This window comes from Streptomyces sp. 1-11, assembly GCF_007176755.1.
Lineage (GTDB): Bacteria > Actinomycetota > Actinomycetes > Streptomycetales > Streptomycetaceae > Streptomyces.
Genome location: NZ_BJTV01000015.1, coordinates 115,343 through 200,807, shown reverse-complemented (window position 1 = coordinate 200,807; position 85,465 = coordinate 115,343). Strand labels below are relative to the sequence as shown.

The 85,465-nt window shown below is 73.0% G+C and carries 84 protein-coding genes and 1 pseudogene (1 of these 85 only partly in view); 36 read left to right on the top strand and 49 right to left on the bottom strand.

Going from position 1 to position 85,465, the window contains the following annotated elements; genetic code table 11:
* Positions 1 to 358, top strand: a pseudogene (locus TNCT1_RS28130) (aldehyde dehydrogenase); the annotation flags it as partial.
* A 357-nt stretch (positions 359 to 715) separates the two neighbouring features.
* Here TNCT1_RS28130 and TNCT1_RS28125 read toward each other — a convergent pair.
* The 10 genes from TNCT1_RS28125 to TNCT1_RS28080 form a co-directional block, all read right to left on the bottom strand.
* Positions 716 to 2,530, bottom strand: a complete 1,815-nt coding sequence (locus tag TNCT1_RS28125; protein ID WP_143637586.1) for an FAD-dependent oxidoreductase — start codon at positions 2,528 to 2,530, stop codon at positions 716 to 718.
* Entirely contained in the window at positions 2,530 to 2,793 is a 264-nt protein-coding gene (locus tag TNCT1_RS28120) for a UBP-type zinc finger domain-containing protein (protein WP_143637582.1), read from the bottom strand. Before TNCT1_RS28120 ends, TNCT1_RS28125 begins: the two co-directional genes overlap by 1 nt.
* A 6-nt stretch (positions 2,794 to 2,799) precedes the next feature.
* Positions 2,800 to 3,246: a thioredoxin gene (gene trxA, locus TNCT1_RS28115; RefSeq protein WP_143637580.1), complete on the bottom strand. Its 447-nt coding sequence runs from the start codon at positions 3,244 to 3,246 to the stop codon at positions 2,800 to 2,802.
* Positions 3,243 to 5,882 (bottom strand): ATP-dependent chaperone ClpB, encoded by a 2,640-nt coding sequence (gene clpB / locus TNCT1_RS28110; protein WP_143637577.1) that lies wholly within the window; start codon positions 5,880 to 5,882, stop codon positions 3,243 to 3,245. Before clpB ends, trxA begins: the two co-directional genes overlap by 4 nt.
* Positions 5,873 to 6,247, bottom strand: coding sequence for a chaperone modulator CbpM (locus tag TNCT1_RS28105; protein ID WP_235902939.1), 375 nt, complete (start codon positions 6,245 to 6,247; stop codon positions 5,873 to 5,875). The genes clpB and TNCT1_RS28105 overlap by 10 nt, the downstream gene beginning before the upstream one ends.
* Entirely contained in the window at positions 6,244 to 7,182 is a 939-nt protein-coding gene (locus tag TNCT1_RS28100; protein ID WP_143637574.1) for a DnaJ C-terminal domain-containing protein, read from the bottom strand. The genes TNCT1_RS28105 and TNCT1_RS28100 overlap by 4 nt, the downstream gene beginning before the upstream one ends.
* Positions 7,183 to 7,188: 6 nt before the next feature.
* A complete protein-coding gene (locus tag TNCT1_RS28095; protein ID WP_143637571.1) occupies positions 7,189 to 7,773 on the bottom strand; it encodes a nucleotide exchange factor GrpE in 585 nt (194 codons plus the stop codon).
* Between the two features lie 10 nt (positions 7,774 to 7,783).
* Positions 7,784 to 9,685, bottom strand: coding sequence for a molecular chaperone DnaK (gene dnaK, locus TNCT1_RS28090; protein ID WP_143637568.1), 1,902 nt, complete (start codon positions 9,683 to 9,685; stop codon positions 7,784 to 7,786).
* A gap of 422 nt (positions 9,686 to 10,107) precedes the next feature.
* A complete protein-coding gene (locus TNCT1_RS28085; RefSeq protein WP_143637565.1) occupies positions 10,108 to 10,674 on the bottom strand; it encodes a type 1 glutamine amidotransferase domain-containing protein in 567 nt (188 codons plus the stop codon).
* A 148-nt stretch (positions 10,675 to 10,822) separates the two neighbouring features.
* On the bottom strand, positions 10,823 to 11,272 hold the full coding sequence (locus tag TNCT1_RS28080; RefSeq protein WP_143637562.1) for a DUF1931 family protein: 450 nt from the start codon (positions 11,270 to 11,272) through the stop codon (positions 10,823 to 10,825).
* Positions 11,273 to 11,627: 355 nt separating this feature from the next.
* On the opposite strand from TNCT1_RS28080, the gene TNCT1_RS28075 reads away from it, so the two are divergent.
* On the top strand, positions 11,628 to 12,005 hold the full coding sequence (locus TNCT1_RS28075; protein ID WP_143637560.1) for a DUF2267 domain-containing protein: 378 nt from the start codon (positions 11,628 to 11,630) through the stop codon (positions 12,003 to 12,005).
* A gap of 180 nt (positions 12,006 to 12,185) precedes the next feature.
* Entirely contained in the window at positions 12,186 to 12,776 is a 591-nt protein-coding gene (locus tag TNCT1_RS28070) for a thioredoxin domain-containing protein (RefSeq protein ID WP_143637557.1), read from the top strand.
* Positions 12,777 to 12,785: 9 nt separating this feature from the next.
* Here TNCT1_RS28070 and TNCT1_RS36725 read toward each other — a convergent pair whose 3' ends face one another.
* The 3 genes from TNCT1_RS36725 to TNCT1_RS28055 form a co-directional block, all read right to left on the bottom strand.
* On the bottom strand, positions 12,786 to 12,920 hold the full coding sequence (locus tag TNCT1_RS36725) for a hypothetical protein (protein WP_268894185.1): 135 nt from the start codon (positions 12,918 to 12,920) through the stop codon (positions 12,786 to 12,788).
* A 13-nt stretch (positions 12,921 to 12,933) separates the two neighbouring features.
* Positions 12,934 to 13,779, bottom strand: coding sequence for an aldo/keto reductase (locus tag TNCT1_RS28060; RefSeq protein ID WP_143637554.1), 846 nt, complete (start codon positions 13,777 to 13,779; stop codon positions 12,934 to 12,936).
* A 101-nt stretch (positions 13,780 to 13,880) separates the two neighbouring features.
* On the bottom strand, positions 13,881 to 15,200 hold the full coding sequence (locus TNCT1_RS28055; RefSeq protein WP_235902937.1) for an MFS transporter: 1,320 nt from the start codon (positions 15,198 to 15,200) through the stop codon (positions 13,881 to 13,883).
* Positions 15,201 to 15,334: 134 nt separating this feature from the next.
* Between TNCT1_RS28055 and TNCT1_RS28050 the strand changes: the two genes are divergently transcribed.
* Positions 15,335 to 16,225, top strand: a complete 891-nt coding sequence (locus tag TNCT1_RS28050) for a LysR family transcriptional regulator (protein WP_143637549.1) — start codon at positions 15,335 to 15,337, stop codon at positions 16,223 to 16,225.
* Between the two features lie 162 nt (positions 16,226 to 16,387).
* Here the strand turns inward: TNCT1_RS28050 and TNCT1_RS28045 are convergent, their stop codons facing one another.
* Both TNCT1_RS28045 and TNCT1_RS28040 read right to left on the bottom strand, forming a co-directional pair.
* The gene (locus tag TNCT1_RS28045) at positions 16,388 to 16,768 is read right to left on the bottom strand and encodes a DUF2267 domain-containing protein (RefSeq protein ID WP_143637543.1); all 381 of its coding nucleotides are present in this window, start codon (positions 16,766 to 16,768) and stop codon (positions 16,388 to 16,390) included.
* A 50-nt stretch (positions 16,769 to 16,818) separates the two neighbouring features.
* On the bottom strand, positions 16,819 to 18,513 hold the full coding sequence (locus tag TNCT1_RS28040) for a CdaR family transcriptional regulator (RefSeq protein WP_143637538.1): 1,695 nt from the start codon (positions 18,511 to 18,513) through the stop codon (positions 16,819 to 16,821).
* A 270-nt stretch (positions 18,514 to 18,783) separates the two neighbouring features.
* On the opposite strand from TNCT1_RS28040, the gene uvrA reads away from it, so the two are divergent.
* The 3 genes from uvrA to TNCT1_RS28025 all read left to right on the top strand — a co-directional run bounded on the left by uvrA (position 18,784) and on the right by TNCT1_RS28025 (position 23,149).
* Positions 18,784 to 21,252 (top strand): excinuclease ABC subunit UvrA, encoded by a 2,469-nt coding sequence (gene uvrA, locus TNCT1_RS28035; protein ID WP_143637533.1) that lies wholly within the window; start codon positions 18,784 to 18,786, stop codon positions 21,250 to 21,252.
* Positions 21,253 to 21,525: 273 nt separating this feature from the next.
* Positions 21,526 to 22,596: an NADH:flavin oxidoreductase/NADH oxidase gene (locus TNCT1_RS28030; RefSeq protein WP_143637528.1), complete on the top strand. Its 1,071-nt coding sequence runs from the start codon at positions 21,526 to 21,528 to the stop codon at positions 22,594 to 22,596.
* A gap of 232 nt (positions 22,597 to 22,828) precedes the next feature.
* Positions 22,829 to 23,149 (top strand): DUF2795 domain-containing protein, encoded by a 321-nt coding sequence (locus TNCT1_RS28025; protein WP_143637523.1) that lies wholly within the window; start codon positions 22,829 to 22,831, stop codon positions 23,147 to 23,149.
* Positions 23,150 to 23,385: 236 nt separating this feature from the next.
* On the opposite strand, the gene TNCT1_RS28020 is transcribed toward TNCT1_RS28025, so the two are convergent.
* The 4 genes from TNCT1_RS28020 to TNCT1_RS28000 form a co-directional block, all read right to left on the bottom strand.
* Positions 23,386 to 24,351, bottom strand: a complete 966-nt coding sequence (locus TNCT1_RS28020; protein WP_143637519.1) for a pirin family protein — start codon at positions 24,349 to 24,351, stop codon at positions 23,386 to 23,388.
* Between the two features lie 160 nt (positions 24,352 to 24,511).
* A complete protein-coding gene (locus tag TNCT1_RS28010; RefSeq protein WP_143637516.1) occupies positions 24,512 to 24,865 on the bottom strand; it encodes a hypothetical protein in 354 nt (117 codons plus the stop codon).
* The gene (locus TNCT1_RS28005) at positions 24,862 to 25,566 is read right to left on the bottom strand and encodes an RNA polymerase sigma factor (protein WP_308789293.1); all 705 of its coding nucleotides are present in this window, start codon (positions 25,564 to 25,566) and stop codon (positions 24,862 to 24,864) included. Before TNCT1_RS28005 ends, TNCT1_RS28010 begins: the two co-directional genes overlap by 4 nt.
* Positions 25,567 to 25,629: 63 nt before the next feature.
* A complete protein-coding gene (locus TNCT1_RS28000) occupies positions 25,630 to 26,103 on the bottom strand; it encodes a hypothetical protein (protein WP_143637513.1) in 474 nt (157 codons plus the stop codon).
* 273 nt (positions 26,104 to 26,376) lie between these two features.
* Here TNCT1_RS28000 and TNCT1_RS27995 point away from each other — a divergent pair, with 273 nt between their 5' ends.
* Positions 26,377 to 26,733: a cupin domain-containing protein gene (locus TNCT1_RS27995; RefSeq protein WP_143637510.1), complete on the top strand. Its 357-nt coding sequence runs from the start codon at positions 26,377 to 26,379 to the stop codon at positions 26,731 to 26,733.
* Positions 26,734 to 26,842: 109 nt separating this feature from the next.
* On the opposite strand, the gene TNCT1_RS27990 is transcribed toward TNCT1_RS27995, so the two are convergent.
* The 12 genes from TNCT1_RS27990 to rhaI form a co-directional block, all read right to left on the bottom strand.
* Complete coding sequence (locus TNCT1_RS27990; protein WP_143637507.1) at positions 26,843 to 28,192, bottom strand: VWA domain-containing protein; 1,350 nt, start codon at positions 28,190 to 28,192, stop codon at positions 26,843 to 26,845.
* On the bottom strand, positions 28,189 to 29,046 hold the full coding sequence (locus TNCT1_RS27985) for a MoxR family ATPase (RefSeq protein WP_143637504.1): 858 nt from the start codon (positions 29,044 to 29,046) through the stop codon (positions 28,189 to 28,191). The genes TNCT1_RS27990 and TNCT1_RS27985 overlap by 4 nt, the downstream gene beginning before the upstream one ends.
* Positions 29,047 to 29,181: 135 nt before the next feature.
* Complete coding sequence (locus tag TNCT1_RS27980; RefSeq protein ID WP_143637502.1) at positions 29,182 to 29,799, bottom strand: SUKH-4 family immunity protein; 618 nt, start codon at positions 29,797 to 29,799, stop codon at positions 29,182 to 29,184.
* Positions 29,800 to 29,858: 59 nt separating this feature from the next.
* Positions 29,859 to 31,544: a nucleic acid/nucleotide deaminase domain-containing protein gene (locus tag TNCT1_RS27975; RefSeq protein ID WP_143637499.1), complete on the bottom strand. Its 1,686-nt coding sequence runs from the start codon at positions 31,542 to 31,544 to the stop codon at positions 29,859 to 29,861.
* Between the two features lie 267 nt (positions 31,545 to 31,811).
* Complete coding sequence (locus TNCT1_RS27970; RefSeq protein ID WP_143637496.1) at positions 31,812 to 33,500, bottom strand: ATP-binding protein; 1,689 nt, start codon at positions 33,498 to 33,500, stop codon at positions 31,812 to 31,814.
* 37 nt (positions 33,501 to 33,537) lie between these two features.
* Positions 33,538 to 34,407, bottom strand: coding sequence for a nucleic acid/nucleotide deaminase domain-containing protein (locus TNCT1_RS27965; RefSeq protein ID WP_143637493.1), 870 nt, complete (start codon positions 34,405 to 34,407; stop codon positions 33,538 to 33,540).
* Positions 34,408 to 34,544: 137 nt separating this feature from the next.
* The gene (locus TNCT1_RS27960) at positions 34,545 to 35,192 is read right to left on the bottom strand and encodes a lactate utilization protein C (protein ID WP_143637490.1); all 648 of its coding nucleotides are present in this window, start codon (positions 35,190 to 35,192) and stop codon (positions 34,545 to 34,547) included.
* Complete coding sequence (locus tag TNCT1_RS27955; protein ID WP_143637487.1) at positions 35,189 to 36,667, bottom strand: lactate utilization protein B; 1,479 nt, start codon at positions 36,665 to 36,667, stop codon at positions 35,189 to 35,191. Before TNCT1_RS27955 ends, TNCT1_RS27960 begins: the two co-directional genes overlap by 4 nt.
* Positions 36,664 to 37,419, bottom strand: coding sequence for a (Fe-S)-binding protein (locus TNCT1_RS27950; RefSeq protein WP_143637484.1), 756 nt, complete (start codon positions 37,417 to 37,419; stop codon positions 36,664 to 36,666). The genes TNCT1_RS27955 and TNCT1_RS27950 overlap by 4 nt, the downstream gene beginning before the upstream one ends.
* Before the next feature lie 74 nt (positions 37,420 to 37,493).
* Complete coding sequence (locus tag TNCT1_RS27945; RefSeq protein WP_143637481.1) at positions 37,494 to 38,942, bottom strand: rhamnulokinase family protein; 1,449 nt, start codon at positions 38,940 to 38,942, stop codon at positions 37,494 to 37,496.
* On the bottom strand, positions 38,939 to 40,978 hold the full coding sequence (locus tag TNCT1_RS27940) for a bifunctional aldolase/short-chain dehydrogenase (RefSeq protein WP_143637477.1): 2,040 nt from the start codon (positions 40,976 to 40,978) through the stop codon (positions 38,939 to 38,941). The genes TNCT1_RS27945 and TNCT1_RS27940 overlap by 4 nt, the downstream gene beginning before the upstream one ends.
* 65 nt (positions 40,979 to 41,043) lie before the next feature.
* On the bottom strand, positions 41,044 to 42,204 hold the full coding sequence (gene rhaI / locus TNCT1_RS27935) for an L-rhamnose isomerase (protein WP_143637474.1): 1,161 nt from the start codon (positions 42,202 to 42,204) through the stop codon (positions 41,044 to 41,046).
* A gap of 261 nt (positions 42,205 to 42,465) precedes the next feature.
* Here rhaI and TNCT1_RS27930 point away from each other — a divergent pair, with 261 nt between their 5' ends.
* The 9 genes from TNCT1_RS27930 (at position 42,466) to TNCT1_RS27890 (ending at position 52,230) form a co-directional block, all read left to right on the top strand.
* Positions 42,466 to 43,983: a sugar ABC transporter ATP-binding protein gene (locus tag TNCT1_RS27930; RefSeq protein WP_143637471.1), complete on the top strand. Its 1,518-nt coding sequence runs from the start codon at positions 42,466 to 42,468 to the stop codon at positions 43,981 to 43,983.
* Positions 43,984 to 44,038: 55 nt separating this feature from the next.
* A complete protein-coding gene (locus TNCT1_RS27925; RefSeq protein WP_143637468.1) occupies positions 44,039 to 45,109 on the top strand; it encodes an ABC transporter permease in 1,071 nt (356 codons plus the stop codon).
* Entirely contained in the window at positions 45,102 to 46,091 is a 990-nt protein-coding gene (locus TNCT1_RS27920) for an ABC transporter permease (RefSeq protein WP_143637466.1), read from the top strand. The genes TNCT1_RS27925 and TNCT1_RS27920 overlap by 8 nt, the downstream gene beginning before the upstream one ends.
* 37 nt (positions 46,092 to 46,128) lie before the next feature.
* Positions 46,129 to 47,208, top strand: a complete 1,080-nt coding sequence (gene rhaS / locus TNCT1_RS27915; RefSeq protein WP_143637463.1) for a rhamnose ABC transporter substrate-binding protein — start codon at positions 46,129 to 46,131, stop codon at positions 47,206 to 47,208.
* A gap of 17 nt (positions 47,209 to 47,225) precedes the next feature.
* The gene (locus TNCT1_RS27910) at positions 47,226 to 47,546 is read left to right on the top strand and encodes an L-rhamnose mutarotase (RefSeq protein ID WP_143637460.1); all 321 of its coding nucleotides are present in this window, start codon (positions 47,226 to 47,228) and stop codon (positions 47,544 to 47,546) included.
* Positions 47,547 to 47,721: 175 nt separating this feature from the next.
* Positions 47,722 to 48,753 carry a LacI family DNA-binding transcriptional regulator gene (locus TNCT1_RS27905; protein ID WP_143637457.1) on the top strand — a complete coding sequence of 344 codons (1,032 nt, stop codon included), beginning with the start codon at positions 47,722 to 47,724 and terminating at the stop codon, positions 48,751 to 48,753.
* A 98-nt stretch (positions 48,754 to 48,851) separates the two neighbouring features.
* On the top strand, positions 48,852 to 50,153 hold the full coding sequence (locus TNCT1_RS27900; protein WP_143637454.1) for an alpha/beta fold hydrolase: 1,302 nt from the start codon (positions 48,852 to 48,854) through the stop codon (positions 50,151 to 50,153).
* Between the two features lie 155 nt (positions 50,154 to 50,308).
* Positions 50,309 to 51,202 (top strand): RNA polymerase sigma factor SigJ, encoded by an 894-nt coding sequence (sigJ, locus tag TNCT1_RS27895; protein WP_143637450.1) that lies wholly within the window; start codon positions 50,309 to 50,311, stop codon positions 51,200 to 51,202.
* Between the two features lie 89 nt (positions 51,203 to 51,291).
* Positions 51,292 to 52,230: a pentapeptide repeat-containing protein gene (locus TNCT1_RS27890; protein WP_143637446.1), complete on the top strand. Its 939-nt coding sequence runs from the start codon at positions 51,292 to 51,294 to the stop codon at positions 52,228 to 52,230.
* A 91-nt stretch (positions 52,231 to 52,321) separates the two neighbouring features.
* Here TNCT1_RS27890 and TNCT1_RS27885 read toward each other — a convergent pair whose 3' ends face one another.
* A complete protein-coding gene (locus TNCT1_RS27885) occupies positions 52,322 to 53,842 on the bottom strand; it encodes a cytochrome P450 (RefSeq protein ID WP_143637440.1) in 1,521 nt (506 codons plus the stop codon).
* Positions 53,843 to 53,963: 121 nt separating this feature from the next.
* Between TNCT1_RS27885 and TNCT1_RS27880 the strand changes: the two genes are divergently transcribed.
* Positions 53,964 to 54,569 (top strand): TetR/AcrR family transcriptional regulator, encoded by a 606-nt coding sequence (locus TNCT1_RS27880; protein WP_143637435.1) that lies wholly within the window; start codon positions 53,964 to 53,966, stop codon positions 54,567 to 54,569.
* A 78-nt stretch (positions 54,570 to 54,647) separates the two neighbouring features.
* On the opposite strand, the gene TNCT1_RS27875 is transcribed toward TNCT1_RS27880, so the two are convergent.
* From TNCT1_RS27875 to TNCT1_RS27860, 4 genes are all read right to left on the bottom strand, one after another.
* The gene (locus TNCT1_RS27875; RefSeq protein ID WP_143637605.1) at positions 54,648 to 55,802 is read right to left on the bottom strand and encodes a lactonase family protein; all 1,155 of its coding nucleotides are present in this window, start codon (positions 55,800 to 55,802) and stop codon (positions 54,648 to 54,650) included.
* A 208-nt stretch (positions 55,803 to 56,010) separates the two neighbouring features.
* Positions 56,011 to 57,081 (bottom strand): hypothetical protein, encoded by a 1,071-nt coding sequence (locus TNCT1_RS27870; protein ID WP_143637432.1) that lies wholly within the window; start codon positions 57,079 to 57,081, stop codon positions 56,011 to 56,013.
* Between the two features lie 46 nt (positions 57,082 to 57,127).
* Entirely contained in the window at positions 57,128 to 58,381 is a 1,254-nt protein-coding gene (locus TNCT1_RS27865) for an aromatic acid exporter family protein (protein ID WP_174266478.1), read from the bottom strand.
* A 93-nt stretch (positions 58,382 to 58,474) separates the two neighbouring features.
* The gene (locus tag TNCT1_RS27860) at positions 58,475 to 58,969 is read right to left on the bottom strand and encodes an FBP domain-containing protein (protein WP_143637428.1); all 495 of its coding nucleotides are present in this window, start codon (positions 58,967 to 58,969) and stop codon (positions 58,475 to 58,477) included.
* 252 nt (positions 58,970 to 59,221) lie between these two features.
* Here TNCT1_RS27860 and TNCT1_RS27855 point away from each other — a divergent pair, with 252 nt between their 5' ends.
* Positions 59,222 to 60,511 (top strand): ROK family transcriptional regulator, encoded by a 1,290-nt coding sequence (locus TNCT1_RS27855; RefSeq protein ID WP_143637424.1) that lies wholly within the window; start codon positions 59,222 to 59,224, stop codon positions 60,509 to 60,511.
* Between the two features lie 200 nt (positions 60,512 to 60,711).
* Here TNCT1_RS27855 and TNCT1_RS27850 read toward each other — a convergent pair whose 3' ends face one another.
* The 4 genes from TNCT1_RS27850 to TNCT1_RS27835 form a co-directional block, all read right to left on the bottom strand.
* Positions 60,712 to 60,927, bottom strand: coding sequence for a hypothetical protein (locus TNCT1_RS27850; protein ID WP_143637419.1), 216 nt, complete (start codon positions 60,925 to 60,927; stop codon positions 60,712 to 60,714).
* 32 nt (positions 60,928 to 60,959) lie between these two features.
* Positions 60,960 to 61,991: an SDR family oxidoreductase gene (locus TNCT1_RS27845; RefSeq protein WP_143637415.1), complete on the bottom strand. Its 1,032-nt coding sequence runs from the start codon at positions 61,989 to 61,991 to the stop codon at positions 60,960 to 60,962.
* Positions 61,992 to 62,283: 292 nt separating this feature from the next.
* Positions 62,284 to 62,955: an HAD family hydrolase gene (locus TNCT1_RS27840; RefSeq protein WP_143637412.1), complete on the bottom strand. Its 672-nt coding sequence runs from the start codon at positions 62,953 to 62,955 to the stop codon at positions 62,284 to 62,286.
* A gap of 38 nt (positions 62,956 to 62,993) precedes the next feature.
* Positions 62,994 to 64,034: a PHP domain-containing protein gene (locus TNCT1_RS27835; RefSeq protein ID WP_143637409.1), complete on the bottom strand. Its 1,041-nt coding sequence runs from the start codon at positions 64,032 to 64,034 to the stop codon at positions 62,994 to 62,996.
* 158 nt (positions 64,035 to 64,192) lie between these two features.
* On the opposite strand from TNCT1_RS27835, the gene TNCT1_RS27830 reads away from it, so the two are divergent.
* From TNCT1_RS27830 to TNCT1_RS27820, 3 genes are read left to right on the top strand one after another with little or no spacing between them, the layout of a single operon-like run.
* Positions 64,193 to 64,999 carry an SDR family oxidoreductase gene (locus TNCT1_RS27830; protein ID WP_143637406.1) on the top strand — a complete coding sequence of 269 codons (807 nt, stop codon included), beginning with the start codon at positions 64,193 to 64,195 and terminating at the stop codon, positions 64,997 to 64,999.
* 16 nt (positions 65,000 to 65,015) lie between these two features.
* Complete coding sequence (locus tag TNCT1_RS27825) at positions 65,016 to 66,041, top strand: DNA topoisomerase IB (RefSeq protein ID WP_143637403.1); 1,026 nt, start codon at positions 65,016 to 65,018, stop codon at positions 66,039 to 66,041.
* 35 nt (positions 66,042 to 66,076) lie between these two features.
* Positions 66,077 to 66,328: a hypothetical protein gene (locus TNCT1_RS27820; protein WP_143637400.1), complete on the top strand. Its 252-nt coding sequence runs from the start codon at positions 66,077 to 66,079 to the stop codon at positions 66,326 to 66,328.
* Positions 66,329 to 66,423: 95 nt separating this feature from the next.
* Here TNCT1_RS27820 and TNCT1_RS27815 read toward each other — a convergent pair whose 3' ends face one another.
* Both TNCT1_RS27815 and TNCT1_RS27810 read right to left on the bottom strand, forming a co-directional pair.
* A complete protein-coding gene (locus tag TNCT1_RS27815; RefSeq protein ID WP_143637396.1) occupies positions 66,424 to 67,659 on the bottom strand; it encodes a glycoside hydrolase family 16 protein in 1,236 nt (411 codons plus the stop codon).
* A gap of 105 nt (positions 67,660 to 67,764) precedes the next feature.
* On the bottom strand, positions 67,765 to 68,352 hold the full coding sequence (locus tag TNCT1_RS27810) for a VanZ family protein (RefSeq protein WP_143637393.1): 588 nt from the start codon (positions 68,350 to 68,352) through the stop codon (positions 67,765 to 67,767).
* 248 nt (positions 68,353 to 68,600) lie between these two features.
* On the opposite strand from TNCT1_RS27810, the gene TNCT1_RS27805 reads away from it, so the two are divergent.
* From TNCT1_RS27805 to TNCT1_RS27780, 6 genes are read left to right on the top strand one after another with little or no spacing between them, the layout of a single operon-like run.
* Entirely contained in the window at positions 68,601 to 68,807 is a 207-nt protein-coding gene (locus TNCT1_RS27805) for a hypothetical protein (RefSeq protein WP_143637390.1), read from the top strand.
* Positions 68,804 to 69,256: an MrpF/PhaF family protein gene (locus TNCT1_RS27800; RefSeq protein ID WP_143637388.1), complete on the top strand. Its 453-nt coding sequence runs from the start codon at positions 68,804 to 68,806 to the stop codon at positions 69,254 to 69,256. The genes TNCT1_RS27805 and TNCT1_RS27800 overlap by 4 nt, the downstream gene beginning before the upstream one ends.
* A gap of 33 nt (positions 69,257 to 69,289) precedes the next feature.
* Positions 69,290 to 69,550: a DUF4040 domain-containing protein gene (locus TNCT1_RS27795; protein WP_143637386.1), complete on the top strand. Its 261-nt coding sequence runs from the start codon at positions 69,290 to 69,292 to the stop codon at positions 69,548 to 69,550.
* Positions 69,547 to 70,287 carry an MnhB domain-containing protein gene (locus TNCT1_RS27790; protein ID WP_143637383.1) on the top strand — a complete coding sequence of 247 codons (741 nt, stop codon included), beginning with the start codon at positions 69,547 to 69,549 and terminating at the stop codon, positions 70,285 to 70,287. Before TNCT1_RS27795 ends, TNCT1_RS27790 begins: the two co-directional genes overlap by 4 nt.
* 8 nt (positions 70,288 to 70,295) lie before the next feature.
* Positions 70,296 to 70,643, top strand: a complete 348-nt coding sequence (locus TNCT1_RS27785) for a sodium:proton antiporter (RefSeq protein ID WP_143637601.1) — start codon at positions 70,296 to 70,298, stop codon at positions 70,641 to 70,643.
* Positions 70,643 to 72,400 carry a complex I subunit 5 family protein gene (locus tag TNCT1_RS27780; RefSeq protein ID WP_143637379.1) on the top strand — a complete coding sequence of 586 codons (1,758 nt, stop codon included), beginning with the start codon at positions 70,643 to 70,645 and terminating at the stop codon, positions 72,398 to 72,400. The genes TNCT1_RS27785 and TNCT1_RS27780 overlap by 1 nt, the downstream gene beginning before the upstream one ends.
* Before the next feature lie 2 nt (positions 72,401 to 72,402).
* Here TNCT1_RS27780 and TNCT1_RS27775 read toward each other — a convergent pair whose 3' ends face one another.
* Positions 72,403 to 73,065, bottom strand: a complete 663-nt coding sequence (locus TNCT1_RS27775; RefSeq protein WP_143637376.1) for a DUF4230 domain-containing protein — start codon at positions 73,063 to 73,065, stop codon at positions 72,403 to 72,405.
* Between the two features lie 193 nt (positions 73,066 to 73,258).
* On the opposite strand from TNCT1_RS27775, the gene TNCT1_RS27770 reads away from it, so the two are divergent.
* A complete protein-coding gene (locus TNCT1_RS27770) occupies positions 73,259 to 74,197 on the top strand; it encodes a ribose-phosphate pyrophosphokinase (protein WP_143637373.1) in 939 nt (312 codons plus the stop codon).
* An 18-nt stretch (positions 74,198 to 74,215) separates the two neighbouring features.
* Here the strand turns inward: TNCT1_RS27770 and TNCT1_RS27765 are convergent, their stop codons facing one another.
* Both TNCT1_RS27765 and TNCT1_RS27760 read right to left on the bottom strand, forming a co-directional pair.
* Positions 74,216 to 74,596: an anti-sigma factor antagonist gene (locus tag TNCT1_RS27765; RefSeq protein WP_143637370.1), complete on the bottom strand. Its 381-nt coding sequence runs from the start codon at positions 74,594 to 74,596 to the stop codon at positions 74,216 to 74,218.
* Between the two features lie 203 nt (positions 74,597 to 74,799).
* A complete protein-coding gene (locus TNCT1_RS27760) occupies positions 74,800 to 75,753 on the bottom strand; it encodes an NADP-dependent oxidoreductase (protein WP_143637365.1) in 954 nt (317 codons plus the stop codon).
* Between the two features lie 71 nt (positions 75,754 to 75,824).
* Here TNCT1_RS27760 and TNCT1_RS27755 point away from each other — a divergent pair, with 71 nt between their 5' ends.
* Entirely contained in the window at positions 75,825 to 76,781 is a 957-nt protein-coding gene (locus TNCT1_RS27755; protein ID WP_143637362.1) for a GlxA family transcriptional regulator, read from the top strand.
* Positions 76,782 to 76,844: 63 nt separating this feature from the next.
* Positions 76,845 to 77,690 carry a hypothetical protein gene (locus tag TNCT1_RS27750; RefSeq protein WP_143637359.1) on the top strand — a complete coding sequence of 282 codons (846 nt, stop codon included), beginning with the start codon at positions 76,845 to 76,847 and terminating at the stop codon, positions 77,688 to 77,690.
* Positions 77,691 to 77,825: 135 nt separating this feature from the next.
* Here the strand turns inward: TNCT1_RS27750 and TNCT1_RS27745 are convergent, their stop codons facing one another.
* Positions 77,826 to 78,248 carry a DUF6223 family protein gene (locus TNCT1_RS27745; protein WP_143637355.1) on the bottom strand — a complete coding sequence of 141 codons (423 nt, stop codon included), beginning with the start codon at positions 78,246 to 78,248 and terminating at the stop codon, positions 77,826 to 77,828.
* Positions 78,249 to 78,467: 219 nt separating this feature from the next.
* Here TNCT1_RS27745 and TNCT1_RS27740 point away from each other — a divergent pair, with 219 nt between their 5' ends.
* Both TNCT1_RS27740 and TNCT1_RS27735 read left to right on the top strand, forming a co-directional pair.
* Positions 78,468 to 79,595, top strand: coding sequence for a sensor histidine kinase (locus tag TNCT1_RS27740; protein WP_143637352.1), 1,128 nt, complete (start codon positions 78,468 to 78,470; stop codon positions 79,593 to 79,595).
* Complete coding sequence (locus TNCT1_RS27735; protein WP_143637348.1) at positions 79,592 to 80,254, top strand: response regulator transcription factor; 663 nt, start codon at positions 79,592 to 79,594, stop codon at positions 80,252 to 80,254. The genes TNCT1_RS27740 and TNCT1_RS27735 overlap by 4 nt, the downstream gene beginning before the upstream one ends.
* A 142-nt stretch (positions 80,255 to 80,396) precedes the next feature.
* On the opposite strand, the gene TNCT1_RS27730 is transcribed toward TNCT1_RS27735, so the two are convergent.
* Positions 80,397 to 81,791 (bottom strand): VCBS repeat-containing protein, encoded by a 1,395-nt coding sequence (locus TNCT1_RS27730; protein WP_235902935.1) that lies wholly within the window; start codon positions 81,789 to 81,791, stop codon positions 80,397 to 80,399.
* A 329-nt stretch (positions 81,792 to 82,120) separates the two neighbouring features.
* On the opposite strand from TNCT1_RS27730, the gene TNCT1_RS27725 reads away from it, so the two are divergent.
* A complete protein-coding gene (locus TNCT1_RS27725; RefSeq protein ID WP_143637342.1) occupies positions 82,121 to 82,585 on the top strand; it encodes a pyridoxamine 5'-phosphate oxidase family protein in 465 nt (154 codons plus the stop codon).
* A gap of 63 nt (positions 82,586 to 82,648) precedes the next feature.
* Positions 82,649 to 83,041: a VOC family protein gene (locus tag TNCT1_RS27720; protein ID WP_143637337.1), complete on the top strand. Its 393-nt coding sequence runs from the start codon at positions 82,649 to 82,651 to the stop codon at positions 83,039 to 83,041.
* Between the two features lie 73 nt (positions 83,042 to 83,114).
* On the opposite strand, the gene TNCT1_RS27715 is transcribed toward TNCT1_RS27720, so the two are convergent.
* A complete protein-coding gene (locus TNCT1_RS27715; protein ID WP_143637332.1) occupies positions 83,115 to 83,420 on the bottom strand; it encodes a DUF4235 domain-containing protein in 306 nt (101 codons plus the stop codon).
* Positions 83,421 to 83,448: 28 nt separating this feature from the next.
* Positions 83,449 to 84,465: a glutathione S-transferase family protein gene (locus TNCT1_RS27710; RefSeq protein ID WP_143637326.1), complete on the bottom strand. Its 1,017-nt coding sequence runs from the start codon at positions 84,463 to 84,465 to the stop codon at positions 83,449 to 83,451.
* A 105-nt stretch (positions 84,466 to 84,570) separates the two neighbouring features.
* On the opposite strand from TNCT1_RS27710, the gene TNCT1_RS27705 reads away from it, so the two are divergent.
* Positions 84,571 to 85,465, top strand: partial view of a cation diffusion facilitator family transporter gene (locus tag TNCT1_RS27705; RefSeq protein ID WP_235902933.1) — the 5' portion only. Its footprint extends 143 nt past the window's final position; 895 of the gene's 1,038 nt are visible here — the first part of the coding sequence; its start codon is at positions 84,571 to 84,573; its stop codon lies beyond the right edge, outside the window.

Genomic DNA, 85,465 nt, shown 5'->3' with positions numbered 1-85,465 from the left:
GATCGACTCGGTCAGGTTCACGGGCGACATCGGCGTGGTGGGCGTGTTCCTGCCCCAGGACCCCGGCGGCACGGAGGCCCAGGGGGAGCTGGAGGCCCAGGGCAAGGTCCCGATCGACTTCGGGATGATGTGGTTCAAGGGCCAGCGCATGGGGACCGGGCAGGCTCCGGTGAAGAGGTACAACCGGGCGCTGCGGGACCTGATCGCCGGCGGGAAGGCGAAGCCGAGCTTCGTCGTCTCCCACGAACTCAGTCTGGACGAAGCCCCCACCGCCTACGAGCACTTCGACGCCCGTGACGAGGGCTGGACCAAGGTCGTCCTGCATCCCGACGGACACGGCAACGGCCACAAGAGGTAAAGGACCCGGGGTCGCCGTCCGCCCGCGTCCCCGGACCGGGCCGACCGGCGGACGGCGATCTCCCTGTTCTCCGACCGGAACCGGAGGCAGACGGCCTGCGCTCCGGTCGGACCCGGACCAAGGGCCTTTGCCCGCACTCGGGGAGGCGCGGACCCCGCAGTGTCCGCAGTGGCAGCACCCCGTTAACGGCTGCGGCCGCCGGCCAGTTCGCGGGCCGTGGTGGGACGCTTTCCGTGCCCGACGGCTGCCGCACCTCGACCAGGCCGACGCGTCCCGACGGGGGCCGTCGCAACGACGACGGTCGGCAGCGTGCTGGTGACCATCACCTTGCCCACGGGTGTCGGGCGAGCCCGTTCGTCATGCGAGCCATGCGGACTCCTTGTGACGTATGCGTGGGGAGACGTCCGAGTGGCCCGCGGCAGCCGACGTGCCCGTGGTGCCGGGTACGGCCGAGTGCCCCAGGTGCCGGTGCACGAAATGGATGGCCATCGCGCCCTCCCCGGCCGCGGAGGCCACCCGCTTCACCGAGCCGCTACGGACGTCCCCTACCGCGAACACCCCGGGCAGGCTGGTCTCCAGGGTCATGCTCGAGCGCCCGAGGCAGTGCCACACCTCGGGGTCGGTGCAGGCTTCCTGCGCCTGCGGCCCGGTGAGGACGAAGCCGCGGGAGTCGAGGGCGATGATGCCGGCGAGCCACTCGGTGTGAGGTTCGGCGCCGGTGAAGACGAACAGGCTCCGTACCGCGAGGCGGCGGTGCCCGCCCGTGCGGTTGTCGACCACGTCGAGCTCCTCCAGCACCTCCTGGCCGATCACCTCGGTGACCTCGGTGTGCAGCATGACCTCCACCCGTGGATGGTGCTCGACCTGGTCGATCAGGTAGCGGGACATGTTGGCCTCGAGGCTGGCTCCTCGGACCAGCAGGTGCACCTTCGGCGCGTACCCGGCGAGGAACAGCACCGCCTGGCCCGCCGAGTTGCCTCCGCCGACGACGGCCACCGGGTCGGTGCGGCACTGCTGGGCCTCGTAGACCGTCGCCGAGTAGTGCACGCTCGTCCCCTCCAGGCGTTCGATACCGGGCACCTGGAGCCGGCGATAACGGGCACCCGTGGCCAGGACGACGGCGCGGGCGGCGATCTCGCTGCCGTCGGCGAACGCCACCACGTAGTGGTCCTCGTCCTTGGGACGGAGACCGGTCGCCTCCAGCGGAAGGCTGATCCTCGCGCCGAACTTGTCGGCCTGGAGCACGGCGCGTTCGGTGAGTTCGGCACCGGAGATTCCGGAAGGGAAGCCGAGCAGATTCTCGATGCGGGACGACGTGCCGGCCTGGCCGCCGGAGGCCATCGACTCCACCACGGTGGTGCTCAGGCCCTCGGAGGCGGCGTACACCGCGGCAGCGAGGCCGGCGGGTCCGGAACCTACGATGAGGACGTCGCCGTGACGGTTCCCGGCGGGTAGTGACGGCAGGCCGATGAGCCGCGCCAGTTCCGCGTTGCTGGGGTTGCGCAACAGGGTGGTGTCCCGCCAGATGACGAGTGGTGTCTCGGCCGGGCCGACGCCGAAGCGGCGCAGCAGTTCCTCGGCCTCCTCGTCGGTCTCCAGGTCGATCCAACGGTGCGGCAGCCGGTTGCGGACGGCGAACTCGCGCAGCCGTCTGGTGTCGGGCGAGTAGCGCGAGCCGATGATGCGGAAGCCGGCGCCCTGTCCGACGAGCAGCGCGCGACGGCACAGACAGGCGCGCAGCACGGTGTCCCCGATGGTGGAGTCCTGGGACACCAGGTGGCGCAACTGGTCCAGGGAGACGACGAGGACCTCGCCCGGCTCCCTGGTGACAGCGGTGTAGAAGGCCACTTGTTCGTGCAGCAGGCCGAGTTCGCCGATGAAGCGACCGGGGCCGTGCACGCGCAGCACGTGCTCCTCGGGAGTGCCGTAGTCCTCGACGACGGCGACGGTACCGCTGAGTACGACGAAGAACGTCGCGCAGCGCTCTCCCTCCCGGATCAGCACGTCGTTCGGAGCCATACTCCGGCGTTGCCCGTGTTCCGCCAGACGTGCCGTCTGGTCCTCGGTAAGGCGGGGGTACGCGCCGTAGATGTCCGGGGTCTCCCAGAAGGCGGCCTCGGCCGCGTCCTCCGGCACCGGTTCCTCGCCCGGCAGCGACTGGTCGCCGGACATCAGACGAACGCCTCGTGAACGAAGCACCAGCGCCATTCCTCGCCGGGCTGGAACGACTGCACGATCGGATGGGCGTCGGCGGCCGCGTGCCTGCGCGCGTGCCTGTTCGGCGAGGAGTCGCAGCAGCCGACGTGCCCGCAGGTCAGGCAGAGCCTCAGATGGACCCACGGGGAGCCGAGCAGCAGGCACTCCTGACACCCTTCCGGGGTCAGTGGCTGGACCGGCCGGACAAGCGCGAGGTGGGGGTCTGCGTGCAGGGTCATCCTGAATCACCCTTTCCGGGCAATGATCGACTGTTCCACCCACTGGCGCAGAGCGGGGGCGGGCGCCGCCCCCGCCTGCCGGGCGACCGTCTCGCCCCGGTCGAGGATCAGCAGTGTCGGTACGGCCTGGACCTCGAAACGCCGCGACAGCCGCGGGTTCTTGTCGACGTCGACCTTGACGAGTTTGATGCGGCCGGCGAGATCGGTGGCGACCTTCTCCAGTGCGGGGCTGACCATGCGGCAGGGGCCGCACCAGGTGGCCCACAGGTCGACCACGACGGGGACGTCGGCCCGCTCGGCGACCTCGGTGAAGTCGTCGTCGCCCGCGTCCACCGTCCACGGCAGGGGCTGCTTGCAGTGGCCGCACCTGGGGCGGCCCGCCGCGGCCACGGGCACCCGGTTGACTCGCCCGCAGTGGGGACAACTGACGGTCGTCGCCTGCACCGTGCTCATGCCGCCCGCGCTCCCTTCACGTCCTCGGGCTGGTCGTAGGTGACCACCAGTTCCCCCGCCTCGGCGTCGACGCGGACCGTCGCGCCGTCCTGGACGTCACCGCGCAGCAGGGCGCGTCCGACCAGTGTCTCGACCTCATGGGAGATGTAACGCCGCAGCGGCCGGGCCCCGTACACCGGGTCGTAGCCCTGGTGGGCGATCAGTTCACGTGCGGCATCGGTGAGTTCGACGGTGATGCGGCGTTCCGCGAGCCGGCGGCGCAGCTCGTCGAACTGCAGCTCCACGATCCGCTCGATCTGCCGCTCACCGAGCGGCTTGAACAGCACGATGTCGTCGACGCGGTTGAGGAACTCCGGGCGGAAGTGCCCGCGCAGTTCGCCCATCACCAGGGCGCGGGCGTCGGGCTTGATCTCACCTTCGGCGGTGGCGCCGTCGAGGAGGTGCTCGGAGCCGATGTTGGACGTCATGATGATCACGGTGTTGCGGAAGTCGACGGTGCGGCCCTGGGCATCGGTGATGCGGCCGTCGTCGAGGATCTGCAGCAGGGTGTTGAAGACATCGGTGTGCGCCTTCTCGATCTCGTCGAACAGCACCACCGAGTAAGGCTTGCGGCGTACGGCCTCGGTGAGCTGACCGCCTTCCTCGTAGCCGACGTATCCGGGCGGTGCGCCCATGAGCCGGCTGACGGTGTGCCGCTCCTGGTACTCACTCATGTCCAGGCGGACCATGTTCTCCTCGGAGTCGAACAGGGCCCGGGCGAGGGTCTTGGCCAGCTCGGTCTTCCCGACGCCGGTGGGGCCGAGGAAGATGAACGAGCCGATGGGGCGGCGAGGGTCGCGGATGCCGGAGCGGGCGCGGATGACGGCGTCGGCCACGAGCTTGACGGCCTCGTCCTGGCCGATGACGCGCTCGCGCAGGATCTCGTCGAGGCGCAGCAGTTTCTCGCGTTCGCCCTCCTGGAGGCGGGCGACGGGGACGCCGGTCCAGGCGGCGACGATCTCGGCGATCTCCTCCTCGGTGACGACCTCGCGCAGCAGCCGGTTCTTTCCTTGTTTGGCGGCCAGTTGCTCCTCCTCCGCCGCGAGCCGGCGTTCCAGGTCCTGGAGGCGGCCGTAGCGGAGTTCGGCGGCTCGGTTGAGGTCGTAGGCGCGTTCGGCCTCCTCCGCTTCGTGGCGCACCTGCTCCAGTTCCTGGCGCAGTTCCTGCACGCGGCGGATGGCCTGCCGTTCGGCCTCCCACTGGGCGCGCTTGGCGTCGGCCTCGCCACGCAGGTCGGCCAGTTCCTTGCGCAGTTCCTCCAGGCGCGTCCTGCTGGCGGCGTCGGTCTCCTTGGACAGGGCCGCCTCCTCGATCTCCAGGCGGGTGACGCGGCGGGTGATCTCGTCCAGTTCGGCGGGCATCGAGTCGATCTCGGTACGCAGCCGGGCGCACGCCTCGTCGACGAGGTCGATGGCCTTGTCCGGCAGGAACCGGTCGGTGATGTAGCGGTGGCTGAGGGTCGCCGCGGAGACCAGCGCCGTGTCCTGGATCTTCACGCCGTGGAACACCTCGAGTCGTTCGCGCAGTCCGCGCAGGATGGAGATGGTGTCCTCCACGCTCGGCTCGTCGACCAGCACCTGCTGGAAGCGGCGTTCGAGGGCGGCGTCCTTCTCGATGTGCTTGCGGTACTCGTCGAGAGTGGTGGCGCCGATCATGTGCAGTTCGCCGCGGGCGAGCATCGGCTTGAGCATGTTGCCCGCGTCCATGGCCCCTTCGGCGGCGCCCGCGCCGACGACGGTGTGCAGTTCGTCGACGAAGAGCAGGATGCGTCCCTGGGCGGCCTTGACCTCGCTGAGCACGGCCTTGAGGCGTTCCTCGAACTCGCCGCGGTACTTGGCGCCGGCGACCAGGGAGCCCATGTCGAGGGCGAACACCGTCTTGTCGCGCAGGCCCTCGGGGACGTCGCCGCGGACGATGCGCTGGGCGAGGCCCTCGACGATGGCGGTCTTGCCGACGCCGGGATCGCCGATGAGGACGGGGTTGTTCTTGGTCTTGCGGCTGAGGATCTGGGTGACGCGGCGGATCTCCGCGTCACGGCCGATGACCGGGTCCAGCCGCCCGGACCGAGCCTCGAGGACCAGGTCGCGGCCGTACTTCTCCAGAGCCTCATAGGCCACTTCAGGGTTGGCGGAGGTGACGCGCTGGTTGCCGCGGACCTGGGTGAGCGCGCTCAGGAACGAATCCCGGGTCACGCCGCGCTCCTTGAGCAGCCGTCCTGCGGCGGTCGCCGACCCCTCGTCGGCCAGGGCGAGCAGGAGGTGCTCCACGGACACGTACTCGTCCTTGAGGCGTCTGGCCTCCCGCTCGGCGGCATCGAGCAGGCGGGACAGGCGCTGAGTGACGAAGACCTGGCCGGGTGCCGCGCCGGGACCGGTGACCTTCGGGCGACGGGAGAGTTCCTCGCGCACGGCCGCCCGCAGCTCCTTCGGCTCGGTGCCGGCCTGTTGCAGCAACCGCGGGATCAGACCGTCCTCCTGATCGAGCAGCGCGAGCAGCAGGTGTTCCCCGTCGACCTCGGTCTGCCCCATGCGGACGGCCGCGCTCTGGGCCTCCTGGAGGGCTTCCTGGGACTTCTGCGTGAGACGGTTCATGTCCATGGCGGTGTTTCACTCCTCGTACCGGCGCGGCGCAGGGCGGCTTCGAGCTCGCTGATGCGGTCCAGCAGATCGAGCACCAGGCCGATGGATGCGTAGTTGAGGCACAGCCCGGTACGCAGCCGCTGGACGCGGGCGAGGACGGCCGGTGCCGTGGGTTCGAACACCAGCCCTCCCGAGGCGTCGCGCTCGGCCTCGACCAGGCCCAGAGCGACGAACCGGCGGACGAGGTCGGGGTGGACGCCGGAGCGGCGGGCCACAGTCTGCAGGGAGAGCCTGGGCACCGGCACGATCGCGTACCGGACGCGTGCCGGCGCGGGAGCTGTCAGCCGGGACGCCTGGCGCGCCCCGACGCGTGGGTCACTCATCGTGTGCTCCTGGGGTCGAACGAGGAGACGGCGGCGAGCTCCTCGAAAAGTGCGCGCTCCCGGTCGCTGAGCCTGGACGGCACCATGATCCGGAGTTCGGCGTAAAGGTCGCCGTTCGTGCCGCGCGGGTCCGGCATGCCCTCACCGCGCAGGCGCAGGCGTCGACCGCTGGACGAGCCCGCGGGCACGCCCACCTTCGCCGTCGCCCCGCTCGGCGTGGGCACCGGAACCGTCGCGCCCAGCGCGGCCTCCCAGGGGGTGACCGGAAGCTGCGCGTACACGTCCCGCCCGTCGAGGCGGAACCGGGGGTGCGGCTGGATCCGCACCCGCAGGTACAGGTTCCCCGCGGGGGCGTCGCCGTCGCCCCGGCCGCCCTCGCCCGCCAGCCGGATGCGCTGCCCGTCCGTGACACCCGGAGGCACGTCGACCTCGTACCGCCGCGGCTGCCCGGTGGAACCGGCGAGCGTGACGGTGCGACGGCCTCCGCGGTAGGCCTCCTCGACGGTGAGCGGCAGTTCGGCCTCCTGGTCGGCTCCGGGGACACGCACCCGTCCGGCGCCCCCGAAGAACGAGCCGAACAGGTCGTCGACGTCGACGCCCTCCGCGCCGAAGCCGCTGGTGGCATACCTGACCCGGGGTCCGGCCCCGGTGGACCAGCGGAAACCGCCGCCGGGTCCCGCGCCTGCACCGACCCGCTCCTCCCAGTCCTCAGGGACCTTCCGGAAGTCCTCGCCGAAGCGGTCGTAACGGGCCCGTTGGTCGGGGTCGGACAGAACACTGAAGGCCTCATTGATCTCCTTGAACCGCTCCTCCGCCGCGGGGTCCTTGTTGACGTCGGGGTGGTACCTGCGGGCCAGCTTGCGATACGCCCGCTGGATCTCGTCCGTGTCGGCGCTTCGAGGAACCCCGAGAACCTCGTAGAAGTCGCGTGCCATGGCCGCTCACTCCCGCTTGGCGACGGTCACGGCGGCCGGCCTCAGCTGCCGCTCGGCCTCGCCGTAACCGGGGCGCAGCACCTGCGCCACGGTGTTCGGTTCGGCGTCGGGGTCCTGGATCACGCCGACGACCTCGTGCCGGGAGGGGTCGAACGGGACGCCGGTCTCGGCGTGACGCTCGTAACCAAGGCGTTCAAGGACGGACACGGCCTGGTCGCGCACGGCGCGAACCCCCTCGACGATCGCCCCGGGGTCGGAGCCCGCGTGATTCAGGGCCAGTTCGAGGTTGTCGACGACGGGAAGGAAGGCCGCGGCGGTGCGGGCGCGTTCGACCGCGCGCTCCCGGTCCAGTTCCCTGGCGTGTCGTTTGCGCAGGTTGTCCAGGTCGGCGAGAGCACGCCGCCAGCGGTCCTCGACCTCTTTCAGCGCGGCCGCGTACTCGTCCTCGCCCCCGGTCGGACCGGTGGCCGCATCGGGCCCCGGTTCTGCCTCCGTGGTCGGCGGCGCGGGCTCTGGCAGGTGGCCCTGCGGCGATTGTGCGGCGCCTTCGGGCGGCGGGTCGGACCATCGGTCCTGGGGAGGGATCGGCATGGCGGGTACCTCAGCCCTTGTCGAACTCTGCGTCGATCACGTCTTCGTCGGCGCCGGCCCCGCCCTGCCCGGAGCCGTCAGGGCCGGCGGTGTCCGACGGGCCACTCGCCGCCGCTCCGGCCTGGTGGGCGGCGAGCCCGGCATGGACCTGCTGGAGTTCGGAGATCAGCGGCCTGGCCTTGTCCACTCCGGCCTCGTTCTTGACCGCGTCGCGGGCCTCGGCCACCAGCATCTCGGCGCGGGCCTTCTCGTGCGCGGGCGCGGCCTCGCCCAGTTCGTTCAGGCGCCTCTCGACCTGGTAGGCGATCGCGTCGAGTTCGTTGCGGGCGTCGACGGCCTCGCGCAGTGCCTGGTCCTGGCCCCGGTTGCTCTCGGCCTCCTGGACCATGCGTTCGACCTCGCTCCGGTCCAGGTTGGAGCTCTCGCTGATGGTGATGCCCTGTTCCTTGCCGGTGTCCTTGTCGCGGGCGCTGACGTTGAGGATGCCGTTGGCGTCGATGTCGAAGGTGACCTCGATCTGGGGTTCGCCCCGAGGCGCCGGGCGGATGTCGGTGAGCTGGAAGTGGCCGAGCACCCTGTTGTCGGCGGCCCGTTCGCGCTCGCCCTGGAGAACGACGATGTCGACGGCGGGCTGGTTGTCCTCGGCGGTGGAGAAGGTCTCGCTGCGGCGCACGGGGATGGTGGTGTTCCGCTCGATGATCTTCGTCATCACACCGCCCCGTGTCTCCACTCCCAGCGACAGAGGTGTGACGTCGAGCAGCAGAACGTCCTTGACCTCGCCCTTGAGCACGCCGGCCTGGATAGCGGCGCCCAGAGCCACGACCTCATCGGGGTTGACGCTCATGTTGGGTTCCTTGCCGCCGGTCAGCCGACGGACGAGGGCCTGGACAGCGGGGATGCGGGTGGAACCGCCGACGAGGATGACCTCGTCGATGTCGTTCTCACCGACCTTGGCGTCGGCCATGGCCTGCCGGACCGGACCGAGGCAGCGTTCCACCAGGTCGCTGGTGATCTGCTCGAACGTGGACCGCATGATCGAGTCGGTGAGATGCTTGGGCCCGGAGGCGTCGGCGGTGATGAACGGCAGGCTGACCTGGGTCTGGGTGACGGAGCTGAGTTCGGTCTTGGCCTTCTCCGCCGCCTCGAACAACCGTTGCAGGGCCTGCGGGTCCTTGCGCAGGTCGATGCCGTTCTCCTTCTGGAAGTCGTCCGCGAGGTGGTCGACCAGACGCCGGTCGAAGTCGTCGCCGCCCAGATGGCTGTCACCCGCGGTGGAACGCACCTCCACCACGCCGTCGCCGACGTCGAGGATGCTCACGTCGAAGGTGCCGCCGCCGAGGTCGAAGACCAGGACGGTCTCGTGCTGCTTCTTGTCCATGCCGTACGCGAGGGCGGCCGCCGTCGGCTCGTTGATGATGCGCAGCACTTCCAGTCCCGCGATCCGTCCGGCGTCACGGGTGGCGGTGCGCTGGGCGTCGTTGAAGTAGGCGGGCACCGTGATGACCGCCTCCGTGACCCGCTCCCCGAGCTGCTTGGAGGCGTCGTCGGCGAGTTTGCGCAGCACCAGGGCGCTGATCTCCTCGGGGGCGTACAGCTTGTCACGCACCTTGAAGCGGGCCTCTCCGTTGTCTCCCGGGACGACGTCGTAGGCGACGGCCTTGGCCTCGTCGGGGATCTCGTCGAAGTGCCGGCCGATGAACCGCTTGGCCGAGTAGATGGTGCCCTTGGGGTTGAGAATCGCCTGGCGCCGGGCCAGCTGGCCCACCAGACGCTCGCCTGTGTCCGTGAAGCCCACCACGGACGGTGTCGTGCGGTTGCCCTCGCTGTTGGGCACGACGGACGGCTCGCCGCCTTCCCACACGGCGATCACCGAGTTGGTGGTGCCCAGGTCGATGCCCACTGCCTTGGCCATGAGGAACTCCTTCCGCGGCGGTCGACGTCCGTCGGCGACCGTTCATCGTCCGGGCCACGTCCGCCCGGCTTCGAAACTCGTTCAGCTGAGGGCGGCGTCGCTGCGCGGGTGCCGCCCCCCCGGGGGAGGAGGGGCTCTTCGTGTTCGCATCGGGTCTGCCGTCCAGCCCGGTGCCCAGCCGGACGGCCTCATCGGCTCATGGCCACTCCTTCCGGCGACGGACCGCCGAGCGGTCCCGACAGGCCCCAGAATGGCTGTTCGCCCGATCACCCCGCCTGCGCCCAGCGAGTCGAAAAGTGGCACCGGCGGTCGGTCTGCGAGGACAGGAGGCGGGCGGCATCCGGGACATCACCGTGTCTGCGGACGAATGGCCACCGTGCACCGCCACCGCCTGCTCTCCCCGCGTCGACCTGGCCGTTGGTTCAGCCGGGCATGGGATGGTGCGCCCGGGCGAACTGCTCCACCACGGCGGCGCAGAAGGCGGGCAGGTCGGCCGGGCCGCGACTGGTGACCAACTGCCCGTCGACGACCACCTCCTGGTCGGCGACGACCTCCGCGCCGGCGTTGCGCAGATCGGTGCGGATGCTGGGCCAGGACGTCAGGCGGCGGCCGCGCACGGCGTCGGCTTCCGCCAGCGTCCACGGGCCGTGGCAGATCGATGCGACCGGTTTCCCGCTGGCCATGAAGTCCCTGACGAACCGCACCGCCTCGCGGTCCATGCGCAGCTGGTCGGGGTTCATGGTGCCGCCGGGCAGGAGCAGGGCGTGGTAGTCGTCGACGGAGGCGTCGGCGACCAGGCGGTCCACGGGGAAGGTTCCTGCCGCGTTGAGGTCGAACTGGCGGGCCTGGATCTCGCCGGGATGGAGCGAGACGATCTCGGTCTTCGCCCCCGCGCCCTGCAGCGCACCGCGCGGCTGGTCCAGTTCCACGCGCTCGACGCCGTCGGTGGCCAGAATCGCCACCCGCATCCCCTGCAGTTCCTGTGTCATGGTGTGGCTCCCTTCACGAGCCGCTGGTTGTCCGACGCGAGCGGCAGGGACACCCGGCAGGGCCCGTTCTCCACCCGGACGGCAGCTCCGGCTGAGACGTGCTCGGAGCACCCTCGGCCGCGGCTTGCAGCGCACCGGGGCGCGACTGCTAGAGCAGCCGGTCGAACACCGCGGTCACGCCCTCCCAGTTACTGGTCTGCGGGTTCTTGACATCCGGATACATGATCTTGAACGTCTCGGCGAGGGCGACGCTGAGACCGCCGATGATCTCGGGGTAGCGCTCTTCGGTCTCCTGGGTGGGTGTCCTGTCGAGAGGAGGGTGCGCGGCGAGCTGTTCCAGGATCGGCTTCAGATCGACCTCCTCGTCGAGCCGCCGGAACCGGTGGATGCTCTCCTGGAGGCCCTTGGTGATCGGTAGGTCCCACGGTTCGACGGTATCCCGGCCGTTGGCCTTGGCCGACGCCTGGCCGACGACCAGGAGGTCGTAGAGCTTGGCGTCGACGAAGTCGCCGTACCGCTTCAGGTCGTTCTTGTCCACGTCGAGGCCTGCGGCGGCGCGGAAGAACCTCTCGAACTTGGACACAGCCATCACGGTCATGCCTCTCGCCTCCTTACCGGGAACCGGACGGCGTCGTTCGCTCCAGCCAGCGCCGCCATCGGCTGTTACCGGTCGAGACTCGCAGGGCCCGCCTGCTGAGCGCCTCCGCACCCCAGGCCGAAAAAGAACACCCCCTTCCACCCTGGCAGAGCAGCGTGGCCCGCGGACCGGCACCGGTGTCCCTTTGCCGTGGCGGAGGCCGGTCGCACTTGTGCTCGGAGGTCTACGGAGCCCGCTGCTTTTCCGCCCTCCGGGAGCAGGCAGGGTGTGGCCCACACCCGGAGCATGGAAAGGGCCTCCGCTGAGGCGCCTGCACCATGACGCGCATCAGCCCGCTGCAGAAAAAGGACCGCTCATGGACTACAACACCTTCCTCGACACCGTCACCCGGCGCGCCCCTGTTCCCCCGGAAAAGGCGGAGCCCCTCACTCGTGCCACCCTGGTAACACTGGCCGAGCGGCTCACCAGGGGTGAGGCGGAGGACCTCGCGTCCGAACTGCCCAAGCCGCTGAAGGAACCGCTGGTCTCTCCCACTCCGGAGGCCGAGGCCTTCGGACTCGAGGAGTTCGTCGACCGGGTGAGCAGGCGAGCAGAGGTGAGCCCGGACGAGGCCCGCGAGGGTGTACGGGCCGAGCTGAGCACCCTGAGGGACGCGGTCAGTGACGGCGAGTTCCGCCAAGTGATGTCCCAGCTGCCCCGGGACTTCGAAACTCTCGTCGGTGCCCCGGGCTAGGAGGGGCCAAGACCGACGACGAGGCCGGCGTCATCATCGAGAGACGGAACCGGCCGTGCTCACGGAGGCCCGAAGCAGTGGGGCCCGAGCACGCGGCGGGCTGCTGGCCCGTGGCCGGCTTGCCGTTCCCGTCACGTGTCATGACACCAACTCCATCGACTTCACGACAGGGGTTCCGGCATGAGTACTCAGACGCCCCGCATCAGCTCGCCCTCCCGCGTTCCGACCAGTTCCTCGCCGAGCGGGGACGGCATCGTCGTCGCAGCCGGCTCGGTTCAGGTGGATGCCTTCATCGACTTCCTGTGCCCGTTCTGCAAGCAGTTCGAGGGGAAGGGTGGGCCTGTCCTTGACGAGCTGGCGGCGAACGGGGCGATCCGTCTCGTCTACCACCCGATGGGTTTCCTCGACGGCCTGTCCACCACCCGTTACTCCTCCCGTGCCTCGGCGGCGTCGGGGTGCGCGTCCGATGGCGGCCACTTCATGGAGTACCTGTACGCGCTGTTCGCCAATCAGCCCCCCGAGGGCGGGCCGGGCCTGTCCGACGACGAACTGGTCGAGCTCGGCCGCGCGGTGGGACTTGGGGACAGCTCGTTCGCCGCGTGCGTCCGGCAGGGCGTCTACCTGGAGTGGAGCTCCTATGTGACGGCGACCGCCGTCCAGCGGGGCGTGGGCGGAACGCCGACCGTGGCGGTCCAGGGCGTACCGGTGCCGGCCAACCCGCAGACCATCCTTGCCGCGGTTCGTGCCGCCCGTGCCGGTGTCGGCGGATGAGGCGCCCGGTCAGCCGTGGACTGGCTCCACGAGGGTGTCGGCGCCCGCATCGGCCGCCCCCTCGACCGCCGCACGCAGTGCGGTGAGGCTGGCCGACGGGGTGCGCAGCGAACCTCCCAGTCCGACGACGAGAGGGCGCGCCATCCTGCCCACTCCTTCAGAGCATCTCCAGGGACGTGGGCCCGCCGGGCGGCGGGAACGCCTCGTCGAGGGCGTCGAGCGCCTCGGCGGGAAGGTGGAGGTCCACCGCGCCGCGGTTCTCCCGAACGTGGTCGGGTGAGCCGGAACGCGGGATCGCGGCCACCCCCTGTCTCAGCACCCAGGCGAGTGCCACCTGGGCCGGCGTCGCTCCGAGGGCCCGGGCCACGGCACCCAGTGCCCCGACCTCCACGAGTCGAGCCTGCTCGATAGGGGAGTAGGCCATGACCGTCACCCCGGCCTCGCGGCACCAGGGGAGCAGATCCCACTCGACGCCGCGCCGGGAGAGGTTGTACAGCACCTGGTCGACGGCCGCGGCGTCGCCGCCCGGGAGAGTGGTCAGCTCGGCCATGTCGGCGACGTCGAGGTTGCTCACGCCCCAGTGACGGATCTTCTCCGCCTCCATCAGGTCGGTGAATCCCGCGAGGGTCTCCTCGAGCGGCCATCGCCCCCGCCAGTGCAGCAGGTACAGGTCCAGCCGTTCCGTACGGAGCCGCCGCAGGCTGCGCTCGCAGGCGGCGACGGTGCCCTTCCGGTCGGCGTGGCCGGGCAGCACCTTGCTGACGAGGAAGACCTCTTCCCGGCGTCCTCGGATGGCCTCACCGACGAGCTCCTCGGCTGCGCCGTCGCCGTACATCTCCGCCGTGTCGACGAGGGTCATGCCCAGGTCCACGCCCAGCCGCAGCGCGGCGATCTCCTGTTCACGCCGGGCCGGGTCCTCGCCCAGGTACCAGGTGCCCTGCCCGAGCGCCGCGATCTCCTCACCGGAGGGGAGCGCAGTCGTCCCAGCCGATACCGCAGACATCCCGGACCTCCCGTCCGCCGCGGATCCCTGTCACGCGCACCCGCACCGAGTGCCCACGTCCGCGCCTCCCAGACAGCCCTGCCGCATGCGTCGCCGGGACGTCAGGAGGGGTGAGCGGACCGCACCGAGAGCTCGCCGGGACCGGGTGCGAGATCGCGCAACGCGACGGCCACCGACACCACGGCGCCGCAGGAGAGGACCGCCGCGAAGCCGATCATCGCGGTCTGCACGGCGAAGTGCCGCAGGGCGATGCTGAACAGGACGGAGGGCAAACCCATTCCGAGGTACGCGACGACGAAGAACACGGCGAGGACCCCCGCGCGTGAGGCGGGCTCGGCCAGTGAACCGGCACGTTCGACTCCTCCCTTGAACAGCAGCCCGGAGCCGGCTCCCGAGAGGGACACGGCGACCAGGTAGAGCCAGAGCGCGGGGCGGTAGAGGGCGACGGCGCACAGGACCAGGCCGACCGGAAAGACCACTGCCCCCACCGTCAGGACCCGAGGCAGCGGGAGGCGTCCCAGTACCAGCTGGGCGGCCGCCGCGGAACCGAACATGAGGAAGGCCGCCAGGCCGACCATGAGATGGGAGTCGATGTGCAGGGTGCCGTGGAGCACGCTCGCCCCGAGGGAGGAGATCAGGCCGAGGATCGCGAAGGCGAAGGCACCCAGCGCGCCGGCCGCGCCGAACGCCCGCCGGGCGCCGGGGCGCAGGACGAACCGGGTGGGCGGTTCGGCCGCGGGCAGCTCCCGGTCCACGGTCTCCGGGGTGCACAGCACCAGCGCCAGGCACACTGCCATGGCGAGCGTGAAGATCGCCTGGGCGGTGACCAGGGGAGTGGGAAGCCATTCGGCGGCGGCTCCGGCGACCAGGGGGCCTGAGGCCAGACCGCCGAGGTTGGCGGCGGTGGCCACGATGCCGGGCAGCACCGAACCCGCCCGGTCCGGACGGGCCTCGTGGTGGAGGTCGTGCAGGTACGTCGTCGCGGTCGAGGCCATGAGCCCCAGTCCGGCACCGTTCAGGACCCTGCCCGCTATCAGCCCCGGCAGGTCCCGCCACACCATCAGTACGACCGACGCGACGATACCGACGAGCAACGCCGGGACGATGATGCGCCGTCGGCCGAGCCGGTCCGACAGGTGTCCCAGGCCCAGGAAGGCGGCCGCTGCGCCCACGACCATCGAGGCGTACGCCACCGTGACGGTGGTCGCGCCGAAGTGGTCCCGGGCCTCGTACAGCGGCCACAACGGGGTCGGCGCGGTGCCGAAGGCCATCAGTACGGTGAAGGCCACCGCCACGAACCAGAAACCTGTCGTGTGCGTGGCACGGCGCCGGGAGGGGGCGCGGGGCGGCAGGCCGGCGGCAGCGGGCGTGGGAAGCCGGCGGGTCGGGTCGTCGGGAGCGTCGGCTGTGGGGCGGCTCAACGGCGTCGGTACGGCAGGCAGGAGTACCCCTCCTCGGGCGGAACTGGATGGTGTTTCTCCATCCTCCTCACCAGCCAGAATCAGCGCCAACGAATGTTTTTGCTCGGCTCCAGCAATGCGAGTGATACTTCCCTGTGGAGCTACGCCAGCTGGAGCACTTCATCGCGGTCGCCGAGGAGCTGAGTTTCACGCGTGCCGCCCGTCGGTTGCACGTGGTGCAGTCGGGGGTGTCCGCCGCCATCCGCTCCCTGGAGCGCGAGCTCGGCTGCGCGCTGTTCGAGCGCACGTCGCAGCAGGTCCGGCTCACCGGGGCGGGCGCGGCGCTGCTGCCGGAGGCCCGGGCCACCCTGCACGCCGCCCAGGCGGCCCAGGACGCCGTGCGCGCCGCGCAGGGCACGCTGCGCGGGACGGTGAACGTGGGCGCCATGGCGTCGGTCGAGGTGGTGGACCTGCCTGCGCTCCTGGGGCAGCTGCACGCACGGCATCCGGCGATCGACGTCCGGTTGCGGCTGGCGACGACCGGCTCGGCGGGACTGGCGCACGCGCTGCTCAGCGGGGACCTGGACGTGGCCTTCCTGTCGCTGCCCGAACGCAAGCCCGCCGGGATCGACGCACGGGAGCTGACCACCGTGCCGCTCGTCCTGGTGGTCAGCGCCAGTCATCCGCTCGCGCAGAGGGAAGAGGTGGCACTCGCGGACCTCGCGGGGGAGCCCTTCGTGGACTTCCCGCCGGGCTACGGCAACCGCGAGGTGGTCGACCGGGCGTTCGCGACGGCGGGTGTCGTACGCCGGGTGGCACTGGAGGTGCCGGACATCGACATGGGAGCGGCACTGGTCCGGCACGGACTGGGCATCGCCTTCCTGCCCGAGTTCGCCGTTGCCCGCACCCCCGGCCTGCACGTCCTGGACGTCCATGACACCGTGCTCCGCTGGAGCATGCATCTCGGCACGTCGTCGACCCGGCGGCCCACCTCGGCCCTGGGGGCGCTGCTCGACCTGGTGGACCTGCACGTCATCGCCCTGTGACGTCCGGGCGCCACCGACGGCCGACCGAGGCCGGCCACCAGCAGGACACACGCGGCTCTGCCGGAGGACGTCTCGGGCGCGTCAGCCGTCATGACACATCTTCGGGCATGCCTCGCGCCATAGCGGCACCGGGGACCCGCGATCCCGCGGACGGCCCCGGGGTCACCCGGCGGATTCGACGGCCTGAGAGAAGTCCGCTCCGAGCTGCGACATCAGGTCGTTGAACTCCTTCTCGCTGATCGCTTCCCGAAGCTCGGCCAGTACGGTCCGCACACCCCGGTCGGCTTCCTCCTCCTTGAGCATGGTGCGTTCCGCCACGCGCAGCACGCTCTCGCGGTGGCCGAAGCGCTCGACGCGGTCCGTGGTTCCCCGGCGCACCGCCTCCGCGAGGCCCTCGGGGAGCTCGGTGATCAGGTCCCTGGCCTCTCCGGCGCTCAGCCTGTGGGCCAGCGTCTCGAGCGTGGCCCGGGTCAGGTCCGCCGCCTCCTGCCGGCTCAGTCCGGTGCGCTCGGCGACGGTACGTACAAACTCCTGCTCATCCATGCGTCGTCCTCCTTCGCTGCTGTGTTGCGACGAACGGCGCGGACCCGGCGTCAGCCGGGCCCGCCCAGCATGATCTTCCACACTCGGGTAGCCACCTGGAGGTTCAGCCGGTCCTCGACGTCCGCGAGGTCGTTGCCGCTGATGTCGCGGATACGCTGGAGCCGATAGCGCAGCGTGCTGCGGTGGATCCCGAGGGATTCTGCCGTCTCGTCGTAGTTGCCGCCGAAGTCGAAATACCGGGACAGGGTCTCCACCATGGTCGCGTGGTGCCGGGAGTCGTAGTCGATGAGCTGCCCGAGCCACTCCTGGACGAACGTCTCCAGCTCCCGGCGACCGCTTCCGGGTCCCAGGATGCGATAGAGGCCGAGCTCGTCGAAGAACGACGTGCCGTAGCGCTCGCGGGAATGGTGGCGCGCTTCCAGGGCGCGCTGCGCCTCCTGGTAGCGGTGGGGGATGTCGCCCACGGAGTCGCAAGGGCCGCTCACCCCGATCGTCCCGGACCGTGTCCCGGTCTCCCGGGCGAGCGCCTCGTACAACGCGCGGGCATGCGGCCTGGCGCCGGCGATGAGGACGACGTGGTCGGAGCGGCGGGTCAGCAGCGAGCGCATACCTACCGCAGAGCCCGCCCGCCCCACGGTCTGCGCGAAGGAATTGTCCGCAGCCCGGTTCGACCACTGCACCACGACGATGTAGTGGCTGCGGTGCAGGTCGTGTCCGACTGCCTCAGCCCGGGCGTAGGCGCTCGTCTCGTCCGTCCCTGCCAGGAGGTCATCGGCCAACTCGCGGTGCAGCCTCAGCTCCACTTCGGCCAGGTTGCGCAGGTGCGCCAGCTCCAGGGCGAGCGACGTGGCGGCGTGTCCGAGCGCGAGTACGGTGTGCTCGTCGGCCTCCTCCTTGGCATCGACCAGGGCCAGCACGCCCAGGATCTCGCCGTGCGGGCGGACGAGGGTGATCAGCCGGTCCTTTATCCGCACCGGCCCGGCCTCTCGCGCGACGGCCTGCAGCATCTCGTCCTGGCGGAAGAGGTCCGGTTCGGGATAGGGGTCGGGGCGGCCGGGGCCGGTCCAAGTCCTCAGCCGACCGAAGCGGTCCTCGACCAGCGCGGGAAGTCCAGTGAGTCTGTGGAGGGCGCGGGTGACGGCTTCCTCGCCGCCACCGGAGGCAGCGACGTCGGCCATGAGGGCGTGAACGGCTCGCTCGTAGCCCAGCTCAGCCACCACGGAGATCAGCCGCCGCTGGAGGGCTGTGCGTTCGTCCCTCAGACGGCGCAGCTCCAGCGCGTCCTCGCATCGGCGGCGTTGCGCGAAGGCGACGGACAGTGCAGCAGCGGTTTGCCGGACGAACGTGGCGAGCAGAGATCGCTCGGCCCTGGTGGGCCGGGAGCGGGACGTCACGACGATGTAGCCGTGCAGTCCCCCAGGTCCGCGTAGCCCCAGGGCCCGGCCCCAGCGCCTGCCGGGTACGGTCACGTTGCCGTCCTGCCCGGCCAGCTCCCGAAGCCTCCGGCTCACGGCCAAGGCGTGCATCTGCCGGTTCCTCGGGCCGGGGACCAGGTCGCCGCCCACCTTCAGGTATCCGGCCTCCGCACTGTAAGGACCCGCGGCGGCTATGTGGTCCATGGCCAGGCGGAGAATCTCGACTTCGTCCGGGGTGCCGAACAGGGCGCGGGAGAGCGCCACCAGTTCATGGAGGGCATGGTCGGCCGGGGTGCGAGTGGGCCGACGGGGCCCTCTGCGTGCGGCCATGGGATGCCGCCCGGCGCTGTGGTAAAGGCTGTGCGCCCGACTGCCGACCATGGATCACTCCGTCCCTCGAAGCCTTCAGGAGCCGAGCGGCATGTCGCGTACCCGCTCCCGGGCAGGCTTACCGGACATGTGTGGATTGTTTCTCTCGTACTCACGGGGCGACCGGGAAGGTCCCCCGGATGCTCGTGTGAGCGGGGCCCGGTGACAGCGTCTGTCGCGCGGTTCCCGGCGCGATCGGGTAGTCAGGACGCGATCGGGTAGTCAGGAACGGTGAGCAAGGACGCGAGTGACCCCTTCGTACGTGTACGGGGCGCCGGTGAGAACAACCTGCGGAACATCGATGTCGACGTTCCGCGGGACGCCATGGTCGCCTTCACCGGCGTCTCCGGTTCGGGCAAGTCCTCGCTCGCCTTCGGCACGCTCTACGCGGAGGCCCAGCGGCGCTACTTCGAGTCCGTGGCACCGTACGCCCGAAGGCTGTTGCAACAGGTCGGCGCACCGCACGTGCAGGAAATCACCGGGCTGCCACCGGCCGTGGCCCTGCAGCAGCGACGCGGGGCGCCCAGCTCGCGCTCGACGGTCGGCACCCTCACCACGCTGTCCAATCTGCTGCGCATGCTGTACTCCCGCGCCGGCACCTATCCGCCCCGGGCCGCACGGCTGGAAGCCGAGTCATTCTCACCCAACACCGCGGCCGGCGCCTGCCCGAAGTGCCACGGACTGGGCGTCGTGCACGACGTCGCCGAGGACCTGATCGTCCCGGACCCCTCGCTGAGCATCCGCGAGGGGGCGATCGCCGCCTGGCCGGGCGCCTGGCAGGGCGCCAACCTGCGCAGTGTCGTGAGCGGCCTGGGGATCGACATCGACCGACCGTGGCGCAGGCTCAGGAAGAAGGACCGGGACTGGCTGCTGTACACGGACGAGCAGCCCTCCGTGTACATCGAGCCGGAGGAGGGCCGCGTCGACTACGGCTACCAGGGCAAGTTCTGGAGCGCCCGCAAGCACGTCATGCACGTCCTCGCGGACTCCAAGAGCGAGAGGATGCGCGAACGGGCGCTCCGGTTCGTCAGGAGTGTGCCCTGCCCCGTCTGCCACGGCAGCGGACTGCGGCCCGAGGCGCTCGCCGTGACCTTCGCCGGACGTTCCATCGCCGAGATCAACGCGATGCCGCTCACCGAGGTCCTGACGCTGCTGCGGCCCGTCGCGGGGCGGTCCGAGGCCGACGCCACCACGCCGACCGCCCGGTCCGGGGAGACGACCGAGGTCGCGGTACGGATCTGCGGCGATCTGGTCGCGCGGGTCGACGTACTGCTCGACCTGGGCCTCGGATATCTCAGCCTCGGGCGCCGCTCGACGACCCTGTCGCCCGGCGAGGCGCAGCGCCTGCGGATCGCCACCCAGCTGCGCTCGGGGCTGTTCGGCGTCGTCTACGTTCTCGACGAACCCTCCGCGGGCCTGCACCCGGCCGACGCGGAGCCGCTGCTGGAGGTGCTGGACCGCCTCAAGTCGGCGGGCAACTCGCTGTTCGTCGTGGAGCACGACATGGACGTCGTACGGCGGGCGGACTGGGTGGTCGACATCGGCCCCGGTGCGGGCGAGGGCGGCGGTCACGTGCTGTACAGCGGCCCGGTCGCCGGTCTTGAGCGGGTCGGGGAGTCGGCCACGAGCCGGTACCTGTTCGGGCGCGCCCAGCCCCTCGATCACCGCCCGCGCACCCCGCACGGCTGGCTGCACCTGCGCGGCGTCTCCCGCCACAATCTGCACGACGTGTCGGTCGACGTACCGCTCTGTGTGCTGACGGCGGTGACGGGCGTGTCCGGTTCCGGGAAGTCGACGCTGGTGACGCAGGTGCTCGCCGAGGTCGTCCGCGGCCACCTCGGACTCGTACCCGAGGAGCCCGACGAGGCGCGGTTCGAGGTCGACGTCCAGGACGCGTCGGGGGTCGAGTCGTTCGACCGGCTGGTCCGGGTCGACCAGCGGCCCATCGGCCGGACTCCCCGGTCCAACCTGGCCACGTACACGGGGATGTTCGACGCGGTGCGCAAGCTGTACGCGGCGACGGACGAAGCAAGGGCGCGCGGCTACTCGGCCGGGCGGTTCTCCTTCAACGTGCCCGAAGGGCGGTGCGAGACCTGCCAGGGCGAAGGATTCGTCGCGGTGGAACTGCTGTTCCTGCCCGGCACCTACGCGCCGTGCCCGACCTGCGAGGGCGCCCGGTACAACGCCGAAACGCTCGAAGTCACCTACCGCGGCAAGAACATCGCGGAAGTACTGGCGCTGTCCGTGGACGCCGCCGGCGAGTTCCTCTCCGCCGTCCCGGCCGCCTCCCGCAGTCTGGAGACGTTGCGCGAGGTGGGGCTGGGGTACCTGAGGCTGGGCCAGCCCGCGACGGAACTCAGCGGGGGTGAGGCGCAACGCATCAAACTGGCCACCGAGCTGCAGCGAGCCCGCCGGGGGCACGCGCTCTACCTGCTGGACGAGCCGACGGCGGGACTGCACCCCTCGGACATCGCGCTGCTGCTGCGACAGCTGCACCGGCTCGTCGACGCAGGCAACACGGTCGTCCTGGTCGAGCACGACATGGACACGATCGCCACCGCCGACTGGGTCGTCGACCTCGGGCCGGGCGGCGGCGACGCGGGCGGGCGGGTGGTCGCGGCGGGCCTGCCGGCCACGGTGGCGAGGGCCCGCCGCAGTGCCACCGCGCCCTATCTCGCGGCCCGGCTCGCGCGCTCCTGACGCTCCCGACGACAGCGTGAGGGGCTGAGCACCGGTCGGCCGGGTCCCGGGCGCAGCGTCGCCCGCGTCGCCGAGCGTCGTTCCAGCTTGTGGCGGACATCGCTCGTGGCTTTGTCATGGCTTTGTCCGTGAGCGCCCCTGGCCGTGGTTGTGCCACGAGCGGCCGGGTACTCGGGCGCACCCACCGTGAGGGGCGCCCGCAGAAGCCGAGGCCGTCACGGCTCGACGGCCGCGGGAGCACCCGGCGTCCCACATCCCCCTGCGAGGCCCGCGATGAGCCGTCTCTTCTCGCCGCTCACCCTCCGCGGCACGACCTTTCCGAACCGGGCCTGGGTGGCCCCCATGTGCCAGTACAGCTCGGTCGACGGCTATCCGCAGGACTGGCATCTGGTCCATCTCGGCTCCCTGGCACGCGGCGGGTCCGGCCTGGTCATGCAGGAGGCCACGGCAGTGGAACCTGACGGCCGGATCACCCCTTCCGACGCCGGCATCTGGGATGACGGACAGGCCGCCGCGTACAAGCGGATCACCGACTTCGTCCACGGACAGGGGGCCGTTGCCGGCATCCAGATCTCCCATGCCGGCCGCAAGGCGTCGACGGCACCGCCCTGGGAGGGCGGGGGGTACGTCGAACCGGAGGCCGGAGGATGGCAGACGGTGGCACCGTCACCGCTGCCGTTCGACGACTGGCCGGCGCCACGGGAGCTCGGCGCGGACGATATCCGCGCACTGGTCCGGGCCTTCGGCGAGGCCGCCGCGCGGGCGCTGTCAGCCGGCTTCGAGGTCCTGGAGATCCACGCCGCGCACGGCTATCTGCTGCACCAGTTCCTGTCACCGCTGTCCAACCACCGCGACGACGAGTATGGAGGCGGCCTCGACGGGCGCAGCCGTTTCCTCGTCCAGGTCACCGACGCCGTACGGGCGCAGTGGCCGGAGGACCGCCCGCTCTTCGTACGCTTCTCGGCCACGGACTGGGCCGATGGCGGCTGGACGCCGGAGGAGACGGTCGAGCTGTCGCGGCACCTGGTGGCCCACGGGGTCGATCTGGTGGATGTCACCAGCGGCGGACTCGTCCACAACGCCCGTATCGAAGTGGAGCCCGGCTACCAGGTCCCCTTCGCCCGAGCCGTCCGCGAGGGCGCGGCCCTGCCCGTCTCCGCGGTCGGCCTGATCACCGCACCGGAGCAGGCCGACCAGATCCTCGTGGATCGCTCGGCTGACGCGATCATGCTCGCCCGCGAACTGCTGCGCAACCCGACCTGGCCACTCCGCGCGGCCGACGTGCTCCGTGACGACGTCCCGTGGCCGAAGCAGTACGAGCGTGGCCGCCCACGCCACGGCTGAGGCACCCGGGGATCGGACACAGGGCGAAGTCGCTCCGTGCCCATGCGAGCCCTCGTGCGCTCGGTGTCGTACGTCTTGCTCCCGGGTTGGGGCGCGACGACCACCTCTTGTCGGGCCGGCCCCACCGCCCAGTCCGGCAAACCGGGAGAATCCGGCGGGTGGAGGAGGTGAGTGAGCGGCCCTCGCCGGTTACCCGGCTGGTCCAGCGGATCCCGATGAGGGAGAAGAGGCCATGACCCACAGTACGAGCGCCCGGGACGTGGTGGAGGCCATCAAGGATGTCGACTTCCCCGCCGGCAAGGACAGGTTGATCGAAGCTGCGAGCCGGTCGGGCGCCGCGCCGGATGTCGTTAAGGCGCTGCGCGGCATCCCGGCCGAGCAGTATGCCAACCGTGAGGAGGTGGCCCGGTCGGTGCGCGTGGATCCCAGCTCGGACCTGGGTCTGAGCGCGGCACAGCGTGCCGAGCAGGCTCGCGAAGGTGGCAGGCCGGGACAGTCCCAGCATCTGCGCGATGTGCCGAAACCGCCGATCGAGGAGGAGCTGGACAGCTGACGGCCGGGACCGCCCGCTCGGCGTCGCCGCCGGCGCCGAGCGGTGCGGCCGGTGCGAGGTTCTCCTCGGCCTCCTGGCGAAGCGGCTGCCGGCGCGCCACGTGCAGCACCAGCGGCGGCAGCACGGCAGTACCGGCTGGACCAGCCGCGGTCAGGCGGGGGCGCGACGCCCTGATGAGTGTCACGCCCCAGGAAGGCCCAGCGGGACCGGCGCTGACTTTCCAACGCTTCCCCGGGTCAGCGCACCCTTCCCCGTGGCTTCAGCGGCACCGCGGGGAGTTCGGGCGCCCGCAGCGGAGCACCGTCGTAGCCCTTCACCTCGCCGAACCGGGTGCCCAGCGCCCAGTCCTCGCGGGCCTGCTCGATCTCCGACTGGGTGCGCGCGACGAAGTTCCACCACATGATCAGCTCCTCGGCGAACGGTTCGCCGCCCAGCAGCATGATCCCGGCGTCCGACTCGGCGCGCAGCGGGAGTTCGGTGCGGCCGCAGCCGAGGTAGAGCATCGAGCCGGGCAGAACCGGGACGCCGTCCACGTGCACCTCGCCGGACATGGCCAGCACCCCGTACTCGAAGTCCGGCTCCAGGGGCAGGCGTACGTCGGCGCCCCGGGTGAGGGCGAGGTCGGCGCCGACGATCGGGGTGAACGCCGTGCCGGGGGAGGTCGCTCCGTCGAGGCCGCCGAGGATCACGGTGGCGGTCAGGCCGGGCGCGGTGACCAGGGGCAGCTCGGCGTGGTACTCGAACTTCGGGTCCGTGTGGCGGTGTTCGTCGGGGAGCGCGACCCAGAGCTGGGCGCCGTGCAGGAAGCGCGCGTGCGATCTGGGGCTCTCCTCGGAGTGGCTGATCGCCCGGCCCGAGGTCATCAGGCCGAGCTGCCGGGGTCCGATGGTCTGGAGGCTGCCGGTGGAGTCGCGGTGCAGCACCTCGCCCTCGTGCAGCCAGCTCACCGTCTGCAGCCCGATGTGCGGGTGCGGCGGCACCTGCATACCGGGCTCGTCGGCGATGTCGTCGGGGCCGTAGTGGTCGACGAAGGCCCAGGCGCCGATCATGCGCCGGCCGAGGTTCGGCAGCAGCCGGCGTACCTCGGTCGACTCGCCCAGCTTCACACGGCGGGGACTCAGCAGTTCACGGACGGGCTCGGCGACGACGAATCCGCGGCCGCCGCACACGCTCGGTACCGGCGCGCGGTCAAGGTTGCTCATGTGCCACAACCTAGTCGCCTCCGGGCCGCGACGCCGACAGACCCGGACCCGGGACTTCCGATACGGCCGTAGGGCAGCTCCGCCATGTCGTCCTGCGCCGCCTCGCGGTGTGCGGCGCCCGACCCCGCTCCCTGATCCGGCCCGATCCGCACGGAAGACCCTAGGGCGCCGGGCTGCTCGGGGACGGCCGGGCCGGCTGCGGAGGGACGGTGGTGGGCGGCGGGGTCGCGGTGCCGGTCGTCGTCGGCCGGGGTGAGCGGGCCGGTGCGGACGGGCGCGGCTGTTCGTTCCGCACGGTGAGGAACAGCAGGGCCGCCACCGCGGCCAGCGCGAGCAGGCCGATGGTCACGCGGCGCGACGGCGGCCGGCGGGAACGGGCCGCGGTGGACGGCGGGCGCGGTGGCCGCAGGTCGACCGGGCCGACGGACCGCGCGCGTGCGGCCAGGGCGGCGCGCAGCCGTTCCTCGACCGGGGCCGAGGCGGTGCCGGTCCCTCCGGGGGCGGAGTCGTTCATCGCAGACCCTCCAGACGTCGGCCCAGGGCGTCCAGGGCCCTGCTGGCCGTGGACTTGACGGCGCCCCGCGACAGGCCGAGCGTCGCCGCGATCTGGGCCTCGGTCAGGTGCGACCAGTAGCGCAGCACCAGGACCTCGCGCTGGCGCGGGGTCAGCGTCCGCAGGGCCGCCAGCACCTCCTGGTGGTCCTCGTGCAGCAGGACTTGCTCCTCCGGCGGCGGCGCGTGCCGCTCGGGTTCGGGGACGTGCGCCCGTACGGTCCTGCGCCGCCGCAGCACCGAGCGGGCGCCGTTGACGACACTCGTCCGCAGGTACGCCTCCGGGTCGTCGAGCGAACCGAGCCGGTGGCCGTGGCGCCGGAACAGCGCGGTGAAGGCGTCCTGCACGACGTCCTCGGCCGTGGGCAGGTCGTCGACCAGCAGCACCGCCAGGCGCACCAGGGAGAGCCGGCGGTGGTGGTACAACTCCTCGATGTCCGGCGGAGCCTCGACGGCGGCCGGCCCGTGCGCGCCGACGCCGGCGCGGCCGCCGGCCGGTGCCGGGACGGCCGGGCCCCCGGCGCGGAGGCGCGCGAGGAGACGGGCGCCGAACGGTGCGCGCAGGGGCGCCGCCGGCGCCGCGGGCAGGCGGTGCCGCCTGCGCGCCGGAGTGCGGGACGGGCCCCAGGGGAAGGGCGCCGCCGGTGGTGTGGCTGTCGTCATGGATCTCCCGGCCGCGGGTGCGGGGAGCCGCGCCGGGCGGCTCCCCGCACCCGCGGCGCTGCCTCAGTGGTGCCGCGGAACCGGCGCGGGTGTGGCGAGCCGGCCCGCCGGGACCGGACTCGGCGAGGCCGCCCGGTGGCCGTGGTGCGGCGCGGGGGCCGGCCGCGGGGCGCCGGGGAGGGTGGGGGACGGCACGGGGGCCGGCGCCTTCGTGCCCGGCACCGACGGCACCGGGGTCGGCTCGTGCGGGCTGGACGGCACGGGCGTCGGGGCGACGGTGGGCGGGTACGACGGCGTGGGGACGGGCTTCGAGGACGGCGGGCGGGTCGGGGAGGGTACGGGCGCCGGGGTCGCGTGGCCGCCCGCGGGCGCCGGCACGGCGGTGGGGGCGGAGTGGGAGGCGGGCCGGGCGTCGCCCTGCACCGCCTGCGCGGTGACGGCGCCGCCCACGGCCAGGGCCGCGCCGACGGCGGAGACCCCGAGGACGGTACGCAGCCTGCGGGTACGGCCGGGGCGGGGGAGTTGCTGTGCGGACATGGGTTCCTTCGGTCGATCGGTGCCGGACATGGGTCGAAGTGGAGGCCTCCACCCCGACAGACGTCCGGCCCCGGCCGAGGTTGCACCCTGCGCCCGGCGAATTTTTCTCGGCCCTCCCGACCGCACCGCCTCGATTGGCGGGCCCGGTGGGGCGGGCCGACGATGGAGGCGAGGGGTGCGGTCGCCGCCATTGTGCTGCCGGTGCCGTCCGTGGCCGCCGGGGACGGGGGCCGGCCCCGGCCGTGCTGAGCGGCCGGAAGGGAGGACACCGTCATGCTGGAAGTGAAGACGGTCGACAAACCCGACGAGCGGCGTGACTTCCCCCGCGGCCACCTCGAAGCCCTCCACCTGACCGGGCTGGACTTCGCGGTGGGCACCTTCGAACCGGGCTGGCGATGGTCGGATTCCGTGGGACCGATCGCGGGCACCGCGAGCTGCATGGTCCACCACAACGGCTACGTGGTCCAGGGACGGATGCACCTGCGGATGGAGGACGGCGGCGAGAGCGAGGTCGGCCCGGGCGACGTCTTCGTCTGCGGGCCCGGCCACGACGCCTGGGTGGTGGGCGACGAGCAGGTCGTGGTGTTCGACTTCGCCGGGATGACGGCGAACGAGTACGCCAGGGGCTGAAGGACCTGGTACGCCAAGGGCTGACGGACCGAGTAGTACGCCAAGGGCTGAGGCGGGTACGCCGGGGACCGCGGGGCACGCACCCGCGGTCCCCGGCGCGCGTCCGGCGTCACACCGGCAGCAGCCGGGCGATCAGCCCGGCGAGCTGCCGGGCCGTACGGCACTCGTGCATCTCGACGAGTTCGGCGTAGGCGGGCGCCGCCGAGTCGCCGGTGCCCCACTGGGCGCGCGGCTCGGGGTTCAGCCAGTGCACCCGCCGGGCGCGGCCGGCGAGTTCGCGGACGGCGGCCAGGTTCGGGTCGCTCATGTTCGTACGGGCGTCCCCGAGCACGAACACCGTCGTCCGCGGGCCGACCGCCGCGCCGTACCGCTCGGTGAACTCGCCCAGAGCGACGCCGTAGTCGCTGCTGCCGTGCCAGCCGGTGAGCGTGGCCTCCGCACGGATCCGGGCGCCGAGCCCGTCCGGGTCGGCCCGGCCGTGGGCGAGCAGCCCGGTCACCTCGTCGAGCCGGTTGACGAAGGCGAAGACGCGGACCCTGGCGAACTGGTCGTGCAGGGCCTGCACCAGCAGCATCGTGAAGTCCGAGAACCCCGCCACCGAGCCCGACACGTCGCACAGCAGCACCAGCTCGGGCCGGGCCGGACGGCGCCTGCGCAGCACCGGCCGCATCGGCACCCCGCCCGTGGACAGCGAGGAACGCAGCGTGCGGCGCAGATCGATCGTGCCGCGCGCGGCCCGGCGGCGGCGCGCCGCAAGACGCGTCGCCAGCTTCCGCGCCAGCGGCCACACCACCCGGCGCAGCTCGGCGAGCTGCTCGCGGTGGGCGTACAGGAAGTCCACGCGGTCGGCGGTCGGGGCCACGGCCCGCCGGGCGATCTCGTCGCGTCCGCGCCGCTCGGCGACCCGGCGCCTGGCCTCCGCGGCGACCAGCCGCCGGAACACCTCGATGCGGCGCCTGATCTCGTCGTCCAGCAGCCGGTCCGCGAACCCCGTGCCGCCGTCCCGGCCCCGTACGCCGGCCCGCACCCGGGCCAGCAGGGTCTGCGGCCGGAGCCGGTCCAGCGTCTGGTGCGCCGACCAGCCGTCCGATCCCGGTGAGCTCCCGTACCCGCCGAAGCCTTCGACGGCCTCCGCGGCCAGCCGGGCCAGCAGTGCCCGGTCGTCGGCCGCCAGCGCCCGCGCCAGGCGGTCGCGCAGCTCCTCCCGGTCCGCCGGGGAACGCTCCGGACCGCCCACGCCGCGCGGGAAGTACAGGTCGAAGACCGGGTCGAACACGGCCCGCTGGGCCGGGCCGTGCAGCAGGGTCGCGGCCAGTCCCTCCCGCAGCAGCTCCCGGTCGGCGAGGCCGAGGGCCTCCACGGCGAGGGCCGCGTCGACCGTCTCCCCGGTGCCGATCCGCACGCCGTGCGCGCGGAGCGCGCCGACCAGCCCGGTGATCCGGTCCTCGACACCGGTCACAGCGCTTCCAGGTCCAGTTTGGCCGCCGCCTTCAGCACATCGTCCTGGTGCTTGAGCAGCACGCCCAGGGTGTCCCGTACGACCGTCTCGTCCAGCGTGTCCGCGCCCAGGGCCAGCAGGGTCCGCGCCCAGTCGACGGTCTCCGCGACGGACGGCACCTTGCGCAGGTCCATCGCGCGCAGCGCCCCGGTCACCCGCACCACCGACTCGGTCAGCACCGCGCCGAGGCCCGGCGCCTTCAGCGTCACGATCCGCCGCTCCAGCTCCTCCTCCGGGAACCCGATGTGCAGGAACAGGCAGCGGCGGCGCAGCGCCTCGGACAGCTCGCGGCCCGCGTTGGAGGTGAGCACGACGAAGGGACGCCGGGTCGCGGTGACCGTGCCCAGTTCGGGGACGGTCACCTGGAAGTCGCTGAGCACCTCGAGCAGCAGGCCCTCCATCTCGACGTCGGCCTTGTCGATCTCGTCGATCAGCAGGACGGTCGGCTCCTCGCCGCGGATCGCGGTGAGCAGCGGACGGGGCAGCAGGAACTCCTCGGTGAAGATGTCGGTGCGGGCCTCGTCCCAGGTCTCGCCGCGGCCCGCGCTGATGCGCAGCAGCTGCTTGGCGTGGTTCCACTCGTACAGGGCCCGGGACTCGTCGACGCCCTCGTAGCACTGCAGCCGGACCAGCCGGGCGCCGGCGGCCTGGGCGACGGCCTTGGCCAGTTCGGTCTTGCCGACCCCGGCGGGCCCCTCGACCAGCAGCGGCTTGCCCAGCCGGGCGGCGAGGAAGGCGGTCGTGGCGACGGCGGGCGAGGCGAGGTACCCGGTCTCGGCGAGACGGGCGGAGACGTCGTCGACGGACGTGAACAACGGGGCCTCCGGCGGGGTCGGGAAACGGCGTCCGGTGACTATCCAAGCGCTTGTTCAGCGCTCCTGTCACGTGGTCCCGGCGCTCCTGTCACGCTGGTCCCGCCGCCCCGCCCGCCCGCGGACACGGGCCGGCCGTCACCCGTAGAGCGAGCGGGCTCCCGGGCTGTCGCCCTTGAAGCGCTGGCCCATGGCGATCTCGTCGCCCACCACCGACCAGACGGTCTCGTCGTCCTCGAAGGGGAGCGGGTCGACCTCGCTCGTCTCCTCGCGGATGCGGTCGACCTCGCTCTCCAGGCGCTCGAAGTCGGCCTCCTCGTCCTCCTCATCGCCGCTGAAGGTGAACTCGTCGAGCAGGCGCTGGAGCCGGAGGGTCACCTGGACGAGGGAGGAGACGTCCGTGTGGAGCTCCCGCACGGTCTCCTCGTCGGGGTCGAAGGCGTGCACCTTGCCGGACGCGGGGTCGAGGGCGAGGTGCGCGTTGAGCAGCCAGCCGATGACGGGCCAGTCACCCGCGCCCTCCGCGGCGTCCTCGAAGTCCTCGGTGTGGACGACGTCCTGGACGAGGGGCAGCAGTCCGTCCTCCTCGTCGGGCCGGCGCAGCAGGAGCGTCCCGGTGGGGGCGCCGACGGTCTGCAGGAGGCGGGCGCCCTCGGTGTCCGCGGCGGCGGGCGGGAAGGCGGTGGCGGGCACGGTCGCGATCCGGTCCTCGCCGAAGATGTCGACGAGTTCGCTGCGTGTGACGTCGAAAAGCACTTCCGGAACCTTCGGACTCGGCGGCGACGGGCGCCGGGGGATTCTGGCCGTCCGCCCTTCTAGGGGAGGAACCTGCGGTCCGAGGGCGAGAGGTTCATCACCGTATCAGTGCGTCCGCCGGCGGCGCCGTGCTGGTCCCACTGGTCCTCCAGCCACTGGACGTAGGCCCGGTGCTCCCGGTCCTTCTTGTACTTGCTGAGCTCGGTGCCGTCCGGCCCCTTCTCGGACTGGTCGTACTTCGCGCTGTGGGTGACCTCGAGGTGGTCGGGGAACTCCCTCGCCAGGTATTTGTCGCACTTGGGATTCTTCTGGCAGGGCTCGCGTTCCGTGTAGAGGTGACTGACGTTGCCCTCGTGGCCCTTCTTTATCAGCGGGTGCCCGATGGAGCGTTCGGAGTGCGCCTTGCCGCTGGCGCCGACCAGGATGAACCGCTTGCCGTTGCCGTCGTCGTACAGCGCGGAGGCGTAGTTGCCGCCGGGGACGTAGGCATCGGGGCGTTCGGCGCGGTTGGCGTAGCGGCCGAGCTGGGTGGCGCGGGCCAGTTCGGTGGAGCCGGGCGCGACCTTCTTGGAGTCGACCGTCCCGCCGTTGCCGGGCTTGTCCTTGCGCTGCTTGTCGTTCTTGTTGTTCCACGGGTACCAGGCCTTGTCGCCGAGTACGTCGTTCACTCCGGAGGAGTCGCCGGGATGGACGGGACCGGTGGTGCCGTCGTGGTGCAGCCGGCGTATCGAACCGTCGTCGCTGAGCAGGTACATGGGCGTGTCGCCGTCCCGCTTGACCTTCTTGACCTCGACCTTGTCGGCCTCGTCGCCGACGTCGCGGTCCTTGCGCTTCTGGTGCCGGGAGGCGGCCTTCACCCGCTCCGGGATGGTGTCGGTGACGTGGTCGGTCACCTTCTTGGCGGCCTTCTCCATGCCGTCGATGGCTTCCTCGAGGATGCCGTCGAAGGCCTTGGTGAACGCGTCCCTGCCCTTGGTCCGGCCGAAGGTGTGCTTCGACCTGCCGAGGTGGATCCCGGACTGGCTGCCCATGTCGCTGCCCTGGCGGGAGACCTTGCCGGCGCCGTCCTCGAACTCGGCGTGGTCGATGACCGTCTTCTTGCCCCCGCCGGCCGAGCCGTCGCTGTCGCCCGCGGAGGCCAGCTGCATGCCGCCCGGCTTGTCACCGGGGTGGAAGGCTCCCTCGGCGAGGTCGAGGACCATGTCGGAGACGAGTTCCTGGAGTTTGCCGGTGACGGGCTCGGTGACCTTCGCGATGAGCGCGTCGACGATCTGGTCGACGGCCTCGTCGACGAGCCGCTTGACGATGGTGCGCATCAGCGCGATCTCACCGGCGGCGGCCGCGGCGGACAGGCCCAGCGTCACCGGCGCGGCGGCGAGTTCGGCGACGATGGTGCCGGCGAGCACGCCGAGTTCGACGCCCGCCTTGACCTTCATGCCGCGGATGATCTGGCCGACGCCGTCGCAGGCGTCCGCGAACAGCCGGGCCACCTCGGGGATCTTCTCCAGGTGACGGGTCTTCACGTGCGACCAGTGCTTGTCCATGGCCTCCACGGCCCAGCCCTCGGAGGAGGCGAGGATGCGGCTGACCGCCTTGTGCGCCTCACCGCCGTGGCCCTCGAACTGGTCGGCGAAGTCCCGCATGGACGTCGCCATTTCGAAGTAGTCGTCCTCGTCGACGTTGGGCCAGTTGATCCCGATGAGATCGAGCGCCTCATCGATGATGCTCGGCAGTACCAGACCCATGGCCGCGTGCTCCGTCCCCGTCGACTGCTGGTCTCCTGCCTCCAGCCAACGGGACAGGTTGTCAGGTACACAAGAGTAGACGGTGCCGTGTCACGGTCATGTGACAGGAGTTCCATCTGACGGTGACGACAGGGCAGTTGGCCGGGCCGCACGGGGACACCGGGCGCGCCGGAACGCGACGGCCGGGCGATCGCCGCTGTCCGCACGGCACTTGGCCCGGGTGGCGGGCGCCGCCCCGGGCGCCCGCCGTTCACCGCACGGCGGCCGTCACCGCGCCCGCAGCCGCACGAGCGCCTCGTCCGTCCCCACCATCAGGTCGCCTTCCGCCGTGAGGGCGAGGGCGTTGGCCCGGCTGCCGGGGCGGAAGACGCGCAGCCGGTCGTCGTCGAGGACCCGGTGTTCCACCAGGCCGTCGGCCCACGCGATCGCGAGGACGAGCCCGGCCCCGGCCGTCGTCACCGCCACCGCGTCGACGGCGCAGCCGCGGGCGGCCACCGGCTCGGGCATGGGGCCGGCGTGGGGGGCCCACGCGCGTACGGTGCCGTCGGCGCCGCCCGTGTACAGCAGGAGGACCGTGTCGCCCCCAGCGGAGACGGGCAGGGCGGTTCCGGCGACCGCGGTGACGCGGCCCCGGTGCAGGGCGCGGGTGCGCGGCTCGGCGCCGGCGCTCACCACGTGCACCGTCCCCGCGGCGTCACCGAGGACGACGCGGTCCCCGGCGCCGGCCAGCGCGGTGAACGCCTCCCGCTGACGCCCCGTGTACTCCGCCACCGCTTCGAGGAGCCGCTTCTGCCCCGAGGGGCCGTCGTCGAGCAGGGCGGCGAGCCCCTTGGGCCGCGTCGACTCGGCGGCGCGCTGGGTGTGCAGGAGACCGTGCTCGTCGAGGGCGCTGACGGTGCCGTCACCGTGCTCGGCGATGGCGAGGACGCCGGGCGCGGCGTGCGGCAGGCGTCCGGTGGAGTGGGCGCTCGCCGCGTCGAGGACGCGCACGGTGCCCTGGTGGTCGGCGACGACGAGCTGCCCGGCCAGGGGGCCCGTGCCGGCCGTCAGGGAGCGGACCGGTCCGGGCCACGGCGGGGTGACGTCGCCGCGCACCCGGTGCCAGACGAGCGTCCAGGAGGCTTCCCGGGCAAGGGATTCGAGGATCGCGGGCAGCCGCGGATCACCGGCGTCACCGAGGGCGGCCAGGAGGACCAGGGCCCGTTCCGCGGCCGGCTGCTCGCGGGTCAGGGAGGCGCCGGCCCGCAGCCAGGCGGCGCGCAGTCCGCCGTGGTCCTCCGCGGAGCGTTCGTAGGCGGTGGTCACGCTCCAGGGGTCGGCGGCGCACACCGAGGCGGGATCGTCCAGGTCGAACGGTTCCTCGGGTTCCGGTTCCCGCTCCGCGGACCCGGCCCGGTCGGCGGGGTGGGCCGCGTCCCAGGACTCGCGGCGGGCCTCGTCGGTCCACCGGGGCTCGTCCAGGTCCATGCGGGCGCAGGGCGCGGCGGTGAGCGCCTGCGCCCACGGCGTACCGGAGCGGACCTCGACGATCACTCGCACGTGCTCCAACGATGCCAGGGACAGCGCGAGTTCGACGAGCGGGCCGGGCTGGTCGGCGCCGTGCAGTTCGGGCAGCGCGATGACGGTGCGGCGCCGGTCCGCGGCGAGCGCGGTCAGCAGGTCGCCCGGGGAGCGGGCGGCGACCGACAGCTGTTCGCCGAGCATCCAGGCGGCTGTGGTCGCGGTCTGGCCGGGCAGCGGCACGAAGCCGTGGACCCGGCGTTCGCCGACGGTGCCGGGCCGGGTGCCGTGGCCGATCAGCCAGGCGAGGAGCCGCGACTTGCCGCTGCCCTCGGCGCCGGTGACCACGGCGAGACCAGGGGCGTGGGGGTCGCCGAGCCAGGCGAGCAGGGCGGCCGCGGCGGGCTCCCGCCCGGAGGCGGGACGGGACCAGGGCGGGGCGGGATCGGCGGTCACGCACCCGCCTCCGTTCCCGCGGCGCCCGGGCCGCGAGTCACTGCCGGGCCTGCCGCGCGGCGTGGGTGATGAGTTCCTTGAGGCCTTCCTCGCGGGACTCCGCGGTGGCGCCGTAGTCGAAGCTGTGCGTGAACTCGGCGTGCGGGAGGACGGCCTGGAGCCAGGCGGCGCAGTAGTGGCCCGGCATCATGCACGGTTCGAGCTCGCAGTAGACGCGGCGGACCTGCTCGGGCTCCACCCCGCTGGAGGAGAGCCGCTGCCACAGCTGCTCCTCGGGGTGCGGGCGGCCGGGACCGGCCTGCGCGGTGACGATCTGCTTGGCGCCGTCCTCGCCGACGTACTCGAAGGCCGACGAAAAGGGGAAGTTGAGGGTGTGCCGGACGTCGTCGAGCACCCGCGACCACCAGTTCTCCCGGTCGGCGACGGCCTCCGGGTCGATCTGCCGGATCTCCCGGACCAGCGCGGCGAACGCCTCGGCGGCCGACTGCAGTCCGTCGGAGGCGGCGATCACCGGCAGGGCGCGGTCCAGAGCGGCGGCGCAGTGCGTGAAGGCGGCGACGTCCGAGCTGACGAACAGGGCGGCCTCACCACGGCCGAGGAAGACCGCCTGCACGGAGCCGTCGGTGCGCACGCACAGGTTCGCCAGCCGGTCGGTGCCGATGCGCACCCACTCCGCCCAGTCGCCCTGCAGGGCCACGCCACGGTGGCCGGTGTACATCCCGAGGGTGGGCCCGTCGGTCTCGTCCGCCGCGATGAAGTACGGGCCGACGTGCAGCGGCACACCGACCTGCGCGAGGTGGGCGCGGGCCGAGGCCGGCACGGTGCCGTACGAGGCGGGCACGCTGATGCGGCGCAGCCCCTGGGGACCGAACTGTGCGACGGCGGGGTCCGAGGGGAGCTCGGGCATCACAGACCTCTCACGGTGGCGGACTTACCGGCCCCACCCTATGCGCAGTCGGGTGTCCCGGCGGCGCGGACCCCGGCGCCCGGGTCCGCGCACGCGAGACGCGCGCGGAGCCGGGCGCGTCGCGTCCGGCACACCGGTCACTCCCCGTCCACCAGCACCACCTCCAGGGTGCGCGGCCCGTGCACCCCCTCCACCCGGTCGAGTTCGATGTCACTGGTCGCCGACGGCCCGGAGATCCAGGTCAGCGGGCGGGCCGGGTCCAGCCGGCCGAGGGCCTGCGGGACGGAGGCGACCACCTGGTCCGGGACGCGCACCACGCACACGTGGTGGTCGGGGATCAGGGTGATGCGGCGCCTGCCCTGGTCCGGGGAGCCGTCCAGGACGATCGTGCCGGTCTCGGCGATCGCGACCGCGCACCCGGTGACCACGCTGTCCACCCGGTCCAGTTCACGCGCCGTGCTCACGGCCCTGTCCGCCACCCGGGCGGGACCGGTGGCCGCCAGCCACCCGGCCGGCAGGCCCGGCGGCACGAGCACCCGCTCCGAGCCGCGTTCGGCTAGCAGCCGGGCGATCAGGTCCGGCAGGCCCGCCGCGTCCGTGCGGTGCACGACCGCCCGGTAGTCCGCCAGGTTCTCCGCCAGCAGCTCCACGGTCTGCCCGGCCGTGAGGCCGCCGTGCTCGCGCAGGTAGTCCCGCGCCACCGCCTCCTCGTACGGCGTCTCGTCCGCCGGCAGGTCCGCGAGCGCGCGCCGCACCCTGCCCAGGATCCGTTCCCTGCTGCTCACTTCGCCGTGCCCTTCCCGCCGTCCGTACGCCGCCACCAGTCCCGGAACGGCTCCGCCGGCACCGCCGGCAGGTCCCGGGTGCCGCTCCACGCCCGGCCCGGACCCGGCAGTGCGCGCGGATGCAGCCGGCGGGTGCGGGAGGCGATCCGCTGCCCGGCGCGCAGCGCGCCCGGGTGGGCGAACGCCCAGCGCGCGGCCCGCATCGCCGCCCGCTCGGCGGCGTGACCGCGGGCCGGCCTCAGCACCACCTTGTTGCCCGCCCGGACCGCCTCGCCACCCTGCGCGACCCGCTCCCGCAGGTGCACCAGCACCTCCGGGATGTCGATGGCGACCGGGCACACCTCGTAGCAGGCCCCGCACAGCGAGGACGCGTACGGCAGCGAGGCGTCGATCTCGCTGCCGGTGCCGCGCAGCTGGGGGCTGAGGATGGCGCCGATCGGCCCCGGGTACACCGAGCCGTAGGCGTGGCCGCCCGCCCGCTCGTACACCGGGCACACGTTCAGGCAGGCCGAGCAGCGGATGCAGCGCAGCGCCTGCCGGCCCACCTCGTCGGCGAGGGTGTCGGTGCGGCCGTTGTCGAGCAGGACCAGGTGGAAGGTCTCCGGCCCGTCCCCGCCCGTGGTGCCGGTCCACGTCGACGTGTACGGGTTCATCCGCTCGGCGGTCGAGGAGCGGGGCAGCGTCTGCAGGAAGACCTCCAGGTCCCGCCAGGTGGGCACGATCTTCTCGATGCCGACGACCGAGATCAGCGTCCTGGGCAGGGTCAGGCACATCCGCCCGTTGCCCTCGGACTCCACGACCACCAGCGTGCCGGTCTCCGCGACCATGAAGTTGGCTCCGGAGATCCCGACCTCGGCCCGCAGGAACTTCTCCCGCAGGTGCAGCCGGGCGGCCTCGGCGAGCTCGGCGGGGGAGTCGCTCAGGCCCTCCGGGGCGGGGCGGCCCCACGCGGCCATCTCGGCGCGGAAGATGTCCCGGATCTCGCCCCGGTTGCGGTGGATGGCCGGGACCAGGATGTGCGAGGGCCGGTCCTTGCCCAACTGCACGATCAGCTCGGCGAGATCGGTCTCGTAGGCGCGGATCCCCGCGGCCTCCAGGGCTTCGTTGAGCCCGATCTCCTGCGTGGCCATCGACTTGACCTTGACGACCTCCGACTCGCCGGTGGCCCGGACCAGTTCGGTGACGATCCGGTTGGCCTCGTCGGCGTCGGCGGCCCAGTGCACCGTGCCGCCCGCCGCCGTCACCGCCTCCTCCAACTGGACCAGGTACCGCTCGAGATGGCGCAGCGTGTGGTCCTTGATCCGCTTGCCCGCCTCCCGCAGCGCCGCCCAGTCGGAGACCTCGGCGACCGCCCTGGCCCGCTTGGCCCGGATGGTATGGGTGGCGTGGCGCAGATTGCCACGCAGGGTGGGGTCGCCGACGGCTTCGCGCGCCGCCTCGGGGAAGGCCGGCATGCCCAGGTACGTTCCGCTCATGCGGCCGGGTCCTCCTCCGTGCTCGCCAGGATCTCCGCGATGTGCACCGGCCGCATGTCCGTGCGCAGCCGGCTCATCGTGCCGCCGATGTGCATCAGGCAGGAGTTGTCGGCCGCGCACAGCACCTCGGCGCCCGTCGACTCGGCGGCGCGCACCTTGTCCGCGCCCATCGCCGCCGACACGTCGGCGTTCTTCACCGCGAACGTGCCGCCGAACCCGCAGCACTCCTCGGCGCCCGGCAGCTCCACCAGTTCCAGTCCCTCGACCGCGTTCAGCAGCCGCCGTGGCCGGTCGCCCAGGCCCAGTGCGCGCAGTCCGTGGCAGGTGGGGTGGTACGTCACCCGGTGCGGGTAGTAGGCGCCGACGTCCGTCACCCCCAGCACGTCCACCAGGAACTCCGTCAGCTCGTACGTCTTCGGCACCACCGGCGCGAGCACGCCGGCCAGCGCGTCGCCGCGGCCCTCGGCCCGGGCTCGCTCGCCCATGCGCGGGTACAGCTCGCGGACCATCGCCCCGCACGACCCGGACGGGGTCACGATCGCCTCGTACTCCCCGAAGACCTCGGCGAAGTGCCGGGCCAGGGGCTCCGCCTCATGCCGGTAGCCGGTGTTGTAGTGCGCCTGCCCGCAGCAGGTCTGGTTCATCGGGAAGTCGACCTCGACCCCCAGTCTGGTCAGCAGTCTCACCACCGCCCGGCCGGTGTCCGGATAGAGCGTGTCGTTGACACAGGTCAGGAACAGGGCGACACGCATCGCGGCTCCTAGGCTTCGGTCGTCGGACGTTTGCAGGGTAATCGGCGTGATATCCGCCGGGCGGCGGGCGCGGCTCACCGCGTGGCGAGCCGCGCCGCCGCCTCCCGCCAGCGGGCGGTGCCGCCCCGGGGTGTGTAGCGGGTCAGGGGCTGGGTGCGCGTGAGCAGCCGGCGCATGCTCGCGAGGTCGCCCGCCAGGCCGTGCGTGCGGGCCTGCACCAGCACGTTGCCGAGGGCCGCCGCCTCGGTCGCGCCCGCCACCACCGGCAGCCCGCAGGCGTCGGCGGTGAGCTGGCACAGCAGCGCGTTGCGGGTGCCGCCGCCGACGATGTGGACGACGTCGACCGGATGGTCGGCCAGCCGCTGCGCGTCCTCGACGGCCCGGCGGTGGGCGAGGGCCAGCGAGTCCAGGATGCAGCGCGTCACCTCGCCCCGCGTCACGGGCACCGGCTGCCCCGAGGCCCGGCAGGCTTCGGCGATCCGCTCCGGCATGCCGCCCGGCGCGAGGAACGCCTCGTCGCCGGCGTCCACCACCGACCGCAGCGCCGGGACCGCGGCCGCCTCGCGCAGCAGCGGCCCCAGATCCGGTCCGCCCCAGGCGCGCACGCACTCCTGGAGCAGCCACAGCCCCATGATGTTGCGCAGGTAGCGCACGGTGCCGTCGAGCCCCAGCTCGTTGGTGAAGTTCGCGGCCCGGCTCTCCTCGGTGAGCACGGGCGCGTCGAGTTCGAGACCGGCCAGCGACCAGGTGCCGGTGCAGATGTAGGCGAAACGCCCCTGCGTCGCCGGGACCGCGGCCACCGCCGACGCCGTGTCGTGCGAGGCGACCGCGGTGACCGGCACCGGACCGGTGAGCCCGGTCTCCGCCAGCACCTCCGGCCGCAGCAGCCCCGCCGGGTCGCCGGGCCGCCGCAGCGGCGCGAACAGCCCGAGGTCGACGTCCAGCCGCTCGGCGACGCCGTACGCCCAGTCACGGGTGCGCGGGTCGACGAGCTGGGTGGTGGAGGCGTTGGTCAGCTCGGTGCCCTGTTCGCCGGTCAGCCAGTACGTCAGCAGGTCCGGGATCAGCAGGAGCCTGCGCGCCTGGGCGAACTGGGCACTCGAGCGGGCGGCGGCGAGCTGGTACAGGGTGTTGAAGGGCGCGTACTGCAGACCGGTCGCCGCGTACAGCTCGGCGGCCGGCACGGTCGCCCACACCTCCCCCGCGACGCCCTCGGTGCGGGCGTCGCGGTAGTGCACCGGGTTGCCCAGCAGGGCGCCGTCCGCGTCCAGCAGGCCGTGGTCGACGGCCCAGCTGTCGATGCCGACGGAGTCGACCGGGCCCGCGGCCCGCAGCCCGTCCAGCACGCCGGCGTACAGCCCCAGGACGTCCCAGCGCAGGCCCTCCGGGATCCTGACCGGCCGGTTGGCGAAGCGGTGCACCTCGGTCAGCTCCAGCGAGCCGGGGCCGACCCGGCCGACCATCACCCGCCCGCTGGAGGCGCCCAGGTCGACGGCCGCGTAGGACCGCACTGCGCCGCTCATCGCAGGAACGCGGCGGCCACACCCGCGTCGACCGGGATGTGCAGTCCGGTGGTGTGGGTGAGTTCCCCGCCGGTGAGCGCGAACACCGCGTTCGCCACATGCTCGGGCAGCACCTCCCGCTTCAGGATGGTCCGCTGGGCGTAGAACTCGCCCAGCTTCTCCTCCGGCACCCCGTAGACCGCGGCCCGCTGGGCGCCCCAGCCGCCCGCGAAGATGCCGGACCCGCGGACCACACCGTCCGGGTTGACCCCGTTGACGCGGATGCCGTGCTCGCCCAGCTCGGCCGCCAGCAGCCGCACCTGGTGGGCCTGGTCGGCCTTGGTGGCGGAGTAGGCGATGTTGTTGGGGCCGGCGAAGACGGCGTTCTTCGACGCGATGTACACGATGTCGCCGCCCAGTCCCTGCGCGGTCATCACCCGGGCGGCCTCCCGGGAGACCAGGAAGGAGCCGCGCGCCATGATGTCGTGCTGCAGGTCCCAGTCCCTGGCCGAGGTCTCCAGCAGCGGCTTGGAGACGGAGATGCCCGCGTTGTTGACGACCAGGTCCACTCCGCCGAAGGCGAGCACCGCGGCCTCGAACGCGGCCGCGATCTGCTCCTCCGAGGTCACGTCGACCGTGACGGCGACGGCCCTGTCGGCGCCGCCGAGCTCCTCGGCGACGGCCGCGGCGTTCGCGCCGTCGAGGTCCGCCACGACCACGCAGGCGCCCTCGTCCGCCAGCCGCCGGGCGATGGCCCGGCCGATGCCGCTGCCCGCGCCGGTCACCAGCGCGACGCGCGTGGCCAGCGGCTTGGGTGCGGGCATCCGCCGCAGCTTGGCCTCCTCCAGCGCCCAGTACTCGATGCGGAACTTCTCCGACTCCTCGATCGGCGCGTACGCGGACACCGCCTCGGCGCCCCGCATGACGTTGATCGCGTTGACGTAGAACTCGCCCGCCACCCGGGCGGTCTGCTTGTCCTTGCCGAAGGAGAACATGCCCACCCCGGGGACCAGCACGATCGCCGGGTCGGCGCCGCGCATGGCGGGGGAGCCGGGCAGCGCGTGCCGCTCGTAGTAGGCGGCGTACTCCTCGCGGTAGGCGGTGTGCAGCTCCTTCAGCCGGGCGACCGCCTCCTCCAGCGGCGCGGCCGGCGGCAGGTCAAGCACCAGCGGGCGGACCTTGGTGCGCAGGAAGTGGTCGGGGCAGGAGGTGCCGAGGGCGGCCAGCCGCGGGTGCTCGGCGCGGGAGACGAAGTCCAGCACCACGTCCGAGTCGGTGAAGTGGCCGACCTGCGGCCGGTCCTGGGAGGCCACGGCCCGCACGTACGGCGCGAGCGCGGCGGCCCGCTCCCGGCGCTCGGCCTCGGGCAGGGCGCCGTAGCCCTCCAGGACAGGGCCGAACGGCTCGGCCCTGCCTTTCTCCTCCAGGAAGGCCTCGGCGGTGCGGATGATGTGCAGCGAGTTGCGTTCGCACTCCTCGGCCGTCGCGCCCCAGGCGGTGATGCCGTGACCGCCGAGGACGACGCCGATCGCCCGCGGGTTGGCCTTCTTGACCGCCGCGATGTCGAGGCCGAGCTGGAACCCGGGCCGCCGCCACGGCACCCAGGCCACCGTCTCGCCGAAGCACTCGGCGGTCAGCTTCTCCCCGTCGGCGGCGCAGGCGAGCGCGATGCCGGAGTCGGGGTGCAGGTGGTCCACGTGCGGGGCGTCGACGAGGCCGTGCATGGCGGTGTCGATGGAGGGGGCCGCCCCGCCCTTGCCGTGCAGGCAGTAGTCGAACGCGGCGACCATCTCGTCCTCGCGCTCGACACCCGGGTAGACGCCGGTGAGGGCGCGCAGCCGGTCCAGCCGCAGCACGGCGAGCCCGGCCTCGGTGAGGGTGCCCAGGTCGCCGCCGGACCCCTTCACCCACATCAGCTCCACGTCACCGCCGGTGACGGGATCGGTGCCGGTTCCCTTGGCGGAGGCGTTGCCGCCGGCGTAGTTGGTGTTGCGGGGGTCGGCGCCCAGCCGGTGCGAGCGGGCGAGCAGAGCGGCGGCTTCGGGATGCGTGGCCATGGATCTCGGTCCTTCTGCGGAAGAGGGTGGATACGGGCGGCGGGGGGCGGTGCGGTCGGGTCGCCTCAGGCTCCCCACCCGGCCTGCTCCCCGCCCACCCGCTCGGCGACGATCCGCTCCGCCCAGCCGGAGCGGGCGTACGCGGCGATCGGGTCGCCGTCAAGGCCCATCTCCTCGCGCACCTCGCGCAGCAGCGGCCGGACATCGGTGTTGTAGGCGTCCATCAGCACGGCGTTGGCGCCCAGGACGTCACCGGAGGCCTGCGCCGCGGCCAGCGCCTCCCGGTCGACCAGCAGCGCCTTGGCCGTGGCCTCCTGGACGTTCATCACGGAGCGGATGATCGCCGGGATCTTCGCCTCGATGTTGTGGCACTGGTCGAGCATGAACGCCACCTCGGAGCCGAACCCGCCCCCGCGCACCACCTCGTACATGATGCGGAAGAGCTGGAACGGGTCGGCGGCGCCCACCATCAGGTCGTCGTCGGCGTAGAAGCGGGAGTTGAAGTCGAACCCGCCGAGCCTGCCCTCCCGCAGCAGCGTGGCGACGATGAACTCGATGTTGGTGCCCGGCGCGTGGTGTCCGGTGTCGACCACGACCTGCGCCTTCGGCCCCAGCTTCAGGCAGTGCGCGTACGCCGTGCCCCAGTCCGGCACGTCGGTCGTGTAGAAGGCCGGCTCGAAGAACTTGTACTCCAGCAGCATCCGCTGGCCGTCCCCGAGCCGGGCGTACACCTCCGCCAGGCCCTCGGCCAGCCGGTCCTGCCGGGCGTGGATGTCGTCCTGGCCGGGGTAGTTGGTGCCGTCCGCGAACCACAGCTTCAGGTCCCGCGAGCCGGTGGCGTCCATGATGTCGACGCAGGCCAGCAGGTGGTCGACCGCCTTGCGGCGCACCCGGGCGTCCGGGTGGCAGATGCTGCCCAGCCGGTAGTCGTCGTCCTGGAAGGTGTTGGAGTTGACGGCGCCGAGCCGTACGCCCTGCTTCTCGGCGAACCCGGCCAGCGCCGCGTAGTCCTCGACGGCGTCCCAGGGGATGTGCAGGGCGACCGTAGGCGCGACCCCGGTGAACTCGTGGACCTTGGCCGCGTCGGCCAGCTTCTCCCGGGGCGAGCGCGGGATGCCGGGCTGCGCGAACACCTTGAAACGGGTCCCCGAGTTCCCGTACGCCCACGACGGCGTCTCGACGGCCTGGGTCCTGAGCGCGGCCTTCACCGCGGCGAGGTCGGTCACTTGGGGGCTCCTGTGGTGTCGGGTGGAACGACTGAGCTGTTGAAACGATTCAGAACGGCAAGCTATGAGGCGTCCGGGGAGGTGTCAAGCACTCCGGCCAACACCGTCGTCCGTGACTCTGCCGTGACCTTCGGCTATCGAAAGTTTTTCGACTCGGACCCATTGACGTGACATGCCCGGGATGCCTAACGTCCCGGCAATCCAGTTGAAACCTTTCACGACGTCGAGGGGCAGTGCCGCCGGCGTCGTCGAGGAGCCCCCATGACCCACCCGCCTGACCCGGGGCCGACCCCGGTGCTGGCCCTGCGGGACGTCTCCAAGTCCTTCGGTGCCGTGCGCGCCCTGCGAGGCGTCTCCCTGGAGCTGCTGCCCGGTGAGGTGCACGCCCTCGCCGGGGAGAACGGCGCGGGCAAGTCGACCCTCATCAAGACGCTCGCCGGGGTGCACCGCCCGGACTCCGGACAGGTGCTGCTCGACGGCGAGCCCGTCGTCTTCCACGGGCCCGGCGACGCCCGCGACGCCGGGATCGCCGTGATCTACCAGGAGCCGACGCTCTTTCCCGACCTGTCCATCGCCGAGAACATCTTCATGGGCCGCCAGCCCCGCCGGGCCCTCGGCCGGATCGACCACAAGGCCACGCACGCGGCGACCACGGCCCTGATGCGGCGGCTCGGCGTCGAGCTCGACCCCGACCGGCCCGCCCGCGGACTGTCCATCGCCGACCAGCAGATCGTGGAGATCGCCAAGGCGCTCTCCTTCGACGCCCGGGTCCTGATCATGGACGAGCCGACGGCAGCCCTGACCGGCAGTGAGGTCGCCCGGCTCTTCGGCGTCGTCCGCACCCTGCGCGAGCAGGGCGCCGCGGTGCTGTTCATCTCCCACCGGCTGGAGGAGATCTTCCAGATCTGCCGCCGGGTGACCACGCTGCGGGACGGCGCCTGGATCGCCAGCGAGCCTCTCGACGGCATGACCGAGGACGACCTGGTCCGCCGGATGGTCGGCCGCGACCTGGACGAGCTGTACCCCAAGCAGGACGTCACGCCCGGCGAGGTCGCGCTGAGCGTGCGCCGGCTGACCCGCGAGGGCGTCTTCACCGACGTCTCCTTCGAGGTGCGGCGCGGTGAGATCGTCGGTCTCGCCGGTCTGGTCGGCGCCGGCCGCACCGAGGTGGCCCGCGCGGTGTTCGGCGTCGACCGTTGGGACGCCGGCGAGGTGGAGGTCGAGGGCCGCAGGCTCACCCGGGGGGCGCCGTCCACCGCGATGGCCGCAGGACTCGCCCTGGTTCCCGAGGACCGGCGCGCCCAGGGCCTGGTGATGGAGATGTCCATCGCGCGCAACATCGGGCTCACCGGACTGCGCACGACCGTGAAGGCCGGACTGATGGACCGCGGCGCCGAACGCAGCCGCTCCCTCGACTGGGCGGTACGCCTCCAGGTGAAGTACGCCCGGATCGCCGACGCCGTCTCCACCCTCTCCGGCGGCAACCAGCAGAAGGTAGTCCTCGCCAAGTGGCTGGCCACCGGCCCGAGGGTGCTGATCGTGGACGAGCCGACGCGCGGGATCGACGTCGGCACCAAGGCCGAGGTGCACCGGCTGCTCAGCGAGCTGGCCGCCGACGGCGTCGCCGTCCTGATGATCTCCTCCGACCTGCCCGAGATCCTCGGCATGGCCGACCGGGTGCTCGTCATGCACGAGGGCCGGATCACCGCCGAGATCCCGCGCTCCGCGGCCACCGAGGAGATGGTGATGGCCGCCGCCACCGGAAGGGCCGCCGCATGACAGCCCCAGGAAGGGCCGCCCGTATGACCCCGACCGTCACCAGGAGGGCCGCCGCATGACGGTGACCACCCCGAACGAGGCACCGCTCACCGAGGTGCCCGGCTCCAGCGGCACCCGGCTGGTGGACCGGGTCTTCAAGATGCGCGAACTCGCCATCCTGGCCGTCTTCCTGGTGATGATCGCCGTCACCCAGGCCGGCAACAGCGAGTTCCTGTCCGAGCAGGGCATCAAGGACCTGCTGCTCAACGCCACGATCCTGGTGCTGGTCGCCACCGGCCAGTCCCTCGTCGTCATCACCCGCAACGTCGACCTCTCCGTCGGCTCCACCCTCGGCATCAGCGCCTTCGCGGCCGGCACCTATCTGCACGACGGCGGGAACCCGGCCGTCGCACTGCTCCTCGCCGTCCTGCTCGGCGTCGCCTTCGGCCTGCTGAACGGTGCGCTCGTCAGCCTCGGCCAGGTGCCCGCGCTGGTCGTCACCCTCGGCACCCTGTACATCATCCGGGGCATCGACTCCATCTGGGTCGGCTCCCGGCAGATCACGGCGGCCGACCTCCCCGGCGGATTCGTGGACTTCGGCTCCGGCGGCGTCTCCGCCGTCCCGTGGCTCGCCCTCATCGCGCTCGCCGTCCTGATCGCCACCGCCTACTACCTGAAGCACTTCGGCAGCGGGCGCGAGCTGTACGCGCTCGGCTCCAACCCGGAGGCCGCCCGGCTGGCCGGCATCCCCGTCCGCAGGCGCATCCTCACCGCCTACACCGTCTGCGGCGCCCTCGCCGGGCTCGCCGGCGCCCTGTACCTGGCCCGGTTCGGCAACGTCGACTCCGGCACCGGCAACGGCTACGAACTCACCGTCGTCAGCGCCGTGGTCGTCGGCGGCGTCGCCTTCACCGGCGGGTCCGGCAGCGTCTACGGCGCCGCCCTCGGCGCTCTGCTGCTCACCTCCGTCAACAGCGTGCTCCCCGCCCTCGGCGTCAGCTCCGTGTGGGTGCTCGCGATCAACGGCGTCCTGCTGCTGCTCGCCATCGCCGTGGACCGGGTCGTCGCGCTGCGGGTGGCCGCAGCCCTGAAGAAGAAGTCGGCCCTCAGCAAGGCCACCCCGACCAAGGAGAACGCCGGTGCCTGAGACGCTGAGCCGCGCCGTCCGCTGGGACACCGTCGTCGGCGCCCTCCTGATCGTCCTGCTGCTGCTGTCGTTCGGCTTCGTGGACGGCTTCGGCAACGCCCTCAACCTGTCCTTCCTCATCGGCAACACGCTGCCCATCGCGCTGATCGCCCTGCCCATGACCCTGCTGGTGGTCTCCGGCGAGATCGACCTGTCGGTCGCCTCCACGGCCGGGCTGTCCGGCGCGGTGCTGGGCAAGCTGTGGAACCAGGGCATGGCCATCGAGACGATCATCCCGCTCTGCCTGCTGCTGGGCGTGGTGTGCGGCCTGGTCAACGGCCTGCTGGTGACCCGGCTCGGCCTGCCCTCGCTCGCCGTCACCATCGGCACCCTCGCCGCCTACCGCGGCATCGCGCAGATCGTGCTCGGCTCGGACGCGGTGACCGACTTCCCCGCCCGGTACCAGGAGTTCGCCGCCGGGCGTCTGGGCGACAGCTTCCTGCCCCAGGCCTTCCTGCCCTTCCTGGTGCTGCTCGCCGTCGCCGTCGTCGTGCTGCACGCCACCCCGTTCGGCCGGTCGCTGTTCGCGGTCGGCGCCAGCGAGGAGGCGGCCCGGTTCGCCGGCATCCGGGTCAAGCGGGCCAAGCTGCTCCTGTTCGTCGCCACCGGGTTCATGTCCGCGCTCACCGGCGTCTTCTGGGCCCTGCACTACGCCAGCGCCCGCTACGACAACGCCACCGGCCTCGAACTCTCCGTGGTGGCCGCCGTACTGCTCGGCGGCATCGACTTCGACGGCGGCAAGGGCACGCTCGGCGGCGCGATCGCCGGGGTGTTCCTGCTCGGCGCGCTGCAGAACGTGATGAGCCTGCTGAACGTCTCCGCCCAGTCCCAGATCGTCGTCACCGGCGTGCTGCTCGTCGTCTCCGTGCTCGGACCCCGGGTCGCCCGCCAGATCACCGTCGCGAGGGCGGGCCGCAGAGCCGCCCCGGCACCGACGTCGTAACTCCCCGCCCGACCGACCCTCGTAAAGGAAACCGACCATGCGCCAGTCCACCCTGCGCCGCACCTGCGTGGCCCTCGCCGCCGTCACCTCCCTCGCGCTCGCCGCCACCGCCTGCGGGGGCACCACCAAGGACGACGTCAAGAACGACACCGGAGCCGCCGCCTCCGCCGGCAAGGCCGACCCGAACGCGGCCACCAAGAAGGGACTGACCGTCGGCTTCCTGCCCAAGCAGGTCAACAACCCCTACTTCACCACCGCCGACAAGGGCGGCGAGAAGGCCCTGGCCGAACTGGGCGAGAAGTACAAGGAGGTGGGCCCCTCCAGCGCCACCGACACCTCCGGCCAGGTGAGTTACGTCAACACCCTCACCCAGCAGCGGGTGGACGCGATGGCCGTCTCCGCGCAGGACCCGGGCGCCCTGTGCACCGCGCTGAAGCAGGCCATGACCAACGGCATCAAGGTCGTCACCTACGACTCCGACACCAACCCGGGCTGCCGCAACGCCTTCATCTCCCAGGCGTCCGCCGAGGACCTGGGCCGCACCGAGGTGCAGCTCCTCGCCGAACAGATCGGCTACAAGGGCGAGATAGCGATCCTGTCGGCGGCGCAGACCGCGACCAACCAGAACACCTGGATCGGCTTCATGAAGGAGGAGCTGAAGGACCCCAAGTACAAGAACGTCAAGCTCGTCAAGATCGCCTACGGCAACGACGACGCGCAGGCGTCCTTCCAGCAGACCCAGGGCCTGCTCCAGGAGCACCCGAACCTCAAGGGGATCATCTCCCCGACCACCGTCGGTATCAAGGCCGCTGCCCAGTACCTGTCCGGCTCCAAGTACAAGGGCAAGGTCAAGCTGACCGGTCTCGGCACCCCCAACGACATGCGCAAGTACGTCAAGAACGGCACCGTCGACGCCTTCGAGCTGTGGGATCCGGCCAAGCTCGGCGACCTGGCCGCCCGTACCGCCGTCGCCCTGGCCTCCGGGCAGATCAGCGGCAAGGAGGGCGAGACGTTCAAGGCGGGCGGCACGGCCTTCACCATCGGCAAGGACGGCGTGATCAACCTGGGCAAGCCGACCGTGTTCGACGCCAAGAACATCGACCGGTTCGACTTCTGAGGCCCGAGGGGGCGTTGATGCGACGCGTGTGCTTCCTGCTGAAGGTCAGGGCGGACCGCCTCGACGAGTACCGCGAGCGGCACGCCGCCGTCTGGCCGGAGATGCTCGACGCGCTCCGGGCGGCCGGCTGGCACGACTACTCGCTCTTCCTGAGGGACGACGGCCTGCTCGTCGGCCACCTGAGGACCGAGGACTTCGCCGCCGCCCGGGCCGCGATGGAGGCCACCGACGTCAACGCCCGCTGGCAGGCGGAGATGGCGCCGTTCTTCGAATCGCTGGACGGCGCCCGGCCCGACGAGGCGATGACACCGCTCACGGAGGTCTTCCACCTGCCGTGACCGCCGCCGCGAGCGGGGCCGCCGCACCCGCCGTAGCCGGGCCGTGATGCCGGTGATGACGGTAATGTGAGGGCCCTTCCGCCCGTGAGCGCGCGGTGAGTCCGCCCTCGGTCGCCCGGGCGCCCGTGAGCGCGTCCCCCCGCCGTCCCCTCGTCCCCTGGAGGTCCGAAGTCCGATGGCCCAGTCGGTGGGTATCAAGGACGTCGCCCGCGCCGCCGGAGTCTCGGTGGGCACGGTCTCGAACGTCATCAACCGTCCGGAGACCGTCGCCGGCGACACCCGGGCGCGGGTGCTGTCCGCGATCGACCGGCTCGGCTACGTGCGCAGCGAGTCCGCCCGGCAACTGCGCGCCGGCCGCAGCCGGATCATGGGTCTGCTCGTGCTGGACATGGGCAACCCGTTCTTCGTGGACGTGGCGCGCGGCGCCGAGCGGGCCGCCCGGGACGCGGGGCTCGGCGTGATGGTCTGCAACAGCGCGCAGAACGCGGCCGAGGAGGCGGAGTACCTGTCGCTCTTCGCCGAGCAGCGGGTGCGCGGGGTGCTGCTCACCCCGGCCGACGCCACCGGCCGCAACATCGCGGCCTTCCGCCGGCACGGCATCCCCTTCGTGCTGGTCGACCGGGTCGCCGAGGGCACCACCGAGTGCTCGGTCTCCGTGGACGACGTGGCGGGCGGCGCCCTCGCCGTGCGGCACCTGGTCGACGCCGGGCACCGTTCGATCGCCTACGTCAGCGGTCCGCCCGGTCTCAACCAGGTGCGCGACCGCCGTACCGGTGCCCTGAACGCCCTCGCCGAGGCCGGGCTCGGGCCCGACGCCCTGCGCGAGCTGCCCACCGAGCGCCTGGACGTGGCCGCCGGCCGGGACGCGGGCGCCCGGCTGCTGGGCCTCGCCGACCGCCCCACCGCCGTCTTCTGCGCCAACGACCTGCTCGCCCTCGGTGTGCTCCAGGCCCTCTACGCGGCCGGCGTGGTCGTCCCCGACGACCTGGCCATCGTCGGCTACGACGACATCGAGTTCGCCGCGGCCGCCGCCGTGCCGCTGACCTCGGTACGGCAGCCCGCCGTCACCATGGGCGCCCTCGCGGCCGGGCTGCTGCTGGAGGAGACCGAGGCCGGCGCGGAGGGCGGCGCCGGCCGGCACGAGCACCGGCGCGTGGTGCTCCAGCCGGAGCTTGTGGTGCGCCGCTCCAGCCTCGCCGCCCGCTGACCGGCGGTTCAGCGGCAATCCGTGCTCCCGGGTGGGTGGGCCCCGCGGCCGGTGTGCTGAACTGGGACGCGTCCGTGCCGTCCGTCCCGGGAGAACCGTTGACTTCCAGCTACCGCCAGCCCGGTGTCGTCCTCACCGACCGCCGCTTCACCGTGCCCCTCGACCACGCGCGGCCCGACGGGGAGACCATCGAGCTGTACGCCCGTGAGGCGGTCGCGAGCGACCGGGCGGGGCAGGACCTGCCGTGGCTGCTGTATCTGCAGGGCGGGCCCGGCTTCGGGGCGAATCGTTTCGTCGGACGGCAGGCCTGGCTCGACCGCGCCCTGAAGGACTACCGGGTCCTGCTCCTGGACCAGCGCGGCACCGGCAGCTCCACGCCCGCCAACCGGCAGACCCTGCCGCTGCGCGGCGGCCCCGCCGAACAGGCCGCCTACCTCACCCACTTCCGCGCCGACTCCATCGTCCGCGACTGCGAGGCCGTCCGCCTCCTGGTGACGGGCGGTGCCCCCTGGACCGTCCTGGGACAGAGCTTCGGCGGTTTCTGCGCGGTGTCGTACCTCTCCCTGGCCCCCGAGGGCCTGAGCACCGCCGTCATCACCGGCGGCCTGCCCTCCCTCGACGCCCACGCCGACGACGTCTACCGGGCCGCCTACCCGCGCATGGAACGCAAGGTCGCCGCGCACTACGCCCGCTACCCGCAGGACGTCGAGCGGGCCCGGCGCATCGCCGACCACCTCCTCACCCACGACGTCGTGCTGCCCGGCGGCCACCGGCTCACCGTGGAGGCCTTCCAGTCCCTCGGCCTGATGCTCGGCATGAGCGACGGCAGCCACCGGCTGCACTTCCTGCTCGAGGACGCGTTCGTGCGCACTCCCGGCGGCCCGGAGCTGTCCGACGCCTTCCAGGAGCAGGTGCGCGGCCTGCTGTCGTACGCGGCGCACCCGCTGTACGCGCTCGTCCACGAGTCCATCTACGGCCAGGACGCCCGCCCCACCGCCTGGGCGGCCGAGCGGGTACGGGCGGAGTTCCCGCAGTTCGACGCGGCCAAGGCGGTCGCAGGCGACGCCCCGGTGCTGTTCACCGGCGAGACGGTGCACCCCTGGACGTTCGACACCGACCCGGCCCTGCGCCCGCTGCGTGAGACCGCCGAACTGCTCGCCGCCCGCACCGACTGGCAGCCGCTGTACGACCCGGCCCGGCTCGCCGCCAACGAGGTCCCGGTCGCCGCGGCGGTCTACCACGACGACATGTACGTGGACGCCGGCCACTCGCTGCGCACCGCCCGCGCCGTGCGGGGGCTCCGGACCTGGGTGACCGACGAGTACGAGCACGACGGGCTGCGCACCGGTGCGCCGCGGGTGCTGGACCGGCTGCTCGCCCTGGCCCGCGACGAGGCGTGAGCCAACGGGACGCGGCACAGGAGGAGTTGCGGCGCAAAAGGAGTTGCGGCGGCGGGCCGGCGGCATAGTCTGCGGCCGTGGGCGGGCCGGTGATCACCGGACCGGATCCGCGGCCGCCGGCCGGCCGGGGCCGCCACCGAGCGAACGGGGACCTGATGAACCGCACCGACCTGCTCGCCGACCGCTTCGAGGAGCACCGGGGGCAGTTGCGCGCGGTGGCCTACCGGATGCTCGGCTCGCTGACCGAGGCGGAGGACGCCGTCCAGGAGGCCTGGCTCAGGCTGGGCCGCAGCGACACGGACGGGATCCGCAACCTCGGCGGCTGGCTGACCACCGTGGTGGGCCGGGTCTGCCTGGACATGCTGCGCTCGCGCACCGCGCGCCGCGAGGAGCCGATCGACGACACCTTCGTCCCCGACCCGGTGGTCCGGTCCCTCGCCACGACCGACCCCGAGAAGGAGGTGCTGGAGGCCGACTCCGTCGGGCTCGCGCTCCTGGTGGTCCTGCAGACGCTGGAACCGGCCGAACGGCTGGCGTTCGTCCTGCACGACATGTTCACCGTGCCCTTCGACGACATCGCCCCCGTCGTCGAGCGCACCCCGGCCGCCACCCGGCAGCTCGCCAGCCGGGCCCGGCGCCGGGTCCAGGGGGCCGGACCGGCCGCCGACCCCGACCTCGGACGGCAGCGGCAGGTGGTCGACGCCTGGCTGGCCGCCACGCGCGGCGGTGACTTCGAGGCACTGCTCGGCCTGCTCCACCCGGACGCCGCGCTGCGCGCCGACGCGGGCGCCCTGGTCCGGGGCGTGGGCGCCTCCAAGGCGGTCAGCGGGGCCCGGACGGTCGCCGAGCAGGCCTCGATGTTCGCCCACCTCGCCGTCCACGCCCGGCCCGTGCTGGTCAACGGAACGGTGGGCCTGGTCACCGCGCCCGGGGGACGGCCGGTCTCGGTCACGGCGTTCACGGTCGCCGACGGCCGGATCACCGGCCTCTACATCCTCGCCGACCCGGAACGCCTGGCCCGCCTCGAACTGCCCGCGCTGGAGGGCTGAGAGGGTCATGGGCCGGGTGCGGCCGGGACGGAGACCATGGCCGCGGGCCGCGCGTCCGCGCGTCCGCGCAGGCCACTAGGCTTGACGCCATGCCGGATCAGACACCCGACCTCGCCGTTCTGCGCGGTGACTGCGCCCAGTGCTTCGGGCTGTGCTGCGTCGCCCTGCCCTTCGCCGCGTCCGCGGACTTCGCGCTCGACAAGCCCGCGGGCAGGCCCTGCCCGAACCTGCGCGACGACCACCGCTGCGGCATCCACGCCGGTCTGCGCGAGAAGGGCTTTTCCGGCTGCACGGTCTACGACTGCTTCGGCGCGGGCCAGAAGGTCTCGCGGCTTACCTTCGAGGGGCAGGACTGGCGTACCGGCTCCAAGGAGCACGCCCGCCGGATGTTCGAGGTCTTCCCCGTCGTACGCCAACTGCACGAACTGCTCTGGTACCTGACGGACGCGCTGCGCCTGGAGGCCGCCCGGCCCGTCCACGCCGGCCTGCGCGAGGCACTGGAGCGCACCGAGCTGCTCACCCGCGGGACCCCCGAGGAACTGGCCCGGCTGGACGTGGCCGCCCACCGGCAGGAGGTCAACGTCCTGCTGCTGCGCGCCAGCGAACTCGCCCGCGCGGACGCCGCCGGCGGAACGGACGGACCGGACGGACCGGACGGGCATGACGGCAGGGGCGGCAAGGCCGGGAAGGCCGGGAAGGCGGGCAAGGGCGGAAAGCGGGGCAAGGGCGGCCGGCGCGCGACCAAGGACCGCAGGGGCGCCGACCTCATCGGCGCCCGTCTGCAAGGCGCCGACCTGCGCGGGGCCAGTCTGCGCGGCGCCTACCTCATCGCGGCCGACCTGACCGGCGCCGACCTGCGCGACGCCGACATGATCGGCGCCGACCTCCGTGACGCGAACCTGACCGACGCCGACCTCACCGGCGCCTTCTTCCTCACCCAGCCCCAGGTCAACGCGGCCCGCGGCAACGCCGGCACCAGGCTCCCGCAGTCGGTCACCCGGCCCGCGCACTGGGTGGCGGGCGACTGAGAGCCCCGGGCCGCGGAGGTTCGCCCAGCGCGGGCGGGGGCGCGCCGGTGCTCTTCGCGGGCCGGAGCGCGCCGGTGCACTCCGGCCGGGGTCAGCCGCCCGTCCCGCTCACCGGGCAGCGGACGGCCGTGCCGGGGCCGGTATCGGGCACGGCGACGGGTGCCGGGGCGGGGGAGGGGCGTCGTTCCAGGCGCAGGCGCAGGCCCTCCGGCATCACCGTCAGGCGCTCGGTGACCCTGAGCCGGTAGGCGGGGTCGGCGCGCAGCTCGTAGCGGCGCAGCAGCAGGCCGAGGACAAGGGTCGCCTCGTGCAGCGCGAACTGGCGGCCGATGCAGGCCCGCGCGCCGGTGCCGAACGGCTTGAAGGTGTGCGGGGGCCGGGCCCGTACGGCGCCCGCCGCGAAGCGGTCCGGGTCGAAGCGCTCGGCGTCCTCGCCCCACACCTCGGGGTCGCGGTGCAGCAGCGGCAGCAGGACCAGCGCCCAGGCCCCGCGCCGCATCGGATGCTCCCCGGCCAGCACCGTGTCCTGCCGGGCCTCCCGGGCGTAGGCGGGCGCGGTCGGCCACAGCCGCAGCGACTCGTCCAGCACCCGGCGGACGTAGCGCAGCCTGGCGACCTGCTCGTAGCCCGGCTCCGCGGTGTCCCCCCAGACGCGGTCCACCTCGGCGCGGGCCCGGGCGGCGACCTCCGGGTGCCTGGCGAGGTAGTACAGGGCGAACGACAGCGCGCCCGAGGTGGTCTCGTGGCCGGCCACGAGGAACGTGATCACCTGCTTGCGCACGTTCTCCGCGGACAGCCGCCGCCCGGTCTCCGGGTGCGAGGTGTCCAGCATGCGGTCGAGCAGGTCCCCGTCCCCGCCGCCCGAGCGGCGCCGGGCCGCCACGACCTCGTCGACCGTGCGGTCCAGGTGGGCGATGTCGGCGGCGTTGCGCCGGGCGGCGCCGCGCAGCAGCAGCGGCGCCAGCGGCACCGGCACGCTGTTCAGGCGCTGCGCGTAGCTCAGCGTGCCGACCATCGCGGTCACGAACGGATGCGGCCGGTCCCGTTCGAAGGAGCCGAAGTCGTGTCCGAACCCGGTGCGGGCGATCGTCTCCAGGGTCAGCTTCGTCATGTCACCGGGCACGTCCACCGTGCGGCCGGCGGCCAGCTCCCGGTCCCAGTGCCCGGTCAGCCGCCCGGCCACCGCCAGCATCATCGAGTGGTAGCCCGCCATGGCCTCCCGGCTGAAGCCGGGCGCCAGCACCTCGTGCGCCAGCTCCCAGTTCGGCTCGTGGTTGTACGCCGTGAACAGCCCGTCCCCGGCGACTGGGCGGAGGTTGGCGACCCCGAGACCCACGTGCTTGGCGAACCGTGACTCGTCGGAGAGGTCGGCGACGAGCCGAGCCCCCCACAGGAACACGAACTCGTTGCCGAACACCCGGCGGCGGAAGACGGGCCCCAGTTCACGCCCGAAGCGCATCGAGTCCTGCAGCGGCCGGCGCCGGTCGACGCCGAGCACATCGCCGAGCAGCGGCAGCCGGCGCGGCGGATGCGGGATGCGGTGCAGCTCGGGCCAGCCCTGTTCGGCACCGCGGAACCCCCTGGGCAGCCCGGTCTCCGTCGTCACCGCCATGACGCGATCTCCCTTGATCCAGCGGATGGTCGAACCTGTGACGCGCGCGTGTTGTACGTGAGTTCAATAACGCGTTCCAGTGTGGTCCGCTTGTTGAACCGGCGTCAAGTAAAGTGACGGCATGCCCGCGAACCAGGGGGAACGCGCCCGGCGCAGACTCAGCACCGAGGAGCGCCGTGAGCAGTTGCTGTCGGTCGGCGCGCGGCTGTTCTCGGAGAGCCCGTACGACGAGGTGCGCATCGAGCGGGTCGCCGAGATGGCGGATGTCTCCCGCGGGCTGCTCTACCACTACTTCCCGACCAAGCGGGACTTCTTCGCCGCGGTCGTGGAGCGCGAGAGCGAGCGGATGCTGCGCATGACGGCGGCCGTGCCCGGGGTGCCGGTGCGCGAGCAGCTCCTCGCGAGCCTGGACACCTACCTCGCCTACGTGCAGGCGCACGCGCACGGCTTCCGCGCCTTCCACCGCGCCGACGCGGCCGGTGACCAGGCCGTGCGCCGCGTCTACCAGCGGGCCCTGGCCGCCCAGGAGCAGCAGATCCTGGGCGCCCTGGCCGCCGACCCCGAGTTCGGGCCCGCCTTCGAGAGCACTCCGGGGGTGCGGCTCGCCGTGCGCGGCTGGCTCGCCTTCACCACCGCCGTCTGCCTGGAGTGGCTGCGCGACGGCGCGCCGGCCCGGGAACAGGTCCGCGACCTGTGCGCCCGCGCGCTCCTGGGAGTCATCGCCTGACGTTCCGCGCCGAAAGGCGTGGCCGGCGCGCGCCCCGGTCCTGGGGCCCGGGCGGGCGCCGCCGCCCGCCCCCGCCCCCTACAGCGGCAGCGCGCAGACGGCGACCGGTGACGCGAACGGCTCGCCCGCCAGGCGCAGCCCGCCGCCTTCCGGGTCCACGTGGAACACGGTGACCGTGCCGGAGCGCTGGTTCGCCGCGAACAGCAGCCGGCCGTCCGGCGAGAGGGCGATCTGCCGCGGGAAGTCCCCGGCCACCGGCACCGTGCCGAGCAGCCGCAGCCGCGCTCCGGAGTCCTCGACGGCGTAGCGCGCGATGCTGTTGTGGCCGCGGTTGGCGAGGAACGCGTACGAGCCGTCCGCGGTCACCAGGAACTGCGCCGGGTAGTTGGTGCCCCCGGACGAGCCCGACGGCTGCGGATCGCCGATCGTCAGGCGGCCGGTGGGCGGGTCGTAGGCGCAGACCGCGACCGTGTCGTCCACCTCGTTCGCCAGGTAGGCGTGGCGGCCACCGGGGTGGAAGGTCAGATGGCGCGGGCCCGCGCCGGGCCGGGCGCGCGCCCGGGCGACCTCGGTGAGGGTGCCCCGGCGCTCGTCGAGCCGGTAGCTGTAGACGGTGTCGGTCCCGAGGTCGACGGCGAGGACGTGGCCGCCGTCCGGGGCGGTGACGAACTGGTGCGCGTGCGGGCCCTGCTGCCCGGGGCCGGGCGCGGGACTGCTGTGGGTGACCACGGCGGTGCGTTCGCCGAGCGCCCCCGAGGCGTCGATGGGGTGCACGGCGACACTGCCCGACTGGTAGTCGGCGCTCAGCAGCCAGCGCCCGCCCGGGTGCACCGAGAGGTGGCAGGGGGCCGCCCCGCCCGTGCCGCGGGCGCCCAGCACCTTGCGGTCGGCGAGCCGGACGGCGGTGACCGCGCCGTCCTGGCGCTCGTCGACCGCGTACAGCGTGCGGCCGTCGGGGTGGACCGCGAGGTACGACGGGTCGGGGACGCCGGTGAGAGTGCCCCTGCCGGTGATCCGGCCGGTCGCCGGGTCGTACTCGGCGAGCCCGATGCCGGCGCCGCCGCCCTCCGCGGAAGTGTAGGTGCCCAGATACAGCGGACGGGGACGGTCCGGCCCACGGGGCGGGCGCGCCGTGCGCTCACCGGACCGCGGAGCCGGACCGGCCGGCGCCGCGGGGGCGGGCGGCTCGGCAGCCGTGACGGGCACCGCCACCACGGCGGCCGCACCCGCCACGGCCCCGACGAACCGGCGCCTGCTCCAGCCGGTCCCCGGTTCCCGGTCCCGGCCGGGCGCGCCGGAGCCGCCGCGCACCGCCCGTTCCTCCTCGTCCATGCCGCACCTCAGGTCGTCGGTCGTCCCGCTGGTGCAGTCACCTTGGCGCGGACCGGCCGGTGAAGGCAAGAACGGCAACGGCCGTTGCGCGGCGCGCAACGCGGTCCGGCTACCAGTCGCCGTCCTCGACCGGCTTGCCCGGCGCGTCCTTCAGCGGGGTCACCTGCCCGGGGGACGGCTGCTGCCAGGGGTCGAGGTCGTCGCCGAGCCAGTCGCCGACCGGCTTGACGTCGGTCAGGGCGCCGGAGGGGTCGAGATCCTCGGCGTCCTCGTCGTAGTAGTCGTACCAGGGCAGCCCGGCCCGTGTGTACGCGGCGCGGTCCACCGGCGACGGCGGGGGCGCCTCGCCGGTGATGCGGCGCCACTCCGGAGGTGTGACCAGGTGGACGAAGACCCGTCCGGCCGGCGTCTCGGACCAGTCCTCCAGGGGCCGGTCGTCCCGGTAGACCTCCTGGTGCATCGAGCCGCCGACGCCCAGCCCCATCGCCGCCGCGCGCCGCGGGGGAGCGCCCGCCGGGGCGGAGGGCGCCGGCGGGGGCCCGCCGGGAGCGGCCGCCGCCATGGGGAGGGGTCCGCCGCCGGGCGGGGGCGCGCCGAAGCCGGCGAACGGCCCGGCCGTCCGCTGCCGCCGGCGCTCCCGCTCGGCGCGCCGCCACTCGGCCAGTGCGCGTTCCTTCAACCCGAACGCCTGGAGCTGTACGCCGCCCCACACCTCCTCGCCGGTGACCTGGCCCTCCACCGTCGCCCCCAGGCCGAGCGGCACGGCGACGAACTGCCGCACCGTGCCCTTGCCGGAGTTGATGCCGTCCAGCCACGGCTGGCGGGGCAGCACCAGGTAGTTCTGCGGCTTGCGGACCAGGTGGTCGCGCCATGGCTTCCCGGACACGGCGCACACCTTGCCCACGCCCACCTGGAGCGCGGCCGGCTCCGTCGTACCGGTGAAACTCAGCCACATCGCCTCGCGCAGGTGGACCGGAAGCATCACGCCACCGCGACCGCGCCACTGCCGCGGCACCCGGTCGCCGAAGTCGGACACCCGCCGCACCGGGAACTCGCCGAGCCCCGGCGGCAGCGGATGGGTGCCCTTCTCGGGCAGCCGCAGCGTGCGCACGAACCGCACCGCCACGCCGCCCGGCAGCCTCAGCGTGTTCCCGTCGATCCGTACCCCGGTCCCGGCCATCGGCCCGCCCCCTCGCCTCCTGGTGCCGGCCCCGCCGCGGCACCTCTCACGGAGAACGTTCGCCGAACCCGGTACGGTTCCGCCAGAGGTCCTCCTGCACTCCGAGGCGCTCGCGCAGCCTGCTCATCCGGGGCAGCCTGGCCCGCTGCTCCCGGGACACCCGGTCCAGCTCCTCCAGCAGGCGGCGGGTGCGGTGCTCGGTGTCCAGCTCGGCGATGATCCGGTCCACCTCGGTCAGCACGGCGCCCATGAGCTGCCAGTTCTCCCAGTCCTTGCCGATCTCCTCCTGGAGCAGCTCGGCGAGCCGGTCGCGGGTGCCGGCCGCGGTGTGCAGCTCGGCGGCCAGACGCGCCTCCGCCGACTCGGCGTTCTCGCTGAGATGGGTGGTCACCAGTACCGCGAAGCTGACGATGGCGTCGCCGATCTCGGAGAGCAGCTGCTCCACCGTGGCGCCGATCTGCTTCGGGAACAGCTCATCGGAGCCGCGGGCCTTGGCCAGGTCGGTGAAGGAGCGGGCCAGCACCCGCAGCACCACCGTGCAGATCTCCAGCGTGTCAAGGCCGGTGCGCAGCACCACCCGGTGCAGCAGGCCCTCCCGGACGCGCGGGTTGAGCCGCAGGCTGTCCTCGGCCTGCCGCAGCGAGGCGTCCACCTGGGCGATGTGCTGGTCCAGGCGGCGGGCCTCGTGCAGCCGTTCGGCGGCCAGCTCCCATGTGACGTGGCCGGCCGCCTCCTCGCCCATCCGCAGCATGAGCTGCCGCACCCGCCGGGACAGGTCCGCGATCGACGCGCCGGCCTTGTCCACCCACACCGGGGGAGGCAGCAGCAGGTTGCAGGCCATCCCCACGACCGCGCCGATCAGGGTCTCCACGATCCGGGCCCAGGCGGTGAAGCCCACGGTGGTGACGCCGAGCACCAGCATGGCGCTGATCGCCACCTCGGCGACGTACTCGTCCACCCGTACCAGGTGTCCGACGCCCAGCGAGGCCACGATCAGCAGCGCCAGGCTCCACCAGGTCAGCCCCACCAGCAGGCTGAACGCGATGGCGACCAGCACCCCGGCGACCACCGAGTTCACCCGGCGGATGCCGTTGGTGAGGGTGGCGTAGAAGGTGACCTGGACGACCAGCAGGGCGGTCAGGGGGGAGGTCAGGGGGGCCGGTTCCGGACTCAGGCGCAGCGCCACCACGTAGGCGATCGTCGCCGCGGCCGCGGACCGCAGCGTCTGGACGACCACCGGCTCCCGGTAGCGCATCACCAGTCGCTTCAGTGCCGCTGTCCACTCTCGTACGTCTTGCATCCCTTGGCCTGTTCCCGCTCCCCGGCCAGGCCGAACGTCCTCGATCGCCGAGGCGTCCATCCGTGACGGCCGACCGCCCGCCCGGGCCGGGCGTCAGGCCCGGATCTTGTCCAGGAAGGCGTTCAGATTGCCCGTCGTGCGGGCGATCTGCTCCTCCAGGCTCAGGCTCTCCTCGAACCTGCCCCCGGACTGCGGCGCCTTCTTCCCGCGCACGTACAGCGAGCAGGCCAGGTCGGTGCACATGTACACGCCGACCGAGTTGCCCTCGCGGCCCGCCGGGCCCGCCTTGCGCGCCGTCATCAGCGAGACCCCGCCGCCCGGATGCGTCGTGAGGCACACCGAACACAGGCTGCGGTGCAGGAACCCGCGCCGGGAGGCCGGAAAGCGCAGTGCCACGCCGACGGGTCCGTCCTCCCGTTCGGCGACCAGATAGCTCCGGTCCGGCGCCCCCGGATCCCGCCAGCCGAGGAAGTCCAGATCGTCCCAGGGCCGTTCCCCGAGGTCGCGCGGTACGGCCAGCCGTTTCGCCTCGCCCTTGGAGCAGTTGATGAAGGAGCTGCGGATGTCCTGCTCGGTGAGCGGTCGCATGACTGGGGTCCTTCCGGGTTCCGTGTGCCGTCGCGCGAACCTAGACCCTCTAGGCTCACGGCTAGCCTACGTAGCCGGAGGAGGGCCGGGCCACCGGATTTCCGTAGGCTGAGGCGGCGGCGGGCGGTGAGCAGGGGGCCCGAGGTCTCGCGCCGGTTAGCTCAGTACATGAAATAAGGGTTGTCGGAAAGTCGCGTTCCGTCCGGTGCGGAGGGTATGTTGCAGGTCGGGACAGGTTTCGGAAGGAGCCACATGGCGGGGCGGAACGGGCGTACGGTACGGGACCTCAGGCGGGGGAACCGCACGGCCGTGCTGCAGCGGCTCTACTTCGACGGTCCGCTCAGCCGCTTCGAGCTGGGCCCGGCGACGGGGCTGAGTTCCGGCTCCGTCAGCAACGTCGTCGCGGACCTGGTCGCCGACGGGCTGGTGGAGGAGGCCGGCAGCGTCGACTCCGACGGCGGCCGCCCCCGCACGCTGCTGCGCGTCGCCCCGCACAGCGGCCAGATGATCGGCGTCGACGTCGGCGAGACCAGGGTCAGGGTCGAGCTGTTCGACCTGGCGCTCACCGAACTCGCCCGCACCGAGCGCCCGCTGACCCAGGACGGCTACGACGTCGACGTGATCGTCGGCCACATCCGCGACGGCATCGCCGAGGTGCTCGCCGCGCCGCAGGCCGTGCCCGAGCGGCTGCTCGGCGTCGGCGTGGGCGTCCCCGGCATCGTGGAGCACACCGCCGACCGGGGCGCCGTCGTGCACGGGCAGACCATCGGCTGGGACGCGGTGCCGCTGGAGGAGCTGCTCCGCTCGACCTCCCGGCTCCCGGACGCCGTCCGCTACTTCATAGACAACGGCGCCAAGACCCTGGGCCAGGCCGAGATGTGGTTCGGCGCCGGGCGGGGCGCCCGCAACGCGGTGGTCGTGCTCTTCGGCTCCGGCGTCGGCGCCTGCCTGGTCACTCCCGAGGTGGAGCACGGGCGGGCCGTCGAGTGGGGCCATCTGACGGTCCGTGTGCGCGGGCGGCGCTGCCGGTGCGGTGCGCCGGGCTGCCTGGAGGCCTACGCGGGCGCGGAGTCGCTGCTGGCCCGCTGGCGCGAGGAGGGCGGACGGCCGCCCGAGGGCGCCGACGAGGAGACCGCGCTCACCGCGATGCTCGCAGCGGCCTATCCGCTGGACACCGCCGACCCGGACCCGGTGGCGCTGGCGGTCCTGGAGGAGACGGCCGAGTACCTCGGCGCCGGTCTGTCCGACCTGATCAACCTCTTCCAGCCGGAGCGCATCCTCATCGGCGGCTGGGCCGGACTGCAGCTCGGCACCCGGTTCCTGCCCGCCGTGCGCCGCCACGCCACGACGTACGCCCTGCGCCACCCGGCGGACAAGGTCACCATCGAACTCGGCCGGCTCGGCCCCGACGCGGTCACCGTCGGCGCCGCCATCCTGCCGCTCGCCGACTTCTTCGCCCGCGGCGGCCGCCGCACCGAACCGGTCCCGGAGGACCGCCACCCGGCCTGGCGGGCCGCACTGGAGGAGCGGGCGCCGCGCTAGGGCCCGACAACGCACGCGACGAGGTGCGGTGCCGGGCGCCGCGCCGCGGGCCCGGCGGAAATGGTCAGAGGGGCCCTGGAGCCCGTACGGCGCTTGCCGCCCCGGTCCTCGGAAAGGGCGGGGCGGCAAGCGCTGTGAACAGGCGACGGCCCCCTACGGGCCGTGCGGAAGGCCGACGCCACGGGCCGTCGACCCGGCGGTCACCCGGAGGGCTCGTCCGGCTCCGGCCGCTCGTCCGTCCCGATGCCCTCGTCCGTCCGGGTCCCCCCGTCCGGCCCCGTCTTCTTCTCACCGGCCGGTTCCGCGGCCACATCCAGCGGGTCGGTGCCGGGACGGGCCTGCTGGTCGGGCGGGTCGCGGGGGACCGGGTGCTCATCGCGGCCGGGCTCCGGCTCGGGCTCGGGCCGTACGGTCATGGCTTCCTCTCCTCTCCTCACACCGACGCGCCTCAGCCGACCTTCCGGCCGCGCATCGGTTCCGTCTCCATACCGCCGCCCCGCTGCAGTCCGTCCAGGAACTCGCGCAGGACCTCCTCGGCCGTGTATCGGGGGCGCCAGCCCAGCTCGGTGCGGGCCCGGGTGCAGTCCATCAGCGGCAGCCGCAGGACCGCGTCGAACAGGTGCGGGGAGGCCGGAACCAGGCGCAGTCCCCAGGCCGCGGCGAGCGCCGACCGGGCGGCGGCGCGCGGCAGCCGCACCGCGCGGGTGCCGACCATCTCGCCCAGCATCGAGGCGTCCACCGGAGGGTCGGCGGCGAGGTTGTAGGCGCCCCGCGCGGTCTCCGAGTGCACCGCGAGCCGGTAGGCCTCGGCGGCGTCGTCGGTGTGCAGCACCTGCATCCGCAGCCCCGGCACGTCGGGCAGGAACGGCAGCATCTCGGGCCGGGCCAGCGGCCCGGGCAGGAAACGCCCGCCGAAGATGCGCCGCTGCTCACTGGCCGACTCCCACTTGAACAGGAAGCCCGGCCGCATCCGGACCACCCGGACCTCGGGGTGGTCGCGCTCGAAGATGTCCAGGGTGCGCTCCAGGTACGCCTTCTCCCGGCAGTACGCGGCGTCCGGCCAGCCGTGCGTCGGCCAGGACTCGTCCACCGCCTGGTCCCTGGGGCCCGGCGAGTACGCGCCCACCGAGGACGCGTGCACCAGCACCGGCACCCGGGCCGCGGCGACCGCCTCGAACACGCGGTCGCTGCCCAGCACGTTGGTCCGCCAGGTGGTCGCCGGATCGTGCGTCGGCTGGAACGCCCAGGCCAGATGGATCACGGCGTCGGCGCCCTCGAACCGCTCGGCCAGGTTGGCCGTCCCGGACGCCAGGTCCACCGCCGACCACTCCGTCTTCGGCGGGGACCACGCCGGTGTCCGCCGTGCGATCCCCCGGATCGACTTGATCCCCGGATCCTCGGACAGGACGCGCACCACGCTGGTGCCGACATTGCCGGTGGCGCCCGTCACCACCACCCTGCTGCCCACTGCGCTCGTCACCTTCGGCTCCTTCCGCGGAGGCTTCGGCGGACCCGTCGGGTACCCGGCGGCCCGACCGGCACACGGCGGCGGAACGAGAAAGCCCCGGCCGTGACGGGGGAGACACGGCCGGGGCGGCTTGTGGTGGGCGCGGATGGCGGTCGCCTCTCGGCGAAAGGCTCCACAGGGCTTCAGCCGAACGATCGTCCCTGTGGGCAAAAGGTGAGGCCCGGGGACACTGTCCCATCCGCACCCACGGCTGGTTCAACGGGCAACCAACCTTGGGTGTTCCCGGGCGCCGTCGTGACCCGCGTCACTCCCGCGGCGTCTCGGCCAGCGGGCTGCCGGCCAGCCGGCCGAGCAGGTCCGCCGGATCGTCGTACACCGCCCCGGCCCCCGCCTCCTCCAGGTCGGCCCGCGGGATCCCGCCGCACAGCAGTCCCACGCAGCGCACCCCGGCCTTGGCGCCGGCCCGCATGTCCCACACGGTGTCCCCGACGAACACCGCCCGGGACGCGGGCACGCCGGCCAGCTCCAGCGCGAGCTCCACCGGCTCCGGAGCTGGTTTGCCCCGTGCCACGTCGTCGGCGCTGGCGGTGCCCACGATGGCCTCGTCCGCGTCGATCGCCCGGCGCAGCGCGCCCAGCTCGGCGCCGCTCGCGGAGGTGGCCAGCACCACCCGCCAGCCGTCCGAGTGCAGCCGCCGCAGCAGCTCCCCGGCCTTCGGCAGGGCGGGCAGCCGGTCGAAGTACTGGCCGTACAGGGCCTTGTGCGCCGCGCTCAGCTCGGCGTCCTGCTCCTCGTCCCGGCCGTCGCCGAGCAGGTGCGCGATCAGATCCGTGGAGCCGAGGCCCACGGCCCGGTGCACGGCGTGCATGGGCACGTCGTGCCCGGCCTGCCGGAACGCCTCCCACCAGGTCACGACATGCAGATGATTGGTGTCGACGAGGGTTCCGTCGACGTCGAACACGGCGGCGCGATCCATCCAGGGGTCCTTTCTCTCTCACCCCTGCGGGTACCACGTCAGGAACCCGCCACGCGCGCCGGTACGCGGCCCTCACGCGTCCAGGCCAGCAGCTCGTCGGCCGGCCAGGTGTTCACCACCCGCCCGGCCGGCACCCCGCACTCCTCGGCGCGGGCGCAGCCGAGGATCTGCCAGTCGAGCTGTCCGGGCGCGTGCGCGTCGGTGTCGACCGCGAACAGCGTCCCGGCGGCCACCGCCCGGCGCAGCAGCCGCCGGGGCGGGTCGAGCCGCTCGGGCCTGCTGTTGATCTCCACGGCGGTGCCGGACTCGGCGCAGGCCGCGAACACCGCGTCCGCGTCGAACTCCGACTCGGGCCGGCCGCGCCCGGTGACCAGGCGTCCGGTGCAGTGGCCGAGCACGTCCGCGTGCGGATCGCGGACCGCCGCCACCATCCGGCGGGTCATCGACCGGGCGTCCATCCGCAGCTTGGAGTGCACCGACACCACCACGACGTCCAGCTGTTCGAGCAGTCCGGGCTCCTGGTCCAGCGAGCCGTCCTCGAGGATGTCGCACTCGATCCCGGTGAGCAGCCGGAACGGCGCCCACCGCGCGTTGAGTTCCGCCACCACCGCGAGCTGCTCGCGCAGCCGCTCGGGCGACAGCCCCCGGGCCACGGTCAGCCGGGGGGAGTGGTCGGTCAGCACGGTCCACTCATGGCCCAGCCGGGCCGCCGTCAGACCCATCTCCTCGATCGGGCTGCCGCCGTCCGACCAGTCGGAGTGCGTGTGGCAGTCCCCGCGCAGCAGCGCCCGCAGCTCCGTCCCGGGTCCGCCCGTGTCCGGGGCGCCGGCCTCTTCCTCCAGGCTGCGCAGATAACCGGGCACCTCACCGGCCAGCGCCTCGCGCGCCACCTGCGCGGTCTTCGGGCCGACCCCCTTCAGCGCCTCGAGGGTCCCGCCCGCCGCCCGCTCGGCGACCTCCTCGTCGGGCAGCGCGGCCAGCACGCGGGCGGCGGTCCGGAAGGCCTTGACCCGGTACGTGGGAGCCAGCGACCGCTCCAGCAGGAAGGCGATCCGGTCCAGCGCCGCCACGGGGTCCATACGCGCACCTCCAGCTCGGTGAAGCCCTTACAGGGTTCCCCGCACGGGCCCGCGGCGCACGTCACCGGCCGCGCCGGCCCCCTCGGCCCGGCGTTTGCCGCCCGGGCCCCCGGGTACTGCGAAGTCCCGTCGACGTGCCCGCCCGGAGGAGAGCCCCCATGACCGCTTCCGCCGAGACCCGCAAGGTGGCCGTGATCACGGGCTCCGACTCCGGCATCGGCCGCGCCACCGCCGTACGCCTGGCCGAGGCGGGACTGGACGTCGGCATCACCTGGCACACCGACGAGAGCGGCGCGCAGGAGACGGCGCGGGAGGTCCGCGCCAAGGGCCGCCGGGCGGCCGTGGCCCGCCTCGACCTCACTGAACTGCCCGGGGCCGCGGACACCGTGGACGACCTGTGCGCCGAACTCGGCCGCGTCGACGTCCTGGTCAACAACGCCGGTACGGGCACCATGACGCCCTTCCTCGACCTCGGCCTGGAGGACGTGCGCCGAGTGCTCGACGTGGACCTCGTCGGGCCGTTCCTGTGCGGGCAGAAGGCGGCCCGGCACATGATCGCGCAGGGCGGCGGCGGCCGGATCGTCAACGTCACCTCCGTCCACGAGCACCAGCCCCGGGTGGGCGCGGCGCCGTACTGCGCGGCCAAGGGCGGGCTCGGGCTGCTCACCCAGGTGATGGCGCTGGAACTGGCCGAGCACGGCATCACGGTGAACGCGGTGGCGCCCGGCGAGATCGCCACCCCGATGACCGGTCAGGAGGACACCGACGTGCACACCGAGCGCCGTCCCGGCGTGCCCCTCGGACGGCCCGGTGACGCCCGCGAGGTCGCCGCCGTGATCGCCTTCCTGGCGAGCCCCGACGCCTCCTACGTCACCGGCGCCTCCTGGAGCGTCGACGGCGGCATGCTGCGCATGGGCCCGCAGGCCGGCTCCCACCTGACCGGCGACGACTGGCGACGGCCCTGAGGGTCCTGAGGCCGCGGTGAGACTCCGTACCAGCTCCAGCGACCGGCCGGGCTTCACCCGAGTCCGCTGCGGCCGCGGCTTCCGCTACCGCGACGAGAAGGGCGCGGCCCTGACCGACCCCGCCCAGCTCGACCGGATCCGGGCCCTCACCGTTCCGCCGGCCTGGCGGGACGTGTGGATCTGCCCGTGGCCCGACGGCCACCTCCAGGCCGTCGGAACCGACGCCGCCGGACGCCGCCAGTACCTCTACCACGAGCAGTTCCGGGCCGAGCAGGACAAGGCCAAGCACGAGCACGTCCGCGATGTCGCCCGGGCCCTGCCCGAGCTGCGCGCCCAGGTCTCCGCCGACCTCGCCGGACGCGGACTGAGCCGGCCCCGGGTCACCGCCTGCGCCGTCCGCCTGCTCGACCTCGGCTTCTTCCGCATCGGCAGCGACCGGCACACCCGCACCAGCGAGACCTACGGCCTGACGACCATGCTCCGCGAGCACGTGAGCTGCGGCCGCGGCGAGATCGCCTTCAGCTTCCCGGCCAAGGGCGGCACCGAGACGGTCCGCGCCCTCGTCGACGACCAGGCGCACGCCGTCGCCCGCGCCCTGCTGCGCCGCCCGCGCGGCGGCGACCGCTTCCTCGCCTTCCACGACCGCGGCGCCTGGCACGACCTGCACAGCGACGACCTGAACGAGGCGCTGCGGAGGCTGTCCGGCACCGATGTGACCGCGAAGGACTTCCGGACCTGGCACGCCACCGTGCTCGCCGCCGTCGCGGTGGCCGTCACCGCGGGCAGCGCCCGTGCCAGCGAGGCCGCCCGGCGCCGGCAGACGGCCCGCGCGGTCCGGGAGGCCAGCCACTACCTGGGCAACACGCCCGCGGTGTGCCGCTCCTCCTACATCGACCCCAGAGTCTTCGAGCTGTTCGAACAGGGCGTGACGATCGCCCCGGCGCTCAGCCGGCTGGGGGAACACGGGGACTTCGGGCGCCCCGCCACCCAGGGAGCCGTCGAGGCGGCGGTCCTCGGCCTCCTGGACGGCGCACGCGGATGAGCCACCGGCCCGCGAGGCGTTCTAGGCTTAATTGCATGACCGAACAAGGAGTTCCGCACATCGCCCGCCCACGGATCCTGGTGCTCGGTGTGTGCCCGGGCCGGCACGGCGAGCCGCCGTTCCGGATCATGGAGATCGACGGTGAGGTCATCGGTGAGGCCAGGACCATCACCGACGTACTGGAGGCCGCCGCATCCCACGGGCTGCCCATCCACGATCTGGACGACCCGGACTCCATCCGCTGGGTGGGCGGCGACAAGTACACCTGGACGCTCCACCACCGGTAGCGGCGCCCCGCCTCGGGTGACCTTGCCGGCCGGCCCGCCCGAGCGGGGCCGTCGCGGGACGAGGTCCGCCCGCCACGGCCCCCGTCAGGCCTGGCTCAGCCCACCGTCCACTTCTGGTTGGCGGCGCCCGTGCACGTCCAGATCTGCAGCCGGGTGCCGTTGGCCGAGTTGTTCCCGGTCACGTCCAGGCACTTGTTCGCCTGGGGGTTGACGATGTCGCGGGCCGCCGGGAGGGCCCACTTCTGGGCGGGGCTGCCGTTGCAGTCCCAGAGCTGGACGGGCGTGCCGTCGGCGGTGCCGCCGCTGGTGACGTCCAGGCACTTGCCGAGCGCCCGGAGCGTCCCGTCCGAGCCCACCGTCCACTGCTGGGCCGCCGTGCCGTTGCAGTCGTACAACTGCACCGGGGTGCCGTTGGCGGAGTTCGCCGCGGCCACGTCCACGCACTTGCCCGCCAGACCGCGGATCGGGACACCGGCCGCGCTGTCGCTCGTCGTCACCGACACCGAGTCGACCACCAGTTGGCCCGGGAACGGGGTGGAGCCGTCCGGGTCGCCCGGCCAGTAGCCGCCCACCGCGAGGTTCAGGATCAGGAAGAAGGGCTTGTTGAACACCCAGGTCTTCCCGCCCAGGTCGGCGGGCGTGCGGCGCTGGTAGACATTGCCGTCCACCGACCAGGTGATCGAGTCGGGCGCCCAGTCGACGGCGAAGGTGTGGAACGCGTCCGCGAAGGCCTGGCCGCCGGGCAGGGTGTAGCCGGCGCCTATGCCGCCGGAGCCGGAGTATCCGGGGCCGTGGATCGTGCCGTGCACGGTCGAGGGCTCGAAGCCGACGTTCTCCATCACGTCGATCTCGCCGGAGTCCGGCCAGTTCACGGGCGTGCCGAGCATCCAGAACGCGGGCCACATGCCCTGTCCGCGCGGGATCTTCATCCGGGCCTCGACGTGCCCGTACTGCGCGTTGAACTTGCCCGAGGTGTTCAGCCGCGCGGAGGTGTACTGGCAACTGCCGTACCAGCACTGGTAGCCCGCCGGGTTCTCCTTGCGGGCCGTGATCACCAGGTGCCCCTGGCCGTCCAGCGCCGCGTTCTTCGTACCCGAGGTGTAGTACTGCCGCTCATGGTTGTTGACGTTGTCCCCGGTCTCCAGCGTCCACTTGGAGGAGTCGACGCCGGAGCCCGCGGGCCCGTCGAAGTTGTCGGAGAAGGTGGAGACGGCCGCAGCGGCCGCCGGGGCCGCGCCCTGGGCGCGGGCGGGGCCGACGGCTGCCGAGCCGACCAGCGCGGCGGACAGGGCGGCGAACAGACATCTGCGGAGCAGGCGTGGGGAGGGCATGACTCTCCGTTCGGTGTGGGGGTGGAGACACAGGAGATGCCCTCTTGATTCAAGGTGTGAGATAAGGGCTGGGTCAAGACCCAGGTCCGGACCAGTACCCGGAGATCACTCGGTTTCCGCCGGCTTCACCCGCCGGTGCACCGAACGCCCGAGCCGCCGGCCGAGCAGCAGCCAACCGAGCAGCGCGCCCGTGGTGTTGAGGATGACATCGTCGATGTCGAAGGCCCGCCCGGTGACCAGCGCGCCCTGGCACAGCTCCACCACCAGCATCACCAGGGCCGTCAGGACCAGCACCTGGACCACGCCCCGGGCGCGCGGCGCCAGGACCGGTACGAGCACGCCGAAGGGCACGCCGAGGAGCACGTTGCCGCCTATCTGCTTCAGCGTGTCCCGCCACGGCGCGTACTCCCAGTAGGCCGTCAATGACCGCCCCGGGTGCAGATTGCTGTGCGTCAGCGACACCGACGCGGGGGAGGGCTCCAGCGTGATCCGGGCCAGCACGATGGCGAACGCCACCATGAACGCGAAGGCCACCAGCATCGCCAGCAGCCGCCAGGGCAGCGCGACCGCGTGCGGCGGGGCCGCCGGGCGGGCCGGCCCGGCGGCCGCATCCGCGGGCCGGGCAGGCCCGGTCCGCTCCCGCTTCTTCGGCGTACGCAGCACGGCAGGCAGACGCAGCGCGGTCCGGGCCATCAAGTCACTCCCCTGGAATAGTCAACGTCCCCGTTTCACAGCGCGGTTACCCCTGAACCGGCGCGGAATGCCGTCGCCCGGACGGCGGCCGGCGCACGTCGGCGGTTTCCGTTCACGCCTCCGGGGCACTCCGGCCCCGGATCCGCGTGCCGCCCGCTCCGCGGGGCCCGGCGGTGCTTGGATGCCCCGAGCGGCGTATCACCATGAAACGCCGCACAAGCCCTGCCGAGCGGACCGAGGAGGCGGCCATGACCGGGCGCACGTCCCCGCGCACCACCACCCGCACCGCCCTGCTCGCCCTCGGTGAACTGCTGGCCTGGTGGGCCGCCCTCGCCCTGCTGTGGCTGGTGTTCATCACCTCGGTCGACACCCTGGAGCGGATCGTCGGCGCGAGTGCCGCCGCGGCGGGCGCGCTGCTGGCCCGGGCCGGGCGGCGGGCGGTGACCTGGCGGTGAACGGCTGGATCCTGGCGGCGACCGTCGTGATGGCCGGGGGAGGGGCGGCCGTCGTGTGGGGAGTGAGCTCCGGCCCGCTGACCCGCCGGGTCGTGGCGCAGAACCTGACCACCTCCGTGGCCTGCCCGGCCCTGCTGCTGCTCGCCCAGGGCTACCAGCGCCCCGCCTACGTCGACCTCGCCCTGCTGATGGCGCTGCTGGGCCCGGTCGGCACCCTGGTCTTCGCCCGCCTGCTCGCCGGGGAACTCGCGGGCGGCCGGGCGAGCGCGTGGGGGCTGACCTGGGCCGCCGCCGCACTGGGCGCGGTGGTCGTGGTGGCCGTGTGCGTGGCCGCCGGGCCGAGCCGGGCCATGGTGAAACTGCTGGTGACCGGCGCGCTGCTGATCGGCGGCAACCTCATCGCCTCGCGGGCGCTGTCGGGCGGGTTCGAGGGGGTGCGCGGTGACTGACACGGTGCCGGGCGGCCGGGCGGGAGGCGTGGCATGGCCGAAGCGGTGATCGTCGTGGCGCTGCTCCTGGTGGCCGCCGCCGCCACCGCGGCGGTCGCGGCACGCGAGCCGGCCCGGCAGGCGCTGGTGCTGTCCGTGCTCGGTGTCTCGCTGGCCCTGCTGTTCACCGTGCTGCAGGCCCCGGACGTCGGCCTGTCCCAATTGGCCGTGGGTTCCGTGCTCACCCCGCTGCTGATCATGCTGTCGGTGCGCCGGGTCCGCCGGCGGGGCCGGACCCGGGACGAGGCCCGGTGAGCCGCCGGGCGCGGCTGTGGCTGCTCGCCGTCGGCGGGGCCGGGCTGGCCGCCCTGCTCGTGGCCGCCGCCCTCGACCTGCCCTCCTTCGGCGGCCGGAGCCACCCCTACGGTGACCGGGCCGTGCGGGCCGCGCTCGCCCGGCACACCGCCAACGCCGTCGCCTCCGTCAACTTCGACCAGCGGGCCTACGACACGCTCGGCGAGATGAGCATCCTGTTCGTCGCCGTCCTCGGCTGCGCGGTGCTCCTGCGGCAGGCCCGCGACGAGCACCGCGCGCGGCCGGAGCCCGCCGAGGTCGCCCGGCCCGTCCGCCGCTACGCGCTGATCGTGCTGCCCGTCGCCCTGGTCACCGGGATCTACGTGGTCGCCCACGGCCAGCTCAGCCCCGGCGGCGGCTTCCAGGGCGGGGTCGTCGCCGCGAGCGCGCTGCACCTGATGTACCTCGGCGCCGACTACCGCGCCCTGGAGCGGGTCCGCCCCATCGGCCTGTTCGAGGCCTCCGACGCCCTCGCCGTCTGCGCCTACCTGGTGCTGGGTCTCGCCGGGGTCCTCGCGGGCACCGCCTTCCTGGCCAACACGCTGCTGCCGTACGGCACGTTCAACACGCTGGCTTCCGGCGGCATCGTCCCGCTGCTGAACGCGGTCATCGGGGTGGAGGTGGCCAGCGCGGTGGTGGTGCTGCTCGCCGGCTTCCTGGACCAGGCCGTCGAGATCGAGGAGGAACAGCGGAGTTGAGCACCGTGATGCACGTGCTGCCCTACCTGGTCGCCGCCTACGTCTTCCTGACCGGCTGCTACGGCCTCGCCACCAGCCGCAACCTGATCCACGCGGTCGGCTGCCTGGCGGTGTGCCAGTCGGCCACGTACGTGCTGCTGCTGGCGGTGGGCTATCGGGACGGGGCCACCGCGCCCGTCTTCTCCGACCTGAAGCCGGGCTCGCGGCCGGTCGTCGACCCGGTCGTCCAGGCCCTCACCCTCACCGACGTCGTCGTCGGCGCCACCGTCACGGCCGTGCTGCTCGCCCTCGTCCTGCAGGTCGCCAAGCGGCACGGCACCGTCGACCCCGACGAACTCAGAGAGCTGCGCGGCTGATGCACCATCTGCTCCCGCTGCTGGCCGCGGTGCCGCTGCTCGGCGCCGCGCTGCTCGTGGCCCTGGGCCGCTTCCTGCCTCGGCCCGCCGCCGAGATCACCGGCCTCGCGGTCTCCGGCTGCACGGCCGCGCTCGCCCTGGTCCTGCTGCTGAACTCCTCGCCGCCGCTGGTCGAGTGGGTCGGCGGATGGCGGCCCACCGGCGCCGGGGCCGTCGGGATCGTGCTGCTGGGCGACGGGCCGGCGCTCGGCATGGCCGCGCTCGCCTCGCTGCTCACCCTGGCGGCGCTGGCGTACTCCTGGCGGTACTTCGACGAGCCGCCGAGCGGCCACGCCGGTTCCTTCCCGGCGCTGATGCTGGTCTTCCAGGGCGCGATGTGCGGCTTCGCGATCGCCGGCGACCTGTTCAACGCCTTCGTGTTCTTCGAGCTGATGAGCGTGGCCGCGTACGCGCTGACCGGCTACCGGATCGACGAGGCGAAGGCGGTGCAGGGCGCGCTGACCTTCGGGGTGGTCAACTCCCTGGGGGCGTACGCCCTGCTGATGGGCATCGGCCTGCTGTACGCCCGCACCGGCGAGCTGTCCATGACGAGGATCGGCCGGGGTCTCGACGCCCACGGCCCGCCGGACGCCCTGGTCCTCGCCTCCTTCGTGCTGGTGCTGACCGGGCTGCTGGTGAAGGCGGCCGCCGTGCCGTTCCACTTCTGGCTCCCGGACGCGCACGCGGTCGCGCCGACCCCGGTGTGCATGCTGCTCTCCGGCGTCATGGTCGAGCTCGGCTCGTACGGCGTCTGGCGGGTGTACGGCACCGTGTTCGCCGGACCCGGCGGCGTCCCCGCCGCCGGACTGACCCGCGCCCTGGTCACGCTCGGCACGCTCACCGCCGTGACCGGCTCCCTGATGTGCTGGTACCAGCGGCACATCAAACGGCTGCTGGCCTACTCCACGGTCGCGCACACCGGCCTGTTCCTGGTCGGCCTCGGCGTGCTCAGCCCCGAGGGCGACGACGGGATCGCGCTGTACATCCTCGGCCACGCCGGTGTGAAGGCCGCGCTGTTCGCCTGCGCCGGCGCCCTGCTCGACCGGTACGGCAGCGTCGACGAGCACGCCCTGCACGGCAGGGCACGGGAACTGCGCGCCTTCGCGGTGATGTCCGGGATCGGGGGACTCGCGCTCGCCGGTCTTCCGCCGTTCGGCACGGCGCTCGGCAAGGCCATCGCCGAGGAGGCGGTGGGGGGCCCGCTGACCGTGGTGTTCCTGGGCGCGTCGGCGGTCACCGGCGGCGCCGTGCTGCGGGTCACGGGACGGGTGTTCCTCGGCCTCGGACCGCGCCCGCGGGACGCGGAGTACGAGACCAGCGGCTCGGACGAGCAGCCGGAGACCGGCGGCATCCTGCGCCGCGTCCCGGACAGCATGACGACCGTGCCCGCCGTGCTGCTCGCCGCCGCGTTCGCCGCCGGAGTGGCCCCGGGCTTCGGCGAACTGGTCGCCCGGTCCGTCAACGAGGCCGGCTCGGGCGGCGCCCGCGCGTCCGCGCACTGGACGCTCGCCGGCGTCCTGCTGGGCCTGCTCTCGGCACTGCTCGCCGTGGCCCTCGCCGCCCTCACCGTGGCACGGCCGGGCCGGGCGGACGCCCCCGGCCCGGTCCTGCCGCTGCGCCGGCTGCAGTCGGGCCACGTCGGCGACTACGTGGCCTGGCTGCTGGTGGGCGTCACCGCGCTCGGGGCGCTGGCCCTGCCGGGGGTGCTGGGCGGCTGAGGTCAGGCGCCGTAGGACACGTGCACCTCCTCGAACCCGAGGGAGCGCAGCAGCCCCTGCAGCATGTTGGTGGTGTTGGACTCGGCCCGCCGGGTCAGCCCGCTGCTCTTCGCGGCGTCGCCGATGTGCCGTACGGCGAGCTTCTGCACCGCCTGCTCGCCGTTGGGGTTGTCGGAGAACAGGTCGCCGAGCCGGTCGAGCAGACCGCGCTGCTTGGACACCGCGTAGGAGTGGTCCGGGTCCAGGGCCGGCTTGCCGAGCCGCGCGTGCGGCAGCCGGATCGTGGCCGTCGTACGGTCGGCGTCGACCGAGACGTCCTTCTCGCCGACCCCGCCGAGGTCCACATAGGCGTCCACGGTGCCCGCGCCGACGTACAGGGTGCGGGTGCCGCGGATCGCGTCGGGCAGGAACTTCGCGTCCTTCTCCAGGTCCACGACCACCTGGAAGTTGCCCGAGGCCGCGTCGTAACGGCTCATGTCCTGGATGGACTTCAGGAGCGCGGGGCCACTGCGGTCGTGCGTCTCGGTGCCGAACAGGTCCTTGATGCCCGGGAGTACGGCCAGCCGGATGCCAGCGAACAGCACCACGAGCACCAGCACGAACGCGGTCACCGCCTTGGCCCAGCCGGGCATGCGCCGGGGCAGGCGCCTGACGTCAGTCGTCATGGCGACCCTCCTTCCTGCAGACACTGATGCCCACCGATCGCGGTGCCAGACCGCGCGGCGAGCCGAGGGTGCCCGGCACCGCGCGGGACACCGCCGTCCGGGGGAGCGCGGACCCGGGCAGCGCCGCCGGGCCGGGCGCGTGCCGCCAGTAGCATGACGGCGCAGCCCGTGCGGATCATGCGAGGAGCGGATCGTGCGAGACATCGCCGTCTTCAGTGGCAGTGCCCACCCCCGACTGGCCGAGGAGGTCTGCGCCCACCTGGGTGTGCCGCTCAGCCCGACCCGGGTCAGCCGGTTCGCCAACGACTGCCTGGAGGTGCAGCTCCAGGCCAACTGCCGGGAACGGGACGTCTTCCTGATCCAGCCGCTGGTCAGGCCGGTGCAGGAGCACCTGGTGGAGCTGCTGCTGATGTGCGACGCCGCCCGGGGCGCCTCCGCCGCCCGCATCACCGTCGTCATGCCGCACTACTCCTACGCCCGCTCCGACAAGAAGGACGCGCCCCGCATCTCCCTCGGCGGGCGGCTGGTCGCCGACCTGCTGGTGGCCGCGGGCGCGAGCCGGGTGCTCACCATGACCCTGCACGCTCCCCAGGTGCACGGATTCTTCTCGGTGCCGGTGGACCACCTGCACGCCCTGCGCGAACTGGCCGCGCACTTCCGGCGGTACGACCTGACGCGCACCACGGTCGTCTCCCCGGACCTCGGCAACGCCAAGGAGGCCGCCGCCTTCGCCCGGCTGATCGGCGCCCAGGTGGCGGCGGGCGCCAAGCAGCGGTTCGCGGACGACCGGGTGAGCATCAGCGCCGTCATCGGCGAGGTCAGCGGCCGGGACGTCATCGTCCTGGACGACGAGATCGCGGGAGGCAGCACCGTGCTGGAACTCCTGGAGCGGCTGCGCGAGATGGGACCGCGTTCGATCCGGGTGGCGTGCACGCACGGGCTGTTCGCGGCCGGAGCGCTGGGCCGGCTGAGCGAGCAGCCGGACGTGCTGGAGATCGTGTGCACCAACACCGTGCCGGTCCCGGCGGACGAGCACACCGACAAGCTCCGGGTGCTGTCGATCGGGCCGGCCTTCGCCGAGGCCGTGCGCCGCATCCACAACGGTGAATCCGTCAGCGCCCTGTTCGAGTAGGCGCCCGGCGGCCGGCGTTCACAGGGAGCCGGAGGCGGCCCCGGACTGCTTCAGGGCCGCCTCCAGCGTCGGCTGCGGCGGCAGCAGCCGGGACAGGCCGGTGACCCGCAGCACTCTCAGGGTCAGCGGATGGGTGCACACCAGGTCGAGGCGTCCGCCCCGCTCCAGCACCCGGCCGCGCGCCCGGTGCAGCAGGCGCAGCCCGGAGCAGTCGAAGAAGTCCACGCCGCGCAGGTCGATCACGATCCGGGCGCCGGGCCGGCCGGTCGCCCGGTCCAGCGCGGGCGCGATCTCGGCCGCCGCCGCGATGTCGATCTCACCGAGGAACTCCAGCACGGTGTGACCGCGCTCCTCACGCACGCGCAGATGCCGGGTGCGCGGTGCGGGACCCTGCCGCACGACGGCACCACCTCCCACCCGGGCCCGGAAAAGTTCGTCGCTCGACCGTCAAGTTACCCTCGATAGAAGGAATTTGAGCATGTTCGATTGACATATGTCTCCGGGTTTCTCGCGTGTCGCCCTGTGGCGTGGGTGACAACGCGGCGGCTGCGCGCAGGCACGGGCCGGCCACGGCGCGGCCCGTGCTCGCCCTCCTGCCCAGGTCAGTCCACCAGCAGCACCAGCTTGCCCGTCGTCCGGCCGGTGTCGCCCAGCTCGTGCGCCTTGGCGGCCTCGGCCAGCGGGAAGGTCCCCGCGACGGTGGCGCGCAGCCTGCCCGACTCGACCAGTTCCGCCACCGCGTTCATCCCGGACCGGTCGGCGTCCACCAGCATCCGCACCGCCCGCACCCCGAGCCGCTCGGCCTCCTCGTAGAACTCCGGCGAGCCGACCGGCAGGATCGACACCACGACGCCGCCGGGCCGCAGCACCCGCAGCGACCGCACGGAGGTGTCCCCGCCGAGGGTGTCCAGGACGACGTCGATGTCCCGCACCGCCTCGGCGAAGTCGGTGGACCGGTAGTCGACCGCCTCGTCGACGCCGATCTCCCGCAGGAAGCCGTGCTTCCCGGCACTCGCGGTGCCGATCACGTACGCGCCGCGCGCCTTGGCGATCTGCACGGCCACGTGCCCCACCCCGCCGGCCGCCGCGTGGACCAGCACCCGCTGGCCGGGCCGCACGTCGGCGTGCTCGGTCAGGGCCTGCCAGGCGGTCAGCGACACCAGCGGCAGCGCGCCCGCCTGCACGTGGTCGATCGAGGCCGGCTTGTGCGTCAGGGCGCGGGCCGGGACGGTGACGTACTCGGCGTGCGAGCCGTGGCCGAACGGGTAGGGCAGCATGCCGAAGACCTCGTCGCCGGGCCGGAAGGCGGCGACCCCGATCCCCGTCTCCGCCACCTCCCCGGAGACGTCCCAGCCGAGGACGAACGGCGGCTCGCCCAGGAACCCGCCGGTCGCCCGGTGCTTCCAGTCGGTCGGGTTCACCCCGGCGGCCCGCACCCGGACCAGTACCTCGTTCGGCCGCGGCGCGGGCCGCTCCAGCCGTACTTCCCTCAGCACCTCGGGACCGCCGAGGACGTCCTGGCCGATGGCCCGCATCGTGTTGTTCACATCGCTCATGGTCACCCAGCCTGCCGGGCCGCGCCCGGCCGGGAAATGGCACGATGGCCAACCTCCGATAGGATCGTGCCATGCGTGCGACAGCCGGCCCGGAACGCGTGGCGGTCCTGGCCCTCGACGGTGTCTACCCCTTCGAGCTGGGCATCCCCAGCCGGATCCTCGGCGCTGCGGGCGGCCGGTACGAGGTGATGACCTGCAGCGTCGACGGCCGGCCGGTGCGCAGCAGCGCGGACTTCACCATCGGCGTGGAGCACGGCCCCGAACTGCTGGAGACGGCGGACACCGTGGTCGTCACCTCCGTGCCCCCCGCGTACCTCCCCACCGAGCTGCCGGAGGCCGTCGCCGCCGCCCTCGCCCGGATCCGCCCCGACGCCCGGATCGTGTCCATATGCACCGCCGCCTTCGTGCTGGCCGAGGCGGGGTTCCTCGACGGCCGCAGGGCCACCACCCACTGGCACGTGGCCGACCTGTTCCGCCGCAGGTACCCGCGGGTCGAGCTGGACCCGGATGTGCTGTTCGTCGAGGACGGCCGCATCCTGACCTCGGCCGGGGCCGCCGCCGGCGTCGACATCTGCCTGCACCTCGTGCGCAGCGACCACGGCAGCGCCCTGGCCAACTTCGTCGCCCGCTGCTGCGTCGTCCCCCCGTTCCGGGAGGGCGGCCAGGCGCAGTACATCGAGCAGCCGGTCCCCGAGGACGGCTCCTCCGGCACGGCCGGGACCCGCGCCTGGGCTCTGGAGCGGCTGGCCGAGCCGCTGACCCTGGCCGACCTCGCCCAGCACGCCCGGATGAGCCTGCGCACCTTCGCCCGCCGGTTCAACGACGAGGTCGGAATCAGCCCCGGCCGGTGGCTCATCCAGCAGCGCGTGGTCCGCGCCCGGCACCTGCTGGAGTCCAGCGACCTGCCGGTGGACCGGGTCGCCGCCGAGGTCGGCTTCGCCACCGGCGCCTCGCTGCGCCAGCACCTGCACGCCTCGATCGGCGTCTCCCCGCAGGCCTACCGGCGGACCTTCCAGAAGGCCCGCTGAACGTTCGGCGCCCTTCCCCCGTCCACGTACCGGCGGACGACGGCCAGGAGAAGGGGTTTGGGCATGCGCGTGGGACTCGTGGCGGTGGCGGTGCTGGCGGCAGTGACGGCGGTGGGGTGCGACGACGGGACCGGAGTACGGGTGGTGGTCCGCGGCACGCCCCCGGCCACCCCCTACGCCGGGCCGCTGCACGTGCCCACCCGCGACGCCGACGGTTCCGGCCCGCGCGCGCTGCGGGAGGCGTCCGGGGCGGCCGGGCGGGCGCTGGAGTGCGACGGGGAGATCTACGCCGGCGGCGGCCCCGACGGCTGGAGCAGGGCCGACGGCGGTGACACGCCCGAGGACGGGCTGAAGCTCTACTTCGAGCTGTTCGAACCCGGGCTGCCCGGCCACGGCTACCGCGCGGAGCGCGCGGAGGCCGGCCGGGTGCTGTACTCCTTCGACGTCCACGGGCGCACCAAGGTGGCCGTGGTGGTGGCCAAGGACCAGCCCGGCCGCCCGGGCTGGGGCCCGGAGACCAACGCCTCCTGCGATCCCGCCGAACTCCCCGCCCGCTACACGGAGGCGGCGGGGGTGGAGGTGTGGACGGACCGCGACGGCGGGCGCGTACCCGTGCGCAAGCTCAGCGGCCGGCCCGGACCGGAGCACTGCGACTGGCAGTCGGCCCGCTTCCTCGACCTGGACGGCCGCACCTACGCCCGCGACCCCGAGGGCGTGCTCGCCCGCGACGGCCTCCTCCGGGCGCCGTACCGCGAGCACGCGTCGCTGCCGGAGACGGCCCGTGACACCGGGTACCACTACCGCGGACTGCGGCTGTGGCTGACGCCCGCCCGGGACACCGCCTACATCCGCACCGCCACCGGCACGGAGGCCTGGCCGCGGACGAAGAGCCGAATCGCCTGCAAGTGACGCTTCAGCGGCCGCGGTTCGCGCTCGGTCACCGCCGGGGAGCGGTGCGGGGCCGCAGGCCGGGGGAGGCCGCCCATCCCCGCATCCGATGGCACCTGATCGGCCGTCAGGCAGGCGTGCGTGGATCCGCTGCCGTCAGCCGGTGCGGCGGGAGCGGGCCAGAGCCAGCCGTCCGCAGACCGCGGCGATCAGCCCCAGCACCAGTGCCGCGGCGCCGCCGACCACTCCGTTGCCCGTGCCGGGACCACCGTCGGCGACGGCCAGGTTCAGCGCGCCGACGACCATGCCGGCCAGCCCCGCCACCAGGGCCGCGACGGCCATGGTCCGTCTGTTGCCGGTGCGGACGCGGCCGGAGGAGTGGGCCAGCGCCAGCCGGCCGATGACCACGCCGGCCAGCGCCACGAGCGCTGCCGTGGTGCCCACGAGCCGCCCGGTGGTCAGACTGTAGGAATCGACGGCGGCCGACTCGGCCGAGGCGTGCGCGGCCGCCGGTGCGGCAAGCGCGATGCCTCCGAGCACGGCGGCCGAGACGGCGGCGAGCAGGCGACGAACAGACATGCGAGGCGCTCCTTCTCTTACTGCGACTGGTGTCGTCCGAGCATCTCCGCCTGCCCCACGCCCGGTCGTCCGGCGTACGCGGACACTTCACCCTGCCGCCGATGCGGCATCCGGCTACCACGGACGCCGCAGGAGGCGCGAAGGTACCGCGCGGGCGGTAGCCGGCCGCTCCTTCGCGAGGGTGACCCGCCCGGGGTGGCGGCCAGCTAGGGTGCGCGCATGAGCGCAGGTGAGCACGGTGTCCGGACCTGGGTCGGAGACTGGGTCCTTGCTGTCGGCGTGACGGCGGCGCTGCTGGTCACCGGGCTGTCCGGACAGCGTTCCGCCACGGACCTCGCCTTGCCCGGGTACGCCCTGCTGACGGTCGGCGGGTTGGCGCTGGTGGCACGCCGCCGGGTTCCCATCGCCGTCCTGGCCGTCACCGGCTTGTGCGCGGTCGGGTACCAGGCAGACGGATTCGACGTACCCGCCGTCGCGTACCTCTTCGCGGTGTACGCGGCCGTACGGGAAGGACACCGCACCGTCACGGTGGCGGCGAGCGTGGTCATGCTGGCCCTGCTCCCGCTCGCGGCCCTGGCCTCGGGCCTGCACGACACCGGCGAGGCGTTCGCGCGGGCCCGGGGCGCCCTCGAACTCGCCTGGCTGATCGCGGCCGGCGCCGCGGGGGAGGCGCTGCGGCAGGCCGAGCGGCGGGCGGACGAGGCCGAGCGCACCCGGGAGGAGACCGCGCGGCGCCGCGCCGACGAGGAACGGCTCCGTATCGCCCGGGAACTGCACGACTCGCTCACCCACCAGATCTCGGTCATCAAGGTGCAGGCGGAGGTCGCCGTGCACGTGGCCCGCAGGCGCAGCGAGGAGGTTCCGCCCTCCCTGCTGGCGATCCAGGAGGCCGGGCGCGAGGCGAGCCGGGAGCTGCGCGCGACGCTGGAGGCGTTGCGCGACGACGACACGGCTCCACCGCGCGGGCTCGACGACGTTCCGGAACTGGTGGAGAGGGCCCGTACGTTGGGCCTGAACGCGACGCTGACGATCGAGGGCCAGCGACACGGCATGCCGGCAGCGGTGGACCGAACCGTCTACCGGATCGTTCAGGAGTCGCTCACCAACGTGGCCCGGCACGCGAACGCGGCCACGGCGTCGGTCCGGATCGACTGCCGTCCGGACGCCCTGGCGATACGCGTCGACGACGACGGGAGGGCGACTCCGGCCGCCGACCCGGTGCCCGGCCTCGGGCTGCTCGGTATGCGCGAACGCGTCACGGCCCTCGGTGGCCGGCTGCGCGCCGGACCCCGCGGCGGGGGCGGCTTCACCGTCCAGGCCGAACTCCCCGTGGACCGGACGTCGTGATCCGTGTCCTGCTGGTGGACGACCAGCCGCTCATTCGCAGCGGATTCCGCGCCCTTCTCGACCTCGAGGACGACATCGAGGTGGTGGCCGAGGCCGCCGACGGCAGCGAGGGCCTGCGGCTCGCCAGGAAGCACCTGCCCGACGTAGCGCTCGTCGACATCAGGATGCCGGTCGTCGACGGCATCGAGGCGACCCGGCGCATCGCCGCGGACGCGGCCCTGGCCGGTGTGCACGTCGTCATCCTGACCAACTACGGCCTGGATGAGTACGTCTTCGACGCGCTGCGCGCCGGAGCCGCCGGTTTCCTCGTCAAGGACGTCGTGCCGGAGGACTTCCTGCACGCCGTACGCGTCGCCGCTCGTGGCGACGCCCTGCTGGCACCCTCGATCACCCGCAGACTGATCAGCCGGTACGTCGCCCAGCCGGCCCGCACCGGTGTCGGCACCGGGCTGGAAGAGCTGACAAGCCGCGAACGCGAGGCCGTCGTCCTGGTCGCGCGGGGTCTGTCCAACGACGAGATCGCTGACCGCATGGTGATCAGCCCCCTGACCGCGAAGACCCACATCAACCGAGCCATGTCCAAGCTCCATGCCCGCGACCGGGCACAACTCGTGATCCTGGCCTACGAGTCCGGCCTGGTGACCCCACGCACCTCTTGACCCCGGCCCCGCCCACCGGGAGCCGTCGCGGCAGGCCGCTCGGTGGGCAGCCGGGATCCGCTGCACCGGGCCGGACCCGGCCGTCTCGGGTAGGGCCGTGCGCGGGGCCGTCAACGCCGCTGACGGCCCCGCGCACGTGCTCTCACCGCGGGAAGGTCGGCCAGACGCCCACCTTCGTCACCGCCGTGGTGGTGATGCCCGTGGAGCCGCCTCGCAGGAGGAGGCTGGTCTGCTCGTAGTCGTTGTCGCCGATCACGAGGTCGGCGTCGCCGTCCCGGTCGGTGTCGCGCAGGCGGAGGAAAAGGCCGAACCGCTCCCACTGGGTCGGGCTGCCGGGGACGCCGGCGGTGGCGCGGGTGAACCACTGCGAACCCGCGCCGGTCAGCCCCGCCCTGCCGCCGCGCAGGATGTGCACGCCGCCCGCCGAGGCGACCGTGCCGACCTTCTCCTGCACCGAGCTGACCGCGAGGTCGGGGTAGCCGTCGCGGTTGGTGTCGCCGGCGGAGAGGGTGACGCCGAAGCCGTCGTTCTTCGTGGCGGCCGTGGCGACGCCCGAAGTGGACTGCGTCAGCCGGTACTTGGTCGTGGGCCCGGACGTGCCGCCGCGGACGACGACGACCGAGCCGGCGCCGTTGTTGTAGTGGGTGTCGCCGACGGCCAGGTCGCCGTAGCCGTTCTTGTCGAAGTCGGCGATGACACCCGTGGGGCTGTAGTCGGGGCTGGAGTTGTCGATCGGGGTGACCTTGGCAGCGGGCTTGACGGTGCTGCCGCCGCGCAGGAACCAGGCGTCCAGGGTCATCCTGTCGTTGCGGTAGCCCTGCCCGAGGACGTACAGGTCGGTTGCCTTGTCGTGGGTGACCTTCCCGGCGACGAGCCCGGAGGGTTCCAGGATGTCGGGGGAACTGGGCGGCAGGTGGTGCTTGGTGACGGTGCCGGTCGTCCCGGTCTTGGAGAAGCCGCCCCGGAAGACGTACGCGGTGTCGAGGGAGTCGATCACCGCCAGGTCGGGCCTGCCGTCGCCGTTGAAGTCGCCGGTCTCGACACCCTTGCCGAAGCCCCGGTACTTGACGGCGGCGACGGGAAGCCGGGTGGCCTTCGTGCCGAGGCCGGACGGCGCGCCCCACATGATGGTGACCGCACCCGAGTCGATCTTGTCGCTCACCTTCTCGGTGAAGTCGGCCACCGCGAGGTCGGCGTAGCCGTCCGCGTTGAGGTCGGCGGCGGCGAGGTCCTCACCGAACGCGTCCGCGTAGCCGCCGGCGTCCCCGGCGGTCCCGGGCACGCCCGCGCTGCTCTGGGTGAACGTCCTGGTCACCGTGCCGGGACCGGTGGCGGTCCCGTAGGTCACGGTGAAGGAGCCGCCGAAGGAGGCCTGGGCGTAGTCCCGGTAGCCGTCGCCGTTGAAGTCGTCGGCGTACTTCGCGGCCGCGGCCGCGGCGGGGCCCGAGAGGGCGAGCAACCCTCCGCCGGTGAGGGACACCGCGGTGGCGGTCGCGAGGGCGAGCCGCAGCGGGCGGGGCATCCTGGGCGTGAACATGCGTCTCCTGCGTGCGCGCGGGAACGGCGGGGCCGGCTCCCGGTGATCCTGTGATGCGGGGTACAGGGGAGACGCATGGTGGGGGAGAAGGGTTGTATCTTCCGGCCGCCCCTTCGCCTGCCGGTCACCACCGCTCCCCACAGTGCGGCGGGGCAGCCCGGACGCGCCTGCCCAGGGCCGAGGGAGAGGGCTCACGGTCCGCTCGGCGGACGGAACCGCCCGGACACGCCTGGACCGCATTTCGCGCCTGGACGGAAGGCGGGCGGTCACACTTGACGCCGTCCGTACGTCGTACGAGCGAGACCCGATGCCGAGGAGGCCCGAGGACCATGACCCCGCCGCCCGCCCGCACCGCCGAACAGCGCAAGAAGGACACCCTCCACCGGCTGGAGCACGACGTGGACGCCTGGGTGGCCACCGCGGGCGCGGACGGCGGCGCCCCCTACCTCGTCCCGCTGTCCTTCGTCTGGGACGGCGCCACCCTGCTGATCGCGACCCCGGCCGACAGCCCGACCGGCCGCAACCTGGCGGCCACCGGCCGGGCCAGGCTGGGCATCGGGCCGACCCGGGACGTCGTCATCGTGGAGGGCGCCGTACGGGCGGTGGCCCCCGAGGACCTGCCGGAGGAGGACGCCGAGGTCTTCGCCGGGAAGACCGGCTTCGACCCGCGCCGGCTCGCCGACCGCTACCTGTACTTCCACGTGCTCCCCGAACGTGTCCAGGCCTGGCGCGAGGCGAACGAGCTGACGGGCCGGGAGCTGATGCGTGACGGAGCGTGGCTGGCCGCCGACTGAATCGGCGGGACGGGGATATCCGCTGGGGGACGGAGAAGGACGCAAACCCCCCCGGGAGGAAACATGCCCCTCGTGACCGCGGGCGTCGTGGTGCTCGACTGCGCCGAGCCCGAGAAACTCGCCGAGTTCTACCGGCAGTTGCTGGACGGCGAGCAGACGCACGCGTCCGCCAACCTGGTCGAGATCCAGGGCGGGGACGGCTTCCGGCTCGCCTTCCGGCGGGACGTCAACGCGACGCCGCCGAGCTGGCCGCGCCCGGAGAACTCCCTGCAGGCCCATCTGGAGTTCCTGGTGTCCGACCTGGACGAGGCCGAGCGCCGGGTGGTGGGCCTCGGCGGCCGGCCGCTGGAGGCGGGGGACCCGGCGGGGACGTACGAGGAACGCGGCTGCGCCGACCCCGCCGGACACTCCTTCACCCTGCGCCTGGTGCCGTCGCCGGCGCCGAAGCAGGGCTGAGCGGACCCGGGCCCCCACGGGTCCGGGTCGCCCCCGGACCCGTGGGGGCCCGCCCCCGCCGGGAGGGAGGAGCCTAGTCCCGGCCGCCCTTGTCCTTGGCCGGCCACACGCCCGTGGTCCGCTCGATGGCCTTCGCGCCGGTGCGGTCCACGGCGCTGCGCACCACCGCGAAGATGGCGCCCTGGACCGCGGCCGCGAGCAGGATCTCTCCCCAGCCGCGGTCCGGGTCCAGCGCGTCGGGCGCGTCCTCCTCGTGCCGGAGCACCGTCCAGGCCTTGCGGAAGGCCATCCCGGCCAGCGCTCCGCCCGCCCAGCTGAGTACGAACCCGACCGGCTGGTAGACGACGGGGAGCTTCTTCTTCTTCTTGGTCTTCGACATGGAGGACTCCTTCCTCGTCAGACGGTCCTCATGCGGGGCGTCCTCGCGGCGGCACCTGTTCGTCCGGGGGCGGCGGGCCCGGCGGCGTCCCGTCCCCGAACGGCCGTCCTCCCAGCTCCTCGCGGTGATGGGGGGTCAGCCAGCCGCCGAGGTCCGGACCGAGCGGCACGATCCCGGTGGGGTTGATGCCGGTGTGCACCTGGTAGTAGTGCCGCTTGATGTGGTCGAAGTCGACCGTGTCGCCGAAACCGGGCGTCTGGAACAGGTCGCGGGCGTACGCCCACAGCACCCGGTTCTCCGTCAGTTTCCAGCGGTTGCACTTGAAGTGGCCGTGGTAGACGGCGTCGAACCGGACCAGCGTGGTGAACAGCCGGATGTCCGCCTCGGTGATCGTGTCGCCGACCAGGAAGCGCTGCCCGGCGAGCCGTTCGGCGAGCAGTTCCAGCCGCCGGAAGACGGCCGTGCAGGCCTTCTCGTACTCCGCCTGGTGGGTGGCGAACCCGGCGCGGTACACCCCGTTGTTGAGGTCCGCGTACACCTCCGCCATCACCGTGTCGATCTCGTCGCGCCGGCCGGCCGGGTACAGGTCCGGGGCGCCCTCGCGGTGCAGTTCCGTCCACTCGGTGGCCAGATCGAGGGTGAGCTGCTGGTAGTCGTTGGTGACGAGCCGGCCGCTGGGCACGTCCACGACCGCGGGCACGCTCACCCCGCCCGGATGACCCGTCTCCCGTTTGTCGTACGCCTCGCTGAGGAAACGGATGCCGAGCACGGGGTCACGGCCGCCGGGGTCCAGGGTGAACCGCCAGCTCCGGTCGTCCTGGACCGGGTCGGCGACGGCCATGGGCAGGGCCTCCTCCAGGCCCAGCAGCCGGCGTGAGACGACGGCCCGGCTCGCCCACGGACAGGCGCGGGAGACCACCAGCCGGTAGCGCCCGGCGGCGACCGGCCAGCCGTCCCGGCCGTCGGCGGTGATGCGGTCGTCGAAATGGCTTCTGGACCGGCTGAACGTCTTGTGTCCATAGGCGCTGTTGCCGTCGCCGCCCATCTCTCCTCCTCGTCGTGCGCGGGCTTGTGTTCCCGCCACCACGCGTTCCCCTTTTTCGTCCTTCGGCACGGTGTGATCCGGTGGAGCGGGGGCAGTCGGCACCAGGTGAGTGGGACATCCTCTGAGCAGCAGACGGCCGCACGGACGGCCGAGGACTCCAACGGTGAGAAGGGCACCCGGCACAAGGGCGATTCGGGCGGTGACCATCACACCAAGGTCACCGTGCTGGTGGCGCTGGCCGCGAACCTGGTGATCGCCGTGGCCAAGGCCGTCGGCGGGGTGCTGGCGGGCTCGCCCGCGCTGCTGTCGGAGGCGGCGCACTCCGTCGCCGACAGCCTCAACGAAGTCTTCCTGCTGGCCGCGTTGCGGCGCAGCAGCCGTCCCGCCGACCGGCGGCACCCCTTCGGCTACGGCAAGGAGCGGTTCTTCTGGTCCCTCCTGGCGGCGGTCGGCATCTTCGTGATGGGCGGCTGCTTCTCCTTCTTCCAGGGCTTCGAGGCGCTGCGCAGCGGCACGGAGGAGAAGTTCAGCGGCTACGTCGCCGGCCTGATCGTGCTCGGCGTGGCGCTGATCGCGGAGGGCGCCTCGCTGATGCGGGCTCTGCACCAGGTGCGCCAGCAGGGCGGCGGCCGTGACGCGCTGCGCGACCCGGCACTGCGCACGGTGGTCGCGGAGGACGGCACGGCGGTCCTCGGTGTGACCCTCGCCCTCATCGGCATGGCCCTGCACATGGTGACCGGCCAGGTCGTCTGGGAGGCCTCCGCGTCCATCGCCATCGGCGCGCTGCTGGTGTACGTCGCCTACCGGCTGGGCCGGGACGCCCGGGACCAGCTCATCGGCGAGGCCGCCGACCCGGAGCTGAGCGGCCGGATCCACTCGCTGCTGGAGGCCCAGCCGGAGATCGACAGCGTGGAGTCGCTGCTCACGATGAAGATGGGCCTCGACTCCACCTTGGTGGCCGCCCGCATCGACCTGGTGCCGGGCCTGGACAGCGAGCGGG

Bases quoted from the DNA above. Each gene is read 5' to 3' on its own strand.
- TNCT1_RS28060 (WP_143637554.1), bottom strand. From the start codon at position 13,779: ATGTCTGCGGTATCGGCTGGGACGACTGCGCTCCCCTCCGGTGAGGAG.
- TNCT1_RS27855 (WP_143637424.1), top strand. From the start codon at position 59,222: ATGGCGGGGCGGAACGGGCGTACGGTACGGGACCTCAGGCGGGGGAAC.
- TNCT1_RS27815 (WP_143637396.1), bottom strand. From the start codon at position 67,659: ATGCCCTCCCCACGCCTGCTCCGCAGATGTCTGTTCGCCGCCCTGTCC.
- TNCT1_RS27965 (WP_143637493.1), bottom strand. From the start codon at position 34,407: ATGCCCGAGCTCCCCTCGGACCCCGCCGTCGCACAGTTCGGTCCCCAG.
- clpB (WP_143637577.1), bottom strand. From the start codon at position 5,882: ATGGACATGAACCGTCTCACGCAGAAGTCCCAGGAAGCCCTCCAGGAG.
- TNCT1_RS27775 (WP_143637376.1), bottom strand. From the start codon at position 73,065: ATGACGACTGACGTCAGGCGCCTGCCCCGGCGCATGCCCGGCTGGGCC.
- TNCT1_RS27870 (WP_143637432.1), bottom strand. From the start codon at position 57,081: ATGGCCGGGACCGGGGTACGGATCGACGGGAACACGCTGAGGCTGCCG.
- TNCT1_RS27810 (WP_143637393.1), bottom strand. From the start codon at position 68,352: ATGGCCCGGACCGCGCTGCGTCTGCCTGCCGTGCTGCGTACGCCGAAG.
- TNCT1_RS27715 (WP_143637332.1), bottom strand. From the start codon at position 83,420: ATGTCGAAGACCAAGAAGAAGAAGAAGCTCCCCGTCGTCTACCAGCCG.
- TNCT1_RS27910 (WP_143637460.1), top strand. From the start codon at position 47,226: ATGCGACGCGTGTGCTTCCTGCTGAAGGTCAGGGCGGACCGCCTCGAC.
- TNCT1_RS27760 (WP_143637365.1), bottom strand. From the start codon at position 75,753: ATGAGCGATGTGAACAACACGATGCGGGCCATCGGCCAGGACGTCCTC.
- TNCT1_RS27890 (WP_143637446.1), top strand. From the start codon at position 51,292: ATGCCGGATCAGACACCCGACCTCGCCGTTCTGCGCGGTGACTGCGCC.
- rhaS (WP_143637463.1), top strand. From the start codon at position 46,129: ATGCGCCAGTCCACCCTGCGCCGCACCTGCGTGGCCCTCGCCGCCGTC.
- TNCT1_RS27905 (WP_143637457.1), top strand. From the start codon at position 47,722: ATGGCCCAGTCGGTGGGTATCAAGGACGTCGCCCGCGCCGCCGGAGTC.
- TNCT1_RS27885 (WP_143637440.1), bottom strand. From the start codon at position 53,842: ATGGCGGTGACGACGGAGACCGGGCTGCCCAGGGGGTTCCGCGGTGCC.
- TNCT1_RS28085 (WP_143637565.1), bottom strand. From the start codon at position 10,674: ATGACACAGGAACTGCAGGGGATGCGGGTGGCGATTCTGGCCACCGAC.
- TNCT1_RS28070 (WP_143637557.1), top strand. From the start codon at position 12,186: ATGAGTACTCAGACGCCCCGCATCAGCTCGCCCTCCCGCGTTCCGACC.
- TNCT1_RS27745 (WP_143637355.1), bottom strand. From the start codon at position 78,248: ATGTCTGTTCGTCGCCTGCTCGCCGCCGTCTCGGCCGCCGTGCTCGGA.
- TNCT1_RS27995 (WP_143637510.1), top strand. From the start codon at position 26,377: ATGCTGGAAGTGAAGACGGTCGACAAACCCGACGAGCGGCGTGACTTC.
- TNCT1_RS28120 (WP_143637582.1), bottom strand. From the start codon at position 2,793: ATGACCCTGCACGCAGACCCCCACCTCGCGCTTGTCCGGCCGGTCCAG.
- TNCT1_RS28105 (WP_235902939.1), bottom strand. From the start codon at position 6,247: ATGAGTGACCCACGCGTCGGGGCGCGCCAGGCGTCCCGGCTGACAGCT.
- TNCT1_RS27840 (WP_143637412.1), bottom strand. From the start codon at position 62,955: ATGGATCGCGCCGCCGTGTTCGACGTCGACGGAACCCTCGTCGACACC.
- TNCT1_RS27955 (WP_143637487.1), bottom strand. From the start codon at position 36,667: ATGAGCGGAACGTACCTGGGCATGCCGGCCTTCCCCGAGGCGGCGCGC.
- TNCT1_RS27950 (WP_143637484.1), bottom strand. From the start codon at position 37,419: ATGCGTGTCGCCCTGTTCCTGACCTGTGTCAACGACACGCTCTATCCG.
- TNCT1_RS27720 (WP_143637337.1), top strand. From the start codon at position 82,649: ATGCCCCTCGTGACCGCGGGCGTCGTGGTGCTCGACTGCGCCGAGCCC.
- TNCT1_RS27945 (WP_143637481.1), bottom strand. From the start codon at position 38,942: ATGAGCGGCGCAGTGCGGTCCTACGCGGCCGTCGACCTGGGCGCCTCC.
- TNCT1_RS28100 (WP_143637574.1), bottom strand. From the start codon at position 7,182: ATGGCACGCGACTTCTACGAGGTTCTCGGGGTTCCTCGAAGCGCCGAC.
- TNCT1_RS28025 (WP_143637523.1), top strand. From the start codon at position 22,829: ATGACCCACAGTACGAGCGCCCGGGACGTGGTGGAGGCCATCAAGGAT.
- TNCT1_RS28020 (WP_143637519.1), bottom strand. From the start codon at position 24,351: ATGAGCAACCTTGACCGCGCGCCGGTACCGAGCGTGTGCGGCGGCCGC.
- TNCT1_RS28080 (WP_143637562.1), bottom strand. From the start codon at position 11,272: ATGACCGTGATGGCTGTGTCCAAGTTCGAGAGGTTCTTCCGCGCCGCC.
- TNCT1_RS28010 (WP_143637516.1), bottom strand. From the start codon at position 24,865: ATGAACGACTCCGCCCCCGGAGGGACCGGCACCGCCTCGGCCCCGGTC.
- TNCT1_RS27785 (WP_143637601.1), top strand. From the start codon at position 70,296: ATGCACGTGCTGCCCTACCTGGTCGCCGCCTACGTCTTCCTGACCGGC.
- TNCT1_RS28030 (WP_143637528.1), top strand. From the start codon at position 21,526: ATGAGCCGTCTCTTCTCGCCGCTCACCCTCCGCGGCACGACCTTTCCG.
- TNCT1_RS27750 (WP_143637359.1), top strand. From the start codon at position 76,845: ATGCGCGTGGGACTCGTGGCGGTGGCGGTGCTGGCGGCAGTGACGGCG.
- TNCT1_RS27730 (WP_235902935.1), bottom strand. From the start codon at position 81,791: ATGTTCACGCCCAGGATGCCCCGCCCGCTGCGGCTCGCCCTCGCGACC.
- TNCT1_RS28095 (WP_143637571.1), bottom strand. From the start codon at position 7,773: ATGCCGATCCCTCCCCAGGACCGATGGTCCGACCCGCCGCCCGAAGGC.
- TNCT1_RS28005 (WP_308789293.1), bottom strand. From the start codon at position 25,566: ATGACGACAGCCACACCACCGGCGGCGCCCTTCCCCTGGGGCCCGTCC.
- TNCT1_RS27860 (WP_143637428.1), bottom strand. From the start codon at position 58,969: ATGCGACCGCTCACCGAGCAGGACATCCGCAGCTCCTTCATCAACTGC.
- TNCT1_RS27830 (WP_143637406.1), top strand. From the start codon at position 64,193: ATGACCGCTTCCGCCGAGACCCGCAAGGTGGCCGTGATCACGGGCTCC.
- TNCT1_RS27820 (WP_143637400.1), top strand. From the start codon at position 66,077: ATGACCGAACAAGGAGTTCCGCACATCGCCCGCCCACGGATCCTGGTG.
- TNCT1_RS27795 (WP_143637386.1), top strand. From the start codon at position 69,290: ATGGCCGAAGCGGTGATCGTCGTGGCGCTGCTCCTGGTGGCCGCCGCC.
- TNCT1_RS27740 (WP_143637352.1), top strand. From the start codon at position 78,468: ATGAGCGCAGGTGAGCACGGTGTCCGGACCTGGGTCGGAGACTGGGTC.
- TNCT1_RS27780 (WP_143637379.1), top strand. From the start codon at position 70,643: ATGCACCATCTGCTCCCGCTGCTGGCCGCGGTGCCGCTGCTCGGCGCC.
- TNCT1_RS36725 (WP_268894185.1), bottom strand. From the start codon at position 12,920: ATGGCGCGCCCTCTCGTCGTCGGACTGGGAGGTTCGCTGCGCACCCCG.
- trxA (WP_143637580.1), bottom strand. From the start codon at position 3,246: ATGAGCACGGTGCAGGCGACGACCGTCAGTTGTCCCCACTGCGGGCGA.
- TNCT1_RS27930 (WP_143637471.1), top strand. From the start codon at position 42,466: ATGACCCACCCGCCTGACCCGGGGCCGACCCCGGTGCTGGCCCTGCGG.
- TNCT1_RS27925 (WP_143637468.1), top strand. From the start codon at position 44,039: ATGACGGTGACCACCCCGAACGAGGCACCGCTCACCGAGGTGCCCGGC.
- sigJ (WP_143637450.1), top strand. From the start codon at position 50,309: ATGAACCGCACCGACCTGCTCGCCGACCGCTTCGAGGAGCACCGGGGG.
- TNCT1_RS27940 (WP_143637477.1), bottom strand. From the start codon at position 40,978: ATGGCCACGCATCCCGAAGCCGCCGCTCTGCTCGCCCGCTCGCACCGG.
- TNCT1_RS28075 (WP_143637560.1), top strand. From the start codon at position 11,628: ATGGACTACAACACCTTCCTCGACACCGTCACCCGGCGCGCCCCTGTT.
- TNCT1_RS28125 (WP_143637586.1), bottom strand. From the start codon at position 2,530: ATGTCCGGCGACCAGTCGCTGCCGGGCGAGGAACCGGTGCCGGAGGAC.
- TNCT1_RS28045 (WP_143637543.1), bottom strand. From the start codon at position 16,768: ATGGATGAGCAGGAGTTTGTACGTACCGTCGCCGAGCGCACCGGACTG.
- TNCT1_RS27850 (WP_143637419.1), bottom strand. From the start codon at position 60,927: ATGACCGTACGGCCCGAGCCCGAGCCGGAGCCCGGCCGCGATGAGCAC.
- TNCT1_RS27865 (WP_174266478.1), bottom strand. From the start codon at position 58,381: ATGCAAGACGTACGAGAGTGGACAGCGGCACTGAAGCGACTGGTGATG.
- TNCT1_RS28000 (WP_143637513.1), bottom strand. From the start codon at position 26,103: ATGTCCGCACAGCAACTCCCCCGCCCCGGCCGTACCCGCAGGCTGCGT.
- TNCT1_RS27725 (WP_143637342.1), top strand. From the start codon at position 82,121: ATGACCCCGCCGCCCGCCCGCACCGCCGAACAGCGCAAGAAGGACACC.
- dnaK (WP_143637568.1), bottom strand. From the start codon at position 9,685: ATGGCCAAGGCAGTGGGCATCGACCTGGGCACCACCAACTCGGTGATC.
- TNCT1_RS27835 (WP_143637409.1), bottom strand. From the start codon at position 64,034: ATGGACCCCGTGGCGGCGCTGGACCGGATCGCCTTCCTGCTGGAGCGG.
- TNCT1_RS27755 (WP_143637362.1), top strand. From the start codon at position 75,825: ATGCGTGCGACAGCCGGCCCGGAACGCGTGGCGGTCCTGGCCCTCGAC.
- TNCT1_RS27710 (WP_143637326.1), bottom strand. From the start codon at position 84,465: ATGGGCGGCGACGGCAACAGCGCCTATGGACACAAGACGTTCAGCCGG.
- TNCT1_RS27975 (WP_143637499.1), bottom strand. From the start codon at position 31,544: ATGGGTCTGGTACTGCCGAGCATCATCGATGAGGCGCTCGATCTCATC.
- TNCT1_RS27805 (WP_143637390.1), top strand. From the start codon at position 68,601: ATGACCGGGCGCACGTCCCCGCGCACCACCACCCGCACCGCCCTGCTC.
- TNCT1_RS27880 (WP_143637435.1), top strand. From the start codon at position 53,964: ATGCCCGCGAACCAGGGGGAACGCGCCCGGCGCAGACTCAGCACCGAG.
- TNCT1_RS28040 (WP_143637538.1), bottom strand. From the start codon at position 18,513: ATGGCCGCACGCAGAGGGCCCCGTCGGCCCACTCGCACCCCGGCCGAC.